The following is an 89,065-nucleotide window of genomic DNA, read 5'->3' on the forward strand; positions in this document are numbered from 1 at the left end:
AGCGCTTATATGAGTTAACAGTTGGATTTCCCACTGCCGTAATTGCTCGTGCATGCTCCAAAATGCCATTTAAAAAGTACAAAGCAGTCTTAGATAAATGATATTTATTATTTTTATCATAAAATGCATTTTTATTACCTTTGAATAAAGACATGTTGGTATGCATCCCGTTGCCAGCTTGACCTTGCAAGGGCTTAGCCATAAATGTAGCAAATAAGCCATGTCTTTTAGCTATCTCACGCACAATCATTTTAAAAGTTTGCACACGATCAGCAGTTGTCAACGCATCATCGAATCTGAAATCAATTTCCTGCTGGCCATCTCCTACTTCATGGTGAGCAGCTTCCACTTCAAATCCAATGCTTTCCAAAGTTTCAACAATATCTCGGCGACAACTTGCACTTTCATCGTTTGAAGTCAAATCAAAATATGATGCATGGTCTGGAACTTGAGTAGTCCAATTACCATTTTCATCAAGTTTAAGTAAATGAAACTCGGCTTCAAAACCAATGTCAAAAGCGGTAAAGCCCAATTCTTTCATTTGACCTATAACTCTTTTAAGATTATTCCGTGGATCACCTGCGAAAGGCTCACCATCAGTAGTATGAACGGAACAAGTTAAGCAACCAATTTTACCACCTGTGCTGTCACTCCAAGGCAAAACGGACCAGGTGGAAAAATCTGGATATAATATCATATCACTTTCTTCCAAACGAACAAATCCATCAATTGAAGAACCATCAAAGCGTACGTCATTTTCTAAAACCTTGTCTAACTGACTATTTGGAACTTCAACTGCTTTTAGCGTTCCATTGATATCTGTGAAAGCCAATCTAATAAATCTGACATCTTCTTCTTTGACACTTTTTCTTATGTCATCTGCTGAAATTTTCTTTGTCATGCTTCTCCACCTAAAAAATCACACAATAATTGGTACAGTCTAAACTAGAAATTTGTTTCTCGTTTAAAACTAGATTTTAGATTAGCAAATGTTTAAAAACTTGTAAAGTGGTCTAACAAAAAATATTAAAACTTTACCAAACTTTTACTTTACTTTTATAAATATCCTTGATTAATTTTGAAAAAATAATTCATTAACTGCATTTGTGATCGCTATTTTCACATGAGCATAGGTTAATCCACCTTGCATATATAGAGCATAAGGCGGTCTAATTGGACCATCTCCAGAAAACTCAATACTTGCACCTTCAATAAATGAACCATCAGCCATAATCACTTGATCTTCATATCCAGTATCATTACTCGGAATAGGATCAACAAATGAATTAATTGGTGAGTTTTCCTGTAAAGTTTTAGCAAATCTGATCATTTTGTCTTTATCATGAAAAATCACTGTTTGAATTAAGTCAGTTCTTTCATCATTCCATTTAGGTGAAACCTCTAATCCCATCTTTTCTAATAAAGCTGATGAGTAAATTGCACCTTTAATAGCATTGCCGGTAACACTCGGTGACACAAAAAGGCCCTCAAAATAATCAAGATTATTATTTAAGCTGGCTCCTTCTTCGCGACCAATACCACCGGCCGTAAGTCTTGCCGCAGTGTTTTCAATCAATTCGTGCTTACCAACAACATAACCACCTATTTTTGCCAGTCCACCACCAGCATTCTTAATTAATGAGCCAGCCATTATATCAGCACCATATTCAGTAGGTTCATGTTGCTCAGAAAATTCTCCGTAACAGTTATCAACAAAAACTATACTTTTCGGCGAAACTTCCCTGATCATTTTAATCATTGGCTTGATTTTTGCCACTGTAAAACTTGGTCTGGTATTGTAGCCTCGTGAACGCTGAATGACAACCATTTTAGGTTGATGTTCTTTTAACAGCTTTCGTGCAGAAGCAAAATCAACACTGCCATCAGATAACAAATTAACGTGAGAAAACTTAACACCATATTGTTTCAAGCTACCACGACCATTACCGGCAATTCCAATAACTTGTTGCAATGTATCATAAGGCATACCAGTTAAATAGATTAGTTCATCACCTGGCAGCAAATTTCCTGCCATTGCAGTAGCCAAAGTATGAGTACCAGAAACAAACTGTGAACGGACTAAGGCATCCTCAGTGTTAAATATCTGTGCGTAAATACGATCTAGCTTATCTCGCCCGCTGTCATCTGACCCGTACCCAGTACTGCCAATTAAATCAGATTCAGCAACAGCTTTGTCTTTAAAAGCTTGTAAAACTTTATTTTGATTAAATAGAATATTTTGATCAATTTTTGCTAATTGCGGCGCTATCTGTTTGTCAGTTTCTGCTACTATTTCATTTAATTCATTTGGCCAGTTATTCATTTAACCAAACCTCAACTTTCTGTGTAATTTTATTTAAACAATTCGGATCTTTAAGCGGATCAAACCAAGTGACAGGTAATTGATGACGAAAATACGTCAGCTGCCTCTTAGCATATCTTCTTGAAGCTGTTTTTAAATTTGAAACGCAATTTTCAAGGTTATCTTGTTTTGCAAAATAAGGAAACAACTCTTTATAACCAATAGCCTGCAGGATTGTATATTCTTGAGCACGATTTTGATAAACAAATTTTGCTTCTTCAAGCAAGCCTTGTTCCATCATCTGATCAACACGCAAATCAATTCTACGGTAGATTTTAGCACGATCTGAATTGAGACCAATAATGAGGTAATCATATCTTGCCTTTATTTTTTTCTGCTGTTGTGAAAACTTTTTTCCTGTACGTTCAATTACTGTCAGCGCCCGTAAAACACGGCGAGAGTTATTTGATGGAATTTTTTGAGCGGCTTCTGGATCTCGCTTGTCTAACTCTGCCCACAATTCATTTTTACCATGTTCCTGCAAAAAGTTTTCCCATTTTTTCGTTGTCACTGATTCTTGGCGAGACGGTTCTCCTAATTTCATTTTGTTTAAAAGTGCATTAACATAAAAACCAGTACCACCTACTAAAAGTGGCAGCTTACTTTGGGCACTGATTTTCTCAATAGCTTTTTCCGCCTGTTCAATAAAATCTATCACAGAATAAGGCTCAAAAACTGATTGAGTATCAACAAGATAATGCCGAATAGCGGTTTGCTCTGTTGGAGTTGCTTTCGCTGTTCCAATAGCCACCTCTTTATAAACCTGCATTGAATCACCCGAAATTATTTCAGCATTTACTTTTTGAGCAAGCTGAATTGCCAAAGAGGTTTTTCCAATTGCCGTTGGTCCCACTATTGCCAAAACTTTCTGCATCTTTTTCCCTCATTCAATAAATAATATAGAAAAAACACGTTTGAAAAATTAACAAACATGTTTTCTATTTAATATTTGGACTTCTTAGTACGACCATTCCATTCATCAAAACCATTTTTTAACCACTTAATAGATGAAAAGTTCTTTTTCTGTAGAAATCTGGCAGCTCGCAGGGTAACTGATAAAGAATCAGAGTATAGGTAAACCGGAAGATCGGACCTTAATTCAGTATATTGATATTTAAGCATTGTATAAGGTAAGTTTCTGGCACCATCAATATGTTTTCTTTTGAAAGGTTCTTTTTCACGTAAATCTACAACCTGTGCTTTACGCATTCCCTTATTAAATTCATCATTGGACAAGTCTCCACCGCCCAAGCGCTTAGTCTGTATTTTATTCCATAACCAAACTGCAACAAAGGCTAAAATTATTATAATTAAAACCGCATCTAGAATAACTAAAAAAGTTGACATAAATTGTATTTCTCCTACTTAAAAGTTTCTAAAAACAATATACTCTTAATGTAGCTTAAGAGCCATGCTTATTTTTATTTCTGCGTTCTTCATATTCATATTCACGGCGCAGTATTATTTTTGCAACTAAATAATCATGCTTATCGATTAAATGTGAACGGTTGATATTATCTAGTTCAAGAGCCATTAGCTCAATGTCCCAAATTCTTTTTCCTACATGGACAAAAATGCCGTATTTTTCCAAAAGCTGTTGTACATCATACAGAGTTTTCATTATAAGTTGATTACCATACCCATTCTGACAGCTGCCACACAATAAATTATTAGAGCACATACTGCAACAACACGCATTTTCATTGAATACTTTCTTAAGTTTCTTTCACCCAAAATCACAGCAATTAAAAATCCGGTTATAAAACCGCCAATATGTCCTGGGATATCGATATTAGGAGCAAAAAGATCAAGCACAATATTAATCAGTGCCAGCCAAAAAGATTGCCTACCTAAATAAACAAGAATCGGATTAGCACGATTTTGCAATGCAACAGCAGTCATTGCACCAAAAAGTCCAAACAAAGCAGTTGAAGCACCAGCACTAATAGCGTTATCGTTTCCCCAAGCCAAGCTTAAGAGATTTCCGCCAATGCCTGAAAGCAAATAAATAGCTAAAAAACGCCAATGACCTATTATTGTTTCCATATAAACTCCCAGATAATAGATCATCACTGCATTTGATATTAAGTGCATAATTCCAATATGAAGGAATTGCGCGGTAAACAAACGCCACCACTGGTTACCTATAACAATAGCATCATTTTTCATAGCTCCCAATTTCATTAGAACGTAGATATTTTCGGAGCCGCCTATTGCAGTTTCAATTAAAAAGACTAAAAAAAGAATAACTAGAATACTGATAGTTATATAACAATTTTTCAGGTTTTGTCGCTGGTTCATAATAGCCTCAGTTATTTCGATAAAATTGATTCAGGAGTGATAATTGTTTGAATTGGAACATCAGTTGCTTCTATTTTCCACGCTGCAGTTTTAAAAATCATCTTTGAATTGACCAAAGCTACCGTCTTTGAACTAGGATGTTTTGCCAAAAAGCGATCATAATAACCACCGCCAAATCCTAAACGTTGATGCGAATCCAAAGCAAAAGCTAATCCGGGGACAATAATTAAGTCAAGTTCATTATTAATCTGAGCATCCGGCTCACTTACTTCTTCTACACCAAATTTAGACTTAGTTAACTTAGTCATGTAACTATAATAAATGAAATCTTGGGAACGTTCACTGTTATCGTTAGCGCGAGCTAAATAAACATCCTTTCCTAGATCCCATAACTGTGCAATTAGTCCTGAAGTATCTACCTCATAAGTTAGAGAAGATGTTATCCCTACGCTTTGGCAGTTGCTAAGCAAATCAGAATTCATAATATTTTTAAGCAGAGTCTGATCTTCAGTGCTTTTTAGAGGTGTTTCCGCAAAATTGCTTAGTTTTTCTACTTGTTGTTTTCTAATTTCTTTTTTTGATTTTGTCATGATTCTTCCATATAAAAAATAGCAGGAGCATAGGCTCCTGCCATATTGGTTAATTACTTAGTTTCACGATGAAGAGTAGTATGTCTTTCGACTGGGCAATACTTCTTCAAACTTAAACGTTCCGGATGCTTACGCTTGTTTTTCTTAGATAAGTAACTTCTATCGCCACATTCGGTGCATTCCAAAATGATGTTATCTGCCATTTCTTTCACCACCTACGCTTTTATTCTGACTGTATTATCTTAGCATTTTTCCTTTATTATTACCAGTAATATTCACAAAATTCTATTTTTTATGTAATTTAAAGTAATCCTGCACCATTGCTTTAGTCATTTGTAGTGTATATGAACCTTCATGTTCAGGATCAAGTCCTGGAAATATTACCGCTGTTGCTATTTCAGGATTATTTGATGGCGCATAGCCAACAAAAGTAGCATTAACCAGCTCAGGTGGATTTTTTTGGTTAGGATTATCAGGATCGTAATAAAATGTTTGAGCAGTTCCCGATTTGCCGGAAATAGAAGGCTTTACATTTTTTAGTTTATGCGCTGTACCCCAAGAATTTGTACCATGAACAACGCGCCAAAAACCTTGTTTGACAATATTCAGCTCATCTGATGTCCAGGGTATACGTAATTGAACTTCTGGTTTTTTATTATAATCTACATAAACTTTTTTGCCGTTATTTGAAGTTCGTCCAATTGACTGCACCACATAAGGCTGCATTCTATAGCCACCATTTGCAATCGTAGAAACGTACTGAACCATTTGAATTAAAGTATAAGCATCATAGTTACCATAAGACAGGTCTAACACAGAACCTGAAAGAACCAATCCTTGATCATTAAATGATTTGCCCTGAATTCCGGAAATTTCTCCCGGTAAGTCAATGCCAGTTTTTTGACCTAATCCAAACATATTAAAATTATGTCGTAAAGGTTCAAACGCCGTTTGTGGCATATAAATTTTTGTTTTAGGAACATATGAAGCTTTAACCCATTTCATTGCTAAATGCATCATGTAAATATTACTTGAAACTTCAAGTGCCGTTTCTGCATCAAGGGCTCCAAAAGTACCTATTGGATAAACAGACTTTTTAACAGGAGTACTGGGCAAGTAAACCGGTGTATCAGGCATTACATTATTTGTGGGAGTGATTACCTTATTAATCAATCCTCCACCTACCATTGCGCCTTTAACAGCTGACCCCATTACAAAAGACTGATTAATTACCCCTAATGCGTTATTAGTAGTTTTATTCTTCTTTGGGTCACGACTAATACCAGCAATAGCCAAAATCGCACCAGTTTTGGGATTCATGGCAACAGCATAAGCTCCATTTGAATAGCGAGCCGCTCCTGAACCAACAGCTGACGCATAGATATTTTCTAATGAACTTTGAACCTCTTTTTGATATTTAGCATCAAGCGTTAAAACCAAACTTGCACCAGCTTGACCAGAATAAACCGATTTCGATTGTTCAATATCGCCTGAATTTTTAGTCCAAACTTTACTTGTGGCTTTCGTTCCTTTTAGCAGTGGTTCATATTTTTCTTCCAAATATGAAGTACCTACTCTGTCATTTCTAGAATAGCCGTTAGTTAAATAATATTGTAAATTATCACTAGGCAAGCCAGCTTTTTCAGTTGATACAGAACCAATAATGCTGCGAATCGATGAACCATTAGGATAAGAACGTTGCCAATCAGTACCAATGCCTACACCGGGCAAATCAGAAAGATGTTCGCCTACTTCCGCAATTTCTTTATCTGTTAAGTGATTATTTTTAATATAAATGGTAGAAAGAGTGTACGCCCCTGAAATCTTATTGTAAATTAAAGCCGCTGTTTTTTCACGTGCACTTAATTTAACATGTTCAGCACTAACTTGCTCTTGGATTCTTTTATTAATTAAATTATCATCCTGTGTTGCTCTCACTGATTTAGGAACTTTAGCGGCTTCCTTAGCACTATTATTTTTATTAGCCAAATAATAATCAATTACTTGCTGCTGTGTCGGTTTTTCGTCTTTAATTGAAATATATTGGCTAAGAGAATTTGAAATTGAATAAATATCTTCACTTGTAGTAGAAACACTTTTGGTATAGGTAATAGCATTCTTAGCTCTATTTCCTACCAATACGCGCCCTTTGCTGTCATACATAACTCCGCGAGGAACTTGACTTGAAACTACAGCAGAATTAGATTTTTGCACTTCAGCCTTAAAACGAGAACCATAGCCTATTTGCAAATATGCCAGTTGTCCAATTAACGTAGCAAAAAGGACAAAAATAATCCCCAAAATTATTTTCATCCTAATTGGAGTTGAAGCTTGTTTTTTGGAATTATTATTTTTAGTCTTTAGCTTTTTCTTAAAAAAATTCAATTAGACTCAACCTCACTAAACTAGTGTAATTTTAGCAAAAACTAGATGACAAATCTATTGAGATGTTAACGTTTTGAAAAAACTTTAATAGATAAGTTGCAAATGACAAGTAATAAACTAGTTATAGACACTTCATAAAAAATCTTCTGTAAATTATTTATTTGTAATAAAATATTGATGGGATAAAAAATTTAGAAAGAAGATCAAACTATGACACTTAAATTTCAAATTGGAGTTGACGCAGGCGGAACCCATACTATGGCGATTGCTTATGACTTAAAAGGTCATGAACTTGCACGTGCACAAGCTGGGCCAGGTCAGGTAAACACTAACTACGCCAGTGCAATAACCAATATTACAAATGCTATAAACAAGTTAATTGATGAAATCGATGGTGACTGCCAACGTATCTTATGCGGAATAGCTGGCTTATCTGTTGTTGGCCATGCACCTGAAGTAGCAGCTGAGATTTCAGCTAAAGCTAATAACTTACCAACCAGAGCAATTACTGATTCACTTTTAGCTCTTTATAATGGTCTTGAAGGTGAAGATGGTGGCTTAGTGATCGCCGGTACTGGTTCAGTTTATAATGGTTTACAGAATGGCAGAATTATCACAACCGGAGGATATGGCGCCATTTTAGGTGATGAAGGTTCTGGGTATGCGATTGCTTTGTCAGCTTTGAAGTCAGCTCTGCTTAGTTGGGACAAACGAGAAGAAAATGAACTAATTTCAATGTTCAATAAATTGTTCAAAGTTGACAAGCTAAATGATGCAACAGCTAAATTTTATAAGACAGCAAACGCTGACTTTGCGTCAATGGCCGTTAATGTAGCACAACTAGCTGATAAAGGTAATCCTTTTGCATTAGCAGTAATCAAGGAGCAAGCAGAACTTCTTGCACGTGATATTATTATTGGCATGAATCGTTACGAAGATCCTAAACCAATGAAAATTGCATTAACTGGTTCTGTGCTTGCTAATAATCACATGCTGCGAGATTTTCTTGAAGACAAGGTTCGGGAACAGTATCCAGACGCACAATTTTCAATTTCTAACGGTGAGAATGCTCGAGGTGTGGTCTTTGATAAAAGCAAAGATTACCGCTACTTTACCAGTCACTAGAAAAAGCATAAAAAAGCCAGAACATATTCATTTAAGAAAATGTATATGCTCTGGTCTTTTTTTATCGAAAATAGTAAAACATTTTTGTAAAGACTGCTAACTATTCCTCTACTTTATTGATCACTACATCAAATTTACCACCAGGTGTTGATATAGTTACTGTTTCGCCTTTTTTCTTGCCTAAAATTGCTTGGGCTATTGGCGAATCATTAGAAATCTTACCATTCATCGGATCAGATTCATCACTACCAACGATGGTATATGTTTCTGGTTCATCTTCACCAACTTCAGTATAAGTTACTGTTTTACCCACTGCAACTTCATCTGGATCGCTAGAATTAGCATCAACCACATGAGCATATTTGAGCATTTCTTCAACAACACTAATACGATCTTCTAAATGGCTCTGTTCGTCTTTGGCAGCGTCATATTCAGAGTTTTCGGACAAGTCACCATAAGAACGAGCAACTTTAATTCTTTCGATCACTTCAGGGCGCTTCACGACCTTTAGATTTTTTAATTCTGCTTCCAGTTTTTCCTTTCCTTCAGCAGTCATCGGATAAGATTTTTCAGGCATTAAATTTTCACTCCTTAAAGTTAAATTTCTTTTTGCAAAGATCTATGATATTACTTTAACGATTAAAGTCAACCATTAGCGTATTTCTGCTTTAAGCTGCTTTTCGAGACTTGAATCAATAGAATTTATTGCTTCGTTAACAATTTCATCGGTTAAAGTATCATTTTCATTTAAGAAAGTTAAACGATAAGCAAAACTCTTTTTATCTTCGGCAATGTGAGACCCACGATATACATCGATAATGCGTAAATCATGGAGGTACTTGCCACCATTTTCTTTGATGACATCTTCAACAGCTTGGTTAGTAACTTCCTGAGCTACTAGAATTGAAAGGTCACGTTCAACTGCAGGGAATTTCGGCGCAGTTTGTGCTGTAGTATGTGGGTTAAGAATTAGTGGAATAATATCATCGAGATTTAACTCGTAACCATAAATTTCGCTATCCTTCATAGCTTTATTAGATTGTGTGACAGTGCGGTCTAACATACCAATCATGCCAACATATTTGTTCTTAATGTATATACCGGCAGTTCTGGTGGGATGCATATACATAATTACTTCAGCCTTGTATTCAACATCATCTGTGTCAATCCCCAAAGCTAAAAACAAGTTGGTAAGTTGTCCTTTAACATAAAAGAAATCAATTTTTTCATTATTGTTTTGCCAATTTTCAAAATAAACATTACCACTATATAGTGCAGCTAAATGTTCATGTTCATTATAAGTATTATTTTCGAAGTCATAGACACGTCCTTGCTCAAAAATTGCCAGTTGATTTTGCTTGCGAGCCATATTATAGGCTGCAGCATCTACAAGACCTGTCATAAGGTTTTGTCTCAGAGTTGAACGGTTTGAATTCAATGGCATCTGGACCTCAACTGGCCTCTTAGGTTCTTGGGAAAAGCCAATTGCTTTTTCAAGTGAAGTTAGTGAATAAGAAATAGCTTCTATTAAACCTTGACCTTGAACAATATTCTTAATACGTCTAATGGCTTCTTCTTTTTTAGAATAGCCACCATGTGTTTCTGCTAAAACTGGCTGTGTAGATTTGATATTATCATATCCATATAAACGTCCAACTTCTTCAACAAGATCAGCAGGAATAGCTACATCCCAGCGCCGCGCTGGCACATCAACAATTAGTTCATCATTATTAATTTCTGCCTTGAAATTCAAGCGGGAAAAAATTGTAGCAATTTCTGATGAAGAAATATCAGTACCCAAAACTTTATTTATGTAAGAAATCGTTGTTTTAATTCGAACTGCTTGCTTTTCTTCACTACTTCCCGTAATTACACCTTCATTTATTTTTCCAGAAGCATCATTACGAAGTAACAGAGCAGCCATATCTAATGCCCGGGTTGTTGCATCCCAATTAACACCTTTTTCATAACGACTAGAAGCTTCTGTCCGATTAGCGTGACGCAGAGCAGCTTTTCTAATTAAGGTTGGATCAAAAATAGCAGACTCTAACAAAACATCAGTAGTATCAGCTTCAATTTCAGAATTAAGACCGCCCATAACTCCGGCCATCATCACAACTTCTTCACCATTTGTGATAACAATGTCATTAGGATCAAGATCAACTTCTTTATTGTTTAAAAGTGTCAATTTCTCGTTCTTATTAGCTTTTCTAACCACTAACTTATTTGTTTTAAAAGCACGAGCATCGTAGCTGTGCATTGGCTGGCCGGTTAAAAGCATAATATAATTTGTCACGTCAACAACATTATTAATGGGTCTAATGCCAGCATTCCAAAGTCGCCTTTGGAGCCAAAGAGGGCTGTCCCCTATTTTCACATTACTGATTTTGCGTAAATAAAACTTAGGTGCAAGCTCTGGATCAACATCTACAGTGAAGTCCTTAGTCCAATCTGGACCGTCTTCCTTGAGAGTTATATCTTCAACTTTGACAGGTGTGTCAGTAATAGCACCGACTTCATAAGCTGAGCCTTCCATTGATAAAGTATCAGCACGATTCGGGGTAATGTCAAAGTCAAAAATATAATCATCCATTCCTAAAGGAGCAAATGCGGATTGACCTGGTTTGACATCAGCATCTTCTGGAAAAACATAAATACCCTTAGCATATTTTTCAGGTACCAGGTTATCCGGGAATCCTATTTCTTGTAAGCCACAAATCATACCATTTGATTCGTTTCCACGTAATTTGCTTTTTTTGATTTTTACATTACCAGCAATCCGAGCACCAGGTAAAGCCACCACCACATCTTCACCAGCAGCAACATTTGGTGCACCACAGACTATTTGATGAGGTTCATCTTCTCCCACATTAACATGAGTAAGATTCAGGTGTGTGCCAGCAATTGGTTCACAGTCAATAATATGACCAACAACTAGCTGTTTCATGCCCTCTTCAGGATGCTTGACACCGGCTACTTCAATACCTGTACGTGTTATTTTTTCAGCTAAATCCTTAGGATCTTGGTCTAAATCAATAAAATCCTTCAACCAACTATATGAAACCAGCATTATCTTTCCTCCTTACTGAATTGCTCTAAAAAGCGAACATCGTTAGTATAGAAATCACGAATATCATCAATACCATATTTAAGAATGGCAAAACGGTCTAATCCCACGCCAAAGGCAAAACCACCATAAACATTTGAATCAACTCCAGCATTTTCGAGAACATTAGGATGAACCATTCCAGCACCTAAAACTTCGATCCAGCCAGTATATTTACAAATTGAGCAACCCTTGCCATTGCAGTTAAAGCAGGAAACATCCATTTCAACAGAAGGTTCAGTAAAAGGAAAGTAACTAGGACGCAGACGGGTTTCGCGGTCTTGACCAAAAATATGCTTTGCCATTAATTCCAAGGTTCCCTTTAAATCACCCATCGTAATGTTTTTATCAACTACCAGACCCTCCATTTGCATAAACTGATGTGAGTGAGTAGCATCATCATCATCACGACGATATACTTTACCTGGTCCTACCATCTTTAAAGGACCCTTGGCAAAATCATGTTTTTCTAATACTCGTGCCTGGTCACCAGAAGTCTGAGAACGTAATAAGTCTTCAGAATCTATATAAAAGGTTTCTTGCATGTCTCTTGCCGGGTGGTCTTTTGGCAAATTCATCATTTCAAAACAATAATGATCAGTTTCAATCTCTGGTCCTTGCACAACTTTATAACCCATGCCAATAAAATATTTTTCGAGATCATCCAAAATGATATTGATGGGATGCTTGGTACCAAGATGCATTTCTCGCCCAGGTAAAGTAACATCGATTTTTTCTTTAGCCAGTTGTTCCTCAACTAAAGCTGCTACTATTTCATTTTTAGCATCATCCAGCTTAGCATTGAACAGATCCCGCAATTTATTTACTCGTTGCCCAACTTCACGTCTATCACTTGGATCAATATCTTTCATTGAATGAAGAATAGTTGTCAATTCGCTTTTACGACCAGTTAATTTAACACGAACATCATTTAACTTTTCTTCATTTTTAGCATTATCGATCTCATCAAGACCTTTTTCACGCAGTTCTTTTAACCTGTCAAATAAGTCCATAAAATTTTTCCTTTCAAATCAAACAAAAAAGCTTCATCCCAAAAGGGACGAAGCTTCGCGGTACCACCCTAGTTTGGACACCAAATGCCCACACTCATGTTTCGATAACGGTGAATACCGGAATGGATTAGATTCTACTAGTAAGATGAAATTCACAGTTCTGTTTAGACTTTTCTTTCAGCTCAATAAAAAAGTCTCTCTGATTAAATGAATGCTGCTACTAGTCTTACTCTTTGTAATTAGTTAATAGAATATATCTTTTTTAAAAAACTTGCAAGTGGATGTATAAATTTAAACCCACTTATCTGCCCAGCCATGAATTTGGTCAAAAACAGGTTTTAATTCCTCACCTTTTTGTGTCAGGCTATAAGAAATGATTTTTGTTCTGCTGTCGACTGAACGATTGACAATATTTTCTTTTTCTAATTCTTTCAATCTTTCGACCAAAACACGGTCAGAGCAAGGCAGTACACACTGTGCCAGATCTTTAAAGCGCATATAATCACCGGCACACAGTGAACTAATGATTAAACCATTCCACTTCTTACCAATGATTTTAAATGCGTTAATAAAATGTTTGCAGTATTCATAATTTGAAGCGCCACAACCCGCACAGTTTTTGTCCTTAATACCTTGAGCCATGATACAGTCCTCCCACAAGAAAGTGTCTACTTTGTGTTTATTATATTAAATATACTTACTAAAAACAAGTATTAATAGTCAGGAGAAATAGTAGATGATGATTCCAGCTGCTACTGCAGCATTCAATGATTCAGCTTCGCCTTTTATAGGTATATATAGTTTCTGATCACATATTTTTGCTATTTCTGAAGTAACACCATGTGCTTCATTGCCAATAACAATCCCTACTTGTGGCGCTTTTACAAACTCTTGTAATTTCCTAGCATTTTGATCCAGCATGCTTGAATATACTGGTATTGCATTATCCTGCATTTCTTTTATTACATCAATCAAATCTTGAACAACTAACTTGATATGAAATTGACTTCCTTGCATTGCGCGCTGAGTCTTAGGATTATAGATATCAACACTTTCAGGTGATAAAACAACACCATCAAATCCCGCCGCATCTGCAGTTCTGATAATTGTTCCCACATTTCCAGGATCTGCCAGATGATCTAGCAATACCCACTTACCAAAATTAAAATGATAGTTTTGAGGTTGAGTAATTTTTAAAACCATAAATATATCTTGTGAATTTTTAGTGCTGGCAAGATGATGGGCAACAGTAGAGTTAATTACGAAAGTATTCATACTTGTCAATAAGTGAGGAAAAATATCTTGAATCTTAGCTAAAGCTTCTTCAGTGCCTAAAAGATACTTGTACTTTTCGTTTGCATTGAGAGCTTCAGTGACTAGGTGAAAGCCTTCGATTACGTATAATCCATTTTCTTGGCGATATCTTTTTTGCTTCAGTTTACTTAATTCTTTTACCAATTTATTTTTTAATGAACTTATTTTTTTAGACATTAAGGTATCTTCTTTCGTATTTATCAATATTATTTTTAATTTCAAGCTGATAAAATGTTAAAATCAAGAAAGTAGGACTAGGAAGGATTATTATGGGATTTTTTAACAAACACAAGAGCGAAAGAAAAAGCGATCCAACTGATAATTCAAGAGAAACTTGGCAATTAACCATTTCAGGCATTGTCCAGGGTGTAGGTTTTCGCTGGAGCGTATTAAACCTTGCTCAAAAAATGGGGATGATTGGCAGTGTTCGTAATAACAGTGACGGGACAGTCACAATTACTTTACAGGCAGAATTAAGCCGAGTCAATCAATTTTGTGCTGAATTACCCAAAAATATTTCTCAATTTGCTCGCATTTCAAATATTAAAAAAGAAAAACTAACAAAAGTAAGCAAAATGACTGGTTTTCATGTATTATATTAGTTATTGGCAAAAAATAATAATTGGGTGAATTGAATGAAAAAATTTCGCAAATATATCGGATTAATTACTGTTTGTTTAACAGTCATGTTATTTGTTACTGCTTGTGCACAAAATGGTGGGGTTAATAAACCGCCAACAGGCTTTATATACGGGTCAATCTATAAATTTATCGGTAAACCCATGCAAAATATAATGCTCTATTTTTCTAACCTCATAGGTGGAGCTAATGGAGCTGGCTGGGCCATTATCATAATGACTTTTGTAGTTAGAATGATTCTTTTGCCGTTAATGCTTAATCAACAAAAGAAATCAACTAACCAGCAAGAAAAAATGGCACGTCTGCAACCGCAGATGAAGCTAATTCAGGATACTATGAAACGCAAAGATCTAAATCAAGATCAGCAAATGACTTTAGCCGGCTGGCAGCGTGAACTATATTCTAAAAATCATTTATCATTAACTGGGGGAATGGGCTGCTTACCGTTAATCATCCAGTTCCCGATTATGATCGGAATCTATGATGCTGTAATGTATTCAAAGAGTTTGGCAAGTTCGTCATTTTTTGGTATTTCACTAAGCAGCAGGTCTATATCAGTAACGGTGTTTGCCACTATTTTTGCTTTTGCTCAAGGCTATCTTTCATTAGTAGGAATTCCCAAAGAGCAAAAGAAGCAAATGCAATCTATGATGCTCATGAATCCCATTATGACGCTCTTCATCTGCCTCTCTGTATCTGGTTCAGTTGCTTTATACTGGGCTGCCGGAAACTTTTTCTCCGTTATTCAACAGTTGATAGTAACATATATCATTATGCCTAAAGTTAAGAAAGAAGTAGACGAAGAATTAAAACGTGAACCTATTACAGAAGTTGTAACAAAGGAAAAAGTAGATGAGCTTCTTAACGTTAAGAAGGCTTCTCCTGCTCAGTCCCAACAAACAAAACAGTTGCACGAAAACTTACGTAATCGCAACAAAGGTAAGCAACAAAGACGACCTTAGTTGTTTTATTAAGTCCCAAAAGTGGTCCAACTTTCAGGCTCACATACAAGTTGATAATTAAAAAGACCCTTTAAGTCTAAATTTGATTACATTAAACAGATAATCAATAGGCTTCTTAGGGTCTTTTTTAATTTGTTTCTTTTTTATTTTTCTTTGCTTTTTCAGCTTCCTCACGTTTATGCAATTTTTGGGATTGAGCTTTTGTAAGTGCTGAGAATTCTATTATAAACTGACTTCCTTGTCCTTCTACAGATTCGACACCGATTTTCCCATGATAACTGGTAACTAACTTTTGAGCAATTGATAAACCTAAACCGTTGCCACCCTTTTCTCTAGTTCTAGCTTTATCAACTCTGTAAAACCTATTGAAAATTTTGCTTTGTTCTTTTTCAGAAATACCTTCACCAAAATCCTGGACTATAATATGCACATCATCTTGCGACAATCCTGCTGAAACATTCATTTCCTTGCGGTCCGTGGAATATTTAATACCGTTATCAATTAGAATAACAAGTAATTGTTCCAAATGGCCTTGATAAATTTGAATTTCAGTATCGCTAGGTAAATCGTCCATATCCAGTCTGATAACAAAATCCTTATGAACGAGTGACATATCACCAACGACCCGTTTAAGAACTTCAGAAACTTTGGTCACAGCATTAGGGTACTGTACATTAATTTGTTCCGCACGCGTTAAATCAAGCATTTCTTGAATTAAATGCTGCATTCTTTTAGCTTCTTGTAAAGAAGCATCAATTGATTCTTCCAAAATCTCTGGGTCATCCTTGCCCCAGCGTTTGAGCATGTTTAAATGACCTTCAATTACCGCAACAGGAGTGCGAAGTTCATGAGAAACATCACCCACGAATTCCTTTTGCTGATCAATATAGCGTTGCATTCGATCTAACATTTGATTAAAAGAAACTGCTAATTCTTGCAATTCATCATGACGATGGAAATCCCTGATTCTTGCAGTACTATTTGGATCATCATTAACTTCTAAAGCAACTCGTGACATTTCTTTCACAGGCTTTACAATGTCACGAACAATTATATAAGCTACCAGTGTAAAAAGTACTATAGCTATTAAAGAAATTCTTACCATCCACTTTAACAGGTCTTTCATTAACCCATTGTAATATGTCATTTTATTAGCAACAACTATATAACCTGTAACTTTTCCTGAATGAGCAGCTCTAACTTTTTGATAAGTAATCAGTTCTTGTCTATGATTTTTAGAAGTACGAGTCATCTCGTAGTCACTTTTTATTTTTTTGAATGGAATGATTTTACCGCCATTATCAAAAACATCCTCGTGTCTAAGATTATAAACAACAACACTCAAATCAGGATTTGTTAGCGATGACAGCAAATCGTCATTAAATGCACTATTATTGTGTTCATCAAAATTAATAGGAGGATTGCCCTTTAATACTTCTCTTGCTGACGGTGTTAAAGCAGGAACAACATTAGCAATCTCTAATTGCTTAGGTATTTTGTTCAAACTACTATTGAGTTTGCTTACCATCTCATTTGATGTTTCCTTTTGCTGGACCATCGATTGCTGTCCAACAAATGAATAGATTATTACGGAAAAAACAATAAAAGAGACCATAATCGTCAAAGCGACGATACTTACCCACCGTAAGATAAGCGATGAGTGCTTGGTCTCCTTTTGTGATCTCTTTTTACTTCTTTTCATCATCCTCATCTCTTACCATGTAGCCAGTTCCACGAACCGTCTTGATATATGATTGTCTGCCAGGAACGTCTATTTTATTGCGTAAATAACGTACATAAACTTCGACAACGTTAGTTTCGATATTTGAACCGGGTCCCCAAATTTTTGCGAGCAACTGATCACGGCTAACAACGTTGTTCTTATTCTTAATCAAGGTCATGAGCAAGTTATATTCACGCTTAGTTAAATCAACGGCTTTACCATCGCCACGGCGAACAATTCTATTTGCAGTTTCAATAGTAAGATCCTTAAATTTAACTACTTTCTTCTCAACGGAATCGTCTGAAGCGTCTTTTTCAATTTTTACTCTGCGTAAAACTGCGCGTAAGCGCGCCAAAAGTTCTTCAATGGCAAATGGCTTAACAATATAATCGTCAGCTCCATGATCAAGACCAGAGACACGGTCAATGACAGAATCGCGTGCAGTCATCATAATTATTGGTGTGCTCTTAACTTGACGGACTCGACGGGCAATTTCTAAACCGTTAAGATCAGGAAGCATAAGATCTAGCAGAATAGCATCGAAATCTTCTTTCAAAGCCAAATCTAAGGCTTTGCGACCATTACTTTCAACTACGGTATCATATTTTTCATGTTTTAATTCCAATTCCACAAAACGCGCCAAATTTTTTTCATCTTCAACAATTAATATTCTTGCCATTTTTCGTCATCCTTTTAAAACTTAATTTTGATTAATTTAATTTAATTCTTGTCAACAAGTAAAGCATACTTTAAAAATGCTTTTAAAACAAGATTAAAAACCAGCATTTCAACAATACTGATTTCTAATTATATTTAATTATTCTTATTTAACTAATTGTGGTTCTCATTATTTTCTTTAAATAAATCTTTTAATTTAGCAAAGGCAGGGTTTATTTGTTCCTTTTCTTTCTTATCAAATTCATCTTCTGAGATCACAGCCCAACCTTTTCCTTCGGGATAAATATTTTGTTCTCTTTCTTCTGCAGTCAAAATTGTAGTTGGGATATGTAGCAAAATATTGTCTTCAATTGCTTTTTGCAAGTTAATAACTTCATTTTTCACTTTTACGATCGGAATGTCACTTTCATCAATTTCTTCTTTAGCCACATCTATATCAGTATAATTTTCACTAAAGTGAAAATTTTCTGTATATTCAACGGGATTCAAACTGCGACTAGAAGGAACAATCAAACTGGCTTGCACTCGAAAGTCTCCGGTAACATATGGTTGATTGTAAAACGCATCACCTGAAACGGTCACGTTATTTACTTGATAAACTAAACCGTGACTTCGCTTAATAAATTCCTCTGTTAATTCAAGCTCGCATTCAATATGAGTCAGAGGTTCATTACTATTTTTTATTTGAGTAAAATTTAAAGTTAACATTTAGACCTCCAGCGGACGTTGTCCAAAGTTTTGATCAACTCCCATAAGTTGTTCAAAAAAGCGATCAACACGTAATTGTAATTTCATCGAACCATTTTTAGTATTTTTTTGATCAACCTTCGATATGATGTCTGCGAATGGTTTTTTTCTAATCCCTTTAAGATATTTTCTTCCTAATTTACTGTAGCCTAAAAGTAGAAGCGATTCATGGTTAAAACTGTCAATCATGTCTTCCTGAGTTACATTTAAAAGCGTATACAGGCTTAGACGGCGCAAGCGAGAATACGTATAACGCTTTGACTTAACTCTTCGCAAAAATTCCGTAAAAGTTTGTGCTGCATGAATTTCATGCTTCATTTTATACTCAAGGCCTTCACTCATTTGGTATATTTTTCTCAATTCTGAAACTGAAGAAGATTCCAACTTATACTTCAAGAATGGAAACAACAGATTCCAATTTGGATAATTTTTCTGCTGAAATAAAAGCTGTACCTCTTTTTTAGGCAGCCATTGTTCTAAAGTATAATTAGTTTCATTATGGAGAATCATATTTCGAATTGCACTGGCGCTTTGAACAACTTTATTGCTCTGCAAGACATCATCATGACCGGCACCAATCCGATTAACTGGATGCAAAACTATGGGCGTACCCAAATTATGATTAGCAACAGCATAAGCCAAAGCAAGAATCGCATTGGGCTCACTAACTTCATGACCAACTTCTCTTGCTACCATTTGATTATATTGGGTTGAATAAGTTTGACTGTAATCATTAAAGTCCATGTGACTTTGTGGAATTTCAGCAATCTTACTACCTAAATAAGCATAATTTTGTGTAGCGTCTTCAACACCAAAAATTAAGTCAGTGACGCCGACTTTGACTAATTGGTCAATACTGCCAAGTGCAAACAAATCAGCTGGTTCAACCGAAGTGGAAAATGGCAGTTCAAGTACTACATCAGCACCACTTTCAAGCGCTGCCTGCGCACGAGACCATTTATCCATAATTGCCATTTCTCCACGCTGAACATAATTGCCTGACATGACAACAATGATTGGGTCTTTACTGCCTGCAATATAGCGAGCCTGATTCATTAAAAATTCATGCCCACTATGGAAGGGATTGTATTCCGCAATGATCCCTACTACACTCATTGTTTGCTAATCTTCCTTTAATTCTAATTTTTTACCGTTAACCCACAGTTTTTCAACATTGTAAAAATCACGTGCATCTTCAGTAAAAACATTTACCACAACATCGCCTAAATCGAGCAGAAGCCAATTTGATTCGCTCGTGCCTTCAACGCGATAATCATAATAGTTAACCTTGTGAGCTTCATCAATGATAGCATTAGCTATAGCATGTAATTGTCTGTTGGAACCAGCACTGGTCACAACATAATAATCAGCTAAAATACTATGTCCTTGCATGTCGTAAGCTGCTGTATCTTCTCCATGACGATCACTAATTGCCTTTAGAGTAAAAGCCAATATTTCTTTACTAGTCAATTTTTCTCCTTATTCTTCAATACCCCAAACATTATAAGCGTCTAGAGTACGTGGATAGATTTTATCTCTTTTTTCAATTAAAAATTCAAGAGTATGTGCTAATTGGTAGCCGACCCCCTTGTCAAGATTAGCATAAGTTATTTTACGCGCTTCTTCAACTCCTGGAAACGACCTGCCAGGCTCAATGTAATCAGCCATAAATACAATTTTATCTAAGGTCGTCATTTCAACATCGGCTGTTGTATGCCTGCGTACTGCCGTTAAAATTTCTGAATCAGTAATTTTCAGATCCCTCTGGATAAAATATGTACCCACAATACCATGCCAAATGCTTCGATTCCAATTTAACAGATCTTGATCAAAGCCCTTAGTTTTAATTACTTCACGATAATCCTCAACTGAAACTTGTTTTGCATAATCATGTATGAATCCGGCTAATGCGGCTTTATCTTCATCATAGTGGTTTAACTCTGCTAATCTTTGAGCAGTTTTGCTAACCCCAATACAATGCTCAAAACGGTCTTCAGTCATATTACTTTTTTCTTTAGCCACAATTTCAGCACTAGATAAAGTTGAATAAGTTTTTTTGAAAAATAAATCATTCATGATATAAGCCTTTTTTCTGAATATAATTCCTCACTGTATCTGGTACCAGGTATCTAATTGAGCCCCCAATCGCAATAGTTTGCCTCACAAGGCTAGAACTAATTGCAATGGCAGGAACATCAACCCAAATCATTGGTAATTTAGCTTTTTGGGGATAGCCAGCTCTTTGAACTCCGACAAGAGTTGCCAGTTGAGCCAATTTAGTAGGCTCTTTCCACTCACCTAAATTATTAACTTGATCGCTGCCCATAATCAAGTAATAATGATTTTCAGGTTGAGATTCACGTAAATATCTTAAAGTATCAACCGTATATGAAACTCCTCCACGATATAATTCAAATAATTTTACTTGAAACCGAGGATTATCCTGAGTACCTAGCTCAAGCATATTTGCACGATCTTGGGCAGAAACTACTGGCCGATCCTTTAATGGAGGAACATTGGTGGGAATAAACCAAACTTCATCAAGATGAAGTTTAGTCAATACTTGCTCCGCTACTATTAAATGTCCTAAATGAATTGGATTAAAAGTTCCACCAAAAATACCGATTTGACGCCCCTTTTTAGGCTCTATTTTTTCTTCAGCTACTTCAACAGTTGGCGTTTTTTGATAATTCTTAGCAATAGCAATCATTATATCCTCTAAATTAATGCACGTCTAATACCTAAACCAATTTGATCTGGTGTATATATTCTAACCAAACAATTTGCAGGGATAGTAACAAAACCTATCCCACCAAAAAGCAAATCACTTTTTTCTTTAGTATGATATTCCTTTCCTTTTAAAGGTGGCAACTCAGCACTTTGTGCTGGCGGATTAAGCAATTCGCCCAGGTGTTTGGCATAGAAACTATCAGCATTTTCCGTTTTAGTCCTGTGAATATATAATCCTCGTGCTGCATAAACCGTAAAACTTGCTCTCTCACCTTTTAAATAGTCTACTCTGCCCAATCCAGCTAAAAATAAAGTGTTACCTGGATTAAGCTGAAAAGTGACTGGCTTAAGCTGCTTTTGCGGTGAAATCAGACTCAATTCCTGAGCGTTCAAACGCGTAGCCAGTTGATTTTTCGTTATTATACCCGGCGTATCAACTAAAAAATGACCATTTGCCAAAGGAATTTCAATTTTATCTAGTGTTGTTCCCGGAAAGCGGGAAGTGGTAATCAAGTTCTGAATTTCACCCATCTGGTCAATAACTGCATTAAGAAGAGTTGATTTACCTACATTAGTTGTTCCTACAAAATAAACATCTTGATCATGTGAGTTTTGATCTAAATACGCTATTAGTTCTGGCAAATTAGTCTTGCTTTTTGCACTTACCAGAAATATTTTTTTAGGATGTAAACCAATTCGATTGGCTTCTTGTCGCATCCAATCCTTTATTTTGCTTTGACGCGAATTTTGCGGGAAAAGATCAAATTTATTGCCAACAAGAATAAAATCATTTTTTCCAATAAAGCGTTTAATTGCAGAAAGCAAGGAGTTGGTGAAATCAAATAAGTCTACGACATTTACAATTAAAGCTTTCTTCTCTGACAAGGAATTTAATAATTTTAAAAAATCATCATTGTCAGCCTTGACTGGCATAATTTCATTATAATGGCGCAGTCGAAAACAACGCTGACAATAGATATCGTTGCCCTCATCTGCACTTTCTTGCGCCTGTTTTAAACGAGAGGCAGGCAAATAACCTGCTTCTTCTGCATTATCAGCTTGAAGAACTGCTCCGCAACCAATACAAATAATTTGGTCATCCATTTTTTAATGTCTCCTTAAAAGTAACTGGGTGTGAAAGGTTTAAAAAGAAAAAAATAATTTTCTCAAAAAAACGATTAATACGTGTATTCCACTTATCAGTTTGAATAAGCGGTTTTACTAATACGGATTCTACACCAGCCAAATTTCCTGCCTGTATATCTGTGATTAACTGATCACCAACCATCATAACTTGGTCTTTTTTTAACCCCATACTCTTTCTTTTTTTAGTTATGGCAAAGGGCAACGGCTTTTTCGACTTGGCTACAAAGTCAATGTGATAAGGATTTAAAACTTTGCCCACTCTTTCAGCATTGTTATTAGAAATTACAACTAACTTAATACTAGCTTGAGCTAATTTTTTATTGAGATTATTCATTTTTGCAGCGGTTTCGAACTCATTCCAAGCTAAAAGAGTATTGTCTAAATCTGAAAAAACAGCTTTGATACCTATTTGCTTTAGCACTTTAATATCTAAATGATAAATCGTGTCAATTGTATAGTGTGGTCTGAATAACATTCAATTTCCTTCTTATCTATCATTGCACTAGTTTAATATACCAAATTTTCTACTGCAAGTGCTAAATTTTGACATAAAAAAACGGCGCCATAAGCGCCATTTTTGGTTAATTTAAAGCCTTTTTAGCAGTTTCTGCTAATTTTGCAAAGGTCTTTGAATCGTTATAAGCAATATCAGCTAACATCTTACGGTTAATATCAACACCAGCTAATTTCAAGCCGTGCATTAACTTAGAATATGAAATATCATTTTGTCTTGCTGCAGCATTGATTCTGGCAATCCATAACTTTCTGAAGTCGCTCTTGCGTCTTCTTCTGTCACGAAATGCATATCTGTAAGATACAAACAACTGTGTACTTGCAGCCTTAAATTGCATATGCTTTGCGCCACGGTAACCCTTGGCAAGCTTCATAATCTTTTTACGACGTTTACGTGTAACTGTTCCACCCTTAACTCTTGGCATCTAAAATTCCTCCTAAATATCGTTTTATATATTTGATTAACGCATTTGAGAGAGCATCTGTTTGATGCGCTTCAAGTCACTGCGTGAAACCATTGCAGCCTTTCTCAAATGACGACGTTGTTTCTTAGTCTTGCCGTGGAAACGGTGGCCGGTAAAAGCGTGATGACGCTTTAATTGACCAGAAGCAGTTCTCTTAAAACGCTTAGCAGAAGCGCGGTGGGTTTTCATTTTTGGCATTTTTCTAATTCCTCCAAATTAACTAATTATTTTTGTCACTCTTCGGAGCGAGCATTAAGAACATTGAACGGCCTTCCATCTTGGGTTTGCTAATTACAGTAGCAATATCAGATGTGGCTTCAGCCATTTTTTCCAATACTTCACGACCTAGTTCCTTATGAGTGATTGCTCGACCTCTGAACCTGATCGAAACGCGGACTTTAGCACCTTCCTTGGTGATAAACTTACGCGCATGTTTTAACTTGGTGTTAAAATCGTTACCCTCAATCGTTGGACTTAAACGGATTTCTTTTACGCTAACCGTTTTAGACTTTTTCCGGGATTCTTTAACCTTCTTTTGTTGCTGGAAACGGTATTTACCATAGTCCATGATACGAGCAACAGGTGGCTTGGCATTAGGCGAAATTAGAACTAAATCTAAATTTGCAACATTTGCTTGGCGTAAAGCCTCAGTTTTAGTAACAACACCAACTTGTTCACCATCTTCATTAATTAAACGAACTTCGCGAGCGCGAATTTGATCGTTCAATATCAAATTCCTTGGAATAATTCTTCACCTCCGTGTTAATCTGAGGACAAGAAAAAGACGGGTAAACTTTACCCGCCCTTAATCAACAGAAAATATCGATCAGCCTAGAGGTCAACTTAACTTAGGCGAGAAGCGGGAAGCTTCTTCTTGTTCTCAACTGTCGTAATTATACTCGTCTTTTGCGAATGTGTCAATAAGATAAGTTTTCATACTTTGCTTTATGCTAAACGTTTATTGAGTCTATTACCGATAACGGATAGGGAAAAGCAAACAATAAAGTACAAAAGTGTTAAAGCAGCAAACATTGGTACGATGTAATTGGCATTTTGACCATAAATAACCTGTGCGTGTTGCATTAGTTCAGGTACAACAATGATAGTAGCTAAAGACGTGTCCTTTATTAAGGACACAAACTGACCAATAATGGTAGGAATCATGTGCCGATATGCCTGCGGTAAAACTACATGCCATAGTGCCTGCACAAAGGTCATTCCTGTAGATCTCGCTCCCTCAATTTGACCTACAGCAACCGACTGAATACCAGAGCGCACAATCTCAGCAATCATGCTGGATTCAAAGATTGTCATTGCAATAATAGCTGACAAAATTGCTCCTGGTCTCAAACCAATATTGGGCAGGCCAAAATAAGTAAAGAAGATAATCAATAATAAAGGTAAGTTTCTAACAATGTCAATAATGAAGCCGACAATTGCTGAAATAAATCTAATTTTTGCATAGCGAATTATTCCCAATATCGATCCTAAAATGAAACTTAGTACAATTGCAAAAACTGAAATAAATAATGTGACTGCTAACCCCTTTAATAGAAAACCGAAGTTTAACCATGATAGGGCATTAATCCATGTTTGCATTTTAGTCGCCTCCCTATGCCATTTTCTTTTCTAGATGTTGCATATAATAACTTAAAGGCATAGTAATTATTAAATACAGCACGCCGATTACAAAATAGCTGTTAAATGTATCAAAAGTCACAGAGGCGATTGCATTAGCCTGATACATTAAATCAAACCCAGCTACAAAAGCCAAAATTGACGAATCTTTGATTAAATTGACAAATTGATTGCCTAATGGTGGAATAACAATTTTAAAAGCCTGAGGCAAAATCACATAACGCATAGCTTGCTTATAAGTCATCCCCGTAGATCTGGCACCTTCCATTTGGCCTTGGGAGACAGACTGAATGCCTGAACGGATTATTTCAGCAATAAAAGCTGAAGTATACAAAAACAAACCAATTGTACCTGCAGTAAAGCCGTCTATTTTGACAAAATATTTCGGTATTATTAAGTAAAAGAACATTACGATAATTAATAATGGTATATTACGAAAAATCTCTACGTAAGTCCTACCGATTTTGTTTGCCACTTTATTTGGGATAACCTCTAAAAGAGCTAATAAAACTCCAAAAATCAGGCTAAATACTAACGTTAACAGGCTTGATAAAATAGTCCAGCCAAATCCTGAAAATAGTTGACCACTAAAATTATTGAAGATACGAATCATTTTATATACATCTCCTTATAGTTAAAACCAGGAACTTGGCCGAACCACTTTTTAATTAAGCGATTGTATTCTCCACTCTTTTGAATTTTATCAATCGCTCGATTTATAGCTCTATGAAAAGGTTCTTGATTTTTATTTACTGCGATACCATAAGGTTCTTTAGTATAAGTTCCTCCAGTTACTTCAAGGCTCCCGGGACTCTGTGCGGCTAAACCATATAAAATACCATTATCACTAGTCAAAGCATCACCTTGATGCGATTTCAAAGCTGATACAGCCTGACCATAGTCCTGCATTGCGACAACTTTAGCTCTGGGCGCAACTTTCTTTACTGCCTCAACAGAGTTGTCTCCAACAATACCAATTACAGTTTTGCCATTAAGATCACTTGGCTTTTTAATTTTTGATCCTTTAGGGACAAGAAATGATTTACCAGCCTGAAAATACGATTTGGAAAAACTAATTACTTGTGCTCTTTCAGGAGTAATTGTCAGAGTGGCAATTACCGCATCAACGTTACCATTTTTCAATAAAGGTATCCTCGACTGTGAAGTGGCAAGCGTAAAGCGAGCCTGCCCTTTAGGACCTAAAATTTCTCTGGTAATGGCTTTGGCCATATCAATATCAAAGCCCTTTTCTTTATCATCTCTAATATCGATTAGACTAAAAAGTTTTTTGTCACCTTCAACTGCCCAAGTAATGGTATTGGACGAGCGCACATTTTTCAAAGCTGACTGGTCAGTGACACTATTGCCACAACCAGATAAAAGGAACATTCCCAAAAATAGCGAGATTGAGCAAATTAATTTTTTCATGATATTGCCCCCTCTTAATGCGCTATTATTTTGCTTAAAAATTGCTGCGCCCGTTCTGTTTTCGGCTGTTTAAAGAAGGAAGAACTGTCATCATCTTCAACAATTTGACCCTGATCCATAAAGATAACACGGTTAGCTACTTCCTTAGCAAAGCCCATTTCGTGGGTCACGATCAAAGAGGTCATATCGCTAGACGAAGTAATCTTTTTAATTACTTGTAAAACTTCATCAATCATCTCCGGATCAAGCGCTGAAGTTGGTTCATCAAAAAGCAGTAATTTGGGATGCATCGCTAAAGATCGAGCAATCGCCACGCGCTGTTTTTGACCACCAGATATTTGGGCTGGCATATTTTGGGCTTTATCAGCCACTCCAACCATATCAAGTAAATGCATTGCCTGCTTTTTATTTTCAGCTTCAGGCATATGACTGACAATTCGTGGTGCCAGCATCACATTTTCCAAAACATTTTTGTTCTTATAAAGATTAAAGTGTTGGAAAACCATACCGACATCCTGACGCAACCTATTTGAATCAGTCTTAGGATTGGACAAATCCTGATTATTAACTATCAGCTTTCCACCCTGGATTGACTCTAAGCGGTTTATTGTTCTAATAAGCGTACTTTTACCGGAACCGGAAGGTCCGATTAAAACAACAGTTTCGCCTTTATCGATTTGTAAATTAATACTATGCAACGCGTGAAATTTGCCATAAAATTTCTGCACGTCATGAAATTCTACCATTGACATAATTATTGCTCCTTTTTAGCAGTCTTAATTTAACTATCTAAACCAAGCTTTTTTAGCAATTGATTAATTAATCAAAAGTGCATCCCGTCAACACTACATTTTGTTACTCGACGTGCAAATTTTAGCGGTTTTTTATATTTATAAGGTCTAAGTTGTCAAATTATTCCTGCAATCTATTAAATTAAACTTATCTTTACTATCATTTACTCTATTATTCTTCACGTGAATATGATTTAACATCCTGTTCAATTTCACGAATAAATTCATCAAAGCTCATGGCTACTTCTTCTTCAGTGCCGTAGCGACGAACATTAACTCCCTTGTCCTTTAATTCCTTGTCACCTAAAACAAGAGTATATGGTACTTTTTGAGTTTGTGACTCACGAATCTTGTAACCTAATTTTTCATTACGTAAATCTGCTTCTGCTCTAAAGCCACGTTTATTAAGTTCGTCGCGAACTTTCTTAGCATAATCAGAATGAGCATCAAGATTAACCGGGATCACTTCTACTTGAACTGGAGCTAGCCATGTTGGAAAGGCGCCCTTGTATATCTCAATCAGGTAAGCAATGAAACGCTCCATAGTACCTACAATTCCGCGGTGAATCATAACTGGACGATGCTCTTCGCCATCTTGACCAACGTAGGTTAAATTAAATCTTTCAGGCAGCATGAAGTCTAGTTGAATTGTGGACATTGTTTCATCTGCACCTAAAGCAGTCTTAGTTTGAATATCAAGTTTAGGACCGTAAAAGGCAGCTTCACCTTCAGCTTCAACATAGTCAAGTCCCATATCGTCCATAGCCTTTTTCAGCATTGACTGACTTCTTTCCCACATTTCATCATTTGCAAAATACTTTTTAGTATTCTTTGGATCACGATAGGAAAGTCTGAAGTAGTAATCAGTGATGTCAAAGTCTTTGTAAACATCTAAAATTAGAGTCAAGATTTTTGAGAACTCACTTTGAACTTGATCTAAAGTCACAAATGTATGACCGTCATTTAAAGTCATTTCTCGTACACGTTGCAGTCCTGACAGAGCACCAGATTTTTCATATCTGTGCATCATGCCCAATTCGGCAATTCGAATTGGCAATTCACGGTATGAACGAATGTGATGCTTGTAAATTTGAATATGTGAAGGACAATTCATTGGTCGCAGTTCAAGCATTTCACCGTCACCCATATCCATTGGTGGGAACATGTCGTCACGATAGTGTGCCCAATGCCCAGAAGTCTTATAAGCATCAACGTTCATTAAAACTGGAGTATAAACGTGTTGGTATCCGTCAGCGACTTCTTTATCAATGATATAGCGTTCAACTACACGGCGAATTGTGGCACCTTTTGGCATCCAGTAGGGCAATCCAGCACCAACTTTTGGATCAACAAAGAATAAATCAAGATCACGGCCAATTGTTCTATGATCACGTTCCTTAATTTCTTCACGCCGTTTAATGTCCGCATCCAAATCTGCCTTTTTAAAGAATGCTGTACCAGAAATTCTTTGAAGCATAGGATTAGAGGATTGCCCTTTCCAGTAGGCACCGGCAACAGATAACAATTTAAATTGCTTAATTTTACCGGTGTTTGGTAACAATGCGCTAAAACCAAAATCGACAAAATTGCCTAACTTATGAACTTGTACTTGGTCATTTTTTTCAGCTTTAAGCATTTCACTCTTATAAGGATCATCCTTAAAAAGATCAGAAAGCTCGTCTTTAGACATTAAGTTGGATTCAATCTTTTCTCCTGCTTTAATTGCTTTTTTGATTGCTTTTTCCAAGTCTGGTAATTCATTGACTTTTATTTGATTTTCTTTATCAGTATCAACGTAAAAGCCCTCATCGTCAGATCCATGTTCACCAAAATGAATTTCAGGATAAGCTTTCTTGGCCACGGCTTCAAGAACAAATACAACGGTATCACGCAAAATTGTTAGACCCTCTTTATCTCTGTCGGTTATAATTGCAACTTCCGCATTTTTGTTCAACTTATAGTCTAAAGCAACAATTTGACCATCTACTTTTGCACCAAGAGCAGCTTTACCTAAAGATGTACCAATGCCATGTGCTAAATCAGAAATTGAAACAGCTTCAGTAAAATCTTTTTTTGAGCCGTCAGGCAAAGTAATCGAAAAACTCATTATTTCCTCCAAAATTTTTATAATAAAAAATCCCAGTGCAATTAAGCACTGGGACGTTAATTAACGTGGTTCCACCCAAAATTTAGTTCAAGAAAATGAACTATCTCGTTATAGATTGTTAACGGAATCTAACCCATTATCAAAATTTAGGTATGAATGATTGGATTGCAAACGCTGATGAAAGCTTCCAGAATACCGCTTTTCTCTCTGAGTTGCATTGCAACATGTTCATTCATTGGTGTTAATTATAACCCAATAATTTTTTAATGCAAGTATATTTTCATTAAAAAATAAAATTATTCTGCATCTTTTATAACTTAGTGACGCCGATTAGGTCCAGATATTACTATTTCCGCTGCTAAAGAATGTATTCTTTCCATTATTCTAGCAGCCTTTACTGGTTCAATTGCATTTTTAGTTTCCTTAAAATGATCCTCCAAATCATCCATGGCAAAATTGGACGAGAAAAAGGTTGGCAAAATATTGTCCATTCGAGCCTGTAAAATTACTGCCAAGACCTCGTCTCGCGACCATTGACTTAAATTTTCCGCACCGATATCATCCAATATTAACAAGTCAGAATTAGCAATTTTTTGTACTTCACTTTGTAAACTATTGTCATTAAAATGACTGGACAAACTGGCAATGAATGTTGGAACGTGCAGAAAAACAACATATTTTTCCATTGCAGCTACCTGATTTGCCAATCCTGCTAAAATATGCGTTTTACCAATACCAAAATTACCGGATAAATAAAGACCCTTTTGGTGAATATCTTGTGAATACCGATATAAAAAGCGCTGAATAGCAGTCATTACTTCTGCTCTTTCTGGTGTCATTTCAATTTTACTTAAACGTACATCATGTAATCCCTCTGGTAAATTAATTAAACGCAAGTGCTTTTTGATATTAATTTCCTGATCATGAATCAGTTTACTGTCTTCAGGAACAAATTTAAGACTAATGGCATTTTTATTCATTATCAAATCTGGATAATATCCTTTGGTCACAGGATCTTTTTTATGTTGGCTGAGATAAAATTCAAAAAGACTGGGAAGGCTTTTATCAATTATACTGTCATTAAGTTGTGCTCGGTGCTGATTGATAAATTGTTGCACTTTGGGCTCAGCCAAAACTTTTTGCTTAATTTTAGCGGTACTCTCGTCTTCTACTTTAGCTGTTTGTCCTTTAACCATAAATTTTTTAATGGGTTGCATTTTACTTCACCTACTTCATGCCGTTTTTATCTTCAAAATTCTTGAAAAATTCTTTTAGCTCCGCACTTGAGACATCAGATTTTACTTTTGGCTTTTGCTTGTTCCAATCAGTGCCCTTTTCAACCGTTTTTCTGGGAACAAATCTGTTATAGCGCTTGCTCTGCCTTTGTTCTTGGGTCTTTTTTCTCTTTTCCATGTAATCTAAGGCCTGAGCACCAGTTTTAATTCCATGTTGCAGCCAATCATGCAAAATTTTGTTTGCTAATCGAAAAGAAATGTTGGGACCGCTTTTTAAACAAGCATATGTCAGAATATTAAGTAATTCCGCTGATATTCCCTTGTCATTATATAGACTGTCTAACACTTGATATTCACTAGCGTCAACAAAATCATTTTTTTCAGTTTTTAAATGATATAAAAACTGCGCTGGAGTATCAGTCTGAGCTTTTTGCAATAATTTTTGTTCTTTTTGATTTAATTGGCTATCACTTTTATTAAATTTTTCAGGTATTTTTGCCTTGTCTTGCAAATGCCTGCGAGTATCGCTTCCATGAATGCTGTTAGCAATAGTTTGCTTTATTTCTCGCATATTTAAATGATAGTCACCATGCAAGCATGGTATTGCCTCATCGACAAATTCCTGTTCTGAAAGCCCATATATACGCATGACAGCTCGAATAGCTTCTCTATTCTGATCAATTTCGCTGCCAGCAATTTGATAAATTTCAAATTGCTGTTTCATAAAATCCCAGTCAATATTATCTTGATCATTGACAGTAGCATAATCGCTCGCAGAATAATTATTCTCTCGAGCAGCTTCTTTGACCTCAATTGAAGGATCTATTGCTTCTTGATCGGATAAATGGAAAACATCCATAAAGGAAGCAGAAATATTGGGTGCTCCCTTGATGCCACTTAATTCGCTCCGGTTTTGTTTAGCCTCTCTTGCAAACTCGTGACTTAATTTATTAAAAGCAGTTATACCAACTTTTTCTTTTAATAAACTAGCTAAAAGAGCAGTTGAAAAAAATTCACTGCTTGCTGGAACATTTTTAATTTCGAAACACAAAACATGACCCATGATCTGGTTGTCAAGCAATCTCGTTTGAATCAGACCAACAGCTTCAAGCTTATGCAACGCACCAAATAATTTTTTTATATCACAATCTGTCTGTTCTTGAAGAGTATAAATTCCCTTAGCATCAGAAAGCATTGCCTGTGCATTATAATCTTCATTCAAACTTAAATAGAGTGCTAAAGGAAGAGAGCCAATAAGAGGTTGATATAGTTTAATTAATATGCGCAAATCTTTTGGAAAAATATCCACCCTGTTGGTAATGAAAAAAGGCTGTTTGGGATTATTTGTCTCAAACATAATTAATTACCCTTTTCCCTTTTTGCAATCATATCTTCCATTGTTTTCATGAAGCTAGACATATCTTTAAATTCACGATAAATAGAAGCAAAACGAATATAAGCAACATCATCAATTGTTGCCAGCTCATCCATTACCAGTTGACCAATTTTTTTCGAAGAAATCTCGCTAACCCCCTGTTGTCTGACCTTGTTTTCTACATGATCGACTAGTTCTTCAAATTGTGTACTTGATATCGGCCGTTTTTGACCAGCCGCCATCACACCATGTAAAATTTTTTTACGATTAAAAGGTTCGCGAGTACCATCATTCTTAATCACTAGTAAAGGAGTAGTTTCAACTCGTTCAAATGTGGTAAAACGAAAGCCGCAGTTTTCGCATTCACGCCGACGTCTGATTGCGCGATTTTCATCACTGGGTCGTGAATCAATGACTTTTGAGGCATTTTTATGACAATTAGGACATTCCATATAAGTCCTCCCCTTTTATGTTAAGAAGCAATTTTTCTAATTTCGATTTCAAATCTTGTTTTGTACCAGTATTATTAATTACAAAATCAGCCAATTTTTCTTTCTGGGACAAAGGCATTTGACTGCGAATACGCTTCAAGGCAGCACGCTCACTCAAATGATCCCTTAACATTAGCCTTTTCATTTGCAGTGATTCCGGTATTGCAATTAATAAGGTAAAATCGCAATATTTTTGACCATTTGATTCAAACAAAACTGGTGCATCCACAACAACCAAAGAATTTTTGTTCATGTTGTTTAGCGCAATTTTAGCTTGTATTTCTTGAAAAATCAATGGATGGGTAATTCCATTTAAAGCTTCAAGTTGTTTTTTATCGTTAAAAACAATCTGTCCTAACTCTGAACGATTAATTGATCTATCTGACTTAAGAATGCTTGTACCAAAATGTTTTAAAACCAGTTCATAGCCCTTTTCGTCCCTATTTAAAATATCGTGAGCAATTTGATCGCAGTCTATAACCGGTATTTGTTTATCTCTAAAAAAAACATCTGCAGTACTTTTACCACTTGCTATCCCACCGGTTAAGCCTAAAATCTTTGTCATTTATAAATCACCTGACACTTAGGGCAAAAAGTAGTTCCTCGTCCATTTACCTTAATTTTCTCAAGAGGTGTGCCACAACGCACACAAGGCTCGCCTTTATGTCCATATACTTGCAACATTTTTTGAAAACCTCCTGTCTTCCCGTTCGCATCCAGATAGGTATGAACTGTAGTACCTCTTTCAGCAATTGCCAATTCTATTAACGAATTAATATTGTCGTGCAATTGCGCTATCTTTTCTGCTGGAATGGTATTGGCTTGACTTAACGGGTGAATTTTTGTTTCCCACAAAACCTCGTCAACGTAGATATTGCCCAAACCTGCAACAATAGATTGGTCAAGGAGTGTGTTTTTAATATTTTTCTTTTTACGCGCTAAACCATTTTGTAGATACGAAACGGTAAAAGCTGCTGAATTAGGTTCAACACCTAATTTGCCAATACCAGTTTTTTCCCTTTCAGTCCCCGTCTTAATCAGCTGCATTCGGCCAAACTTACGCACATCATTATAGCGCAATGCTGAATTATCTTTAAAAACAATTTGCACGTGGTCGTGTTTGTCCTTTTTAGTATTTATTTTGACTAAACGATATTTACCTTCCATGCGTAAATGAGACACTATTGTTAAATTGTCACTGAGACGAATAAGCAAATATTTAGCGTAACGATCTATATTTTCTATCTTTTTTCCAGTTAGCTGTTTTGCAAATTCTTTAGCATCTCCGGTGATAATCTTGGGGTACCATACAGTTACTTCTTTTATTGTTTTTCCTTTGATAAGAGGAAGAAGTGTTCGCCTAACAGTTTCAACTTCCGGCATTTCAGGCATTAAAATTACTCCTTACTTCGCATCAAACCAGTTGTGGCCATATCCAGAGTCAGCTACAAGAGGTATATCAAGTCTTACAGCGGATTGCATAACTTCCGGCACAATTTTTTTAATTGTTTCTAATTCATCCTTTGGTACATCAAAAATTAATTCATCATGCACCTGAACCACCATTTTAGTCTTTAAATGCAATTCATCCAACTTTTTCTGCATGTTAATCATCGCAATTTTGATTATATCTGCAGCTGAACCTTGAATAGGAGAATTGATGGCTGTTCTTTCTGCAAAAGAACGAACATTGTAATTTTTGGCATGAATATCTGGTAAATAACGTCTTCTATGCATAATTGTTTCCGCATAGCCTTTTTCACGTGCCACTTGCACAGCTTTATTCATATATTCTTTAACTTGCGGATATTGTTCAAAGTAATTGTCAATAAACTCCTTAGCCTTTTTACGGCTAATATTAAGATTCTTAGACAAGCCATAATCAGAGATACCATAAACTATACCGAAATTAACTGCCTTAGCTCTGCGACGCATTAGCGGAGTCACGTCATCGGTTGACTTAAGATGAAAAATGCGCATGGCCGTATGAGCGTGGATATCATAACCCGTTCTAAAAGCTTCCTGCATCTGTTCATCACCGGAAACTTGTGCCAAGACTCGCAATTCAATTTGAGAATAATCACATGAGAAAATATAACCGTCTGGTTCACTAGGCACAAAAGCTTTTCTAATTTGCTTTCCTTCTTCCGTTCTGGTAGGAATATTTTGTAAATTAGGGTCAACTGAGGACAAGCGACCAGTAGCGGTCAAGGTTTGTAAATATCTGGTGTGAACCCGACCGTCTTTTTGGATAACATCTAGCAAGCCATTAACATAGGTAGATTGAATTTTAGCTATTTGTCTGTAAGTCAAAATTTGTTCAATGATAGGATTCTCATCCTTTAACTGGTTTAAAACATCAACAGAAGTTGAATAGCCAGTTTTGGTCTTTTTAATTGGCTTCAAGCCCATCTTTTCAAACAAAATATGACCCAATTGTTTTGGAGAATTAATATTAAATTCTTCGCCAGCTTCATCATAGATTTGTTGTTCCATTTTCTTAAGGTCAACAGCAAACTCATCTTGCAGCTCAGTTAAGGTACTAGCTTGTACCTTAATACCATTTATTTCCATGACAGATAAAACTCTTGCAACTGGTATTTCAATGTTGGCATAAAGATCATCCTGCTCGTGCTCTTTTAGTTTTGCCAGTAATGTATCTTTTAGATTTTCTATTGCCTCAATTTTACCAGCTAGATGGCTAAATAAAACTTGATCATCTTTTGGGATATGAACGCTTTTGCCTTTGCCGTATACCTCATAATCGCTTTTAACAGAATTATCACCATACATCCGGCATATTTCACCCATATCGTCTGAATTATTTTCATTATTAATCAAATATGAAGCAAGAAGCATGTCATAGTCAATGCCACGGGCGTGAATACCCAAACGATTTAACCCAACTGTTGTTCGCTTTAGATCAAACACATTTTTAGTAATTTGCTTATCTTCAAGCATACTTTTAAGTTTAGCTTCTTTTAACAGATCGACATTGCGGCTAATATATATTTGATTATCTACCTTAATGGCAAAACCGACAAAATCAGCTAAATGATAATTAGCACCAAGCATTCCCAGATAAAAAGTAATAGTTTGTCCATCAGTAACAGCAAAATTATTGATGTCATTTTCTTTAAGTTCAGTAAAATCAACTACTTTATCATTATCATTTGTTTTTTCAGATTGATCTTGTGGTTGATTTTCTCCGTCGGGATTTAATTCACTCAAGAATTTACGAAAGTTCATCTTTTCATAGAATCTGCGCAATTTCTGATAGTCAATAGGACGCCTTTTAACATCATCGATCCCAATGGTTAAAGGAGCATGACGATCAATAGTAGCTAATTTTTTGCCTAAAAGAGCCTTATCCTTATCATTGATAAGGTTTTCTTTCATTTTAGATGGCTTCATATCATCTACATGATCATAAAGATTTTCAACCGTACCATATTCCTGAATAAGTTGTGAAGCTTTTTTTGGCCCAATTTTAGTTACTCCAGGATAATTATCAGAATTATCTCCCATAAGGGCTTTCATATCAATAAATTCAGTTGGAGTAACACCATTAACTTTTTTCATATGTTCAGGTGTATAAGCTTCTAAGTTTAGTACCCCTGATTTAGTGACCATAACTGTTGTTTGCGGCGATGCCAGCTGAGTCAAATCTTTATCACCTGTAACTACCGTAACTTTAAAGCCTTCTTTTTCACCAATAGTTACGAAAGTTCCTATGATGTCATCGGCTTCATAGTTATCGAGCTCATATGTAGACAAACCCAAGTCATGCAAGAGCTCCTGAATGTATGGCAGTTGTTCAGATAATTCTGAGGGAGTCTTTTGTCTGCCACCTTTGTAGTCTGCGTACATCTTATTTCTAAAGGTAGTTTTACCTGCATCAAAAGCAACCAAAACATGATCGGGTTCGACATCATTTAGCACGACATCAAGCATATTTTTAAATGTGTAAATGGCATTAGTATGCAATCCTTCAGGATTTCTGAAATTTTCAAGTTGGCGATATAGTGCATAAAAAGCACGAAAAGCAACTGAATTACCATCAATTAAAAGTAATTTTTTATCAGCCATTAGATCTCCTTACAATTAAACCAAGTTTCTTTATTTACCTACCATTTTAACAGTTTTTGCACGGATCTTGCATAATACTGTTTTTATAACAAACAGGTTAAACATCATTTATCTACTTTAGATTAATAATTTAGTTTTTGCTTATTACTCTTTTTGTATAGGATTTTTAGAACTTTCTTTAAACAAAAACATCAAACTCCTATTGGGTTTGATGTTTCTACTAAATATAATCTTAATTAACTTTTATGTTTTAGTTACGGACAAATAATCTTTGTTTCTTTAGCAATTTGAGAGTCATTATCATTAGAAATTAGGATTGCGTCTTTTAATTCTAAAGCCTGAACATTTGAAGATACGCCAAACTTGCTTGAATCAGCTAATATAAAAGATTGTGATGTTCTTTTTGCGATCAGCTGCTTCTTTATTGCTTCATCAAATTGTGGTGTTGTATATCCATTATTAATATCAACACCATTCATGCCAAAAAAAGCTTTATCAAAACGGAGCCTAGATAGTAAATCATTAGTTAATGCGCCTGTAAGTGAAGAAGTGACACCGTTATAATTGCCACCTATTAAAACTATTTCAGCTTTAAAATTACCAACAATATGGCATACTTGTGTATTCGTAGTATAAATTGTGATCCGTTTATTTTTTATTTTATCAAGAAGCAGAGTACATGTTGTACCTGAATCCACATATATTGCATTGCTATCGTGAATCTCTTGGGCAGCTAAAGCAGCAATTTGCTTTTTCTCTTTTTGGTATTTATGTTCCTTTTTTGTGAATTCGACTTCTCCAGAACCGTCACTTAGCCTAACAGCCCCGCCGAATAAATACTCAATTTTTCCTTCATCTTCTAACGTTTTGATATCTCTTCTCAAAGTTGAAATAGATACATTGGGTATTTGGTTATGAAGTTCATCCAGTTTGCTCAAATTTTTGTTTTCTAAAATTTTTAAGATTTGATTTTGTCTTTCGATCGGAAGCAATTTATTCTCTTCTCCTTATATACATAAGTGTTTTGCTTCCTTAATTATACCCCATCTAACTTTATTTTAAGCAAGACGCTCATCTTTTTTGGTGACAATAAAACCAAGAATGATTCCGACAATTACAGAAATCCCCAATCCTATCATCGCATTTAAGAAGTTATTGCTATTTTTAGCTACAAAAGCTGGAAAAGTTGTTACTGAACCAAAAACGAATGCATTTGTAAATACCTTTGTTAGTCCTAGATAAGCTCCGCCAACTGCACCAGCAATCATTTGTGCTGCCCATATTTTTCTGTTCTTTACCAGTAAACCAAATAATGTTGGTTCTATTATTGCGGAAAGGCAAATCGTTATTACTCCGGTTAAAGAAAAGCTCTTTAGCTCTTTATTTCGCGTTTTAAGCCAAACTCCTATAGCAGCTCCGATAACACCAAAATTGCAGGCAAAGGTTAATGGACAAATAAAATCAAAGCCTTGTGTAGCAATATTATTAATCATTATTGGATTTACAGCCCAGTGAATTCCAAAAGATACCAGGAAACTCCATCCACCACCAACGACTACTCCAGCAAGCAGTGGTACATTTTTAATTAACCAATTAACTACATCTGCAACAAATTGACCACCATATACACCGAGTGGACCAATAACAATTACAGTCAAAGGCACCATAACTAAAAGACAAACAAGTGGCACAACCACAAGCTCCAAATCTTTGCTGACGTGTTTATCTAACCACTTATACAAATATGAATAAGCCCAGATAGAAATTAAAATTGGAACTACTGTTGAATTGTAATTCATTAAAACAACTGGAATACCCAAGAATGAAGTCATTGCACCATTTCCATGGGTACCCATTAATTGAATGAAATCTGGATATAAAAGTGCGCCAGCGATTAGTGCAGCAATGTAAGGGCTGACTTTAAATCTTCGCGCAGCCGAAAAAGCTAACAGAATGGGCAAAAAATAAAATACGGCTTTTGAAGCTGCAGTTAAAATGACAAAAGTACCACTTTTCTGACTGATCCATCCTATTTGACTGCAAAACAAAAGTAAGCCATATAAAATTCCCGATCCTGCAAGGGCTGGAAGCAGTGGTGAAAAAATACCAGCAATTGCCGCAAATAAGGCATTGACATATCCTTTAAACCCATGAGGTTTGATTTGCGTACTAACTTCATTATCAGTACTTCCATTGACAAGCTTTTCAAATTCATCAAAAACTTTCGGTACTTCAAGACCAATTAATACCTGATATTGTCCACCACCCTTTGAAACATTAATTACACCATCTACTGCCTTCACTTTGGCATCATCAATATTTTCATTTTTTAAATTCAATCGTAACCTGGTTGCACAATGTGTCATATTAGAAATATTACTTGGTCCGCCAACGGCATCCAAAATACCTCGTGCAGTTTCTCTGTAATCCATTTTTTGCCTCCAAAAATACAATTTTTAAATTAAAATAGTTATTTTTTTATAAAATCTAACAATAGATCTCTTGCTTTAATTGCATCATTTTCATTAATCACTTTGTCTATTTTTTCCATGCCCACTCGGTCAAGCAGATTTAAAAAGTATTTCAACATTTCGATATTTTTACTAGTTTCTTGACTAGGGTCTTCGATTACTGGAGCTGTGTCAAAATAGTACATGCCATCGAAGTGATATTTTTTCATATAATAGAGAAATTCTAAGGTTTTAAATGGAGTAACGGTACCGACCATTAAACCGTCATCATGGACGCCATAGCCGTCATTAATATGAACCCCAAATAATTCACCACGACTGGCAAAAATTTCAGATCCCATAGCCGGGTTTTCATGTTTCATTAGCATGTGACAATAATCTAAAAGAACGCCAAAGTTTTTACGGTTGATATCTTTTAGAATCATTCCCAAAGTTCCCATGCTGTCCACAAAAGCATAGGCACGGGGCTCATAAGGTTTATATTCAATACTAAATTTAATATCAGGCGCATAATCTGCGATTTCTTGACAAGCTTGGACAATTCTATGCCAAACTTTTAAATAATCAATTTGAAAGCTGTAGTCAAAACCATCATGAGCACTCCAGATATTAATCATTGAACCGCCAATCTCTCGGCAATAATCCACTGCCTGCTTACACATTTCAATAGCATCCTGATAGATCTTATCGTTTAAATTCCCGAGATCACCGTTAAGGTAATGACCTTCAAATCTCATTTCCATTCCGTTAGGACGCAAACCGTTTTCGTCTAACATTTTCTTCATGTCTCGTGCCGGAATCCCAATAGTCTGTTGAGGGAAATTAATATCTACATAATTAATTCCAACTTTTTTCAGTTCACCAAAAACCTTATCAATCTTATTGTCATAATGTGGCAAGTAAGCATTTAACCTTGTTGCAGTCTTTATTTCTTTCATCAATTCGTCCTCTTTTCATTTGTTATCGTTTACATTTTTATTATATTTCATTTAATTTCATTTATCAATCATTATTTTTCATTTTATTTAATTATATTTCATTATTTTTCACAAAATATCATAAATTTTGCGCACAAAAATAGCCTTACTAGGGTTCTAGTAAAGCTATAAAGTTAAATTACAGTAACTTTTCTAAAGCATCTTCATATTTCTGAATGTCGCCAGCTCCCATAAAGACGATCACACTATTTCTGTTTTGAGCAAGATCTGCAATGTTATCAAGATCTATCACTTCAGAACCAGGGATTTTAGCAACTAAATCACTACTTGAAATATCTCCATTGGCCTCTCTTGCTGAAGCATAAATCGGAGTCACATAAGCCTTGTCTACATCACGCAATATTTCTGCAAAATCTTGCGCATATTTCTTCGTTCTGGAAAAAGTATGTGGTTGGAATACGACAACTAATTTCTTTTGTGGGAACTTTTGTCGTGCAGCCTGAATTGTTGCTCTCATTTCAGTTGGATGGTGAGCATAATCATCAATAATATTGATATCACCGAAATCTTTTTCAGAAAAACGACGTTTTGCACCTTGATAAGTAAGTAGACCTTTTTGAATATCAGCTACAGGAATCTTTTCGGTGTAGGCAATAGCAATCACAGCTGTGGTATTTAAAATATTGTGATCACCAAAAAGATGTATTTCAAACTCACCAACTTTTTTGCCATGAGTCATAACCGTAAAGGTCGATCCTTCAGTTGTTCTTCTAATATTGACAGCTTGAAAATCGTCATTATCATAAAAACCATAAGTATATTTGGGAACATCAGAATGCAAGTCTCTCAATCTTTCATTACCACCCCAGACAAATAGTCCTTTTCGAGTCTGATCTGCTGCAGTTTGAAAAGCTGAAGTATAATCAGCCTGATCGTTGAAATAATCCGGATGATCAAAATCAATGTTGGTCATAATTTGATAATCTGGATGATAGGCTAAGAAATGACGTCGATATTCATCTGCTTCATAGACGAAGAAACGAGAATCCTTAACACCCTTGCCCTCACCGTCACCTATTAAATAGGAAGTGGGTGCAGCTTCACCCAATACATGAGCTAAAAGGCCTGTAGTAGAAGTTTTACCATGAGTTCCCGAAACACCAATGCTGGTATGCATTTTGATAATTTCTTCGACTGTATCAGGATAACTTTGCCAGGTAATGTTCTTATTTTCACAAGTTTTTACTTCTACGTTGTCAACTTTAAACGCATTTCCTTTAACGATGACTTGTCCTGAATTTTTAATATTATTCGCACTAAATTCTTTAACTTCAATACCAGCTTTTTTTAGCGGTTCTTGGGTAAAAGTATACTTTTTAATATCGCTGCCAGCTACGTTAAAACCTAAATCATTTAACACTAAAGCTAAAGAAGCCATTCCAGTTCCTTTAATTCCGATAAACCAAATTTGCTTATTTTTATCTAACATTTACTGAACTCCAAAATTTTATCATTGCAGTTTATTTTACCATTACTGAGTCCAAAAAGCAGGATCATCAAAAAATTGCAATCAAATTTTAGCAATATGACGATAAAACAACAAATGCAATTGACATTCTTTTTGCAACAAAAAAGACCTTACCAAAACCTGATAAAGTCCTCAGTGTTATAAAGTAATCTGACCGTTTGCTAATAGTTCGTCACACTTTTCGGGGTCAAAGACTTCTCCAACAGTAAATTCATTAGGAACCACCATAATTCCGCGCTTTTGAGGAGCGTGCTCAAGCCCCAATTCACGAGCAGAACAAATCATGCCATAGGAATCCACGTGACGCAGTTGACCTGGCCAAATTACTTGACCATTAGGCATCAAAGTACCTGGTAAAGCAACAACCACTTTTTGTCCCTGTGCAATGTTAGGTGCACCACAGACAATTTGATGTTCTTCTCCATTGCCCACATCAACTTGTGTAACATGCAAATGATCAGAATCAGGATGTTTTTCACAGCTTTTGACATAGCCATAAACAAGCGTTGGTTTGCTATATGCAAGCTTATCTGTAAAACCAACTTCTTCTAATTTTTCATTTAAAGCAGTTAAATCATCTTTTGACAGCTTAACTTGTCCATCTGGTAATTTATCGTAGTCAATTAGCTGATCAACGTTAAAAAAGTTATAACCGGTAACATTACCCTCTTCATCAGTAATGCGTGTGATATCAGCTTTTTCATCGTATTCACTATTGCCCTTATCCTGACCTAAAATTACAATCAAGGTATTGGGATAACTTCTTTTATTAATACTAGTAATCATGAATCAATAATCCTCTTTCACTTAGTCAAGTGACCGTAAAAAGCTTTCAACCTCATCTTTAGTTTTACGATCCTTATTAACTAGTCTACCAATTTCTTTGCCATCTTGGTAGACCACAAAGGAAGGAATACCCATAATATTCATTTCCTTAGCTAAGTCAATAGAACCATCACGGTCAATCTGATAAAACTTGCTATCGGAAAAATCTTTTTCGATTTCTGGCATGAAGGGGTCTAAAAAGCGACAGTCTGGGCACCAGCCTGCTGAAAATTCTAAAACTACTCGTCCATTTTTGGTAATCGAGTCTAATTTATCTTTATTCAATTCTTTTATTTGTTCCATTTTGAAAAAACCTCTCAATCCTTACTCTTATTTTATTATTTTACCCCAAAATCAGCATGCAAAGCATAAATTGGATTGCCCTGAGCTGCAAATTTGTGTTCATATTCAGTTTCAATATTGGCAGCTACAATTTCATCTTTTTCATTATGAAGATCAACTGACACAAAATCAAAATGCATCCCAAAATTATTCATGCTCTGCACAGAATAGGCAAAAAGACCTGCATTATCAGTTTTAAACTCTATTTGACCATTTTCCTGCAAGACGGTTTGATATTTTTGTAAAAAAGACTTATAAGTTAACCGCCTTTTCTCATGCCTAGTTTTTGGCCAGGGATCACTAAAATTCAAATATATTTTACTTGCTCTGTGAGCATCAAAAAAAGTGTCAATATTAGCAGCATCTGCGCAAAGAATTTGGATGTTAGACAATTTTTTAGCAAGTTTGGTTCGCAAAATCATGCCAGCTGCTGTCATTTGCAATTCCAAAGCAACAAAATTCTTTTCGGGGTGCTCTTCTGCCATCGTAGTAATAAACTTTCCTTTGCCGGGCCCTACTTCTATCTCTAATGGTTTTGAAATATCAGCAAACCGCTTTGTCCAATCAATTTTTTGACTTGGATCTGGTCGATCAATCACACTTTCTGGATGCTCTTGAACCAGCTTTACAGCCCACGGCTTGTTACGTAATCTCATCTTTTCTGCTACTTCCTTTTCTTTACTTTTGCAGGTAAGTATAACCTTAACATGCCCCAACTGAAAACAACTAAGCATCCCATTGCTGCAAACAAGTGTAGATTAATTGGTAAAGTGATCAGCCATGAAACACTAATTACAACCCATTGGGCAAATAATACTCCTGCTAATGCAGATACTAAATCAAGGCCGCGATTGGAACGCTCAATTGGATAAACACGATACATGATATTATTATCAAATTCGTCAACCATCGGTACCAACTGGTAAATAGTCAAAAAGACTACTAAACATGATAAACATAATGCCCAAATCCAATTTTGTACTAACCATGAGATTAAAACTGCAAAAGCAGTCATTCGGAAAACTAAATTAATATTTTCTGGGTTTCTAAGCACTGAACGACTATACAAAAATTTATGCGGATTTTCTGACGATAAATTTTTAGGCAATAAAGAGTCCAAATATTTTCGTCTTTTAATATTAGTCTGTCTTTCTTTAACGTCTGTGAACATGCTAAAAGCGCTATAAACAACATTTTTGCGCTTTTCTTCTTGCTCCACAGCATATTGCCAGTCAAAAAGAGCAGCATGTTGCGGCTTCACAACAAAAATAAAGACAGCAGCCGCTAGCAAGATTGCGATTAAGATCATGCTTTGCGGTTTAAACATTCCCAAACCAAACAAAAGCAGGAAAATGATATTTAAAATTAAGATGGAAAATTTACGGTTAAAATATAAATTACATTCCATAACTTTAAGCTGCAATATTTTGGTCAAAAAAACAGCAAAAACAGCAAAAATATAATTTAAAGGTTCAATCTTTGCCTTAATCGTTGCAAAAGGAAATATAATTCCTGCCATTAAAGCCAAGCAAATTGTCGGTACAATTAAGCTGTAATTTAACATTGGTTTCAAATATGATGCTAAATTTTCATCTTCAGGCAGTAAAAATTGTAAATCAGCTGGTTTTAGCAATGTTACCAGTTTTCCTACTAAAAGTGGCAGCCACAACAAAATACCAACTAGCGGACGATAATACCACAGACTTTCAGGCAGGGTCTTCATTGCCTGTGCGTACCAGAACATAAGCGCTCCAAAAAGGAAAATCAGAGCTAAGATAAAGAAATCATTAAAAACCAATACTAGATATTTTAAAGACTGGCGTATATTTTCCTGCAGCCTTTTTTTAGCCAAGTCACGCATTTTGTTGCTCCTGACTTAAAATTTGATAGATTTGGTCAAATGAATCTGTTTCCTTTAAGTCATAGTGCGTTCGAATTTCAGCCAAAGTACCAGCAACTGCAATTTTGCCGTTGTTTAAGACCGCATAACGTGAAACTGCCTGGACACTGTTAACTAAAATATGTGTTGACATCAGTACCATTTTGCCCTGACCAGCAGCACTTTTGATTAATTGTACTAGATTGGCCACTGCCAAAGGATCTAGTCCGGTGAAAGGCTCGTCAATTACAAGCAGTTCTGTATTTGCTAAAAAGGCTGTCACGATCATCACTTTTTGCTTCATACCCTTAGAAAAGTGAATTGGCAACCAATCGAGCTTGTCATCAAGCCTAAACATCTGCAGCAACTCATGGGCTTTTGCCCAAGCCTGCTTTTCATTCAGCTGATAGCTGAGAATCGTTAATTGCAGATGTTCCTTCAAAGTCAATTCTGAATATAAAACTGGCGTCTCTGGAATATATGCGACTTGTCTTTTAAATTTAGTAGGTTGTGCCGCTAAATCAATGCCATTTAGAGTAATTTTTCCTTTTTGTGGTCGTAACAATCCCAAGATATGTTTAATTGTTGTCGATTTGCCTGCACCATTTAGTCCAATTAGCCCTAAAACTTCGCCTGGAGTGATCTCCAGGTTTATATCTTTAATGACCGGTACACCTGTGTAGCCACCGGTCAAATTCTCAATTTTTAAAGTCATAATTCCTATCTTTCTTTTAATGAATTTACTCATTTAATATGATAGCATGATATTAAAAGAAAACTAAATTTTGAAATGAAGAGGTTTTAAAATGGAAGAATTAGATAAAGATTGCTTATTTTGTAAAATTATCACAGGTGAAGCAAACAGCTACACCGTTTTCGAAAATGACGACGTCAAAGCCTTTTTAGACTTGTCTCAAGTCAACCCAGGTCACACTTTAATGGTACCTAAAAAACACATCACTAACTTTTTTGATTATACGCCTGCAGATGCTCAAAGATATTTGCAGTATATTCCAACAATTGCCAATGCAATTAAAAAGTTTGACCCTAGAATTACTGGTATGAACATTAGTAGCAATAATGGCGCTAGTGCTAGCCAAGTAGTAATGCATTCACACATTCACTTTATACCACGCTTTGAAGGAGACGGTTTAAAGATTGCAACGCGCAATAACGCTGAAAAATATACTGAGGAAGATTACCAAAAAGTTGCAGCTGCAATTAGAGCCGAGTTCTAAGGTGACATGATGAAACATTTTAGTTTAGGTTTAGCAGTGGGAGCGGGTTTTGGCGTTGTTCTTTCACTATTTAAAGACCAAAATGGTAATCGTTTATTCCCATCGGTGCAAAAACCAATTAATTCAGTCAAAGAAGACATTAATGATCTTGCTGTATCTAGCAAAAAATTAAAGACTGCCAAGCAAGAATTAAAACGGTCTTTGCCAGAAGCAAAAAGAGCAATTTCTGAATTACAAAATGAAGTGGAATATTATCAAATAAGCATTAATCGGATTATCGCCAAGCTAAAAGGCAAAGCTTCAGCGATTAATCGTAATATTGAAAATGAAACTGATAATTCTAAAAATTAGTAAAGAAACTGGCAATTTTTGGCAGAAAACGAAAAAATAAAAACTAGTTTTGCCAGTTTATGTTATATTAGTTGTCGGTGACTTAATTTATTAAGGATGTGGAGAATTTATTTTATGAAAAAATATATCAGAAAAGCAGCAGCTGTCATTGCCGTAGCAAGTATGGCTTTATCGACAGCAGCTTGTTCCAATGGTGGTAAAACCGTTGCTTCTTACAAAGGCGGTAAGATTACTCAACAAGAATACTATGATGAAATGAAAAAGTCTCAGTCAGGTAAATCCGCATTGGCAAATATGATTATCAATCGTGTTTTAGAGCAACAGTATGGCAACAAGGTTTCAAAGAAGCAAGTTGATAAACAGTATAACAACTACAAAAAACAGTACGGCAGTCAATTTGATGCCGTTTTGCAACAAAATGGCATGACTGCTTCAAGCTTCAAGCAAAACTTGAAAACAAACTTGCTTACTGAAGTTGCCTTAAAAGACATCAAGAAGATTTCAAAGAGTCAAGAAGAAAAAGCTTGGAAAGCATATCAACCTAAGGTTAAAGTGCAACATATTTTAGTTTCTAAAAAATCTAAAGCTGAAGAAATTACTAATGAATTAAAGAATGGTAAAAGCTTTAAGAGTTTAGTAAAGAAATATTCTTTAGATACCGGAACAAAGAATAATGAAGGAAAACTGCCGACTTTTGATTCTACCGATTCAAGTTTGGATCCTGCGTTTAAGAAAGCCGCTTTTAAATTAAAGACAGGTGAAACTACAAAGAGTCCAATTAAATCTCAATCAGGTTATCACGTAATCAGAATGATTAAGCACCCTGCTAAAGGAACTTTTGCTTCACACAAAAAAGAGATTGATGACCAGATCTATCAGACGATGTCACAAGACCAACAAACTATGCATGATGTTCTAGCCAAAGTTATTAAAAAGGCTGGAGTTGACATAAAAGATAAAGATCTAAAAGATGTCTTAGCTTCTTATGTTTCTACATCTACTGATAAAAAATAATTATATTAAAGTATATTAAAAGAGTTCAAGCATGCTTGAACTCTTTTTTTACTCTAATTTATGAGCCTTTCCTAATGATTCATCTGTTTTGGGTCTATAAAATTTACGGCCGCCTTGACTCATTATATTATCGGTAAAGTTACCAGGACGAGTGTGCTGTAAGGCATTGGTGATAGCATAAACAGATGCGTCCAAATCATCTATGCGGTGCAATAACTCGGCTTCAAGTAAAGCAGGTAACTTAGGTGAGCCATATTCAAATTTACCATGATGAGATAAAACCATATGCCGTAGGAGCAACAAGTCCTCAGATTCTAAATCAATTTTAAGCTGTTGAGCCGCGAGCATGATTTGTTCATCAATTAAAACCAAATGTCCAATCAAGTTACCCTCAGTTGTATATTGAGTCGCAGCCGGACCGGTTAATTCGAGTACTTTGCCCATATCATGGAGAATACAGCCGGCATATAACAATGAACGGTTAATTTGCGAATAATTATCAGCTAAACCTTTTGCATCACGCAGCATCGATACAGTATGGTAGGCTAATCCACCACGCACTGCATGGTGGTTACTCTTACCAGCAGGAAATTCAAAAAAACGTTTATCCCATTTTTTTAATAAGAATCGTACGATCCTGTTCCAAGTAGGATTCAGTATCTCAAAGACATATTGGTTTATTTCTTCTTTCATATCAGCTATTTTTTCAGGAGCTGATTTAATAAATTGCCTGAGGTCATAACCTTCCTCTGGACCAACAACACGCAAGCTGTAAATCTTTATTTGTGGCTGTCCCTGATATTCTTCGCGCTTACCATCAAGCTCAACAATAGTCCCTGCATTAAATGTTGCAGCATCTTGATCATTTGCATCCCAAAAATTGCCGCGAATCTCACCAGATGAGTCACTAAATGACATTGCTAAATATAGTTTGCCTTTTTTTGTATGTCTTAATTGAGAATTCTTAATTAGCACAACCAACTCTAGTTCTTCGCCATCATTATAGTCCAGCAAACGTTTATACATTTTTAGTTCCTCTCTTAAAAGTTAGCGGTTGTATTCGCAATTTATCAACAAGACTTGTTTGCGCAGTAAAAATTAATACCTGATTGTTTCTAGCAATTGCTTGAAGCAGCTTTTCAATTTCATCAACTCTGTGATCATCAAAATTAACAAAGGAGTCGTCTATTAATATAGGTAAATTTATTTCATCTCGTATTTGTTGAACAAAAGCCAGTTTTAACGCAAAGTATAATTGTTCAGAAGTTCCTCGTGAAAGGTATTGCACTTCTATTTTTTTACCATCAAAACGAGTAACCGTTATTTTTTTATCAATTTCAATATTATTATACCGGTTATCCGTTAATAGTCGCAAATATTCTTTAGCAGTAACCAGCATTTTGGGAAAGCGTTCATTCGAAGCTAAATCAAGAGCACGACTAATCCATTTGGCGGTAAATAGGTCAGCCAAATATTCAACGCTCAAATTTTTCAATCTTGCCTTTAAGTTAGCCAGCTTTTGCTTTTCCACGAAAACAGCTGTTGAGTTTGCCAAGTTTTCCATTTTGACTTTTATTTCTGCTGCTTTTCCTTGTAAGTGATTAATATTTTCATGAACTGCAGAAATTTTTGACCTTAAATTTGCGAGTTCAGTTTGATTTTCCGTTTTATTTTTAGCATAACTTTTTAATTCACTCAAATCATTTTGCAAATTTGTCTTAAGAGCATCGATCTGGTTTTGTATTTCATCCTGCTTTAGCTTTTGTTTTTGTATTTGCTCATATTCAGCTAAACTAGTAACTTGAGCCTTTGCCAGAACCATTTTTAGCTTAGTTTCATTTTCAGTTAGTTCATCTTTATTTTCAGCCAAACTGTTTTCCAAGCTAGTTTGCTTTTCTCGACGTAAACGTTCTAAATTTATTTTCTTGGTCAGTTGATCCAGTCCATTCAAAATATCTGCAAAAGTATTTACAGTTTGCTTTAATTCATGTCCTAATTGAACTGCTATCGGCTTGACTAATCCTATTAATTCAGTTTTTCGCTGATCATTTCTTTTCAGATTTTGAATTAATACTTGATATTGTCGCCATTCATTAATTAAATTATTTATATCTAAATTGATGGGCTTAATTCCATAGCGTTTTTCAAAGGTTTGTCTTTGTTGCCTTATTTTTTCATTTTGCTCTGTGGCAATTTTTACTGCTTTTTGCGTTTGCTTTTGCTGGTAAGAACCAAATACTACTAGAGCCAATCCCATACCAACAGCTAAAAAACCAAAAGCTCGTGCAATAAACAATAAAATTAAACCGACTACAAAAATAACGCCACCAAATAAAAGATACTGCTTAGAATTACCATTCTTACTCTGCCCAATCTTCAATTCCTTTTGAGGTAGTTTTTGATAGTCTTCTTGCAGTTTAATAATTTCTTCTTGCTCCATTCCCACAATCTTATTCAGATTGGGATCGAGTGCAATAAGTTGATTTTGCTCATCTTTAATTTGTTCATCTTTTTGCAAGCAGTTACTATATTCTGATTGCCATTGCAATACTTCCGGCTTTTTTTGAATAAGCTTTGAAACTGCTGTATTTTCTTCAGGATCATCAGAATATTCATTTAACTTTGCTATGATTTTTTGTTGTTTTTTATGCAAAGATTCAGCCTGCATTGTTAAAGTTTGTGCAGATTGAAACTGCTCTGAATCAAAGTTGATTGTTTTAACTTGATTTTGTAAATCTTGTAATTTTTCGTAGCTGGGAACAAGTTTTTGAATCTTTTCTAACTTGTCATACTCTTTTTGTAATTCAAGTTCTTTTTGCTCTTCTTGATGTTGCAAACCTTTTTGTTTTTTAAAATTGTCATTAAGTTCTTGGTAAACAGAAAATTCATTTTCAGAGTTACTAACTTTACTTTCTTCAGCTTTAACTTCCAGCAGTAATTGGTTAATAAGCGGCTTTCTACCAGTCTTTTTGAACAAGGCGTCAGCACTTTTAGCAAAATCATCACGTAAAGTTATCAGACTGTCGCTATTAGCTGCGCCCAAATAATAGATGCGTTCCAGTAAATCTTTCTGTTTGATTTGATCAACTTTTGCCAGCATATCCTGATTAAAAATAAAACTGTCAGTATAAAAATTACCATCAATATTTTTTATTTGATCGAAAAAAACGCTTTCTGGTACTACTTGATTATCGCATTTAACAGTCAGTGTACCAGTTTTTGACCCTTTACCATGCGCGTAAAGTCTTTCTAATTGATAATGCTGACCATTTTCATTTTCAAAAAATAAAGACCCACCCATTGGACTAACTTGTGCTAAAGGCTTGTAGTCCTCAAAAAAATCTGAACTATGGTTAGCAAGGTGGAAGCCAAATAAAATCTGTTTAATAAAGGCAACGACGGTACTCTTTCCTGCTTCATTAGCCCCGTAAAAAACATCAATGTTTGAATTTGATAAATCAAAAGTAAAGTTTGAAAATTGACCAAAATTAACTATTTGAATTCTAATTAATTTCACCATTAACTCCTTTCAATTTACTATTCAATTTGACTTCAGCAAGTTGTTTTACTTCCTGAGCGAATTCAGGGTCTTGGGCTAAAGTATCAGTATAATCAGATTTTAAAGCCCAACTTTTACTGATTTGAGCAAATTGATCAGAACTAAAAACTTCTTTTTCAGCCTGTTTAAAGTATTTTTGATCATTAAAGGCAATTTCTAAATTATCCCCATTAATAAACCTCACATCTACCAATTGTGAATCGTGAGTCAGTTTTCTGGAAATCATTTGCCAAAAATCACTGTCTTGAACCAATTCTTTTTCTTTTTCATTCAAAAAATCAGCACCCTTAATTTGCAGACAAAAATAAGTAGTTGATATTGCGGACAAACAATTAATAACCATATTTTCCAGTTCTGTTTTTGTCATTGGCTTTGTTAATTCAATTTCTTTTTTACTCCATGTAATAGAACTAGTCTGCACAAAATGAATCTTGGTTTGTTTTGTTTGCTCGTCAATAGTTCCTAAATAGCAACCTTTGGGACCGGTTTCATTAATGTGACGTCCTTGAATGTTTCCCGGGTAGACGATTAATGGAGTTTCAGACAAAACTTGTCTTAAATGAATATGACCCAATGCAAAATAATTGTAATTGAGATTTTGTAACTCACTCAAACTAAAAGGAGCATAAACATTTTGTGCACTTGTACCAGCTCTTTCCTGTGCGTGCATGATGCCAAAGGTATAACGATTGCTTTTAGCAGGAAATTGCGCTGCCATGTCTTCATTAATATGATTGGCTAAATATGAAAAACCTGTCACGTCATACTCAAAACCGTTTTTTGTTTTATAAGAGACAGTTTCTACTTTTTCACCATTACCCAATAATTTGAAATAGGGACTTTCAGCGACCAGCAAGTCTTCTTTTGCCATATGATCATGATTACCAAAAATCATAATTACCTGAATCTGCGCATTGACTAGTCGCTCAATTTCATGGGCAAAAAAAATTTGTGCACTGGGAGTTGGCTTGAAACTATCAAAAGTATCCCCAGCAATTAATACTAAATCTACCTTTTCTTTCAGAGCCAGATCAACAATTTTAGTTAAAGATTGCATTGGAGCATTTTGAATCTGCTTAAAACTCTCAGATGGTAAAAAAGATAGCCCCAAAAATGGACTATCTAAATGTGCGTCAGCAAAATGGATAAATTTCATTATTATTTATTCCTAAGACCGTCATAAAGGTCATTAATTGGCTTAGCAATTGCTTTTTGAACATCATCAATAGTTTTATACATACTTTGTTCAGCCTGCAAGAGCTTTAATATTTGGGCATCTTTTTGCACCTTTTCATTTAATTTTTTATAATCCTCTTCTAAGTCCTTAGGAAAATCTCTTCCTTCAGACTGTGAATTAATAATCTTTGCCTGCATCTCATCCATCTGTTTGAACAAAGCAGCACTTTCCTCATTGCTTTTAACAGCAGCAACAGCCTCACTTAAAGCCTTAAATTCGTCAAGCTTTTGCAGATCAGTTGCTACTTGATTTGCTGAATCATAAATATTAATCATATTTTTCCTCCTAATTAATGACCTAAAAGTCCTTTAATGTCATTATACCATTCATTAATTTTTTCTCCTGCTGAACCTAAGCCTTTTTCGATTTTATCACCAAAGCCCTTTGTCCAATCAGAACCAGCACCGTTATTTTGAATAATTTGCTTTGGCGCTTGTTCTTTAAATTGATTTTGAGCAGTATATGGCAAGATTGCTTCCATTTCAGCTTTATATAGCCTAGTAATACCAGTTTCTGAAACACCATGCATGAAGTGCTGCTGATTAGTACGGTCAAAGCCAACCCAAGTAGCTACCACAACGTCAGGTGTATAACCAACGATCCACTGATCTTTAGTACCAAAGCCATAAGAGTTTGGTACTTCAGTTGACCCAGTTTTTCCTGCAACCCGATAACCGGCTGGTTGAGCCGATGTTCCAGTTCCGCCTGCAAAAACTCCCAATAACATGGTGGTCATTTCTTTAGCGGTATTTTCCGAGATAATGCGGTGTGTGCCTGTATCATGATTTTCAGCAATCACATTTCCACTAGCATCAGTAATCTTAGTGATGAAATAAGAATTATTAGGCAAATTTCCCTTATTGGCAAAAGCTGAATATGCTCGAGCCATTTGGATTGGTGAAACACCTGTTGATAGCCCACCTAATGCTAAAGCAAGATTTTGGTCTTCTTTTGGTACTTTGATACCAAAATTATTAGCTGATTGAACTCCCTTAGATACCCCAATTCGATCTAATAGCCAAACTGCAGGAACATTTTTACTCTGCGCCAAGGCAGAATACATAGGGATTTTATCAGAATAGCCATTGTCAACGTTATGCGGTTGATAACCATTCTTACCAAAACGCTGCAGTTTGTTAGAAAGCTGTGAATCATAGTGATAACCCTGTTGAAGTGCTGGAGCATAAGAAACTAGCGGCTTAATTGAAGAGCCTGGCTGTCTTTTCATTTGAGTCGCACGGTTATAGCCACGAAAAACATGTTTGCCGCGACCACCTACTACTGCTCTAACTGCACCTGTTGTAGGGTCCATTACCACTGATGCGCCTTGAGGTTTAGTACCATCAGCGGCGTTTTGCGGGAACAGATAACCCTGGTCAAATTTTTGCTGCAGCTGACTTTGATAATTTTGATTAAGAGTTGTATAAATCTTCAATCCCTTATTCATTACGTCTTCTTCTTTTAGGCCATAGCGATTAATTGCCTCATCAACTACTGCGTCAAAGAAATAAGGGTAACGATAGCCATCTTTATTATGGTAAGTATCATGTAAAGTTAAACCAATTTTTTGCTCACTTTTCGCCCTGGAACTTGATAATTTTTTATTATCAACCATTAGATTTAAAATCAGGTTTCTCCGAGACAAAGCATAGGACATATGGTCAATTGGGTTATATTTACTTGGATTACGTAAAATACCGGCTAATGTTGCTCCTTCTCCGATTGTCAACTGACTGGCATTCTTGCCAAAATACTTTTGACTGGCATCTTCAACACCCCATACACCATTGCCAAAATAAGCTTTATTAAGGTACATAGTCAATATGTCTTTTTTAGAATAAACGTGATTTATCTCGACAGCAAAAAAAAGCTCTTCAACTTTACGAGAGAATGTTTGCTTTTGGGTCAACAAAGCATTTTTAGCCAATTGTTGTGTGATAGTTGAACCACCACCAGATATTTGACCACGATTAAGAACCAAGCCTAAAGCAGCTCTGCCCATGCCTTTGATGCTAAAGCCCGGGTTCTTCCAGAAAGTACGATCTTCTGTTGATATAACGGCATTTTTTACATTAGGAGAAATTTTATTATAACCAACATACGTGCCTTTTTGTGAGTATAGTGAACCAGATTTTTGGCTTCTATAATCGTAAATACCAGTTGTAGCTGATAATGATGCCTTTAAATTTGATATGTTTGAAGTTTTAACTTTAACGGTATAATAAGTACAAACCAATAACATCACGGTAAGCAAAATCAAAATGATCCAGCGACCGATAAAAAAACGGTTATCAAAACGGTGCCATAGGCCACCTATCCCGTTTTTCTTTGGTTCATTGTTTTCCATTTTATCTGCTCCTTTAGAAACAACTAAAATTGTATCATATTAAAGGAAATTACCTTTATTTTCAAAAAGATTTAACAAATATTTATGAGCTATTATTTTACCTTTAACTTCCCTGAAAATCTCAATCCGTGTTCTGTCAATGATTTATTACGTCAATTACTCATTCCGAGAAAATGGCGTCATTTTTTACGCGTTGAACAAAAAGTACTGATTAATGGTAGTTATTATCATTTTAATCAAAAAGTAAGCCCGAATGATAAAGTTGAACTATGGCTCGATCACGTTGAAAGCAAGCAACATATTTATCCAGAAAGTGGTAAAATTCCGGAAGTTATTTACGAAAATGACAATCTCTTAATCATAAATAAACCTGCGGGACAAAAGACGCACCCAAATTTAAAGGAAGCTAATACAGCCCTGAATGATTGTGCCACCTATTTAGGATTTTCCCCTTTTATTGTACATCGACTAGACATGTTAACTAGTGGTTTGCTACTGGTAGCCAAAAATCCCGCAGTTGTTCCTATTTTGAATCGGGAATTAACAGCCAAGATTTTTCACCGTGAGTATTTAGCTGTGATTAATGTTAATGAACCGATAGCTAACAGAGGAACAATCGATTTGCCAATCGGTCAAGATCCACTTGATCAGCGCAAACGTAAGGTAACAGGCACTGGTATTAAATCAATCACACATTATCAGATTGTAAAGTATTTTGACAACAATACTGCTTTAGTTAAATTAGAACTAGAAACAGGAAGAACACATCAAATTCGGGTTCATCTGGCTGCGATTGACTGCCCAATTGTGGGAGATCCACTGTATAACCCCAACTTTAAAAATGAACAATTTTTGCACCTAACTGCTTACCAAATATCACTACAAAAGCCTTTTACATTAGACAAACTGAAAGTAAAATTACCAGATAAAAATATTCCTTTACTGCAAAATTAAAAAGACCGTTTGTCAAATGACTTACGGTCTTCTTTATTTAATTAAAATTTCTATAATAATTTCTATAATGCAGTACTTAAAGATTCAAATCAAGTAATTTTGCTAATAAATAATAAAACTGTTAACTATTTATCCAACAATTTTTAATAAATTCTAATTAAACAAAGCCTATTTACTAAGTTTTCTGATAATTTAATCACCCACGAAAGTACCAGCTTCTATTTCACGAATAAAATCTGCTACATGCTTATAATAAACATCAGGATTATCAACCATGTGATGATGTCCTGCATTCGGTGTAGTAACTAAGCGTGAATTAGGAATTTCACGTTGCATAATCTTTGCAGTCTCTAAAGGCATAGTATCTTCTTCACCAAAAGTCAAAAGGGTCGGCATTTTTATTTGCTTTAAGTACTTTCTAAAATGCCAATCTTTTAATTTACCTGTTACTACAAATTCATTATCACCTTGAAAGGCATGGTAAACAGGCAAACCACCGATACGCTTAATATGATATAGCTTGCATGGCTGTCGCCGATCAAGAAAGTTAATATTTAATATTTGAATATCCTCTTGATAGCGTTTATTGTCATAATCATTGTTTGCTTCACATTCACGCATAAAGTCAATTTCTGATTGCGGGAAAATTTCTTGTCTACGACGGTTAATTGACTCAATATAGTCATCAGTATCATCAACCATGGAAGAAATAATCGTTCCTTTTAAGTGTTGACCATATTTCACCGCATATTCTTGTGCCAGCAGGCCACCCCAACTTTGTCCAATCAAGTAGCAATTATCAAGACCAAGTTTGGCACGAACTTCATCAACTTCATCAAGGAAGTATTCATAAGTTAAGTATTTGGCTGCAATTTCAGGATTATCATAATCCGGTTGATCTGAATAAAGAGAGCCTAACTGATCATACATAGTAACTTGAACATGTAGTCCCTGCTTTGCTAATTGGTCAGCAGCGTCTTCCCAATATTCATGATTTCCTCCTGGTCCACCGTGAAGAGCTAATAAATGAATATCGCCTTCACCTTGGGTACTTGTCCACAAATGATAGCCATTATCTAAAGTTATAATTTTTGTTCCAGTTCTCATTGAAATTTACAGCTTCTTTCTATTTAGTAAAACCTACTTCATTCCACAAAGGATGATTATTGTTTTGTTTTGACGGCTTAAGCGAATAGCCGGAAATCTTGTCATTAACTGCAAAGATCTGATAGGAATTATCAACTGGGATAACATAGGCTTCATCATTCATATATCTTTGCCATTCATGAAATTTTTTAACCCGATAATCATGATTAAAAGCCTTTTGAGAATTTATCTCATCCAAAAGTTTATTGTTTTTTGCAGTTACAAATCTGGTCATGTTAAAAGGTGCTGATTCACTATAATATGGATGTGGCGAAGGTTCAGTAGGCGTTGACCAACCAGCCAGATACATGTCGACGCCTTTATTATCATGTTGTAATTTATCATAGAAAGAATTGTGTTCAATTAAACGACCCGTGGACAATTGTACATTCAGTCCAACTTTATGCCACTGCTGCAAGTAGTTTTGAACTATTGGCTCCTGAGTAGTATCCCCACTCATAGCTGCAAAATGAATTACCAAAGGCTTGCCATTTGGCTGAACGCGCCACTTTCCTTTCTTCTTGTAACCCGCTTTATCCAAAATCTGATTTGCCTTTTTTAAGTCGTAATTATATCCTTTCTCAGTTTTATCAAAGTAGTCACCAAACTTTTCTGGAACCAAAGTTTTTACTCTAAATGTTAAACCATATGTATAACGCTTATTAACCGCATCAACATTCATGGCATAACCTATTGCCTGCCTTAAAGCCTTATTATTCATCTTAGCATTAGGATTCATAACATTCTTGCTCTTTTCAGCATCCCATTTTCCTACTTTAAAGCCTAAATAATGATAAGCAATTGGGATTTGGGCAATGAAGTTCACGTTTTTGGTATTTTTAACTTGTGGCCACTGGGTATTAATTACAGGAATAATATCAAATTTATGACTTTTAATTGCTTGAGAAGCAGAATTAGGAGATACCACTGATATAACAACTTTATCTAATTTTGGTTTCCCTCTCCAGTAATATTTGTTCGGTACCCAGGTTGCAGATTGCCCTCTAACTAGTTTTTCAATCTTAAACGGTCCGAAAAATAAGGGATTCTTCCTGATCCTATCTGAAGACTTTAATTTAGAAAAAGGAATATCTTTTAAATAATGATAAGGTTCAACTGCTTCCCAAAGCGAACGACTTCCTGCATTTGACATACTTGGATTTAAAGCTGAGCAGTGTAAAACAACTTTACGGCCATTTTCTCCATCAGGCATTTCAATTCCAGAAATAGTTTTAGCTTTGCCTTCGTGATATTCTTTTAAGCCCTTTAAGACTTCAAACTGACTGCTATACCGCGGACAAGCTGTATCCTTGTTAGCTAAAATCTCATACGCATATTCAAAATCTTTAGCTACTACCTGTTTACCGTCAGACCATTTAACGCCCTTTTTAATATTGATTGTGATCGTCTTTTTCTTAGGATCTAATTTACGTGTAGCTGGACCTTTATCAGTGACGCCATATTGATCATCACTATCAAATAAAGTTTCTTGACCGGGAGCTGCAACCATCGAGTCTAGGTCTTCAGAGGAAAGTTCTTGTGAAAAAATACCTGAAAATGGAGTATCAGTGACAACTGCAACTTTTACAGTTCCACCATTTTTAACATTCTTTTCAGGAGTTTCAACAGGAAATTTTTTTACTGTATTAGTGTCATCACTATTGTTAGCACTTTTAGCACAGGCTGCCAGTGTTATGGTAGCTAGACCCAAAATGCCAGCAGAAGCAAGCTTACTTCTTTTTTTCATAAAAATCACTCATTTCATTATATTTTACTAATATTATTAATAAATTTTTCATTTATGTCAAATCGTATAATCATATATTTTAAAGGAGTATTTAAAAGAATTTTTATTTAGTGTAAAATAACAAATGCTTCTGTATAATTTTAATATGGAAAAAATAAATATAGAAAGAGTTAGAAAGTGAATATGAACAAGCAAAAAATTGCCGATTTAGCTCAAAAAGCTATTAATACTTTTAATTTACCCAGTTTAGGAATTGGTGTTTATCACAAAGGTGAAAGCTATAGTCATGTATATGGTCAAGCTGAGCAAGACAATCTTTATCCTTTAGCTTCAATTTCCAAAACATTTTTTGCTACTGCCGTCTGTCAATTGGCTGATGAAGGTAAGATAAATCTAGATGATCCTTTAAAAAAGTCTTGGCCTGAGCTAAAGCTAGAAGATAAATATGCTGAAGATCATTTAACATGGAGGGACGCCCTTAGTCACCAAAGTGGCTTACCAGCTCACGATCTGATGCGTTTTACTAATATGAACAAGCATGACCTTTCTTTAAAAGAAAAAGCTGAACACGTTGGTCATTTAAAGCCTAACCATGAATTACGTTATAAAATGCAATACAGCAACCTGGTCTTTGCTTTAGCCACCCATGCTTTTGAACAAGTAATTGGTGAAGATTACGGTACCTATGAGCACCAGCATTTACTCGAACCCCTTAAGTTAACTAGAACTTATATTAACCATCATGAAGCACCAAGAGAAGATATAGTTAAACCATATATTAGAGACAATGGAATTACAGAAGAGGTTCCTTTTATTGCACCTGGTAAAGTTGGTGGTGCCAGCAGTATGCTCTCATCTATTTCGGATTTGCTTACCTGGGCTGAGTATCAGTTAAAATTGCAAAAAGAAAACAAAAACAACGCAATAGCTGAACACTTTTTGCCTCAATCTATTATGGCTCCAAGCCGTGCCTACGGTGGTGCTAATTTTGGTGCTTACGGTTTAGGTATGATGATGGAAGATTACCGCGGACACAAATACTTCTACCACAGTGGTTCATACATTGGTTACTGCTCTTTCATGGGCTTTGTTCCTGATCTTGATTTAGCTTTTGTTTCGACCACAAATATGGATTCAACAGATGCAATTTTTGCTTTAGCCTACCAGACTATTGATGAAGCTATGGGCATCTCAGATATTGATTGGACCAGCAAAATCAAACGGATTGTTGATCAAAAATTAGCAACGCGTGAAGAAAACATTGCCATTCTTAAAGGAAAATCACCCAAAAATTTTGCGGCTAAAGATAATCTTTTAGGAGATTATGAAAACCCAGGTTACGGTTTAATCACTCTAAATGAAAAAGATGGTAATTTAACAGTTACAATTGGCAAGTGGGATTATCCTGTTATTGTTAATGAAAAAGGTAAAATGTATGTGGAAGAAAGACTGTATCAGCATGAGCTTTTACCAATTGAAATTCATCAAAATCAAGTTTTCCTTTGGACAGAGCGCGCACTTAAAGAACCAACTACTTTCACAAAGTTATAATTAAAAAAGCTAAACTTTAATAATTAAAGTTTAGCTCAAAATTGTTTTTAACAGACCAGTTATACAAAAGACTGGTTTTTTTATTTTATATGCGAACTAATCCAAGGCACGACCTTACCAATAACTTCATTAAGTTTGGTAAAATCACCAGTTTCAACATTGTAAGTATGGTTCGCATTTTCAACTGTAAACGAATCTACGTTATCCATGTGACAGTTTTTAATAAAATTTAAACTGATATTTGGATCCAAAGTAGGATCGCTGATACATACTTCAACTAAAATTGGATTTTTAAAATTTTTAATGTTGTCATTCAAAGTTGTTTTCAATTCATCAAAGAACCTGCGGTATACCAGTTCAACACCACCGCTACTGGTATGAACAATGCAGTAACCTAAATTATCCATTTGAAATTTATCATATGCCATTTCAAGAGGCTCAGAAGTATTGATAGCGCCATTTAGAGAAACTATAATTTTTGCTGGTAACGTCGAACAAGTAAATACTAAGCGACCACCAAGGCTATGACCTAAAAGTCCAACGTTATTTTCTTCAACATATGGTAAAGACTGCAAATATTTAAAACTCGCTTTAACCTCATCGGTCATCACTTTCATGCCATAATTTTCTCTTGAATAAAGGTTCTCTCCCATGCTGCACAAGTCAATTCTTGCAGCAACGATTCCGGCTTCTACAATTTTTTTGCTAATTCTTGCTAACATATGATTATCATTATTCCTGGAAGACATGAAACCATGAATCATCAATACAGCAGGAAATTTTTCTCCTTCATTTGGAATATCAACTTGTATTGGCACCTCATGGTCGATGCAATTCAAAAACTTTAACTCTTCACGCACTGTAATTATCTCCTTAAATATATCTTTTTAATTTAATAATATAAGATATATTATATTGCTATTTTCCAGGTAAATATCAAAATAATATATGGCTTTGCGACTACACATAAAAAAGGTCTACAAACTTTTGAAACAAAATTCCAATGTTGTAGACCCTCTATAATGATTAATACTTAAATTTTATCTGATCTCCAAGGATCAATGCCTTCATATAATTTAGCTTTTCCAATTGAATTAAATACCTTATTTTTATGATGTACTACTTTTTTACCTGCTTCAATGGCTTCAGGGAATAAATTATTTGGATCCCATCCATCGTTTTTTGCCAATATTTCACGAGCTTTTTGGAAAAATGCATTTTTGTAATCTGAAGCTAAATTCACCTTACTTATTCCATTTTTAACAGCATCTGCAACTTGCTCATCCGGATTTGATGAGCCTCCGTGCATAACCAAAGGGGTATCTGGAACTGCTTGAACTATTTTCTGTAAAATGTCAATTCTGATTTTAGGAGTTACATCAGGTGGATAAATACCATGACTAGTTCCAATACCAACAGCCAAAGTATCTACACCCGTTTCCTCTACAAATTTTTGAGCTTCTTCTGGAGTGGTATAAATACCTTCTTTTTTGTGTCCCTCAATATGGACCCCAGTTTTACCTATTGTTCCTACTTCACCTTCAACAGAAACACCAACTCTGTGAGCCATAATAACTGTTTCTCTAGTTAGAGCAACATTTGTTTCCCAGTCCTCAGCCGACATATCAATCATTACTGAACTAAAGCCATCATGAATTGCTCTAGCTGCACTATCCACAGAATCACCATGGTCAAGATGCAGTGCCACTGGAATTTTACTATCACGAATTCTGGTTAAAACATAACTAATAAAGTCATCTTTACAATACCTAAGCTCAGTTGGGTGAATCATTATAATTGCTGGAGCGTAGTCCTCTTCACATTGCTCAATCACTGTTCTTACCAGTTCAAGGTTTGAAACATTATATGCTCCTACTGCAAAATTATTTTTTCTCGTTTTTGCCAACAACTGATTCATATTTACTAATGTCATATTTTTCTCCTTTTGTCTAAATCTATTTTTTATTTCCAGCAATTTTTTATTAATAAACGAGGCATCACTTCCTTGAAAGTATTTTTATTGTATGTTGATATTAGATAAATCAATATTTTTCTCATCGTCTTCTTGAACTTCATCAACCTGCTTTTCAGTTAATGGTTTTTTAATAATTGCCAGCAAAATACCAGTTATTAACGATCCAACCAGTAAAGCAATTATTGCAATGACTGGTTTTGACATAGCTGGAATAACGAAAATTCCACCTGATGGAACAGGACTCTCATTGCCCAAAGCGTAGCTAATCATTCCTGTTACTCCACAACCAATCCAAGTACAAGGTAAAGTTCTAAACAAATCATTCATAGCTATAGGAATAACACCCTCAGTAATCATGCAGCATCCCATAGGAAAGGCTACTTCAATATTTTCAATTTCTTTTCTGGTATAAATATTTTTATGGAACAACTTAGCTAAAAAGTAAGACATTGTAACTCCAAATGGAGGAACCATAGAAGCTAATACCTTTATACCTTCAGGCCCTTTAATACCATCAAGCAATAAACCATCACAAATCAAATTTGGGATTTTACTAATTGCTCCACCATAATCCAGACATCCAATCCAACCAATTAAGAATCCATATAAAGCTCTTTGGGATCTATCCAAATTAGTAATGAAGTGATTAAGAGCGGTCGTGGCAGCTGTTAATGGTTGACCTAATAGGAAAAACATAATCAGAGCTGTAAAAATTGCAGTAACAGTTGGTACTATTAACATAGGCATCAGTCCGTTAGCCCAACGAGGGACTTTAATTTTTCTAATACCTAGTGCAATATAACCAGCAATAAATCCTCCAATGATACCGCCAAGAAAACCTGCTCCCAAAAAAGAAGCTATCTGTCCTGCAAGAAATCCAGGCGCAATACCCGGTCTATCGGCTATTGAATAACCAATATAGCCAGCAATGAACGATGGTAATAATCCCATTCCCAGAACACCTAAAGTGGTCATACTATTAGGAAAGTTCATTTGTGCAAGGCTTGTTACCTGCTTACCGCCCATCAGATTACCTATGGCTATCAATAATCCCGAAGCCACAACTAATGGCAACATGTATGAAATGGAAGTTAATAGATGCTTTTTGACAGCTGATCCAGCTTTTTTAGCACCTGTGACAAATGTATTCATTTAAATCACTCCTTTTGACTCTTTCTTTCTTTCACTTCTTCTTCAATTTTTTCCAGCAATTGTTTGGGAGCCTTTACAACCAGAGAAGTACCTACTTTTACTGTAGGAATATTTTTAAAACGCTCATTGCCAGTAGTTGCAATATCAACAGCCAGCAATGCTACATCTGCCTCAGCGATTTGCTCAGGAGTTAATGCATTTTCAGTACCGATTGTTCCTTGGGTTTCAACGTGAATTTCATCCCCCAATTCTTTGGCTGCCTTTTCCAACTTTGCCTTTGCTAGATAAGTATGGGCAATACCAGATGTGCAAGCACAAACACAAACTATTTTCATAATTAATCATCTCCCTTTGTTCCCACACAAAAGATCAATAACATTTTTTTTATTTTTGGCGGCATGTAGCTTATCAATGAAATCATCATCAGACAGTAAAATTGCCACTCTTTGTAAAAGCTTTAGGTGCAACGTATCCGCATCTTGATCCCTGACTGCAAATAAAATTACGGCTGTAACTGGTTTATCATCTAAAGTTTCCCAAGGTATAGGATGATCACTTAGACCAATCGCTATCATAGTATTTTTGACGGCTTTTGATTTGCCGTGTGGAATTGCCACCCCTTGACCAATTCCAGTTTCCCCTTCTTCTTCACGTAGAAATACGTCATCAATGAAGTCCTGGGTATTTGTAATATCGTCATCCTCTTTCAAAAGAGTACTGAGCTCTTTAATTACATCTTTTTTAGTTTTTCCATTTAAATGAAGGTCAATCAAGTTTAAATTAATGACTTTCGCAATATTAATTTCTTTATCAGCCAAATTTTTTGACCTCCTATCTTTTTAAAATCTGAACAATTTCAGTTGCACTTTCAGCTTTGTTTATTTCTGCAATGACATTGTCGTTAGCCAACTTGTCTATGATCTGAATTATTTTTTTAAAGCTTTTGTTGGCTTTTTTTATTATTTTTGGAACTACTAAACAGATAAGCGTATTAACCTTGGAATCATCAAGACAATCCCAATCAGCTATTAAAGTTTTTGATTTTAGAATTAATAGCCAAGGCGTAAAATCAGATTCTAAAATTACGTGAGGAATGGCAATTCCCTTTATCAAAGCCGTGTTAGCAGTTTTTTCTCTCGTTGACAAACTTCTTAAAACTGTTACTTTGCTCACATCCATTTTTGAAGCGACTATATCAACTATAATTTGAAAAGCCGCTTTTTGATCTGTTACATCAATATCACAGCTTTTAAGCAAAACTTCGTTCATTAATGATATTCCTTACTACATTTCTGACTTTCTGCTCATCCTTTTTCGTAAAAAAGGCACTCACTAATTCGACAGGAATTTTTCCGTGATAATTAATAGGAACTGTACTAATTAGCAATTCAATTTCAGGCTTATTTTTGATAATATTTTCAATATTGTAATTAGAAGCTAACCCAACAATTTCAATCTCAGGGATTGAGTTTTTTATCTTGGTAGAAATAATTCCGGAAGTTCCAATACCTGTTGTGCAAATTACATAGGCCTTAATCTTCTTATTTGATTTGTTATTTTCTTCATAATATTTGGCAAAGTACAAACAGATAAAGCCAGTTTCATCGTCCGGGATTACCGGTAAATTAAATTTTTGACTTGCTAAGGTGGCAGCTTTTTTAGTGGCAGTAAAAACTTGCGGATATTCTAGTTTAATATCTTTTAAAAGGGCATTTGGTAAGGATATCTTCATTTTCAGCCTGCTAATCATGGCCAAAACATGATTTTTAATTTCATCTTTTATAGAAGGTGAAAAGCTGCAATGTAAATAAGCGGAAACTTTGGAAATAAAAAAGTCGGTAACCTGATCTGCTAAATCGCGATCATCAAGAACAATGCCATCAAATGAATTAAAGCGAGAAGTTAGCAGATACTTAAATAAGTAATAAACTTCGGAATCTAATTCTTCTCCTTTAAAGCCTAGATACTTTTTCATGTTTGATACAATACTTTTGCAAATGCTAAAAATTTCAGGATTCATTTTAATTTCTGTTTGCAAACTGGTATCTAGAGAAATTGACTTATCCATTGCCTTAAATTTTTTTGCCCTAATCAAAAGAACATAAATATGAGCAAAAAAATTTATATTATACGGATAAGGTAAAGAGCCATTTAAAACTCGCAGTGCCATTTCGACCTGGCTTAAAGCAAAATTAAAATCCTTTTGATCTAATTGAGAAGTATTTTTTCGCAAAGTTTCAATGTCCGTAGACTTATTAATGTGAAGTACTACCTCCATCAAAGCACTTCTGATGTCTTTCTCATTGCCAGTAATCTTTACTGATCTTTGTTTGCTTTCCAGTTTTAAATTCCACTTACATATTCTTTTACTGATTTGCTTTTCATCATTTCTCAAGACAGGTTCGCTGATATATAAACTGTTAACTAAGTCATAAATTTTAACATCGTTGGGGGATGCAAAAAGCAACTTTGCCAGCATGTTCTCCTGTCTGAGCTGTGTTGATGAATCATTATGGACATTGCTATTTGCCATATTTAAATAATTTGAATAATTTAACTCATAGCCCCGCCCCCTTTGGGAAACAATTATTGGTTGAGAATATTTTTTATTGATACTATTGATATGGCGAGCAATTGTTTTTTTCGAAACATTTAAACCATTTGATAGTTCCTCAGAAGTAATGAACTTATTGTGAAGCTTAAGATAATCAATAATTTCTTGACTAATTTCTTTATGCACTGGTCATACCTCCTGACATTTTTATTTTGCCATTCATGTAAACGCTTAAATAATTAAAAAGTGTCCGTTGTTTGTTTCTACAACGGACATTTATATTAATTGTAAGTAAAAATAAGCTTATCAAGAAGTTACTTTATTAGTTATAAATCGACTTAATTTAAATTTTTTAAATACAAAAAGCCTTCTAAGCTGATTTTTCAGCTAAGAAGGCAAGTTTGGTATTTGATTGTTTTTATTATCAAGTTAAATCAAGAAATTAACTTTATATTCCGATAACTTATTCGAAAAATTTAAACTGTAGTTTACTTTAGAAGATTTGAAGTATTCTTTTTATCTTTTTCCACCAAATACTGGAAAATGACTCGAAGTGCCATAATCAAAATTATGAATATTCTCCAAAGTTTTCATGTCTACATCACTTATTTCAAAATTCAATTCTGAATTTTGTTTCATATGTTCTGGATTGACAGACTTAGGTAAAACTACGGTATTAAGTTGCCAATCGTAACGAATACAAAGTTGGGCAACTGAAACTTGATATTTTTCTGCCATACTCTTAATAGTATTATTCGTCAGAGCCTCACCGTGAGCAACTGGCGAAAATGACTCCACAACGATGTCATGTTCTTGACAAAAATTAATCAACTTTTTTGGTGTTGCTCCAATATGACACAAAATTTGATTTACCATTGGTTTAACTTCACTGTTGTCAATTAAATTCTGCAAATCCTTCGGCTGAAAACTGGAAACACCAATTGCGCGTAATTTTCCTTCTTTCATAGCATCTGTTAATGCTCGCCAAGTCTCTAGATTTCCTTCAAAATGGCGATCATCTGACTGATTAACTTCCTTCCAAGGTTGAGGATTGTGAATAATCATCATATCTAAATAGTCAAGATCCATGCGAGTAAGGGTTTCATCAATTGACTTTTTAGCTTCTTGATAATTTTTGATTTCAGCCTCTACTTTAGAATTAACAAAGATTTGATCACGGCTAATACCTGAATCTTTGATACCCTGACCAACTCCTTTTTCGTTATGATATGCCTGAGCAGTATCAATATGCCGGTAACCCATTTTTAAGGCATTTTTCACAGGTGCAGCTACTTCATTATCCGGGATTTTCCAGGTTCCTAATGCTAGTTTAGGGATTTTTACCCCATTATTAAGTGTAAATGTTTCTTCAAAAATCATGTTTGTCCCTCCATACTTCTTTTCTTGAGTATAACGCTTAAATTAGACTTTAAGTCAATTTATTTCATTTAGATTTTATGATATTTTTGTTTACAATTAAATGTATATATATCAAAGAAGGTAAAAATATGAAATATGTTTATCTAATGCGTCACGGACAAACTTTGTTTAATGTCCAACATAAGATTCAGGGATTTTGTGATTCACCTTTAACTTCATTAGGAATTAAACAAGCAAAAGCAACTAAAAAAGAATATTTTGAACATGAGAAAGTCAATTTAGAAGAGGCACATTGTTCAACTTCTGAAAGGGCAATAGATACTTTAAAAATAGTGACCGATCTACCTTTTGAAACGCATAAAGATTTACGTGAGTGGAATTTCGGCGCATACGAAGGAGAAGGTGAACACTTAAATCCGCCACTACCTTATAACGACTTTTTTGTTCAATTTGGTGGTGAATCCCAAAAACAGGTAGTCGCAAGAATCAATAAAGCGATCACCAGTATTGCAGAATCATCTCCTTGTCAACATATTCTGATTGTATCTCATGCCGGTGCTATAGCGAATTTTTATAGAAAGTGGGAAAAATATAATACTTTTGAACGCAAATATCACTTTAAAAACTGTTCAGTCTTAAAATACGACTATGAAAATGGTGTTTTCCGTTTGCAGTCGTTTTTAACCCCAGCTGTTAAAGCAAAGAGAGATCAATCATTCAGATTGATCTCTCTTATATTATAATTATTAAATTATTCCAAGTTCAATGAACTCTTGTCAAAACCTGCTGACTTAATCTTGTCATCAATTGATGGAGTACCAAGCCATGTGATCATTTCCTTCATTGAAGCTGTAATTGCTTCTGTACCTGGAAGAAGAAGCTTACGAGGATCGTAACCCTTGTTGTCCTTATCTTCATCCTTATGTGCTTCAAAGTACTTACGAGTAGCAGCTTGAAAAGCTAATTGGAATTCAGTGTTAATGTTAACTTTAGAAATTCCGAGAGAAATAGCCTTCTTAACTTGGTCTTCAGGAATACCTGAACCACCATGTAATACCAATGGAACAGAAACTGCATCAGCAATTTCCTTCAAACGATCAAAGTTTAAACCTTTCCAGCCTTCTGGATAAACACCATGGATATTGCCAATACCACAAGCAAGTTTGTCAACACCTGCAGCTACGAAAGTTTTTGCGTCTTCAACAGAAGCAAGTTCACCACCATCGGCACCTTGATTTTCACCAATTTTACCGATTTCGGCCTCAACTGAAATGCCACGTTCATGCGCTAACTTAACAATTTCTTTAGTTTGAGCTAAGTTCTCTTCAGTTGGTAAAGCATGACCATCAAACATAACTGATGAATAACCAAGAGCAATACATTCTTTAGCAGCGTCAAAGCTACCATGATCTAAGTTCAATACAACTGGAACAGAGATGTTCATTGCATCAATTTCGTCTTCAACTAAGTCTTTAGCAACTTTATAGCCACCCATGTACTTAGCTGCACCCATTGACACCTGAATTAAAACTGGGGTTCTTGTTTCCTCAGCTGCCTGTAAAATTGCACGTGTCCATTCCAAGTTGTTAGTGTTATAAGCACCTACTGCATAATGGTTTTTACGAGCATCTTTAAAGATTTGATTACCATTATCTAAATATGCCATTAAATATACCTCCTATTAAACTTACAGTCATATTGTATCGTATTAATTAATCGTTGAACAATCTTTTATTTGATGTAAACGTTATTATTTAAAACTTTTACATTTCTTTAGGAGCATTCACACCTAATAGACGCAAAGATTCAGTTAAAACAATTGAAGTTGCCTGGACTAATGCCAATCGAGCACTAATTTGATCATCATCTACTAAAACTTTAACATTTGCATAATACTTGTTAAATTTCTTAGCTAAATCAAGAGCAAACTTAGCAATAACTGACGGCTCAAACTTATCACTGCTGCGAGCAATGATACGAGGAAAATCAGCAAGGGACTTAGCAACACCAAAAGCCCAGTCATCAACAATTTGTATATCTGTTAATTGCGGTTCGTGACCTTGAACGGCTGCCTTGCGCAAAACACTTTGTGCACGAGCATTTGTATACTGCACATATGGACCTGTGTCACCTTCAAAACGAACAACTTCATCAAGGTCAAAGTCAAAGTTTTCAGTTCTTTCATTCTTTAAATCATGAAAAATAACTGCGCCAACTCCAACATCATGAGCTACTTGATCTTTATTGGTCAAATCAGGATTTTTCTGCTCAATTTGTTTTTGAGCTAGTTTAACGGCGTCTTGTAACACTTGATCAAGAAAAACCACATTGCCTTTTCTAGTAGATAACTTTTTACCATTTTGAGTAATCAAGCCAAAAGGAACATGGTAAATTTCATCAGCCCAATCATAACCCATTTTTTTCAAAACAGATTTTAATTCTACAAAATGCTGAGCCTGTTCGTTGCCGACCACATAAAGCATTTTAACAAAATGATAAGTTTTCATACGATAAATCGCAGCTGCCAGATCACGTGTCAAGTAGATGCTAGTGCCATCTGATTTAACAATCAAAGCTGGATTTTCATCTTCACCCATGTCAACCACTTGTGCACCACGAGACTCATGCAAAAGTCCTTTTTCTTTCAGCTCATCAATCACGGGTTGCATTTTATCGTTAAAGAAAGCCTCACCTTTATATGAATCAAAAGTGACTCCCAATTCTTTGTAAATACGGTTGAAATCGGCTAAGGAAACATCCCGGAACCATTGCCATAATTTAACTGCTTCTGGATCACCCTCTTCTAGTTTCTTAAACCACGCCCGACCTTCATTTTCAAGCTCAGGGTGCTTTTCAGCTTCTTTATGGAACTTGACGTAATATTTAAATAAATTCATGATCGGGTCTTTTTTAACGTCTTCTTCCACACCCCAGTGCTTGTAGGCCGCTATTAATTTACCAAATTGTGTGCCGTAATCACCTAAATAGTTGATTTTAATTGGTGTGTAACCAACTTTTTGCAGGGTCTTGGCAATTGAATTGCCAATTACTGTTGACCTTAAGTGCCCCATCGACATTGGTTTTGCAATGTTGGGACTGGACATATCAATCGGCACATTTCCCTCTCCCAATTTTTGGTCACCATAATGTTCTTTTTGTTGCAAGATTTCTGTGAGAGTTTGTGAAATCAACTTGCTGTGATTGATAGAAAAATTAACGTAGGGTCCAACAGCTTTAATTGAAGCAAAGTCGCTGCTTTTTAGTTTGTCTGCAATATTTTGTGCAATTTCTACAGGATTTTGATGCAGCACTTTTGCCAATGCAAAGGCTGGAAAAGCATAGTCACCCATTTTTTCATTTTTTGGTCTTTCAATTAATGAATTGATTTGATCTTGGGAAAGGTCAACCTGACTAGCGATTAAGTCAACTACCTTATCTTTAAAATCCATTTTTCCTCCTAAATGCCAAAAAAGTCTCTTCCTCATTATTTGAAGAAGAGACGAGTTAAAACCCGCGGTACCACTCTATTTGATACAAAGTATCCGCTTATTAAATTTGCTAAATTATTAGTTAGACACGCCTTCAGTCATTTTTCCAGCTTGACTTTCACCAACTCAAGCTCGCTTTTCTAAAAAAATGCCTACTACTCCTAACCACTTTCACCAAAAGATTATAACAGGAAATGAAAGCTGAGCCAAATTTTTTAGTTATTTTTGATAATTACTTTGGTACCTACTGGAATATTTTCAGCCAACCAGCGTGAATCAGGAACGCTTAATCTGATACAGCCATGAGAGGCAGGCTTGACACCTAGCTTTTCAGCCTCTTTAATATTGTATTTGCCGTTGCCTTTCGTAGGAACGGAATGGAAAAGATAAACATTTTCTTTGTCCCAACTAGTCCAGTTATTAGCACCTTCATTTAATTCAGGATTATAAAAAGAGTCTCCACGACCATTTTTAATTTTATAATTTCCTGTTGGTGTCAATGACTTGCCTTTTTTAAACAAACCAGCACTTGCCAGCATGGTGTACACTCGTTTATTACCCCGCAAGATGTAAACTCGATTACCCTTGAGGGAGACTCTAATTGTTAAGTCATTTTCGAGATGCTTAATTTTAGGATAAGGCTTTGTCTCACTTGGCTTTTTCCAATTAAAAGGAGAACGTAAATCCTTTGGGTCCCGGTACGGTCGATAAGATGCTGCAGTTTTAATAACAGCTGTTTTCTTCGCTTCCTTACTTGAGTTTTTAGTTTCTGGCTGAGATGGCATTGAAATTCGTGCCAGACTAATAGCACATATTAATAAAACACAAAAAGCAGTAAGAACTTTTAAAAGACTTTTCTTCATGTTATAACCTTTCTCCCAACCAAATTTTTAACGTAAAATATCTAATTAGTATATTGACTCATTAGCTGAGGCAACATTGCACTTATTTCAGTCGGTCGCACCACATAATTATTTTCAGCAATTTTATCGCCTGCTAAAGAATGAATAAAAACTGCGGCCAGAACAGAATCCAAATTATTACCAAATTGAGCTGTAAAGCCACCAATAATACCTGCTAATGTATCTCCCATTCCACCCGTGGCCATGCCAGGGTTGCCTAACGGATTTACAAAAATTTGATTAGCTTTGGTATAAATGTGAGTGTGATTTGATTTTAAAACCAAAACAGCATTTTGTGTAGGAAAAATCTTTTTCAAAGCATTTAAATTCGCACTGTCAGTCTGATATGGGATTCTAATTTGACTCAACCTTTGCCATTCCATCTGATGTGGTGTTATGACCACTAAACCGATTTGAGTTGGAATTATCTTTGCATCCTGACCAATCATGTCCAAAGCACTTGCATCCAAAATCAATATTTGATTTCGAGAAACATTTTGACATATCGTTGACATTAATTGCCGAGTAAACGTGCTGGATCCTAAACCTGGTCCACAAACGATAACATCCATTTTTTTCATTAAATTTACCAAATTCCGGTCATGCCAGTCAATAAACATGACCTCAGGATTACGCGCATGCAATGCATTTAGGTTCACTGCATGGGTAGCCACAGAAATTAGTCCAGCACCACTATTAAGTGCAGCCTCGGCTGCCATGATAATTGCACCACCATAGTTTTCACTGCCACCTATTAATAAGACCCTGCCGTAATTGCCTTTGTGAGAATTACTTGGTCTTTTTTTTATTACTTTAGTCAAAATATCTTCTGTAATTACTGCCATATTAGCCTCCAAATAGCCAGCGCCAAAACCTTACAAAAATGTTTACTCTATTAGTTGATTCTAAAGCATGGGCGGGCAACAATAGGCCATTAGGACTTTGCAGTGAAATAATTTTGTTTTTGCCGGTCTTAAAGTAATAAGCGTTGATTTTTTGCCCTTTTTCTACTGGAGCTTCAACAGTTTTGGATGTTAAACCCACCTGAAATTTAGAGCCATTTCGTGGTATCCAGATCAGTGTTTTATTTTTGATACCAATATTTATCTGCCTGGCTTGTCCATCGTGAACTGCCATATTAGTGTGACCAATAATTACTTCATTACGCTGAAAAATCAAGGGCTCGTATTTTTGATAAACGTAATTGAGCAGTTTAGCTGTTTGAATAAAACGAGCTGGATCAGTGTTAGTAACATGTTTTGCACCCATGATTACAGTAATGATTCGCCCACCACGATGAGGTGCAGTCGCAATGAAACAAGCACCTGCAGCATCAGTAGTTCCTGTTTTCAAACCATCTATTTTTAGATTTTTATGATATTGCGGCATCCCTTTTAGCATCCAGTTAAAATTGCTCATTGGCGTTGCCATATTTTGGTCAATAAAGTCCATTTTAGCAATTTTAGTAGTCTTAAGTACTTCAGGATAATCCTGTATTAATTTCTGACCTACAATAGCCATATCCTTGGCAGACAACATGTTCTCATCATTTTTACCTGCCCCAGGATAAGCATCATTACCAACGCTTTTGTTGGGCAATCCGCAGGTTGTATAAATACGAGCATCTTTAATGCCCCATTTTTGCAGCTGCTGTCTCATTTGCTTAACGAACGCAACCTGAGAACCACTAATTGCTTCTGCTAACATCATTGCGGCTCCGTTAGCGGATTCAATTAAGGTTGCTTGATACAATTGTCTAATCGTATACGTGTGCTTTATACGCAAGGGAACGTTTGAATACTCTCTGTTACTGGCAACGGCAAAAATTTGCCGAGTAGGCGTAACCTTGGTGTTCCAATTGATTTTTTCCTGATCAATTGCCTTTAGGGTTAAATATGCGGTTACCAGTTTTGTCATTGAAGCTATGGGCAATGGCTGATTAATATTTTTGCCATACAATAATTGTCCAGTCATACTGTCAATTGCTATAGCTGCTTTAGCATCGATAGCTACTTTATCTTGATCATAATTATCAGGCAATTTTGAAGCAGCATACACGTCAACTGGAAATGCCAGTAATAAAAAGCTGATAAAAAATAGAATGATGGCTTTTGCTTTCTTTTTCAAGTGTGATTCTCCCTTCCCTGATATTTTTTGGATTATTTTAAGTTTTATGCTTACATTTTACCAAATTTTTGGTATGATTATTACTGTGCTAAAAATAATAAGCCCCGATGGCGGAATTGGCAGACGCGCAGCGTTCAGGTCGCTGTTTAGGTAACTAAGTGAAAGTTCGAATCTTTTTCGGGGCATCACGTTAAGCTAGTAAGAGCTGGTCCAGTGTGGAACTAGCTCTTTTGCTTTTTCCTAAATATTTATTTAATTCCTCTTGTTCAATTATTTTACGATTTTTGTTTTCTATTTTTCCTTATTTCTAGCGTATTATTCAGAACTTGCTAATTGACAGTCACAATAGTTACTTGAAGCAACAACGATTTAACTAAAAATAAGCAAAAGATAAATGCTTATATTAGTATAAAAATTGCTATACCTGTAAATAGTATTTCGCGGAGTTTCTGCTAGGCACTTTAATATTTCGCAAGTGATTTTTCAAAAACTTAGACTTGTCTACTTTTATTTTTAAAAATATGTTTTCAATTGTACTTAAATGATTTTTTTGTATTAAAATTATAGTAAAAGGAGGTATTGTCATGCAAAAACGTTTAACAAAATCTGAGGATAAGATTGTCTCCGGTGTCTTTGGCGGAGTCGCAGAATACTTTGGCTGGGATAAAGCATGGACCAGGATTGGAGGCGGAGCCTTAATATTGTTTTCATTCTTTACAGGATTGCTTTTATATATTATTGCTGCAATTGTTATGCCTGAAAAGGATCACGGTAATGACACTCCTGACGGTGAATTTCATAAGTACTAAATTCTTAAAAAATAAATTTATTTGTCTTACTCAAAAATTCAAGTTTAATTCAAGTTCGATTATATGAAAAATTAGACCTGAATTTATTTTTGTGCAATTTGACCTTTTTCGAATTAAATAATATGATTTATACAATAATTTACTTAAAGAAAGGTTAATATATTATGAGCTTAGACGTTAATATACTCCCATCAGATTACATTGACTTATCTATTGGGGATTTTCGTTCTGGAATAAACAAAAGAATAATTGACAAACTTGTGAAACGAGTTGAAAAAGAAGGCAACGGATACACTCCAGGTATGGGTCTGCCAAAACTCAGAAAAGAAATTGTGACATATTACAAAGAAAAATATGGCATAAAAGATATTGATGTAAATAACATCCAAATCACAGTGTCATGCTTACATGGTGCATTTTTATCCTTAAAGTCAATCATCAAATCTCAAAGTGATGAAATTATAGTTATTGCTCCCTTCTTCCCTTCGTACTTAAATTTAATTGCAGGAGTAGGCGCAAAGCCAGTGATAGTCAAATCAGAGGCTCCCGATTTTGCATTACCAAAAGACCAAATCAAAAACGCAGTAAATCGAAATACCAAGGCTATTATCATTAACTATCCTAATAACCCTACTGGTGCAACTATTTCAAAAACAGACCGTAACTTCTTGAATAAACTTTGTGAGGAAAACAATATTTTTATAGTTGATGATCATGTTTATAGTGACTATCCGAGCACCTACAAATATCAACCAGTCTCAACTGACATTTCTCATCAAATATTAGTCAGCAGTTTTTCCAAGACTTTTGCTATCCCAGGAATACGTCTAGGCTATGTGATTGCTCCTGCCGGTATTATTGAACGGGACGGTTATTATAATGAGGGGATCACCTTTAGTGCCCCAACTATTAGTCAATTCATTGGTGAAATAATTTTAGAAGAACCAGATCAATATACCCATCATATTGAAGAAATTGGACAAAGAGGTAAAAAACTAACTAATTTGCTTTCTACAAGTAAGTATTTTGCTTCCTCAAAGTATCTAGGAGGCCTATATATGTTTATTAAAATTCCTGATGAAATCAAAGATGTTGATTTGTACTATAAACTCTTAGAAGACCACTTCCATGTAATTGTTGCCAAGGGTAGTGATTTGGAATATTCGGACAGATACTTTAGAATTTCTTTATCTACCGAAAAAGATGCTTTATTTGAAGGTATGCATAAGATTATTGACTGTGTAGACTATACTTTAAATTATAAATAATTGCATCCTTAAAAAGATTAAGTCAATAAAATAAACATTATATTCAGTTTAAATTAATAAACTCTTTGCTTACCGAGTTTTAATTCAGTTAGTAAAGAGTTTTCATTTAACTTTAAAAAGCTAAAATAAGTCGATTAACAAACTAGTTCTAAATATATTTAGCTCAAAGCAAAAAACTTGATGCCGTTTTTATTACGGTACCAAGTTTTAAGATTACCTTTTTAATTATGCATGAATATGCAATTTTTCTAATATAGGAATAATTTTATTCCCAAGAATTTTTTGTGCCAAATCAGACTTAATCGCAGCAAATCCGTAAAATAAGCACCCGACAATAATGGATATAACTACTATAATTAACGACTGCAAACTGCTTGCAGGATTCAAGAACAATTCAAGTCCTTTTTCTACTGCCAAAACGATTAAAAACATGATTACAGAAAATGCGGTAATTCCGATAAAACGCCTTCTTGTTCGATCTTGGTTAAAATTATAGCCGACTTTAAGGTGTTTTAAAGCCATAAAGATAATGACAAGCATCCCTAAATTAGTTGCAATCAATGGTCCAAAAACCTTAAACAAATAAATCATTGGATATTGCATCAAAATTTTTATAATCAAGCCTAATATTAAATACTTTATAGCAAGACCATTTTCTGATAATCCCTGCAAAATCGCCATCAATACAGTGAATAAACCTAAACTTATTGCTGTAAATGATGATAGATATAATACATTTGCACCCAGCTTATCATAACCATAGAAAATTGTATAAACCGGTGTAGAAATTGCTGCCATACCAAAAGAAGCCGGAATCATGACGAATAGAAATAAATCTAAAGTGTTGCCTATTTGATTTGAAATCGCGTGAAAGTCATGCTTTGTGTGTGCTGCAGACAACAAAGGAATTGTTGTCACTGCCATTGCACTGGCAAGAGACACGATAATCATTATCAACTTATTGGCATTAAGGGCAAATAACGCATACCAAGTCTCAATTGTATTATTGGATGCATTGATTAAACTGGCAATCATTGGATGAAAAGAATACTGATCTACCAGATAAAAAAGCTGTATTCCTGCATCAATAATAATAAACGGAACTGCCTGAGCAATAATTTCTGCAAAAAGAGCAGAGGTTGAAACTTGGATTTCATTATTAGAGTTTTCAACTAATTCATTAAGCTTGTCACGTCGCGAAAGCAAAAACCAGGCTAGAACGGCAATTCCGAAAATTGCTCCGATTGCTGCAGCTAAATTTGACTGCACAACAGCGTCAACAAAGTTGCCGTGTTGCACCTGCATAATTACATAAGCAGTTAATAACATCCAAATAACCCGCGCCAGCTGTTCCACAAACTGAGACATGGCCGATGGCATCATATCTTCATAGCCCTGAAAATATCCCCGCATGATGCTTAACACAGGAATAATCAAGATAGCGTATGACAGACTACGCATGACTCTTACCTGTCTGGGATCAATCTGCGAGCCGTTAGATGCCAGAAAAGGCGAAGCAAAGTACATTATTGCAGCTGATATGATACCCAAAATTACCATTAAAATCAGACCACGATGAAAAAGCTTACGTCCTACACCATATTCATTAAGTGCATTGTATTTGGCTACCTGCTTAGCAACAGCACCAGGAATTCCTGCCGTAGATATTAAAATAAAAATACTATAGATATTATAACTTCTAGCAGTTAATGCATTGGCAATATTACCGTAAGGTGACATCCAATAAAACCATGGAATAATATAGAGTGCCCCTAAAATACGTGACGTAATAGAGCCAAAGGTCATCCACGCACTGCCCTTAATGAAGGTATTTTGTGTATTTTGTTCAGTTAAATTATTTTCTCTCATTAATATTCCCTAAATCTAGTTTACTAACTATATTATTGTGAATGAAAAAAGGCAATTAACAACAAATATACTTTGCACTTTAGGAAAAATTAACTTTATTTGGCTACAATATTAACAATCTTATTTGGTACAACGATGACCTTCTTAATATCTTTGCCTTTTAAAAATTTTTGTACATGAGGTAAAGCCAAGGCTTGCTTTTGAATTTCAGCTTTATCTAAATCAACAGCTGCTGTGAAATTTCCGCGCAGTTTGCCATTAACTTGTACCATAATTTCAACTGTTGACTCAACTAATTTAGCCGGATCATAGGTTGGCCATTTGGCAAAGGTCACAGATTCATTATGACCAAATATTTGCCAGATTTCTTCCATCATGTGTGGAGCAATCGGCGCTAAAAGCGTGATAAAACCTTCCGCATATTTCCTTGGAATAGTTTTAGCTTTCTGTGCGGCATTAACAAAGACCATTAATTGAGAAATCGCGGTATTAAAGTGTAAATCATCAAAATCTTCCGTTACCTTTTTAACAGTTTCATTATAAACTTTATCTAAAGTACCATCGTTGTCCTCCACGATATTTTCTTGAGGAATAGCTTTAAGATCTAAATCGTTGACAAATAAGCGCCAAACCCTATCCAAGAACTTCTTGGTTGAAGCGGGACCATTATCATCCCAGTCAATAGAAGCATCAAGAGGTCCCATGAACATTTCGTACATTCTCAGACTGTCTGCACCATACTCATCGATCACGTCATCCGGGTTAACTACATTGCCTTTTGACTTAGACATTTTATCATGGTCTTTAAGAATTAATCCCTGATTGAATAATCTTTGGAATGGCTCTTCATTTGGAACAACTCCCAAATCATATAAAACCATATTCCAAAATCTAGCATAAAGCAGGTGTCGTACAGCATGCTCTGCACCACCGATATAAAGATCAACCGGCATCCACTTCTTGAGCAATTCGTAATCGGCTAATTTATTATCATTGTGCGGATCAACAAAACGCAGGAAGTACCATGAAGAACCCGCCCAATTAGGCATAGTATTAGTTTCACGTTTACCCTTACGACCATTTTTATCAACTACATTAACCCAGTCTTTAAGATTAACTAATGGACTCTCAGGTGTTCCTGAGGGCTTGATGTCAGTAGCATGAGGTAAAACGAGCGGTAATTCATCTTCTGGAACCAGCGTTGTTTCTCCATCTTCCCAGTGAATTACTGGAATTGGCTCGCCCCAATAACGCTGACGACTAAATTCCCAGTCACGTAACTTGTAATTAACCTTTTTCTCTCCAGCATGGTGTTCAGTGAGCCAGGCCACAATTTTCTCTTTAGCTTCTGCATTGTTGAGCCCGTTTAGGAACTCAGAATCTATGTGTGGACCATCACCAGTATAGGCTTCTTGTGCAATATCTCCACCTTTGATAACGGCCTTAATAGGCAAATTGAATTTCTGAGCGAACTCATAATCACGTGTATCGTGTGCAGGAACTGCCATAACTGCACCAGTACCATAACTGCCAAGTACGTAGTCAGCAATCCAGATAGGAATTTCTTCATTATTTACAGGATTAATTGCATAAGCACCTGTAAAGACACCTGTCTTGGTTTTATTTAGATCTGTTCTTTCAAGGTCGGACTTAGATTCAATTTGTTTAATATAGGCATTGACTTCATCTTTATGACCATCAGTCATAATTTTTTGAACTAATTCATTTTCTGGAGCTAATACAGCGTAAGTTGCACCAAATAAAGTGTCCGGACGCGTACTAAAGACATCAAAAGTTTCATTGGAATTTTTAACCTTAAAAGTAATTTGTGCGCCTACAGAGCGACCAATCCAGTTCCGTTGCATTTCCTTAATGTTTTCTGGCCAATCAAGATTGTCTAAACCAGCAAGAAGACGGTCAGCATATTTGGTAATTCTTAACATCCATTGCTTCATGTTACGACGATATATTGGGTAACCACCACGTTCAGTCTTACCATCAACAATATCTTCGTTAGCAACAACTGTACCTAAATCTGGTGACCAGTTAACCGGTGCTTCTGCCTCATAAGCCAAGCCATTTTTATACATTTGCTCAAAAGTCCATTGCGTCCACTTGTAATATTTTGGATCACAAGTTGCCAATTCTCTGTTCCAGTCGTATGAGAATCCTAGAGTATTGAGCTGTCTTTTAAAATTAGCAATATTTTCAGTAGTAACAACAGCCGGATCTTGTCCCGTTTGAAGAGCATATTGTTCAGTAGGAAGACCAAAAGCATCCCAACCCATTGGGTGAAGGACGTTATAGCCTTGACTGCGCTTCATTCGTGCGACAATATCAGTTGCTGTGTAACCTTCTGGGTGTCCTACATGCAGTCCTTTACCGGATGGAAAAGGAAACATATCTAAAACATAATAATTTTTCTTTTTCGGGTCATTACCGGTTTTAAATGTTTGATTTCTTTCCCAGTAATCCTGCCATTTTTTTTCGACAACTTTGTGATTGTACATATTTTTTACCTCATAAAAAAAGTCCTATGAAATATTTTTTCATAGGACGAATAATCGCGGTACCACCTAAGTTCCGCACCAAAAGTGCGACACTCATGCCCCTTAACGCGGATAGCAAACGTTAGATTTGTTCCAGGCTCAGTTCACAACCTATTTTTCAAGTCTTGCACCTTCCGACTCTTCTCTATAGAAAAACAAAATTGCTACTAGTTCCTGATCTTTATTTTTTGACCAATAATGATTATAATTTACCACAATGAATAAAAAAAACAAGGGGAGAAAGTTTTTGAACAAAACAATTCAGACAAAAAGAGACACCATAGTACCTGCTACAATCTTTTTGATTGCTTATGCAGCGTGGGCAATTTTAGTTGCTTCCGAAAACCAGTTTATCCAAAAATTTGATCAAACTGTCATAAATATTATTTGCAATAACAATCCTGCAGTAATCAAATTTGCTACAACATTTACCAATTTAGGCAATACCAATGTAATTATGATTGAAACAATCATCTTGGTAATTGTTTTAGCATTTTGCAAAAAATTTGCTTATGCATTTTTTACTGCTGGAACAATGATTGCGGCTAACGGATACAACTGGATTATCAAACACGCAATAGCTCGTCACAGACCGCTTACCCAACACCTTGTGGCAGCTCACGGTTATAGTTTTCCATCAGGACATTCAGTTGGCAGTGCCACATTATTTGGGATTTTGATTGTTTTAACAATTTTATTAATTAAAAATAAAGCTATAAAAACTGTATTGTGCATCATTTGGGCCTGTTTTCCAATACTAATTGGTTATACAAGGATTTTCAACCACGTTCACTACCCTTCTGACGTAGTTGGCGGGTTTTTAGAAGGAATCGCATTTCTTTTAATCGGATATTCCTTCCTTTACCATTATTACTTAGAAAATCAAAGAGCACAAAGTACTATTTATTAACTAAAAAAGAGTTCTTATCAATTAGTGATAATTCGAACTCTTTTTTGCTACCTTAATTTAGAATTTTAGCTCAGTCAATTGCTAAGCGATTAATGACATCTTGATATCCAGGGCACTGTTTTAATAAATCTGACTTTTTAAGCATCTCAAAGTCATGATAATCAAATCCTGGTGAAACAACACAGCTTACTAAACAAAAACTGTTTGGTTTAGTAACTTCAGATGCAAAAATGGTGTGTTTGGGAACTTTAAACTGCATATATTCTCCAGCTGAAACATTTTTGCCTAACTTTACAGCAGTGTATTTACCTTCTGGAGAAATACAATGAATAGTAATCGCTTCTCCATCGTGGTAATACCACATTTCATCATGGTTCAGTCGGTGAAAGTGAGAACAACTGGTATCATCAAGCAAAAAGTAAATTGAAGTGTAATAAAATCGATTTCCATTGCTGTCTTCATCATAAAATTCTTTGTCACTAGTATAAACTTGCCTGAACCAGCCACCTTCCTGATGGGGTTCAAGTTTTAAACTTTTAATATAATCGTTGCGTTGCATTTTTCTCCCTTGTAAAAATTTGAATAATTAAAACTACTTTCTTCAAATCTAGCCTATTTTTGTCAGAATGTCATCTAAAAATTAATTTCATAAAGTAAATAGTTACTATAGTTTAAAAATAAAACTAATATTGTAAATACTTTATATTGGTAGGTACTATTATTTGAAATCAATTATGAAGCAAGTCAAAAACTTAAAAAATGGTATGGTTCCAAAATTTAAGAGACATATCTTTTTTTATTTTCAATTAAATTTTATACCAAATAAATTTGCCTCATTTTGCTCTTAAAATCACTCGGTAAATTCAGTCCTTTAATCAGGTAATTATCAAAATCCCCATAATTTTGCCTAACGGCAGAAAAATACCGTTCTAAATATGACTTTTGAACCGTTAAAGCTATAGCAACATCTTTTAATTGTGAACTTGTTAATTGGTCTCTTAGGTAGTCCAAAATTTCCTGATTTTCCTGCTTGCGCGCCTTAGTAGTTTTTAGATAATCGGCAAAGATTTGATCATCACTTACTCCCAGGCTTTTCAAAATTAAAGCTGCTGCCACTCCTGTGCGATCTTTGCCTGCAAAACAATGAAATGCTGTCGGAACAGGATCATTTATGAGAGTCATTAAAAATTGATGGTAGCCATTTTGAGCAGATTTCTGTAAAGCTAATTCTTCATAGGTGGTAAGCATATCTTCTTCAGCCTGATTATTACCAGAAACAATTTCATCAACACTGGCTTGATTAACCTGAGCATCTTTTAAAACATCAATTACAACATAATCTAATCCGGACCACAAATAATCCGGAAATTGTTTTCTTTCTTCCTCGCCCCTAAAATCAAAAACTCTCTTAATTTGATATTTATCTTGTACTTGTTCTTTTTGATAAGGAGTCAAGTTATACAATTGTCCACATCTAAAAAGTAACCCGTCTTTTACTTTTCTTCCTTCAAATCCAGTGTAACCACCTAAGGAACGCCAATTAGTAATTTCCCTTGCCATTTTTTTATACTCCAATTACTTATTAAGTTTAATATTATTTATTATAATTTTTCAGGCAAATTATTTCTACTAATGAAAAAATTTTAAAATAAAAAACCTGCTGGTAAATAAACCAACAGGTCTGTTATAAATCTAACGACTAATTAGCTTTCTCTTTGCTTTTATAAATACAATTAAAAATAACAGATATTACTATAGCAACAAGCGAAACGAAGTAAACCCCTTTTAAAGCACTAAAAAGTACTTGCCTTAATTGTGGAATTAAGTTCGCAGATAGTTCTTGGGCTTTAGATGATGAAACTATTTTGTTCATCATGCCTTGTGTCAAATTCGGATGTTTTGCAAGTTGATGTGCCACGACAGTATTGAAGGTTATACCAAAAATGGAAACCATCATTGTTTGACCTAAATACCTCATTAATGTGTTAAAGGAAGTAGCAACACCAATATTTTCTTTTGAAACTAAAACCTGTGACCTGACTTGCGAAGCGGTTAGAACTCCACCAAAGGAAAAGCCATTAAGTGTTGCTATGACACAAAAGACCCAAAACGGAGTATGAATAGGAACAAGCAATAACATACAGTCAGCAATTAGCAGGATTGTAAGCAATCCAAAGAAAGTTTTTCCTACACCCCAGCGACTCAACATGCCACCGATCAAAAATGAACCCACAACCCACATAACAGAGCTTGGAGTTACGGCAAAACCTGCTATTGTAGCAGAAGTTCCGTTAATGCCCTGCATCCAAGTTGGAATATAAAACTCAAAGCCAATAACTACCCCTGCTACAAGCAGGGTAATCATATTGACAGCCAAGAACTCTTTGCCCTTGAGCATTGACAGTGGCATTATCGGATCATCCGCGCGCTTTTCTTCATGATAAAAGATAATTGCGCTGACTATGATTAGTACAATTAAAGCAATAAGCATAAAAGGATTAAGAGTACCTAAATCTTGAAGTGTAAACATTAAGGTTAAAAGCAAAACAACCAGCCAAAATGTTCCTTTAACGTCAAGTTTAGTCTTTTGCTTATTCCTTGGTTCATTTAAGAAAAAGACAATTAATAAAAGTGCAATGATACCAATTGGCACATTAATGTAGAAAACCCAGTGCCAAGAAAGATTTTGCACAATAAAGCCACCAAGTAATGGAGCAATGACTGAAGCTACGCCCCAAAAACCAGAGTTGAGACCCAGCATTTTTGTTCTTTTTTCCAGACTATATAAATCTGCAATTATGGTCATCGCAACTGGTTGAACAGCTCCAGAACCCAGTCCCTGAATAACACGGAATAAAATTAGTTCAACCATATTCTGAGCCTGACCACAAAGAGCAGACCCAATCACAAAAAGAGCTATTCCAAATAGAAAAATTGGTTTACGACCAAAGCTGTCTGCTAATTTGCCATATAAAGGAGTTGACACAGCAGTCATAAACAAAAATATGGAAACAACCCAATTCATAATTTCTAATCCATTCAGATCGGAAACAATTGTCGGCATTGCAGTAGAAACGATTGTACCTTCGATGGCGGTCATAAATGTCGTCATAAAAATCGCAATCATTACTACTCGTACATTTGTCTTTTTCAAAATTACAACTCCCTTATTAATGAAAAGCTTTACTTATTTTCGTTAACAAAATTTAAAAGGTCTTGAACTTTATCGGTTTTCTCCCATGGTAAATCAATATCTGTTCTGCCAAAGTGTCCGTAAGCTGCAGTTTGCTCATAAATCGGCCGCCTTAAATTAAGCATTTTAATTATTCCAGCTGGGCGCAAGTCAAAGACCTTACGTACTGCTTTTGTTAAAAGGTCATCACTTACTTTACCGGTTCCGGCTGTATCAACCATAACTGAAACGGGATGAGCAACACCAATTGCGTAAGCTAATTGAACTTCACAGCGATCAGCCAAACCTGAAGCAACAATATTTTTAGCCACATATCTGGCAGCATAACTGGCACTGCGGTCAACCTTTGTAGGATCCTTTCCAGAAAAAGCGCCACCACCGTGGCGAGCATAGCCACCGTAGGTATCAACAATAATTTTACGTCCAGTCAGTCCCGAATCACCCTTAGGTCCACCAATAACAAAGCGACCTGATGGGTTAATCAGAAACTTGGTCTTTTCATCAAGATACTTAGCAGGTATTACCTTTTTAATTGCCAAATCAATCATAGCTTGCCGGATTTCCTCGTTTGAAACCTTATCATCGGTCTGTGTTGAAATAACAACGGTATCTACACGTATTGGTTTTTGTTTTTCATCGTATTCAACAGTCACTTCTGCCTTAGCATCAGGTCTAAGCCAAGTTAAAGTACCGTCTTTACGTAGCTTGGCAACCTGTCTCATTAAGCGATGAGCAAGCGAAATAGGCAAAGGCATTAATTCAGGCGTTTCATTGATTGCAAAACCAAACATTAAGCCTTGATCTCCAGCCCCAATTTGATCAAGCTGATCTTCGTCAGATTGATTTTCACGCGTTTCAAGAGAATGATCAACGCCTTGAGCAATATCAGGTGATTGTTCATCAATATCAATTAAGACAGCGCAATTATTGCCATCAAAGCCAAGTTCTGGTTTATCATAGCCAATTCTCAAAACTGTCTTGCGAACAATTCCTTGAATATCAACATAAGCACTAGTTGATATTTCACCAAAGACATAGACAATACCAGTATTGACGATTGTCTCACAAGCTACATGAGCTTGAGGGTCTTTGGCAATAATAGCATCCAAAATTGCATCAGAAATCTGATCAGCAATCTTGTCTGGATGACCTTCAGAAACAGATTCTGAAGTAAACAAACGTTTTTCCATATTAGTCCCCCTATAGACAATAGCTATTCGGTTACAAGGCATCTCCACTTAAGGATCCTCTCAGGACTTGAACCGATTTTTTAAAATTTTCGTTCTATGTTCTTATATATACATTGATAATAAAAAAAGCTACCGCATGTTCGGTAGCCATAGAACGATGGAGGATACAGGGCTCGAACCTGTGACCTCCTGCTTGTAAGGCAGATGCTCTCCCAGCTGAGCTAATCCTCCAAAATGACCCGTACGGGATTTGAACCCATGTTACCGCCGTGAAAGGGCGATGTCTTAACCACTTGACCAACGGGTCATTGTTCTGAATCAAAGCACATTCAATAGTATACCTATTCTGAAAGAAAATGCAAGGATTCCATTTATTAATTAAATCAATAAATAATGGCGGCGCGAACTTCCCTTCACACCACCATCATTATGGAGGATACAGGGCTCGAACCTGTGACCTCCTGCTTGTAAGGCAGATGCTCTCCCAGCTGAGCTAATCCTCCATTTTGTTGTCATCTCTCGACCACTCTTAATAATTTAGCATAAGTTTCTATTTATGTCTACATTTTTTTGAAATTTTTGTAGGATTCTGTTCATTAATATTAATTTCTATGAATTAACTAAACTTTTTTCAATTCTTTTTTATATTAAAGATTAAGGATACAACTAGATCGGGTGAAGAATGCTTGACTACTATTCAAGAAGTTGTCGGATCAAGTATGACAATCGGAGTTTAATTTCTATGTATTTTTCATCTGAATTTTGGGGAGTATGATTGAAAATTTTATATCAAAAGTTTAAATCTCTCACATTCCATTAAAAATTTTTATTTTCTGATAAAAGAGTTTTCTTATTCACTTGTTAGATTTTATCCTACTTCAACTTTTATTTTAAAAAGTACAATATATTTTGATATTGAAAAATTGTCACTTAAAATAATCTATTCTTGTATCTTCTATAATAATTATTTATACTAGAATTAAAAAAATAAAAGCATCACATGAAATTTTTTAATTTAATTATATAAAGTTTTTGTAACATTAAAAATCTTAAATATTAAGGTTCATATTTTGTCCATAACACCAGCGACATTAAACCTATGGTAGTAAATCTTTGGGAGGAAGTAATGGGTAATCTAAAAAAAACCTTATCATTTTTAATAACAAGCTTATTCATCTTTTCTTTGATAGGATGTTCAGCTGATGATACGAACAAATCAGGTGATAAAGGTGAAAGTAATAATCGACAAAGTAAAAAAGTAGAAATAGAGAAAAATACTGCTAAAGCAGTAACACTGTCGGCTGGTACTCATAAAGTCGGTAAAGAAATTAAACCCGGACGTTATGTAATTAAGGCCGTCTCAGGTAGTGGCAATCTATTTTCACGAAACAGTCCTAATGATCGTAATATAAATGTCATTTTAGGGCCAACTGAGGATGATACATGGATGAAACTTTCTTCGTACACCACTGACTTAAAAGCAGGAGAAAAGATAAAGATTGATGGAATTGAATCAACAAAACTAATCCCAACTCCAGACAAACGTATTTTTAGAAAGATACTGACCCCTGGTAGTTGGACAGTAGGTAAAGATATCAAACCTGGCGATTATACTATTAAAGCTGTACGAGGAACTGGAAACATATTCTCTGACAATGGCGAAGATGACATTAATGAAATTTTAGCAAAGCACCCTGATAAGGACTACGGCCAGGTATCAAAAATTCATGTTGAATTAAATAAAGGTGAAATAATAACTTCTGATGTTCCTAAAATAAAATTAGTAGAAGACTAACTACTAAAATCACAAGCATTATAGAAGCCAAACTTATTTAATTTTATTAATCATTTAATTCGTTTATAAAGTATAGCTTTAGGGGTTTTATTCCATTAATCTGATTGATGAAAAACTATTTTAAAAAGAAAAGGCAATTCAATTGATCTTATTATTAATGAAAAAAGACTAATTTAAATTTATATTATGTTTTAAGTCCTAAAATTTTGATAAAAATTAATATAATTTCTTTAAGGTCTGAGCCCAGTATTCTTTTGGGTCAGGCCTTTTGGTCTGTCTTTATTTCTTTCAGTGTTATTACGCAATTTCTTTAGTTAGTTCTTGCAGATTATGGTACTTATATTCCTGGACGTAAAACATTTTCGTTTTAATCAAGCCAAGAAGTTCTCCACTATCCGCTCGTGCATTGTATTTCATTTGCGCTACACGTTTTGAATAATGCCATGTAAATTCAATACACTCTGATAAATCGAATTTTGATATTACACTGTATGGAAATCACAAGCATTTAAAGCCTGATGTTTAGGAAAAATTTTATCCAACATTGACACTACCAGTTCCATATTAAGATGCCCTGAAATTGAGTAGAAATCTATATCGCCAACATAGCCATCCAAAATGGTTGACAAATAAATCATTTGTCCCCCTAAGATGAAATTCAGTAATATCCGCGTACTATTTCTTATTTGGTCTTAAGTAAAAGCAGCTGAGTTTAATTAAATTAAGTGAAATCTTACCAACTATATGGCAAAAACAAGAACACATACACCAATTTCATTTATTGGCTTTTAAACCCTAAGCCCAGTTCGTTCATATTTCTTCTGACCACTTTAACATTAGCTGGCCAGCCATCTTTAATTAACTGCAAGGCAATCTTACTCTATCTTCAATTTTAAAGATATACTTGTTGGTGTTATATTTGTTTATTTTTCTTAATTTTGCAGCTACTTGAAAAAACTTACCTTGATCACTTAATATGAAGTCATTTAAACGTTTTTACTGACTCTAGGTGAAACAACACTATTAGCACTAACAATACCTTGAGGCTTGGAATTTTGAACACTATTTTTAGTCTTTTGAATGCGTTTGTTATTATATTTTAGCTAATTAGTCTTGGTCTTTAAATCAGTATAAAAATAATCTTTAAATCCATGAAGCTTAGAATAAACGCTATTTTCATCTAATGAAACTAACTGTTTTCTTCTTTACATCGTCATAAAATGAATAGCTGATTTTGTTGCTTGATTTAAAATAAGGTTTTCCCGCCACGACAAAAGATAATTTGGCTTCGTAATCTGATGTAGGACACATAAGTTTGTAACACAATTTATCTAAATTTTTGTTTTATTATAATTTTAAAAGAAACAAGATCTCACGAACCATACCAAGTTTCATTAAACCTCACATTTATTTCTCTTCCACAAATGTTGTAAATAAAATTTTACTCTAACATTTTAAAAATTTTGGAATAAATGAAAAAGAATTTCATTTCGAAAGTTTAAGGTCTAAACATGAGGTTCTCCTATAATTTAAGAGCGACAAATTAGCGCACTATTGCGCCATGGGTTGACTGAATGCTAGATAAATTAATTCAAAATTCTAAGAAATTGCAAAAGTACCGGATGAAATAAAACAGAACGTCGAGCCTTTTTTTATACTTTTATGCCGTGCGAAAGCATAAAAAAAGCTTGTAACAGTTGATATCACAAGCTTCTTATTACTATTAACGGAGTGTGAGAGATTTGAACTCTCGATACAGGATTAACCCATATACATGATTTCCAATCATGCTCCTTAAGCCACTCGGACAACACTCCAATTTAAA

86 protein-coding genes, 5 tRNA genes, 1 riboswitch and 3 other annotated features (1 of these 95 only partly in view) are annotated in these 89,065 nt (G+C 35.3%); of the genes, 14 read left to right on the forward strand and 77 right to left on the reverse strand.

Annotated elements, in window-relative coordinates; genetic code table 11:
* The 9 genes from glnA to JF76_RS06310 form a co-directional block, all read right to left on the reverse strand.
* Positions 1-901: the 5' portion of a type I glutamate--ammonia ligase gene (gene glnA, locus JF76_RS06275; RefSeq protein WP_045928290.1), read on the reverse strand. It extends 437 nt beyond the left edge of the window; the window shows 901 of its 1,338 coding nt (coding positions 1-901); it begins with the start codon at positions 899-901; its stop codon lies beyond the left edge, outside the window.
* Positions 902-1,072: 171 nt separating this feature from the next.
* Complete coding sequence (locus tag JF76_RS06280) at positions 1,073-2,323, reverse strand: methionine gamma-lyase family protein (protein WP_045928291.1); 1,251 nt, start codon at positions 2,321-2,323, stop codon at positions 1,073-1,075.
* The gene (miaA, locus tag JF76_RS06285) at positions 2,316-3,236 is read right to left on the reverse strand and encodes a tRNA (adenosine(37)-N6)-dimethylallyltransferase MiaA (protein ID WP_045928292.1); all 921 of its coding nucleotides are present in this window, start codon (positions 3,234-3,236) and stop codon (positions 2,316-2,318) included. The genes JF76_RS06280 and miaA overlap by 8 nt, the downstream gene beginning before the upstream one ends.
* A 68-nt stretch (positions 3,237-3,304) precedes the next feature.
* Positions 3,305-3,709, reverse strand: a complete 405-nt coding sequence (locus tag JF76_RS06290) for a rhodanese-like domain-containing protein (protein WP_034980205.1) — start codon at positions 3,707-3,709, stop codon at positions 3,305-3,307.
* Between the two features lie 55 nt (positions 3,710-3,764).
* On the reverse strand, positions 3,765-3,983 hold the full coding sequence (locus tag JF76_RS06295; RefSeq protein WP_034980203.1) for a YqgQ family protein: 219 nt from the start codon (positions 3,981-3,983) through the stop codon (positions 3,765-3,767).
* A complete protein-coding gene (locus tag JF76_RS06300; protein WP_045928293.1) occupies positions 3,983-4,663 on the reverse strand; it encodes a rhomboid family intramembrane serine protease in 681 nt (226 codons plus the stop codon). The genes JF76_RS06295 and JF76_RS06300 overlap by 1 nt, the downstream gene beginning before the upstream one ends.
* A gap of 11 nt (positions 4,664-4,674) precedes the next feature.
* A complete protein-coding gene (locus JF76_RS06305) occupies positions 4,675-5,253 on the reverse strand; it encodes a 5-formyltetrahydrofolate cyclo-ligase (RefSeq protein WP_045928294.1) in 579 nt (192 codons plus the stop codon).
* 53 nt (positions 5,254-5,306) lie between these two features.
* Positions 5,307-5,456: a 50S ribosomal protein L33 gene (gene rpmG / locus JF76_RS10105; protein WP_081945351.1), complete on the reverse strand. Its 150-nt coding sequence runs from the start codon at positions 5,454-5,456 to the stop codon at positions 5,307-5,309.
* A gap of 82 nt (positions 5,457-5,538) precedes the next feature.
* On the reverse strand, positions 5,539-7,566 hold the full coding sequence (locus JF76_RS06310) for a peptidoglycan D,D-transpeptidase FtsI family protein (protein ID WP_379854444.1): 2,028 nt from the start codon (positions 7,564-7,566) through the stop codon (positions 5,539-5,541).
* A gap of 282 nt (positions 7,567-7,848) precedes the next feature.
* Here JF76_RS06310 and JF76_RS06315 point away from each other — a divergent pair, with 282 nt between their 5' ends.
* Complete coding sequence (locus JF76_RS06315) at positions 7,849-8,763, forward strand: N-acetylglucosamine kinase (protein WP_045928296.1); 915 nt, start codon at positions 7,849-7,851, stop codon at positions 8,761-8,763.
* A gap of 100 nt (positions 8,764-8,863) precedes the next feature.
* On the opposite strand, the gene greA is transcribed toward JF76_RS06315, so the two are convergent.
* The 5 genes from greA to JF76_RS06340 form a co-directional block, all read right to left on the reverse strand.
* Complete coding sequence (greA, locus tag JF76_RS06320) at positions 8,864-9,340, reverse strand: transcription elongation factor GreA (protein ID WP_034980198.1); 477 nt, start codon at positions 9,338-9,340, stop codon at positions 8,864-8,866.
* 75 nt (positions 9,341-9,415) lie between these two features.
* Positions 9,416-11,833, reverse strand: a complete 2,418-nt coding sequence (gene pheT / locus JF76_RS06325; RefSeq protein WP_045928297.1) for a phenylalanine--tRNA ligase subunit beta — start codon at positions 11,831-11,833, stop codon at positions 9,416-9,418.
* On the reverse strand, positions 11,833-12,882 hold the full coding sequence (gene pheS, locus JF76_RS06330) for a phenylalanine--tRNA ligase subunit alpha (RefSeq protein WP_045928298.1): 1,050 nt from the start codon (positions 12,880-12,882) through the stop codon (positions 11,833-11,835). Before pheS ends, pheT begins: the two co-directional genes overlap by 1 nt.
* Before the next feature lie 40 nt (positions 12,883-12,922).
* Positions 12,923-13,125, reverse strand: a binding site (T-box leader).
* Between the two features lie 48 nt (positions 13,126-13,173).
* Positions 13,174-13,524: a winged helix-turn-helix transcriptional regulator gene (locus tag JF76_RS06335; protein ID WP_045928299.1), complete on the reverse strand. Its 351-nt coding sequence runs from the start codon at positions 13,522-13,524 to the stop codon at positions 13,174-13,176.
* 78 nt (positions 13,525-13,602) lie between these two features.
* Positions 13,603-14,373 carry a TrmH family RNA methyltransferase gene (locus JF76_RS06340; protein ID WP_045928300.1) on the reverse strand — a complete coding sequence of 257 codons (771 nt, stop codon included), beginning with the start codon at positions 14,371-14,373 and terminating at the stop codon, positions 13,603-13,605.
* 92 nt (positions 14,374-14,465) lie between these two features.
* On the opposite strand from JF76_RS06340, the gene JF76_RS06345 reads away from it, so the two are divergent.
* Both JF76_RS06345 and yidC read left to right on the forward strand, forming a co-directional pair.
* The gene (locus JF76_RS06345; RefSeq protein ID WP_045928301.1) at positions 14,466-14,798 is read left to right on the forward strand and encodes an acylphosphatase; all 333 of its coding nucleotides are present in this window, start codon (positions 14,466-14,468) and stop codon (positions 14,796-14,798) included.
* 33 nt (positions 14,799-14,831) lie between these two features.
* On the forward strand, positions 14,832-15,797 hold the full coding sequence (gene yidC / locus JF76_RS06350) for a membrane protein insertase YidC (RefSeq protein WP_045928302.1): 966 nt from the start codon (positions 14,832-14,834) through the stop codon (positions 15,795-15,797).
* Positions 15,798-15,924: 127 nt separating this feature from the next.
* Here the strand turns inward: yidC and JF76_RS06355 are convergent, their stop codons facing one another.
* The 32 genes from JF76_RS06355 to JF76_RS06510 all read right to left on the reverse strand — a co-directional run bounded on the left by JF76_RS06355 (position 15,925) and on the right by JF76_RS06510 (position 45,650).
* The gene (locus tag JF76_RS06355; protein ID WP_156962761.1) at positions 15,925-17,508 is read right to left on the reverse strand and encodes a HAMP domain-containing sensor histidine kinase; all 1,584 of its coding nucleotides are present in this window, start codon (positions 17,506-17,508) and stop codon (positions 15,925-15,927) included.
* Complete coding sequence (locus tag JF76_RS06360; protein WP_045928304.1) at positions 17,486-18,199, reverse strand: response regulator transcription factor; 714 nt, start codon at positions 18,197-18,199, stop codon at positions 17,486-17,488. The genes JF76_RS06355 and JF76_RS06360 overlap by 23 nt, the downstream gene beginning before the upstream one ends.
* A gap of 152 nt (positions 18,200-18,351) precedes the next feature.
* On the reverse strand, positions 18,352-18,906 hold the full coding sequence (locus JF76_RS06365; protein ID WP_045928305.1) for a DUF177 domain-containing protein: 555 nt from the start codon (positions 18,904-18,906) through the stop codon (positions 18,352-18,354).
* Positions 18,907-20,061 carry a nucleotidyltransferase gene (locus JF76_RS06370; RefSeq protein WP_045928306.1) on the reverse strand — a complete coding sequence of 385 codons (1,155 nt, stop codon included), beginning with the start codon at positions 20,059-20,061 and terminating at the stop codon, positions 18,907-18,909.
* A 6-nt stretch (positions 20,062-20,067) separates the two neighbouring features.
* Positions 20,068-20,415, reverse strand: coding sequence for a ribosome silencing factor (rsfS, locus tag JF76_RS06375; RefSeq protein ID WP_045928307.1), 348 nt, complete (start codon positions 20,413-20,415; stop codon positions 20,068-20,070).
* A 9-nt stretch (positions 20,416-20,424) separates the two neighbouring features.
* Positions 20,425-21,021 carry a bis(5'-nucleosyl)-tetraphosphatase (symmetrical) YqeK gene (yqeK, locus tag JF76_RS06380; RefSeq protein WP_045928308.1) on the reverse strand — a complete coding sequence of 199 codons (597 nt, stop codon included), beginning with the start codon at positions 21,019-21,021 and terminating at the stop codon, positions 20,425-20,427.
* A complete protein-coding gene (locus tag JF76_RS06385; RefSeq protein ID WP_045928309.1) occupies positions 21,014-21,655 on the reverse strand; it encodes a nicotinate-nucleotide adenylyltransferase in 642 nt (213 codons plus the stop codon). The genes yqeK and JF76_RS06385 overlap by 8 nt, the downstream gene beginning before the upstream one ends.
* 8 nt (positions 21,656-21,663) lie before the next feature.
* Positions 21,664-22,779 (reverse strand): ribosome biogenesis GTPase YqeH, encoded by a 1,116-nt coding sequence (gene yqeH / locus JF76_RS06390; RefSeq protein ID WP_045928310.1) that lies wholly within the window; start codon positions 22,777-22,779, stop codon positions 21,664-21,666.
* Positions 22,772-23,296 carry a YqeG family HAD IIIA-type phosphatase gene (locus JF76_RS06395; RefSeq protein WP_045928311.1) on the reverse strand — a complete coding sequence of 175 codons (525 nt, stop codon included), beginning with the start codon at positions 23,294-23,296 and terminating at the stop codon, positions 22,772-22,774. Before JF76_RS06395 ends, yqeH begins: the two co-directional genes overlap by 8 nt.
* A 106-nt stretch (positions 23,297-23,402) precedes the next feature.
* The gene (rplT, locus tag JF76_RS06400) at positions 23,403-23,759 is read right to left on the reverse strand and encodes a 50S ribosomal protein L20 (RefSeq protein WP_034980161.1); all 357 of its coding nucleotides are present in this window, start codon (positions 23,757-23,759) and stop codon (positions 23,403-23,405) included.
* A gap of 36 nt (positions 23,760-23,795) precedes the next feature.
* Entirely contained in the window at positions 23,796-23,996 is a 201-nt protein-coding gene (gene rpmI, locus JF76_RS06405; RefSeq protein WP_034980158.1) for a 50S ribosomal protein L35, read from the reverse strand.
* A gap of 22 nt (positions 23,997-24,018) precedes the next feature.
* Entirely contained in the window at positions 24,019-24,531 is a 513-nt protein-coding gene (gene infC / locus JF76_RS06410) for a translation initiation factor IF-3 (protein ID WP_045928312.1), read from the reverse strand.
* Between the two features lie 37 nt (positions 24,532-24,568).
* Positions 24,569-24,680: a sequence feature (ribosomal protein L20 leader region), on the reverse strand.
* Between the two features lie 63 nt (positions 24,681-24,743).
* Positions 24,744-25,397 carry an amino acid ABC transporter permease gene (locus JF76_RS06415; RefSeq protein ID WP_045928313.1) on the reverse strand — a complete coding sequence of 218 codons (654 nt, stop codon included), beginning with the start codon at positions 25,395-25,397 and terminating at the stop codon, positions 24,744-24,746.
* Between the two features lie 13 nt (positions 25,398-25,410).
* Positions 25,411-26,049 (reverse strand): amino acid ABC transporter permease, encoded by a 639-nt coding sequence (locus tag JF76_RS06420; protein WP_045928314.1) that lies wholly within the window; start codon positions 26,047-26,049, stop codon positions 25,411-25,413.
* Positions 26,046-26,864, reverse strand: coding sequence for a transporter substrate-binding domain-containing protein (locus tag JF76_RS06425; RefSeq protein WP_045928315.1), 819 nt, complete (start codon positions 26,862-26,864; stop codon positions 26,046-26,048). Before JF76_RS06425 ends, JF76_RS06420 begins: the two co-directional genes overlap by 4 nt.
* Positions 26,865-26,878: 14 nt before the next feature.
* Positions 26,879-27,616, reverse strand: coding sequence for an amino acid ABC transporter ATP-binding protein (locus JF76_RS06430; protein ID WP_045928316.1), 738 nt, complete (start codon positions 27,614-27,616; stop codon positions 26,879-26,881).
* Between the two features lie 211 nt (positions 27,617-27,827).
* Positions 27,828-29,762 carry a threonine--tRNA ligase gene (gene thrS / locus JF76_RS06435; protein WP_045928317.1) on the reverse strand — a complete coding sequence of 645 codons (1,935 nt, stop codon included), beginning with the start codon at positions 29,760-29,762 and terminating at the stop codon, positions 27,828-27,830.
* A 317-nt stretch (positions 29,763-30,079) separates the two neighbouring features.
* Complete coding sequence (gene dnaI / locus JF76_RS06440; RefSeq protein WP_045928318.1) at positions 30,080-30,979, reverse strand: primosomal protein DnaI; 900 nt, start codon at positions 30,977-30,979, stop codon at positions 30,080-30,082.
* Between the two features lie 10 nt (positions 30,980-30,989).
* Entirely contained in the window at positions 30,990-32,354 is a 1,365-nt protein-coding gene (locus tag JF76_RS06445; protein WP_045928319.1) for a DnaD domain protein, read from the reverse strand.
* A gap of 2 nt (positions 32,355-32,356) precedes the next feature.
* Positions 32,357-32,824 (reverse strand): transcriptional regulator NrdR, encoded by a 468-nt coding sequence (gene nrdR, locus JF76_RS06450; protein WP_045928320.1) that lies wholly within the window; start codon positions 32,822-32,824, stop codon positions 32,357-32,359.
* The gene (gene coaE / locus JF76_RS06455; protein WP_045928321.1) at positions 32,811-33,428 is read right to left on the reverse strand and encodes a dephospho-CoA kinase; all 618 of its coding nucleotides are present in this window, start codon (positions 33,426-33,428) and stop codon (positions 32,811-32,813) included. Before coaE ends, nrdR begins: the two co-directional genes overlap by 14 nt.
* Positions 33,425-34,255, reverse strand: a complete 831-nt coding sequence (gene mutM, locus JF76_RS06460; protein WP_045928322.1) for a DNA-formamidopyrimidine glycosylase — start codon at positions 34,253-34,255, stop codon at positions 33,425-33,427. Before mutM ends, coaE begins: the two co-directional genes overlap by 4 nt.
* Positions 34,256-34,267: 12 nt before the next feature.
* Positions 34,268-36,952 (reverse strand): DNA polymerase I, encoded by a 2,685-nt coding sequence (gene polA / locus JF76_RS06465; protein WP_045928323.1) that lies wholly within the window; start codon positions 36,950-36,952, stop codon positions 34,268-34,270.
* A 254-nt stretch (positions 36,953-37,206) separates the two neighbouring features.
* Positions 37,207-37,944: a DeoR/GlpR family DNA-binding transcription regulator gene (locus tag JF76_RS06470; RefSeq protein WP_045928324.1), complete on the reverse strand. Its 738-nt coding sequence runs from the start codon at positions 37,942-37,944 to the stop codon at positions 37,207-37,209.
* Between the two features lie 66 nt (positions 37,945-38,010).
* Entirely contained in the window at positions 38,011-39,384 is a 1,374-nt protein-coding gene (locus JF76_RS06475) for a PTS transporter subunit EIIC (RefSeq protein WP_045928325.1), read from the reverse strand.
* A 38-nt stretch (positions 39,385-39,422) separates the two neighbouring features.
* Entirely contained in the window at positions 39,423-40,352 is a 930-nt protein-coding gene (locus JF76_RS06480) for a sugar phosphate isomerase/epimerase family protein (RefSeq protein WP_045928962.1), read from the reverse strand.
* A 187-nt stretch (positions 40,353-40,539) separates the two neighbouring features.
* Positions 40,540-41,850, reverse strand: a complete 1,311-nt coding sequence (gene murC / locus JF76_RS06485; RefSeq protein WP_045928326.1) for a UDP-N-acetylmuramate--L-alanine ligase — start codon at positions 41,848-41,850, stop codon at positions 40,540-40,542.
* Between the two features lie 177 nt (positions 41,851-42,027).
* Entirely contained in the window at positions 42,028-42,675 is a 648-nt protein-coding gene (gene ytpR, locus JF76_RS06490) for a YtpR family tRNA-binding protein (RefSeq protein WP_045928327.1), read from the reverse strand.
* A gap of 21 nt (positions 42,676-42,696) precedes the next feature.
* Positions 42,697-43,017, reverse strand: a complete 321-nt coding sequence (locus JF76_RS06495) for a thioredoxin family protein (protein WP_045928328.1) — start codon at positions 43,015-43,017, stop codon at positions 42,697-42,699.
* Between the two features lie 35 nt (positions 43,018-43,052).
* Positions 43,053-43,712 (reverse strand): tRNA (guanosine(46)-N7)-methyltransferase TrmB, encoded by a 660-nt coding sequence (gene trmB, locus JF76_RS06500; RefSeq protein WP_045928329.1) that lies wholly within the window; start codon positions 43,710-43,712, stop codon positions 43,053-43,055.
* An 8-nt stretch (positions 43,713-43,720) separates the two neighbouring features.
* Entirely contained in the window at positions 43,721-44,917 is a 1,197-nt protein-coding gene (locus tag JF76_RS06505; RefSeq protein ID WP_045928330.1) for an ABC transporter permease, read from the reverse strand.
* Positions 44,910-45,650 (reverse strand): ABC transporter ATP-binding protein, encoded by a 741-nt coding sequence (locus tag JF76_RS06510; RefSeq protein ID WP_045928331.1) that lies wholly within the window; start codon positions 45,648-45,650, stop codon positions 44,910-44,912. The genes JF76_RS06505 and JF76_RS06510 overlap by 8 nt, the downstream gene beginning before the upstream one ends.
* 91 nt (positions 45,651-45,741) lie before the next feature.
* Between JF76_RS06510 and JF76_RS06515 the strand changes: the two genes are divergently transcribed.
* From JF76_RS06515 to JF76_RS06525, 3 genes are all read left to right on the forward strand, one after another.
* A complete protein-coding gene (locus JF76_RS06515; RefSeq protein ID WP_045928332.1) occupies positions 45,742-46,173 on the forward strand; it encodes an HIT family protein in 432 nt (143 codons plus the stop codon).
* A gap of 9 nt (positions 46,174-46,182) precedes the next feature.
* Positions 46,183-46,524: a hypothetical protein gene (locus tag JF76_RS06520; protein WP_045928333.1), complete on the forward strand. Its 342-nt coding sequence runs from the start codon at positions 46,183-46,185 to the stop codon at positions 46,522-46,524.
* A 114-nt stretch (positions 46,525-46,638) separates the two neighbouring features.
* A complete protein-coding gene (locus tag JF76_RS06525) occupies positions 46,639-47,538 on the forward strand; it encodes a peptidylprolyl isomerase PrsA (RefSeq protein ID WP_045928334.1) in 900 nt (299 codons plus the stop codon).
* A 48-nt stretch (positions 47,539-47,586) separates the two neighbouring features.
* On the opposite strand, the gene JF76_RS06530 is transcribed toward JF76_RS06525, so the two are convergent.
* Genes JF76_RS06530 through JF76_RS06550 form a run of 5 tightly spaced genes read right to left on the reverse strand, consistent with a single transcriptional unit; the run spans position 47,587 to position 54,681 of the window.
* On the reverse strand, positions 47,587-48,564 hold the full coding sequence (locus tag JF76_RS06530; RefSeq protein WP_045928335.1) for a 3'-5' exoribonuclease YhaM family protein: 978 nt from the start codon (positions 48,562-48,564) through the stop codon (positions 47,587-47,589).
* The gene (locus tag JF76_RS06535; protein WP_244267930.1) at positions 48,557-51,058 is read right to left on the reverse strand and encodes an AAA family ATPase; all 2,502 of its coding nucleotides are present in this window, start codon (positions 51,056-51,058) and stop codon (positions 48,557-48,559) included. The genes JF76_RS06530 and JF76_RS06535 overlap by 8 nt, the downstream gene beginning before the upstream one ends.
* A complete protein-coding gene (locus JF76_RS06540; RefSeq protein WP_045928337.1) occupies positions 51,042-52,253 on the reverse strand; it encodes a metallophosphoesterase family protein in 1,212 nt (403 codons plus the stop codon). The genes JF76_RS06535 and JF76_RS06540 overlap by 17 nt, the downstream gene beginning before the upstream one ends.
* 2 nt (positions 52,254-52,255) lie before the next feature.
* Complete coding sequence (locus JF76_RS06545; protein ID WP_045928338.1) at positions 52,256-52,609, reverse strand: YlbF family regulator; 354 nt, start codon at positions 52,607-52,609, stop codon at positions 52,256-52,258.
* Between the two features lie 14 nt (positions 52,610-52,623).
* On the reverse strand, positions 52,624-54,681 hold the full coding sequence (locus JF76_RS06550; RefSeq protein WP_045928339.1) for a PBP1A family penicillin-binding protein: 2,058 nt from the start codon (positions 54,679-54,681) through the stop codon (positions 52,624-52,626).
* A gap of 84 nt (positions 54,682-54,765) precedes the next feature.
* Here JF76_RS06550 and JF76_RS06555 point away from each other — a divergent pair, with 84 nt between their 5' ends.
* Complete coding sequence (locus JF76_RS06555; RefSeq protein WP_045928340.1) at positions 54,766-55,635, forward strand: RluA family pseudouridine synthase; 870 nt, start codon at positions 54,766-54,768, stop codon at positions 55,633-55,635.
* 192 nt (positions 55,636-55,827) lie between these two features.
* Here JF76_RS06555 and JF76_RS06560 read toward each other — a convergent pair whose 3' ends face one another.
* Together JF76_RS06560 and JF76_RS06565 are read right to left on the reverse strand one after the other, a co-directional pair.
* Positions 55,828-56,742 carry a proline-specific peptidase family protein gene (locus tag JF76_RS06560; protein ID WP_045928341.1) on the reverse strand — a complete coding sequence of 305 codons (915 nt, stop codon included), beginning with the start codon at positions 56,740-56,742 and terminating at the stop codon, positions 55,828-55,830.
* A gap of 19 nt (positions 56,743-56,761) precedes the next feature.
* Positions 56,762-58,528, reverse strand: coding sequence for an oligopeptide ABC transporter substrate-binding protein (locus JF76_RS06565; RefSeq protein WP_045928342.1), 1,767 nt, complete (start codon positions 58,526-58,528; stop codon positions 56,762-56,764).
* A gap of 183 nt (positions 58,529-58,711) precedes the next feature.
* Between JF76_RS06565 and JF76_RS06570 the strand changes: the two genes are divergently transcribed.
* A complete protein-coding gene (locus JF76_RS06570; RefSeq protein ID WP_045928343.1) occupies positions 58,712-60,079 on the forward strand; it encodes a serine hydrolase domain-containing protein in 1,368 nt (455 codons plus the stop codon).
* Positions 60,080-60,159: 80 nt separating this feature from the next.
* Here the strand turns inward: JF76_RS06570 and JF76_RS06575 are convergent, their stop codons facing one another.
* The 8 genes from JF76_RS06575 to JF76_RS06610 all read right to left on the reverse strand — a co-directional run bounded on the left by JF76_RS06575 (position 60,160) and on the right by JF76_RS06610 (position 67,140).
* Positions 60,160-60,939, reverse strand: coding sequence for an alpha/beta hydrolase (locus tag JF76_RS06575; RefSeq protein WP_045928344.1), 780 nt, complete (start codon positions 60,937-60,939; stop codon positions 60,160-60,162).
* 173 nt (positions 60,940-61,112) lie between these two features.
* Positions 61,113-62,012 (reverse strand): ketose-bisphosphate aldolase, encoded by a 900-nt coding sequence (locus JF76_RS06580; RefSeq protein ID WP_045928345.1) that lies wholly within the window; start codon positions 62,010-62,012, stop codon positions 61,113-61,115.
* Between the two features lie 84 nt (positions 62,013-62,096).
* On the reverse strand, positions 62,097-63,206 hold the full coding sequence (locus JF76_RS06585) for a PTS fructose transporter subunit IIC (RefSeq protein ID WP_045928346.1): 1,110 nt from the start codon (positions 63,204-63,206) through the stop codon (positions 62,097-62,099).
* 5 nt (positions 63,207-63,211) lie between these two features.
* The gene (locus JF76_RS06590; RefSeq protein ID WP_045928347.1) at positions 63,212-63,541 is read right to left on the reverse strand and encodes a PTS fructose transporter subunit IIB; all 330 of its coding nucleotides are present in this window, start codon (positions 63,539-63,541) and stop codon (positions 63,212-63,214) included.
* Positions 63,542-63,547: 6 nt separating this feature from the next.
* Entirely contained in the window at positions 63,548-64,024 is a 477-nt protein-coding gene (locus JF76_RS06595; RefSeq protein ID WP_034980067.1) for a PTS sugar transporter subunit IIA, read from the reverse strand.
* A 13-nt stretch (positions 64,025-64,037) separates the two neighbouring features.
* A complete protein-coding gene (locus JF76_RS09955; protein ID WP_052697084.1) occupies positions 64,038-64,475 on the reverse strand; it encodes a PTS sugar transporter subunit IIA in 438 nt (145 codons plus the stop codon).
* Positions 64,456-65,946 carry a BglG family transcription antiterminator gene (locus tag JF76_RS06605; RefSeq protein ID WP_045928348.1) on the reverse strand — a complete coding sequence of 497 codons (1,491 nt, stop codon included), beginning with the start codon at positions 65,944-65,946 and terminating at the stop codon, positions 64,456-64,458. Before JF76_RS06605 ends, JF76_RS09955 begins: the two co-directional genes overlap by 20 nt.
* 330 nt (positions 65,947-66,276) lie before the next feature.
* On the reverse strand, positions 66,277-67,140 hold the full coding sequence (locus JF76_RS06610; RefSeq protein WP_045928349.1) for an aldo/keto reductase: 864 nt from the start codon (positions 67,138-67,140) through the stop codon (positions 66,277-66,279).
* 128 nt (positions 67,141-67,268) lie between these two features.
* On the opposite strand from JF76_RS06610, the gene JF76_RS06615 reads away from it, so the two are divergent.
* A complete protein-coding gene (locus JF76_RS06615) occupies positions 67,269-67,883 on the forward strand; it encodes a histidine phosphatase family protein (protein ID WP_045928350.1) in 615 nt (204 codons plus the stop codon).
* Between the two features lie 8 nt (positions 67,884-67,891).
* On the opposite strand, the gene fba is transcribed toward JF76_RS06615, so the two are convergent.
* From fba to JF76_RS06640, 5 genes are all read right to left on the reverse strand, one after another.
* Positions 67,892-68,806 carry a class II fructose-1,6-bisphosphate aldolase gene (gene fba, locus JF76_RS06620; protein WP_045928351.1) on the reverse strand — a complete coding sequence of 305 codons (915 nt, stop codon included), beginning with the start codon at positions 68,804-68,806 and terminating at the stop codon, positions 67,892-67,894.
* A 97-nt stretch (positions 68,807-68,903) separates the two neighbouring features.
* Positions 68,904-70,589, reverse strand: a complete 1,686-nt coding sequence (gene argS / locus JF76_RS06625) for an arginine--tRNA ligase (protein ID WP_045928352.1) — start codon at positions 70,587-70,589, stop codon at positions 68,904-68,906.
* 254 nt (positions 70,590-70,843) lie between these two features.
* Entirely contained in the window at positions 70,844-71,491 is a 648-nt protein-coding gene (locus JF76_RS06630) for a L,D-transpeptidase (RefSeq protein WP_045928353.1), read from the reverse strand.
* A gap of 41 nt (positions 71,492-71,532) precedes the next feature.
* The gene (locus tag JF76_RS06635) at positions 71,533-72,375 is read right to left on the reverse strand and encodes an NAD(P)H-hydrate dehydratase (RefSeq protein WP_045928354.1); all 843 of its coding nucleotides are present in this window, start codon (positions 72,373-72,375) and stop codon (positions 71,533-71,535) included.
* A 1-nt stretch (position 72,376) separates the two neighbouring features.
* Entirely contained in the window at positions 72,377-73,657 is a 1,281-nt protein-coding gene (locus JF76_RS06640) for a serine hydrolase (protein WP_052697085.1), read from the reverse strand.
* Positions 73,658-73,758: 101 nt separating this feature from the next.
* Here JF76_RS06640 and JF76_RS06645 point away from each other — a divergent pair.
* From JF76_RS06645 to JF76_RS06655, 3 genes are all read left to right on the forward strand, one after another.
* Positions 73,759-73,842: transfer RNA gene (locus JF76_RS06645), tRNA-Leu, on the forward strand.
* 399 nt (positions 73,843-74,241) lie between these two features.
* Complete coding sequence (locus JF76_RS06650; RefSeq protein WP_045928355.1) at positions 74,242-74,466, forward strand: PspC domain-containing protein; 225 nt, start codon at positions 74,242-74,244, stop codon at positions 74,464-74,466.
* Between the two features lie 164 nt (positions 74,467-74,630).
* The gene (locus JF76_RS06655) at positions 74,631-75,734 is read left to right on the forward strand and encodes a pyridoxal phosphate-dependent aminotransferase (protein WP_052697086.1); all 1,104 of its coding nucleotides are present in this window, start codon (positions 74,631-74,633) and stop codon (positions 75,732-75,734) included.
* Positions 75,735-75,959: 225 nt separating this feature from the next.
* On the opposite strand, the gene JF76_RS06660 is transcribed toward JF76_RS06655, so the two are convergent.
* Both JF76_RS06660 and leuS read right to left on the reverse strand, forming a co-directional pair.
* On the reverse strand, positions 75,960-77,603 hold the full coding sequence (locus tag JF76_RS06660; RefSeq protein ID WP_045928356.1) for a putative polysaccharide biosynthesis protein: 1,644 nt from the start codon (positions 77,601-77,603) through the stop codon (positions 75,960-75,962).
* A 95-nt stretch (positions 77,604-77,698) separates the two neighbouring features.
* Positions 77,699-80,113, reverse strand: a complete 2,415-nt coding sequence (leuS, locus tag JF76_RS06665) for a leucine--tRNA ligase (protein ID WP_045928357.1) — start codon at positions 80,111-80,113, stop codon at positions 77,699-77,701.
* A 39-nt stretch (positions 80,114-80,152) separates the two neighbouring features.
* Positions 80,153-80,343 (reverse strand) — a binding site (T-box leader).
* A 26-nt stretch (positions 80,344-80,369) separates the two neighbouring features.
* Between leuS and JF76_RS06670 the strand changes: the two genes are divergently transcribed.
* A complete protein-coding gene (locus tag JF76_RS06670) occupies positions 80,370-81,062 on the forward strand; it encodes a phosphatase PAP2 family protein (RefSeq protein ID WP_045928358.1) in 693 nt (230 codons plus the stop codon).
* A 70-nt stretch (positions 81,063-81,132) separates the two neighbouring features.
* Here JF76_RS06670 and JF76_RS06675 read toward each other — a convergent pair whose 3' ends face one another.
* From JF76_RS06675 to JF76_RS06705, 7 genes are all read right to left on the reverse strand, one after another.
* Positions 81,133-81,621 carry a cupin domain-containing protein gene (locus tag JF76_RS06675; protein ID WP_045928359.1) on the reverse strand — a complete coding sequence of 163 codons (489 nt, stop codon included), beginning with the start codon at positions 81,619-81,621 and terminating at the stop codon, positions 81,133-81,135.
* 254 nt (positions 81,622-81,875) lie between these two features.
* Positions 81,876-82,622 carry a tyrosine-protein phosphatase gene (locus JF76_RS06680; RefSeq protein ID WP_045928360.1) on the reverse strand — a complete coding sequence of 249 codons (747 nt, stop codon included), beginning with the start codon at positions 82,620-82,622 and terminating at the stop codon, positions 81,876-81,878.
* Between the two features lie 139 nt (positions 82,623-82,761).
* Positions 82,762-84,216, reverse strand: coding sequence for an MDR family MFS transporter (locus JF76_RS06685; RefSeq protein WP_045928361.1), 1,455 nt, complete (start codon positions 84,214-84,216; stop codon positions 82,762-82,764).
* 29 nt (positions 84,217-84,245) lie between these two features.
* Positions 84,246-85,445: a methionine adenosyltransferase gene (gene metK, locus JF76_RS06690; RefSeq protein WP_045928362.1), complete on the reverse strand. Its 1,200-nt coding sequence runs from the start codon at positions 85,443-85,445 to the stop codon at positions 84,246-84,248.
* Positions 85,443-85,523, reverse strand: a riboswitch (SMK box riboswitch). (Overlaps the previous gene by 3 nt.)
* Before the next feature lie 80 nt (positions 85,524-85,603).
* Positions 85,604-85,676: transfer RNA gene (locus JF76_RS06695), tRNA-Val, on the reverse strand.
* A gap of 4 nt (positions 85,677-85,680) precedes the next feature.
* Positions 85,681-85,752 (reverse strand) — tRNA-Glu (locus tag JF76_RS06700).
* Between the two features lie 123 nt (positions 85,753-85,875).
* A tRNA-Val gene (locus JF76_RS06705) sits at positions 85,876-85,948 on the reverse strand.
* A gap of 623 nt (positions 85,949-86,571) precedes the next feature.
* Between JF76_RS06705 and JF76_RS09960 the strand changes: the two genes are divergently transcribed.
* On the forward strand, positions 86,572-87,240 hold the full coding sequence (locus JF76_RS09960; RefSeq protein WP_052697087.1) for a hypothetical protein: 669 nt from the start codon (positions 86,572-86,574) through the stop codon (positions 87,238-87,240).
* A gap of 482 nt (positions 87,241-87,722) precedes the next feature.
* Here JF76_RS09960 and JF76_RS10230 read toward each other — a convergent pair whose 3' ends face one another.
* Together JF76_RS10230 and JF76_RS10350 are read right to left on the reverse strand one after the other, a co-directional pair.
* Complete coding sequence (locus JF76_RS10230) at positions 87,723-87,878, reverse strand: hypothetical protein (RefSeq protein WP_156962764.1); 156 nt, start codon at positions 87,876-87,878, stop codon at positions 87,723-87,725.
* A gap of 1,089 nt (positions 87,879-88,967) precedes the next feature.
* Positions 88,968-89,057: transfer RNA gene (locus JF76_RS10350), tRNA-Ser, on the reverse strand.
* Positions 89,058-89,065: the final 8 nt, after the last annotated feature.

Origin of the sequence: Lactobacillus kullabergensis (assembly GCF_000967195.1) — a bacterium.
GTDB classification, from domain to species: Bacteria; Bacillota; Bacilli; order Lactobacillales; family Lactobacillaceae; genus Lactobacillus; species Lactobacillus kullabergensis.

Bases quoted from the DNA above. Each gene is read 5' to 3' on its own strand.
- JF76_RS06280 (WP_045928291.1), bottom strand. From the start codon at position 2,323: ATGAATAACTGGCCAAATGAATTAAATGAAATAGTAGCAGAAACTGAC.
- miaA (WP_045928292.1), bottom strand. From the start codon at position 3,236: ATGCAGAAAGTTTTGGCAATAGTGGGACCAACGGCAATTGGAAAAACC.
- JF76_RS06290 (WP_034980205.1), bottom strand. From the start codon at position 3,709: ATGTCAACTTTTTTAGTTATTCTAGATGCGGTTTTAATTATAATAATT.
- JF76_RS06295 (WP_034980203.1), bottom strand. From the start codon at position 3,983: ATGAAAACTCTGTATGATGTACAACAGCTTTTGGAAAAATACGGCATT.
- JF76_RS06300 (WP_045928293.1), bottom strand. From the start codon at position 4,663: ATGAACCAGCGACAAAACCTGAAAAATTGTTATATAACTATCAGTATT.
- JF76_RS06305 (WP_045928294.1), bottom strand. From the start codon at position 5,253: ATGACAAAATCAAAAAAAGAAATTAGAAAACAACAAGTAGAAAAACTA.
- rpmG (WP_081945351.1), bottom strand. From the start codon at position 5,456: ATGGCAGATAACATCATTTTGGAATGCACCGAATGTGGCGATAGAAGT.
- JF76_RS06310 (WP_379854444.1), bottom strand. From the start codon at position 7,566: ATGAAAATAATTTTGGGGATTATTTTTGTCCTTTTTGCTACGTTAATT.
- JF76_RS06315 (WP_045928296.1), top strand. From the start codon at position 7,849: ATGACACTTAAATTTCAAATTGGAGTTGACGCAGGCGGAACCCATACT.
- greA (WP_034980198.1), bottom strand. From the start codon at position 9,340: ATGCCTGAAAAATCTTATCCGATGACTGCTGAAGGAAAGGAAAAACTG.
- pheT (WP_045928297.1), bottom strand. From the start codon at position 11,833: ATGCTGGTTTCATATAGTTGGTTGAAGGATTTTATTGATTTAGACCAA.
- pheS (WP_045928298.1), bottom strand. From the start codon at position 12,882: ATGGACTTATTTGACAGGTTAAAAGAACTGCGTGAAAAAGGTCTTGAT.
- JF76_RS06335 (WP_045928299.1), bottom strand. From the start codon at position 13,524: ATGGCTCAAGGTATTAAGGACAAAAACTGTGCGGGTTGTGGCGCTTCA.
- JF76_RS06340 (WP_045928300.1), bottom strand. From the start codon at position 14,373: ATGTCTAAAAAAATAAGTTCATTAAAAAATAAATTGGTAAAAGAATTA.
- JF76_RS06345 (WP_045928301.1), top strand. From the start codon at position 14,466: ATGGGATTTTTTAACAAACACAAGAGCGAAAGAAAAAGCGATCCAACT.
- yidC (WP_045928302.1), top strand. From the start codon at position 14,832: ATGAAAAAATTTCGCAAATATATCGGATTAATTACTGTTTGTTTAACA.
- JF76_RS06355 (WP_156962761.1), bottom strand. From the start codon at position 17,508: ATGAGGATGATGAAAAGAAGTAAAAAGAGATCACAAAAGGAGACCAAG.
- JF76_RS06360 (WP_045928304.1), bottom strand. From the start codon at position 18,199: ATGGCAAGAATATTAATTGTTGAAGATGAAAAAAATTTGGCGCGTTTT.
- JF76_RS06365 (WP_045928305.1), bottom strand. From the start codon at position 18,906: ATGTTAACTTTAAATTTTACTCAAATAAAAAATAGTAATGAACCTCTG.
- JF76_RS06370 (WP_045928306.1), bottom strand. From the start codon at position 20,061: ATGAGTGTAGTAGGGATCATTGCGGAATACAATCCCTTCCATAGTGGG.
- yqeK (WP_045928308.1), bottom strand. From the start codon at position 21,021: ATGAATGATTTATTTTTCAAAAAAACTTATTCAACTTTATCTAGTGCT.
- JF76_RS06385 (WP_045928309.1), bottom strand. From the start codon at position 21,655: ATGATTGCTATTGCTAAGAATTATCAAAAAACGCCAACTGTTGAAGTA.
- yqeH (WP_045928310.1), bottom strand. From the start codon at position 22,779: ATGGATGACCAAATTATTTGTATTGGTTGCGGAGCAGTTCTTCAAGCT.
- JF76_RS06395 (WP_045928311.1), bottom strand. From the start codon at position 23,296: ATGTTATTCAGACCACACTATACAATTGACACGATTTATCATTTAGAT.
- rplT (WP_034980161.1), bottom strand. From the start codon at position 23,759: ATGCCAAGAGTTAAGGGTGGAACAGTTACACGTAAACGTCGTAAAAAG.
- rpmI (WP_034980158.1), bottom strand. From the start codon at position 23,996: ATGCCAAAAATGAAAACCCACCGCGCTTCTGCTAAGCGTTTTAAGAGA.
- JF76_RS06415 (WP_045928313.1), bottom strand. From the start codon at position 25,397: ATGCAAACATGGATTAATGCCCTATCATGGTTAAACTTCGGTTTTCTA.
- JF76_RS06420 (WP_045928314.1), bottom strand. From the start codon at position 26,049: ATGATTCGTATCTTCAATAATTTTAGTGGTCAACTATTTTCAGGATTT.
- JF76_RS06425 (WP_045928315.1), bottom strand. From the start codon at position 26,864: ATGAAAAAATTAATTTGCTCAATCTCGCTATTTTTGGGAATGTTCCTT.
- JF76_RS06430 (WP_045928316.1), bottom strand. From the start codon at position 27,616: ATGTCAATGGTAGAATTTCATGACGTGCAGAAATTTTATGGCAAATTT.
- thrS (WP_045928317.1), bottom strand. From the start codon at position 29,762: ATGAGTTTTTCGATTACTTTGCCTGACGGCTCAAAAAAAGATTTTACT.
- dnaI (WP_045928318.1), bottom strand. From the start codon at position 30,979: ATGCAACCCATTAAAAAATTTATGGTTAAAGGACAAACAGCTAAAGTA.
- JF76_RS06445 (WP_045928319.1), bottom strand. From the start codon at position 32,354: ATGTTTGAGACAAATAATCCCAAACAGCCTTTTTTCATTACCAACAGG.
- nrdR (WP_045928320.1), bottom strand. From the start codon at position 32,824: ATGGAATGTCCTAATTGTCATAAAAATGCCTCAAAAGTCATTGATTCA.
- coaE (WP_045928321.1), bottom strand. From the start codon at position 33,428: ATGACAAAGATTTTAGGCTTAACCGGTGGGATAGCAAGTGGTAAAAGT.
- mutM (WP_045928322.1), bottom strand. From the start codon at position 34,255: ATGCCTGAAATGCCGGAAGTTGAAACTGTTAGGCGAACACTTCTTCCT.
- polA (WP_045928323.1), bottom strand. From the start codon at position 36,952: ATGGCTGATAAAAAATTACTTTTAATTGATGGTAATTCAGTTGCTTTT.
- JF76_RS06475 (WP_045928325.1), bottom strand. From the start codon at position 39,384: ATGGATTACAGAGAAACTGCACGAGGTATTTTGGATGCCGTTGGCGGA.
- murC (WP_045928326.1), bottom strand. From the start codon at position 41,850: ATGTTAGATAAAAATAAGCAAATTTGGTTTATCGGAATTAAAGGAACT.
- ytpR (WP_045928327.1), bottom strand. From the start codon at position 42,675: ATGATTACTAGTATTAATAAAAGAAGTTATCCCAATACCTTGATTGTA.
- JF76_RS06495 (WP_045928328.1), bottom strand. From the start codon at position 43,017: ATGGAACAAATAAAAGAATTGAATAAAGATAAATTAGACTCGATTACC.
- trmB (WP_045928329.1), bottom strand. From the start codon at position 43,712: ATGAGATTACGTAACAAGCCGTGGGCTGTAAAGCTGGTTCAAGAGCAT.
- JF76_RS06505 (WP_045928330.1), bottom strand. From the start codon at position 44,917: ATGCGTGACTTGGCTAAAAAAAGGCTGCAGGAAAATATACGCCAGTCT.
- JF76_RS06510 (WP_045928331.1), bottom strand. From the start codon at position 45,650: ATGACTTTAAAAATTGAGAATTTGACCGGTGGCTACACAGGTGTACCG.
- JF76_RS06515 (WP_045928332.1), top strand. From the start codon at position 45,742: ATGGAAGAATTAGATAAAGATTGCTTATTTTGTAAAATTATCACAGGT.
- JF76_RS06520 (WP_045928333.1), top strand. From the start codon at position 46,183: ATGAAACATTTTAGTTTAGGTTTAGCAGTGGGAGCGGGTTTTGGCGTT.
- JF76_RS06525 (WP_045928334.1), top strand. From the start codon at position 46,639: ATGAAAAAATATATCAGAAAAGCAGCAGCTGTCATTGCCGTAGCAAGT.
- JF76_RS06530 (WP_045928335.1), bottom strand. From the start codon at position 48,564: ATGTATAAACGTTTGCTGGACTATAATGATGGCGAAGAACTAGAGTTG.
- JF76_RS06535 (WP_244267930.1), bottom strand. From the start codon at position 51,058: ATGGTGAAATTAATTAGAATTCAAATAGTTAATTTTGGTCAATTTTCA.
- JF76_RS06540 (WP_045928337.1), bottom strand. From the start codon at position 52,253: ATGAAATTTATCCATTTTGCTGACGCACATTTAGATAGTCCATTTTTG.
- JF76_RS06545 (WP_045928338.1), bottom strand. From the start codon at position 52,609: ATGATTAATATTTATGATTCAGCAAATCAAGTAGCAACTGATCTGCAA.
- JF76_RS06550 (WP_045928339.1), bottom strand. From the start codon at position 54,681: ATGGAAAACAATGAACCAAAGAAAAACGGGATAGGTGGCCTATGGCAC.
- JF76_RS06555 (WP_045928340.1), top strand. From the start codon at position 54,766: ATGAGCTATTATTTTACCTTTAACTTCCCTGAAAATCTCAATCCGTGT.
- JF76_RS06560 (WP_045928341.1), bottom strand. From the start codon at position 56,742: ATGAGAACTGGAACAAAAATTATAACTTTAGATAATGGCTATCATTTG.
- JF76_RS06565 (WP_045928342.1), bottom strand. From the start codon at position 58,528: ATGAAAAAAAGAAGTAAGCTTGCTTCTGCTGGCATTTTGGGTCTAGCT.
- JF76_RS06570 (WP_045928343.1), top strand. From the start codon at position 58,712: ATGAACAAGCAAAAAATTGCCGATTTAGCTCAAAAAGCTATTAATACT.
- JF76_RS06580 (WP_045928345.1), bottom strand. From the start codon at position 62,012: ATGACATTAGTAAATATGAATCAGTTGTTGGCAAAAACGAGAAAAAAT.
- JF76_RS06585 (WP_045928346.1), bottom strand. From the start codon at position 63,206: ATGAATACATTTGTCACAGGTGCTAAAAAAGCTGGATCAGCTGTCAAA.
- JF76_RS06590 (WP_045928347.1), bottom strand. From the start codon at position 63,541: ATGAAAATAGTTTGTGTTTGTGCTTGCACATCTGGTATTGCCCATACT.
- JF76_RS09955 (WP_052697084.1), bottom strand. From the start codon at position 64,475: ATGAACGAAGTTTTGCTTAAAAGCTGTGATATTGATGTAACAGATCAA.
- JF76_RS06610 (WP_045928349.1), bottom strand. From the start codon at position 67,140: ATGATTTTTGAAGAAACATTTACACTTAATAATGGGGTAAAAATCCCT.
- JF76_RS06615 (WP_045928350.1), top strand. From the start codon at position 67,269: ATGAAATATGTTTATCTAATGCGTCACGGACAAACTTTGTTTAATGTC.
- fba (WP_045928351.1), bottom strand. From the start codon at position 68,806: ATGGCATATTTAGATAATGGTAATCAAATCTTTAAAGATGCTCGTAAA.
- argS (WP_045928352.1), bottom strand. From the start codon at position 70,589: ATGGATTTTAAAGATAAGGTAGTTGACTTAATCGCTAGTCAGGTTGAC.
- JF76_RS06630 (WP_045928353.1), bottom strand. From the start codon at position 71,491: ATGAAGAAAAGTCTTTTAAAAGTTCTTACTGCTTTTTGTGTTTTATTA.
- JF76_RS06635 (WP_045928354.1), bottom strand. From the start codon at position 72,375: ATGGCAGTAATTACAGAAGATATTTTGACTAAAGTAATAAAAAAAAGA.
- JF76_RS06650 (WP_045928355.1), top strand. From the start codon at position 74,242: ATGCAAAAACGTTTAACAAAATCTGAGGATAAGATTGTCTCCGGTGTC.
- JF76_RS06655 (WP_052697086.1), top strand. From the start codon at position 74,631: ATGAGCTTAGACGTTAATATACTCCCATCAGATTACATTGACTTATCT.
- JF76_RS06660 (WP_045928356.1), bottom strand. From the start codon at position 77,603: ATGAGAGAAAATAATTTAACTGAACAAAATACACAAAATACCTTCATT.
- leuS (WP_045928357.1), bottom strand. From the start codon at position 80,113: ATGTACAATCACAAAGTTGTCGAAAAAAAATGGCAGGATTACTGGGAA.
- JF76_RS06670 (WP_045928358.1), top strand. From the start codon at position 80,370: ATGAATAAAAAAAACAAGGGGAGAAAGTTTTTGAACAAAACAATTCAG.
- JF76_RS06675 (WP_045928359.1), bottom strand. From the start codon at position 81,621: ATGCAACGCAACGATTATATTAAAAGTTTAAAACTTGAACCCCATCAG.
- JF76_RS06680 (WP_045928360.1), bottom strand. From the start codon at position 82,622: ATGGCAAGGGAAATTACTAATTGGCGTTCCTTAGGTGGTTACACTGGA.
- metK (WP_045928362.1), bottom strand. From the start codon at position 85,445: ATGGAAAAACGTTTGTTTACTTCAGAATCTGTTTCTGAAGGTCATCCA.
- JF76_RS09960 (WP_052697087.1), top strand. From the start codon at position 86,572: ATGGGTAATCTAAAAAAAACCTTATCATTTTTAATAACAAGCTTATTC.
- JF76_RS10230 (WP_156962764.1), bottom strand. From the start codon at position 87,878: ATGATTTATTTGTCAACCATTTTGGATGGCTATGTTGGCGATATAGAT.